Source organism: Bartonella sp. MU37NMGALS, from assembly GCF_042194015.1.
Lineage (GTDB): Bacteria > Pseudomonadota > Alphaproteobacteria > Rhizobiales > Rhizobiaceae > Bartonella > Bartonella grahamii.
Genome location: NZ_JBHIML010000005.1, coordinates 1 through 115,343 on the forward strand (window position 1 = coordinate 1; position 115,343 = coordinate 115,343).

The following is a 115,343-nucleotide window of genomic DNA, read 5'->3' on the forward strand; positions in this document are numbered from 1 at the left end:
TTTAGAATTAGAGACCCTTTGGACCTCTGGTTTTGCTAAAAAACCACCCCGAAAAGAACTCTTGATTCGTAATAATTAGAGAGACGTGTTGTAAAATCCTATTCCCTAACTTTTATTTACGCGTCCCTCACAGTAAAAAACATATGGAAAATCAATAAATTATTTTGGATAAAAAAGAGCATGGTGCCCCCAGAGAGACTCGAACTCCCGACCCCCTGATTACAAATCAGGTGCTCTACCAACTGAGCTATAAGGGCGTAACCACGTAGGAGTTAGCACAAACTCACAAAAAGGAAAACAGAAAATTATCAAATTTTGTACATATTAAAAGAAAACTATATAACAAATAAAAAAATAACCAACTTATTTCCTCTTTTACCACTTTTTACAGCAAGATTGGAATTATCCTTATGTTGATATCTTATAGACTCTTTTATAAGATATCAACATTTTGCTATCGAATTACGAATCTGAAGACTTTGATTGATGAGAAAGGTATTTTTCTAGCCAGTGAATATTATAATTACCATCAGCAACATCTTGATTATTAATAAGATCGCGAAAAAGAGGTAGTGTAGTTTTTATTCCATCCACGACAAATTCATCTAAAGCACGCCGTAAACGCATCATACATTCTAAACGGGTACGCCCATGAACAATCAGTTTTCCAATCATACTATCATAATAAGGAGGGATACGGTAACCTGAATAAGCACCTGAATCAACACGAATCCCTAAACCTCCAGGTGTATGAAAATGTGTAATGGTTCCAGGTGATGGCGTAAAGTTAATAGGATCTTCTGCATTAATACGGCATTCAATGGCATGACCAGAAAAACAGACATCATCTTGTGTCACTGAAAGCTTGCAGCCTGATGCAATATGGATTTGTTCATGGACTAAATCTATACCTGTAATTGCTTCAGTTACAGGATGTTCGACTTGTAAACGCGTATTCATTTCGATAAAATAAAATTCGCCATTTTCATAAAGAAATTCAATAGTACCAGCTCCACGATATCCAAGTTGGGCACAGGCATTTGCAACAATACTACCAATTTTTTTTCGTTCAGTTTCACTAAGTGCAGGTGATGTAGCTTCTTCCCATACTTTTTGATGCCGTCGTTGCAGTGAACAATCGCGTTCTCCTAAATGAATAGCATTTCCCGCACCATCACCTATGACTTGAATTTCGATATGACGGGGTTTTTCTAAATATTTCTCTATGTAAACAGCGTCATCACCAAAAGCAGCTTTCGCTTCTGAACGCGTTGTTTTGAGAGCTATAGAAAATTCTTGTTCAGAATGAACGACTTTCATACCACGTCCGCCACCACCGGCAGAAGCTTTGATAATAACGGGATAACCAATTTCACGAGCGGTGCGTAAAGCATCAGATTCTTCAGTGACTGCTCCATCTGAACCGGGAACTACAGGAATACCAAGTTTTTTGGCGGTTTTCTTTGCTTCGATTTTATCGCCCATGATTCGGATATGAGTAGCTGTTGGACCGATGAATGTAATATCATGGGCTTCTAGAACATCTGCAAATTTTGCATTTTCAGAAAGAAAGCCATAACCTGGATGAACAGCATCAGCTCCTGTAATTTCACAAGCAGCAATAATTTGCTGAATACTCAAATAAGAATCGCGAGCAGGAGGAGGGCCAATACAAACACTTTCGTCAGCAAGACGAACATGCATTGCATCTGCATCAGCGGTAGAGTGAACAGCCACGGTTTTTATGCCAAGTTCTTTACATGCACGTAAAACGCGAAGAGCAATTTCTCCCCGATTAGCAATGAGGATTTTTCGAATCATGGTTGCCCCTCGCTTTATTCAACAATAATAAGTGGTTCACCAAATTCAACAGGTTGGCCATCTTTGACAAGAACAGTGGTTACCGTGCCTGAGCGTGGTGATGAAATTTGATTCATTGTTTTCATGGCTTCAATAATAAGTAATGTCTCTCCTTCAGAAACATTTTGTCCTACTTCTACAAAAGGTTGTGCACCTGGTGAAGGTGCAAGATAAGCTGTTCCAACCATCGGAGAGGTTATTGTGTTTTTTGATTTATCTTCTTGGATAGATTGTATAGGAGATTCAGTTGTTGGGACTGGAGAAGATGTTACAGAAAAAGTAGGAGTAGAAACAGGAGCATAGATTGCTTGCTCAGAAGAAGTTAAGGTATTTTGGCGTGAGACACAAATACGAAGCTCCCCTTGTTCAACTTCAATGTTCGTTAAATTGGTATCATTCAAAATTTCAGCAAGATCACGAATAATTTTCGTATCAATTGCGGTTTTTGCCGAATCCATTTTTTTTGTTGCCATTTTATTTCTAACTCCTTGATCAATGAAGATCGTCATTATCTCATTTTATGACCGAATATCTCTAGATTAGGGATGACATCTTTTGAGGCTTTAAAGATTTTTATTTCCTTTAAATCATTATACTTTGCAATTTAAAACTCGTATCTGCTTTACGCAAAATTGCACTTATAAGCCTGTTATCAAAAAAGAGAAAGCATAAAATTACCTCACTTATAGTATTCTTCCTAAAACTAATTAGGTATTCACCGTGTATTGTCTATCGCTTGTTTTAGAGTATCTTGTCTGGCTGCGCCAATGAATATTTTATTACCAATGATGTAAGAAGGTGTTCCCGTAATATGAAGTTTAGAGGCAATTTGGATATTTTCTTTAAAAGCGTTTTGTAGAGTGGGATCTTTTATTGCATTATGTAGTTTTTTTTCATCTGCTCCTAATGAAACAGCTATTTTAATAGCTTTAGCTTCATTTGCGCGACCCTGATACATTAAAAGCGTTTTGTGAAACTGAGGATATTTCTCTGGAAATTGTTTTCGAAATGCGTAGGCAACAGTATGGGCTGCCATAGAATCAGAGCTTAAAATTGGTAAATCCTTAATAATAACCTTTAAATCTGGATATTCTTTTATCAAGTCTTCTATATGTGAATAGGAACTTTTACAATACCCACAGTTGTAATCAAAAAAATTGACAAGCACTTTTTTACCATTTGGGTTTCCCAAAATGGCGTCATGAGGAGAATGAAAAATTTCTTTTTCTAATAAATGGATGACAGAAGTTTGTATTTTGTTTTCGTATTCATTCTGTTTTTCCAGCTTATCTTGAAGAATAAGCTGCATTTCAATCAGAATTTCTGGATGAGTAAGAAGGTACTCTCTGACAATTTGTTGAATATGATGAGAATCAGTATGTGGTATCATTTTTTCTTTAAGCTTAGATAAAAAGCTAGAATCTTCCAAAAGTTGTGTTTTAAGCTTTTCTAAGCTTAAATGATTTGCTGTTTTTGAGTGTGATGTTGCGTTTGATAAAGAAGGTAAAAAGATTAAAATACTCGACATAACTGGGACTAAAATTTTTGAAAGAGGTGTTATTTTCGAATTTTGAGAGTGATGAGTCATCTGTGTACCTTCACATTTCCTAGTGTGTCATTGAGTGAACTATATGAAAAGCGTTATCTATGTGCAATAAAGCATTTAGCTATAGTGTGTATTTAAGAGTGAGAAAAAACATCAATTTTTCTCTAAAAAGACTTCATATGATGAACCTTGGCTTGGCAAGGATATTTTTTGTAAAAGATAAAAAAATTCTCTTTAATTTGTCAAATGTTGTTTTGATGTATAAGGGTATCAAAAGCTTTTTGTGCGTGTTTATTTTAGGAAAAAGTACGTTGATAATACAATGAAGAACCCTTGTATTATTTTTTCCTATTGCTTTATTGAGTACTGAGAAACAAACTTAAATAATGAAAAGTGAAATTATGAAAACCACAACACATTATGAACTGTTTATCATTGGGGGAGGGATAAACGGGTGTGGATTGGCAAGGGATGCAGCAGGACGCGGATTTAAAGTGGGATTGGCTGAAATGAACGATCTTGCATCTGGGACCTCAAGTGCGTCAACAAAGCTTATTCATGGCGGGCTTCGTTATCTTGAACATTATGAGTTCAAGCTTGTTCGTGAAGCATTGAAAGAACGCGAGATCATTTTACGTATGGCTCCACATATTGTGCGTCCTTTGCGTTTTCTTCTTCCTTATCATAAAGAATTGCGCCCTGCTTGGATGTTGCGTTTTGGACTTTTTATTTATGATTATTTAGGGAATTGGAATCAGAAATTATGGCGCAGTAAAACAATTAATTTTTCAAAAAAATTTCGCTCTACACTGAAGAAAGAATATCAGAGAGGTTTTGAATATTCTGATGCAAGAGTAGATGATGCGCGTTTAGTTATTGGCAATGCTCGTGATGCAGAAAAATGGGGCGCTGATATAAAAGTACGAACAGAAGTTCTCTCTTTAAAAAAAGAAGACAATAAATGGCGTATCGTTCTTCAAGACAAGTTAAGTAGCAAAAAATATAGTGTCACAGCTTCTTATGTCGCGAATATGACAGGACCTTGGATTGATCATGTTTTGGCAAGCATATTAGACTATAACGAACATCCACCAGTACGACTTGTTAGAGGTTCTCATATTTTGGTTCCCAAGCTTTATACTCATGATCGTGCTTATATTTTTCAAAATGGTGATGGGCGTATTATATTTGCTATTCCCTATCAAGAAGAATTTACCTTGCTTGGAACAACAGATTGTAATTATCAAGGAGATCCGGCTGACGTTCATATTACTGATACAGAAATTGATTACATTTGTGCAGCAGCCAGTGAATATTTCATACAACCAGTGTTGCCTGAAACAATAGTCTGGTCTTACTCTGGAGTTCGTCCACTCTATGATGATGGAGCTTCAAAAGCACAAGAAATTACGCGCGATTATGTTTTAAAAGAAATGGGAACAGGAACAACACCAAAGATTCTTAATCTTTATGGTGGAAAGATTACAACTTATCGTAAGTTGGCTGAAGATGCGATGAAATTTGTTGAAAAAGCGCTTGGTAAAAAGGGAGCATCATGGACGGCTAAGACAGTACTTCCAGGGGGCGATTTTCCCTATAATCAATTAGATATAATCGAAAATAAGATTGCTCTTTTGATGCCAGATTTAGATGCTTTTACACATCGCAGACTTGCACGCTCCTATGGTACGGAAGCATTAGTGATATTTGCACATGGTAAGGAAAATAGAGGAAAAAATTTTGGACATGGGCTTTATGAAGTAGAAGTAAAATGGTTGATGGAAAAAGAATGGGCTAAAGTATGTGAAGATGTGTTATGGCGTCGTTCAAAACTTGGTCTCCTATTTAATGAGCAAGAGGTTGATACTCTTTCTTCCTATATGCAAAGCCAACAAGAGACTGAATAACCTTTATGATCATTTCATTTTACAGATTTTATCTGCAATATTGTAAAATATTTTCTTCAAGAAATACTGGTGTTAGTCATACATTTTAAAAAGACAATGATTGTCTATACCCTAATTTTAGTTTTTTTTGCAAGAATCATAAAATGGCAAATTAGATAGAATATTTAGGATAAAATTTATCTATCTTATAAAGTGAAATCCAAGAATGTTACCAAGAATTACTCATTGAGAAAAAATGATTTATAATTATATGCGTGTAAAATAAGGATTTTTGTTCTTTCTTGAGGAGAAGATAAAAGCATCTTCTGTAGCGTTTATTTGCACAATAATTTAAAAAAATCTAAAGAAAATTAAATCTATTATGAAAAATTGTACAATGTTTTAGTTTATCGTTTATTATCTTAAACGCTGTGCTAAATCATGTAAGGATAGAGGCTTGATGAGCGTAAGAAGAACTTGTAAATGAGTTTTTTATATTATAGTGAAAATTTTTTTCATGTTTATATACCTAAACAGTAATCTGTGAGAAATGCCATATTGTGTTTTATCATGATTGATTGTAGTAAACCTTTATAACAATTGAAGATAATGGGCTGTTATTATACTCATGATAGTATAAGAGAATAAAATTTTCCGTAAACTAAAATTAAGTATTTTTCTATGTATAAAGAGAGAGCTATAGGGATATGAGAGTAATACCCTCATGACATTTTACAACCTTCCATCGCCTGTAAAATTTGCAGTAGCACCAATGTTGGACTGGACAGACCGACATTGCAGGTTTTTTTATCGTCTTTTAACGAAAAAAGCACTCCTTTATACGGAAATGGTGGTAGCAGATGCTGTCATTCATGGTGTTCGCGAACAATTGTTGGCTTTTAGCGATAAAGAATGTCCAGTTGCATTACAATTAGGGGGGGCGGATCCGAAAAAGTTAGCAGAAGCTGCAAGAATTGCTGAAGATTTTGGCTACAACGAAATAAATCTCAATGTCGGTTGTCCATCAAATCGTGTTCAAGCAGGTGTCTTTGGGGCTTGTTTGATGCTACATCCAGACATTGTGGCAAATGCCGTGGAAGCGATGAAACGAGAAGTTACTATACCAGTAACTGTCAAATGTCGGATTGGAGTGGACGAACAAGATGAAGAGTTGGCGTTAGATCTTTTGGCTAATCAGGTTTGGAATGCTGGATGTGATGCGCTCTGGATACATGCACGCAAGGCATGGCTGCAAGGATTGAGTCCGAAAGAAAATCGCAATATTCCGCCCCTTAATTATGAAAGGGTTTATAGATTAAAACGTAAATATCCTCATAAATTCATTGGAATAAATGGTGGAATTAAATCGATTGATGAGATCAAAGAACACTTAACTTTCTGTGATGCTGTCATGCTTGGTCGCCAAGTTTATCATGATCCAGATTTGTTAAAACATATTGATTTTGAACTCTATGATGAGGCGCAAAATAATCTGAGTGAGAGTGATCTTATTGAGGTTATGTGTGATTATGCTGCTCGACATATTGCATCGGGGGGGCGGCTTTCTCATGTGACTCGTCACATGATTGGTTTATTTCATGGGCGGGGTGGGGCACGTCGATGGAGGCAAATATTATCAAATGATGCGACAAAACCAAATGCAGGTATATGTATTTTAAAAGAAGCTTTTTGTGCTCTCATTTAATAACAGCCTGACAATTAACATATGTTAAAGTTGAGATCCTTTGTGTTTTGATTTCTTTATGATCATTTTGATCCTTTTGATTTTATAAGTTTTTGAAAGTTTGCAACTTTTGTTATAGAAGGAATGTTAGAATTTATATATTAAACAACATGTTAATTGCTCCTATTTAATAGAGAAATAGATTAAGAGCATACTGTAAAAATAGTAATAACATATTGATAATATTTTAAATCTTTCATGTTTGCTATTTGATTAGAAAATAGAATATAGAAATCATTGCTTTCATAATATTTAATGTTTTTAAAGCACTGTTTAAAAAAACAATAAATTATTCATATCCTGTATATATGACGTGATTTTCATAAACATTGTAGATTTTAAAAGGTATCCTTATGACCGCTAGTCCATTTGATGATTTTCGTGCTTTGCTTACAAATTTACCTGTTGCTGATGAGTTTTCTATAATTTTGGCAAAAAAACGGCAAAAAAACTTAATAAAAGAGCAAGGAACATTGGGAAAACTAGGGGATATTGCTGTTTGGTATGCGGGATGGAGGGGGACAGAAAAACCTATCGTAACGCGACCTTTAGTCGCTATTTTTTCTGGAAACCATGGTATAGTAGAAGAAAATGTTACACCATTTCCACAATCTATGACACAAAAGATGGTGCAAAATTTTGCATCGGGTGGAGCTGCTATCAATCAAATTTGTATTGCTTATGATCTTGGATTAAAAATTTTTGATTTAGCATTGGAATATCCAACAATGAATATTACGAAGGATGCCGCAATGGATGAGCGGAGTGCGGCTGCTACAATGGCATTTGGAATGGAATCCATTGCGGGTGGAACAGATCTTTTATGTATTGGAGAAATGGGCATTGGAAACACCACAATAGCTTCAGCTTTATGCTTAGCATTGTTTGGAGGAGAAGTGGAAGAATGGACAGAAAATGGTATGGAATTAGACGATGATTTTTATCAACGTAAAATTGCAGCGGTTAAAACAGCCATTTCTTTACATAAGGATTATTTTAATGATCCTTTTGAGATAATGCGTCGCTTAGGAGGACGTGAAATTGCTGCCATGGTTGGTGCTATTTTAGCAGCAAGAATAGAAAAAATACCCGTTATTTTAGATGGTTTTGTGGCAACAGCAGCTGCAGCGGTCCTTTATAAAATGCATCCAAAAGCTCTTGATCATACCCTTGTTGGACATGTTTCTTCTGAGAAAGCTCATCGTAAACTTTTAAACAAAATTGGCAAAGAACCACTTCTGGATTTTGGGATGAGTCTTGGTGAAGGGACAGGAGCAGCTATAGCAGCTGGTATTGTCAAAGCTGCTGTTTTAACACATGCACAAATGATGATTTTTTAACAAAAAAGTTTGAATGCCTAAAAGATAATGAGATGATATAAAAAACTCTTAAGGATTTTGTTCATGCGTCTTGTCATGTAATTTAATATAATTAAGTGGAAGTTCCGTTGTATATTTAATCTGTTCCATTGCGAAAGAAGATGAGACATCACGGATGTCAATTTTAGAAATTAATTTTTTATAAAAAAGATCATAAGCTTCAATGTTGGGCACAACAACACGCAATAAATAGTCAATATCTCCACTCATTCTATAAAATTCAATGACTTCACGGAATTCTTGTACAATTTTTGAAAAACGCTTAAACCATTCATGACTATGTGTGTTTGTGCGAATAGACACAAAAACAGTGACATGCGCATTCACTTTTTCTGGAGAAAGAACGGCAACACGACGCTGAATGACGCCATCTTCTTCAAGCTTTTGAATTCTACGCCAACAAGGAGTGGTCGAAAGTCCCACTTTTTTAGCAATATCAGCAACAGAAAGTGTCGCATTTTCTTGCAAAAGATGTAAAATTTTTCGGTCAAGACGATCCATATTTTTTCTCAATATTTTAATTTATAAAAATTTACGCACTAAACGACGCAGATATACAATAAGCTCATCGTTAAACCATGGATTTTTCTGTAACCAAAAAGTATTTCGCCATGATGGATGAGGCAAAGGCATAACATTATAGCCTTGAGGTTGGGGAATGGAAAGAATATTTCTCCAATCACTAACGGTTGCTGAAACAGTTTTATGTTTTAATTCCGTAATATGCCATTTTTGCGCATAACTGCCAATAGCAAGAACAAGCTTTATTTGAGGCATCGCTTGAAATGTCTTTTCATGCCATATTTCTCGACATTCACGTCTCGGTGGTAAATCAGCTTTATTTTTGTCATAACCTGGAAAACAAAATCCCATAGGAACAATAGCAAAAAGAGATCTGTTATAAAATTCTTCTTTCGTTACCCCCAGCCAATCACGCAGCCTTTCGCCAGAGCGATCATTAAAAGGGATAGAAGTTTCATGGACACGCAATCCCGGTGCTTGTCCTGCGATTGCAATCGAAGCCGTATTGGATAAATAAACGATGGGATTTGGTTCGTGAGGAAGAGGAGGAAAATAATGTGGTTGTTGGATACAAACACGACAGGAATAGATTTTTTTTTCAAGTTTAATAATTTTATCACATCGTTTCATTGGTCAATGAAATTAAAAAATATTTTTCTTATTCTGTGCGAGGATTTGCTTTGCGCCATTCTCGCGGTCGTTGAAAACTTGATGCCCATATTCCTTTCTTTTTCCTTCTAGCTTCTTGTTCTTCTTTGGGATATTCATAATAACTTACAGCCCAACCATTATGTACAAGCGTCGCGTTGATATTGCTAACTTGTTTTGTTTTACATGTTGCAAGGATACGACGGTATTGGTCTGTTTTATGCCAGAGACATGTAACAGTTTGATTTTCTATTAGTTTTTCTAAATATTTTTTTGCCTCAAGCCCACAAGGGTAGCGTTTCTCCTTTTTTCCACAAAATTGGTGGAGTTCAGGAGCATCAATTCCAGCAAGTCGAATCCTAATTGAAGAAATCATGATAGAATCACCATCAATGATTAGTGCATTTCCTTTAACAGAGTTTTGAGAAAAAAATTTTTCTTTTTGAGGCAACTGCTGGTTCTGCTTAAAATAAATTGACATAACGATAAGAAAGCTAGCAGCGACAAAAATACTGAAACCGGTAATTTTTTTTAAACTTCTTAGATTAAAATGAGAATTTTTTTTCATGAAACCAAGAAACTGCTAACATTATTATAACGCACTCTATTTTAGTATTGCTTATAATTCGTCCAAAATTCCATTTATATGACGAAACAATGTCTCGTTTTAATGAAAAAATCTCGTTAGATAGCACAATAATCAATACTCATGTAGAATATATGTAAGCAACTTAAATAATAAATCAACTTATCCAAATTCGTACAAAACATACAAATTTTAAAGTAAACTTTTTAAACTTAAGGGAACAAAAAACACCCCTCAAAAAATAACGTTGAAGAGCAATATCCCCACATTCCTTTTGGAGTATAAGATCTATCGATTCAATGATAAGTCTATTTATTTAATTTTTGTTTCTTTAAATTCAACGTGCTTTTTTACAACTGGATCATATTTACGCTTGCTCATTTTATCTGTCATTGTACGGCTGTTTTTCTTTGTTACATAGAAAAAACCGGTATCTGCAGTTGATAAAAGCTTGATCTTAATGGTTGCTGCTTTAGCCATAATGTAAGAACCCTATTTATACTGAAAAAATATTATCTTGCTATCAAAACCTATTTTTGATGTCATCAGATTTTCCAGCAACACTACGGATGTTCTCAAAAAAGTCAAGAGCTGATTAATTTTCTTATAAGTTGGACAAACACCAAAGTGACATATAAACTAAAAAAAACAGCTATAGCTATTGAAAAACCGAAAGGATTAAAGATATCCATGGATTTTCCGATAACGGTCGGCCCGATAAGCATACCAATTCCATAGCAAAAAATAAAAGCAGAATTAGCAGCAGCAAGTTTTTGTCCCTTGAGACGTGCCCCTAGATGTGCAAGACCGATTGTATAAAGGCTCGCTCTGATACACCACCAAGAAGGAACAGATCAAGCATTAGAATCCATGGATATTGAATGATCCATGGTACCATGAAAGTTCCCACAAAACCTAAGATAGCGCAACTTATCAGCGGATAGCGTCGATCTTTGGCATAATCGCTTATAATGCTAATAGGAATTAAGAGGAAAACATTTCCGAGCGCAAGGGCTGCCATAAAGTGTGCTGCTTCATTCTCATTATAACCAATGGATAAACTAAAGGGTGTAATAAGAGTTAATGCGCCCATTTGAATAGCACCGTAAACAAGTACTGCCATCATAGCGCTTGGAACGTGAAAAAGATAACGAAAAAATGGTGTATATTGGCTTTTTTGAAATTCTGGACTTAATTTCCAAGCGGCAAGAATTGGGATAGCAGCTAATATAATAAGACTATAACCAACAGCAAAAGGAATAAATCCTTGTGTTCCCACTTTTGCTAATAGCGTTGGACCTATCGCAAACCCTAATCCTAGGACAATAGCATAAATGGAAAGAACCAAACCACGTCTTTTAGGGGGAGCATAACTGTTGATCCAAAACTCTGACAGGATAAACATAACCGTCATAGTAAAATGTAATATAAACCTTAAAATGAACCAAACCCATATGGATTCGAAAAAATAGAATCCTAAAAAACTTAACGATCCTATGGCCATCATAAATAATATCGTTTTAGAAATGCCTAAGCATAGGGCGATTCGAGAAGTAAAAATAGCTGCAACAATTGTGGCAAATCCACCAACAGTTCCACTATAGCCGATCATACTATTGGAAATACCTTTCTCTGCCATAAGAAGAGAGACAAGTTGTGTTCCTATTCCCAATGCTGTTCCAACGGTGCCAATAGTTACAATAGCTGCAATAATTGCACGCAAAGAATTGTTTTGAGAGTTAAAAGCTTTTTTTTTCATGAGAATGGCTTAAGGTACTTTTGTTTATTTAAACAATAAAAAGATGAGCTGAAATGAAAGGGAGCCAAAACTATTCTTTGCAGTTTTTCTCATTCCTTGAGTATAAAAAACTGCAAGATTTCTATATGGTTATTATAGAGATAGCAATAAAATTTATCCTCTTGTATATTAAAGAAAGAAGATTGTACACATAAAATAATAAAAATATTATATAATATAAGTCATTTCTTAATTTGAAGTTATTCATTCTTTTATTATTCATATTCTATTTAATGGAGGATAAGAAGCTTAATTTTTTCTCCCATAAAAAGTATGCTTTTGTTTTTTAAATTTGTTTTTATGGTAAGATGTCGGTGAAAATTTTATTGGACGAGGTTTTGTTAAGAGTTCAAAGCATAAAGCGCCAGCAAAAGGTTGTACCGTTATAAGTTTTACTTCTACAACATCACTGAGCTGATAGCCTTTATGGCTACGCTGTCCTACAAGAACATGATGGGCTTCATCAAAATGATAATAATCATTTTTAAGTGTAGAAATATGGACAAAACCATCTGTGTTGAGTTTATCAAGTGAGATAAAAAGACCTGCTTTTGTAACTCCGGAAATGCGACCTGTAAAAATACGGCCGATTTTATTCGTTAAATAGTGAGCAACAAGCCGATCAATAGTTTCCCTTTCAGCCATCATTGCACGGCGTTCATATAAAGAAATTTGCGTAGCAATTTCTGCGAGATTTTGTTCTTGTGTATCTGTTAACTGATCATTTCCTAATTTCAGCGTTTTAATGAGTGCTCGATGAATAATAAGATCAGCATAACGACGGATAGGGGATGTAAAATGTGTATAATTATGTAGGTTTAAACCAAAGTGGCCGATATTTTTGGGATTATACTCAGCTTGAGATTGTGAGCGCAGAATAACTTGGTTGATCAATTCTTTTTGTGGTGTATTCGTCATTTTTGCCAGAATGCTATTAAGGCGCGCTGAGGTAAGTTCGCTTCCGCGGGAGAGTGGTATCCCCAAACTTTGAAGAAAGCTCCGAAGTATTTCTTGCTTAGCAAGAGAAGGTTTTTCATGAATACGATAAATGAGGGGCTGGTGATGTTGTTTTAATGTTTCAGAAGCTGCAATATTGGCTTGTATCATAAACTCTTCAATTAAACGATGCGCTTCTAATTGTGTTTCACTCACAACATCTTTTATGCATCCATTTTGATCAAGAATAATCTTTTTTTCTGCAATTTCTAATTCTAGTGGTTGGCGACGATTTCGCGCAGCTTTAAGGCATGTATAGGCTTCCCATAAGGGTTGCAAAATGCTCTCAAAAAGAGCGGCTGTTTTTTCATTTATATTACCTTCAATTGCCAATTGTACTTCTTGATAAGAAAGCTTGGCTCTTACACGAATCATAGTACGATGAAAACTATGTTTTCGTTTATTACCATTTGCATCAAAAATCATACGAACGGCTAAAGCTGGTCTTTCTTTTCCTTCACGCAGAGAACATAAATCATGAGAAAGGCGCTCAGGTAACATTGGCACAACGGTATCGGGAAAATAAACAGAATTTCCGCGTTTCAAAGCTTCTTTATCTAATGCGCTTCCTGTTTTGATATAGTAAGAAACATCTGCAATGGCCACAATAATAATCCAACCATCATTATTTGCTGGGTCCTTATCCTTGGTTGCATAAACTGCATCATCATGGTCTTTTGCATCTGGTGGATCAATTGTAATAAATGGTAACTGTCGCCAATCTTCACGATTATCCATATTGGCAGCTTTGATATGTTTGACTTGCTCAAGAACACTTTCAGGAAAAATATAAGGAATTCCTTTCGAAAGAAGTGCTATCATTGAGAGTGTTTTTTCACTCTTAATATGCCCTAAAACATTTTTTATTTTTGCGCTCTTTAATCCGTAACCAGTATTTTTTTTAATTTCGACTTCAACGAGATCACCGACTACAATCTTCATTTCTGGAGACATTTCAACAATGAGTTCATTGGTTTTGCGGTCTATAGGATCAAGGCGCCATTGATTATTTTCAAATTTTCTTACAACAGCAAATGCGCTTTTGGGAGATATATCAATTTTACGAATAATTCGTCCCGTATAAGGGGGGCTTGAGCTTTCAGAATTTTTATTTCGAAAAACTTTTACAAGAATATGATCTCCAACACCAATGCTACTTCCTTTTATGTGATGAAAAGAGTGTATTTCAATATTGGGCTTTGGAGAATCTTCCCATTCAAGAGGTTGTGCAATAAAACTCCCATCTTTATCACGTCCGCTAATTTTTACTAAAGTAACAGGGGGTAATTTTCCTTTGTTTATTGCTCTTTTGTGTTGTTTAGATATAAGATTTTGATCCTTCAACTCACGTAATATATCTCTAAGCCAAATACGAGAATCGCCTTTTAAGTTAAAAGCTTTGGCGATTTCTCGTTTACTTGAGTGGTTAGGATTCTCATTTATAAAGGAAAGGATTTCTTCCTTATTGGGAAAATTTTTCCCCTTGAATGTAGAGAGATAATTTATGTTTTTTTTACCTTTAGCCAAAATTTATGTCTCTTTTATTTTTGCTTTTGTTTTAGAAGAAGCTCTTTTTGAAGTTGTTTTTTTACTCGATGCTTTAGCCGATATAAGTTCTAATGCCTCTGCCAGTGTTACACTAATGGGATCTTTATCTTTTGGCAATGTTGCATTAATTTTACCCCAATTGACATAAGGACCATAACGCCCGTTGCGCACGGTAATAGTTCCTCCTTCGGGATGCTCTCCTAATGTTGCCAATGCTGCAGATGTTGTTCTGCTTTGCTTGGTTTTGTTTTCTTGTTGTTCTGCCAATACTGTAACAGCGCGATTGATACCAATATCAAAAACTTCATCTGCATGAAGAAGGCGCGCAGATTTTCCGTTATGGCTAAGATAGGGACCATATCGTCCAATCGTAGCCGTGATTATTTTTCCAGTTTCAGGATGAATGCCAATTTCACGGGGAAGGGATAGTAAAGCCAAGGCTTTATCAAGGGTTACATTTTCTGCCTGCCATTCTTTTGGTAGTCCTGCACGCTTAACTTCTTTGCTTTCACCAAGTTGAATATAGGGTCCAAACCGGCCATTGCGAAGAGAGATATCTTTTCCTGTTTCAGGGTCAATACCAAGTATAACAGGTTCATCATTGCGTACAGCTTCATTATCTTCTCCAGTATCTGTACCAAGTTGGCGTGTGTATTTACATTCGGGATAATTGGAACAGCCAACAAAAGCACCATAACGACCGAGTTTTAATGATAATTGACCATTTTTACAAAGAGGACAGGAACGCACATCACTTCCATCTTCGCGTTCAGGAAAGGCGAGAGGTGCTAATGTTACATTTAAAACATCAAGGACATTGGTTATACGGAGTTCTTGGATATTGCTAATAGATGCATTAAATCCATCCCAAAAATCCCTTAAGACGTCTTTCCAAGAAAGTTTGCCGTCAGATATAAGATCCAGCTTTTCTTCAAGATCTGCTGTGAAACCATATTCTACATAGCGATTAAAGAAATTTTCAAGAAAGGCCGTAACAATACGTCCCTTAGCATCGGGAATAAGCTTTCGTTTATCAATGACAATATATCCACGGTCACACAATGTCGCCAATGTGGAGGCATAAGTCGAAGGACGACCAATTCCTAACTCCTCAAGCTTTTTAATTAATGAAGCTTCAGAATAACGAGAAGGGGGCTCTGTGGTATGTTGTACGGATTCAACTTTTTCTTTTGTAAGTGCTTCACCAGTGTTTATTTGTGGTAAACGTGTTGTTTCATTTTCTTCATTATTTTCTTCGTCTCGTTGATCCGTGTAGACGGAAATAAAGCCATCAAAGCGAATAACAGATCCTGTTGCTCGTAGATTTGCACGGTTTTCTCCTTGCTGTGCTTCAATTTCAACGGTTGTACGTTCAATGTCAGCAGAACGCATTTGGCTGGCAATAGCACGCTTCCATATCAGCTCATAGAGCTTTGCTTGATCGCTATCGAGAAAATTACGGACTTGACTAGGATTGCGTTGAAAATCTGTTGGACGGATCGCTTCGTGTGCTTCCTGTGCATTTTTTGCCTTTGTTGAATAAAAACGTGGTTTTTCAGGAATATAGTCTTTACCGAAAGTTTCATGAATAACTTTACGTGCTGAATCAATAGCTTCTGGTGCTATTTGCACACCATCGGTACGCATATAAGTAATAAGCCCTGCCGTTTCACCATTAATTTCAATGCCTTCATAAAGCTTTTGGGCAATTTGCATAGTGCGAGAAGCTGAAAATCCTAATTTTGAAGAAGCTGCTTGTTGTAGTGTGGAGGTTGTAAATGGAGGAAAAGGATTTCTCTTTGTAGGTTTTGCTTCGACACTGAGTGTATGATATTGGGCTTGCTCTAACATAAGGCGAATTTGATCTGCTTGTTCTTGAGATTGAATATCAAGCTTGCCTATTTTTCTTTGATTAAACATTGTCAATCTTGCTTGGAAACTATCATTTCGGATGGTTTTTAACTGTGTTGTAATGGACCAATAATCTTCTTTGATAAAATGTTCTATTTCTGATTCACGATCACAAATAATACGCAAAGCAACCGATTGAACGCGTCCTGCTGAACGGGCACCAGGAAGTTTCCGCCATAAAACAGGTGAAAGTGTAAAACCAACGAGATAATCAAGAGCGCGACGTGCAAGATAAGCATCTACAAGTGATGTATCAATATCACGTGGATTGTTCATAGCATCAAGCACAGACTTTTTGGTGATGGCATTGAAGACAACTCTTTTAATAGGTTTATCTTTTAAAACTTTTTTTTGACGAAGAACATCCAGAATATGCCATGAAATAGCTTCCCCTTCACGATCAGGGTCTGTTGCTAATATAAGGCTATCGGCTTCTTTAACGGCTTTTGCTATTTCATTTAAACGTTTAGCGGCAGCAGAATCTATATCCCATTTCATAGAAAAATCTTGATCCGGTAAAACAGAACCATCTTTTGCAGGCAAATCACGAACATGTCCAAATGATGCGACAACTTTGTATTGAGACCCAAGATATTTATTAATTGTTTTTGCTTTTGCTGGAGATTCAACGATAACGATATTCATAATTTTACCCAAATATTGAAATAAAAATTTTTTTATAAACGCCTTTTACGCGAATAGCTAATGCCAATTGCTTAAGAGCACATAAAAAAATATTAGCCATATAAAAAACATGAATATTGTACAACTTATGATTGTCATTATTAGAATACACCCTATATAGAATTACACGATTTATTTTCCACTGTTATTACAAAAACATACGGCGAAATACTAAGATAACGTCTATTGAGAGGTAGGAGGGGAAATGCTCAAGGATAGAGGATTATGTTTATAAATCATTTAAAAGTTATCCAATATATTACAGACATGTCAAAGCAAATGAATCAGATGGCGCGTCAGGCGCATAGTCCGCTTTTAGCATTGCTTTTGGATATGGTTGCCAAAGAAGGGCAAAGCATTATTAATAGTGCTGAGGCTCTTGGGGAAGATCAAGATTCGACAATGACACACAACCACCAGAGTGTCGAATAAGCTTTCCAGCAAGGTCGAGTTCTACCAACAAGAGGTAGAGAGCTGGGAGTGAAACACCTGAGTGGATACTAAGTGTGTCTAAATCGATTGGCGTTGTTGAAAGAGCGGAGAGAACTGCTGCACGTGCTGCATCATCATCTGCTAAAGAGAGACCGCTGTTTTTTTCATCTGCTAAATTAAAATTCTCCTTTTCAAGTTGTAAAGAGGATGGTTCCTCAAAAAAATTGAGTTGCGAATTTGGAAGCGGTGAAATTAATGGCGTAAGTGTTTCTATAATGTCAGAAGGATGTGTGGTGAGTAGAGCACCGTCTTTGATAAGATTGTTTGTACCAACAGATCTTGGATCAAGTGGAGAACCGGGAATGGCAAAAATTAACCGTCCCATTTCAGCTGCTTGACGTGCGGTAATTAAGGACCCTGAGCGCAGGGCTGCCTCTACAACTAAGAGACCAAGTGATAGAGCTGCAATAATACGGTTTCTTCTTGGAAAATCGATAGCACGCGGCTTCCAAGAAATGGGCATTTCGCTGATGATGGCTCCACCGTTGGCGATAATATCTTCATGCAACTTTTTATTTTCAGGAGGATAGATATGATCAATTCCCCCAGCCATGACTGCAACAGTTCCTGTTTTTAAACTTGCTTGATGCGCAACGCTATCAATTCCACGAGCGAGCCCAGAAATTGTTATAAAGTCTGCTTCTCCGAGAAAACGCGCAAATTGAGCCGTAAGCTTTTTTCCCGCAGCTGAAGCATTTCGAGAACCTATAATTCCAATAGAAGTTTTTTGAAAAATTGAAATATTACCTTTGATAGCAATAAGCGGCGGAGGGGCTTCTGTAACCTTAAGAAAAGCTGGATAATCTGGTTCGCCCATACCGATGAACCGAATATCTAATCTTTCAGCTTCTTGCATTTCTTTTTCTGCATCTTCTAAGCTTGCTATTTTTATAGATACAGAACCACCACCTTTTCTGCTAAGCTCTGGCAGCGCTGCCAGAGCATTTTCTGCTGTTTTATAATGATCAATGAGATTGCGAAAACTAACAGCTCCAATATTTTCACTGCGCAATAACCGTAACCAGCTTAGACGTTGACGATCAGTAAGCAGGATTCCTTTATTTATCTCCGTGTTGCGTACCAATCTTACTTTCTTCCCCAATTAATAATCTACTGATATTTGCAGAATGTTTTATAAACACAAATACGCTCATCACAATCAGCATACAATAGAAATAAGAAGCGGAAAAATAAAAAACAAATATCGGTGTGATCGTAACAGCAATAAGCGCAGATAATGAAGAATAACGCATGAGAAGAAAAATCGTTATCCATACAATAATAAAAATAATTGCTGCGGGCCAATAGATTCCTAAACAGACCCCTAGATAGGTAGCAACACCTTTGCCACCTTTAAATTTAAGCCATACGGGGAAAAGATGTCCTAAGAAAGTAAAAAAACCCGCTAGAGAAACAAGGATACTATTGTCTAGCGGATTACTAAAAAACTTTATAATCAAAACAACGATAGTTCCTTTTAACATATCACAAAGAAGTGTTAGAGCAGCAAGCTTTTTATTTCCTGTTCGTAAAACATTTGTTGCTCCAATATTGCCGGAACCGATTGTTCTTATATCACCAATTTTGAACAATCTCGTAAAAAGAAGACCAAATGGAATCGAGCCAATGAGATAAGATATGAGGAAAATAAACCATGGAGTGGACTGAAAAAATATTTCTGCTTCATTCATTAAGAATCTCATTAAGTTTGTTGATCAAGTTTAAAAACGGATTTCCCTTTCACAAAGGTCTGGAGCACACGTCCTTGAAAACGTGCATTATCAAAAGGGGTATTTTTTGAACGTGAATAAAGCTTCTCTTTCGAAACAACCCATGGTTCTTCAAGATCAACCACAATAAGATCTGCATGAGCACCTTTTTTGAGTGTTCCTGCATTGAGTCCAAAGAGCTTTGCAGGCGCCGTTGACAAAAGTTCCGTTATCCGTAGAAGAGATAGGCTCTCATCATGATAAAGGCGTAAGGCTGCGCTCAATAAGGTCTCCATACCAATAGCGCCAACTGCCGCGTCATTAAATGGTAAATGTTTTTTGTCGATACTCTGAGGATCATGAGAAGAGACAATAACATCTATAGTCCCATCCTTTATTGCTTCAATCATTGCTATACGGTCTTCTTCTGTACGCAATGGGGGCATTAAGCGAAAAGAAGTGCGATATTCACCAATGTCATTTTCATTGAAAGATAAATGATTAATAGATACACCCGCTGAAATTTTCTCACTGCGTTTTTTACCTAAACGAAGTGCATCAGCAGAGAGTGCTGTCGATATTTGAGCGGCATGATAGCGTGTTTGCGTTAATACTGCTAATCGCAGATCTCTTTCAAGTGGGATAACTTCTGCTTCGCGAGGGATGCCAGAAAGACCAAGCCAACTGGCAAGCAGTCCTTCATTCATCACACCTTGCCCTGTAAGATCTTTATCTTGCGTTTCATGCATCAATGGAACATCAAAATCGCGTGCATAAGTCATTGCACGCCGCATAACAGATGAATTTTGAAGTGTTTTTTTCCCCTCACTAAAAGCAACGGCTCCTGCATCTTTGAGCAAACCAAATTCGGTTATTTCTTGTCCGTTGAAACCTTGTGTGATTGAAGCAACGGGATAAATATTGACCAATGAGATTTCCTGTGCTGTATGCGTAATAAATTTAATCAAAGCAATATTATCAATAACTAGATGCGTGTTTGGCATCATAAGAAAGGAAGTAATACCACCTGCTGCGGCTGTTTGACTTGCTGATGCAATTGTTTCACAATGCTCATTCCCTAATTCTCCAACAAAAACGCGCGTATCAACGAGTCCAGGGAGAATTGCTTTGTTTTGTGCGTTAATAACTTCTGCTTCTTCAGGGAATCCCTGATTCAGAGCTTCTTTTCCAGCGGCTATAATTCGTCCATTTTCAACAATAACTGTACCAATTTCATCGATTGTGCGCGAAGGATCAATAATACGAGCATTTTGAAAAACAATTGGTTTTATCATTTTTTTTCTCCACTGATCTTTGCGCGTGAATCTAATAAAGCCTCCATGACAGCCATACGCACTGCAATTCCCATTTCTACTTGTGTATGAATCATACTTTGTGGTCCATCTGCTATGTCAGATGCAATCTCTACACCACGGTTTATTGGTCCAGGATGCAGAATAATAGAATCATTTTTGGCATAGGCTAAATTGTCTTTATGTAAGCCAAAATAATGGAAATATTCACGCGTAGAGGGAATAAAAGAGCCTGTCATTCGTTCATGCTGTAAGCGCAACATCATGATAACGTCAGCATTTTTAAGACCTTCTTTCATCGTGTTAAAAACCTCAACACTCATATGAGCGATTTCTGCGGGTAAGAGTGTTGAGGGAGCAACAGCACGAACACGAGCACCCAAAGCATTGAGACACAAGATATTGGAACGGGCAACACGTGAGTGTAAGATATCTCCGCAAATTGCAACAGTTAATCCTTCAATACGACCTTTTGCCCTTTTAATGGTTAGAGCATCTAATAAAGCTTGGGTTGGATGTTCATGAGCACCATCACCTGCATTAATAACACAACAATCAACTTTTTGCGCTAATAAAGCTGCCGCTCCTGCACTGTTATGGCGAAAAACCAGTATATCTGGCTTCATCGCATTGAGAGTTGTAGCTGTATCAAGTAATGTTTCTCCCTTTTTTACAGATGAGTTGCCGATCGCAAGACTCATCACATGTGCACCTAGCCTTTTACCCGCTAATTCAAAAGAAGATTGTGTTCGCGTAGAGGCTTCAAAAAAGAGATTAATTTGAGTCCGTCCATGCAAAGTAGATTTTATTTTATCAATTTTGTTAGAAAGGATAACATTTGCTTCTGCACGATCAAGCAATGTATTAAGATCTTGTACACTTAGATCTTTAATAGCTAAAAGATGTTGATGAGGGAAAAGTGGAAAAAAATTATCTTGAATCATAGCATTCTTCTTTATCTCTCTCTAAACAGGTTAAACAAGCATTTGTTTGAATATGATAAATGTTTCTTAACTCTAAAAAGACAAATAGTCTATGATATGAATGATTTGAATGTAGGAATATACCTATGAGTGCTGTATCTGCGCAAAATACTCGTCGAAAAAATACATTTCTTAGCGATACGCTTATGTTTCGTATTGCTTCTACTTTGCCTAAGTTTTTGTTAGCAAGTTTTGAAGAAATAGGGGATTTTGCCGCGAGTCGAGAAGCATGGAAACTTTCTTGCTTAGCGAATCATTATAAGCCTTTATTATGCTATAATGATGAATGGGGGCAACCAACGGAAAAATTAGAGATCCATTCTTCCTATCAAGCTCTTCAACAATATTCTAGACAAGCAGGTTTGGTTACCTCACTTTGGGAAAATGCGAGCTCAGAAAATGGAGTACGCTATCAAGCGCGTGCGATTCGTTTAGCTTTATCTGCTGGTTTAGAAACAGGACATTTGAATGAAGTTATCATAACGAGTGCAGCTATTGCTGTTTTAATTAGTGATATTGAGCTCTTCAAAAAATGGCAAAATGTACTTTTATCACGCCAATATGATTCTTCATCAAAGCCTATTCATCATAAAAAGGCTGCTTCTCTAACTTGTGCATTTGACGATATTGAAAAATACGCTTTCAATTTTCCAAGTGTTAAGAAAATTTCTTTCGATGAAAGTATGGAACGTGATCTATATCGTTTAAATGTTGTAAAAACCAATGTTATTAATCCTACCGCTGACGGATATCTTGTTAGTGCAGATTTAAATGGTCATTTAAGTTGTTTTTTTATTCCACGCATACAAGAAAATGGCGCATTAAATGGATCTATATCGATTCGTCATTTAATTCAGCGTTCTGGAGAACTTTTAACACCAGAGGGAGTTGTCGATTTCCAAGGCAGTTATGGCTGGCTTTTGGGAAATGCTGGAGAAGGGCTTAAAGTTATTAAAGATATCGAGACGATGATGCGTTTCGATCAATCTGTCATATCGGCAGGTGTTTTACGAGCGGCTCTTCAATTTGGTATAGATTTTTTCCGGAAAAAAATGCCCAATCAGCCTTTACCTCCACTGACAGAACGTATTTTTGCAGATATTGCATTAGATATAGCTGCCTCACAAGCATTGGTTTTGCGTTTAGCGAGAGCATTTGACAATGCAGCAAATGACCGTTCTGAAGCAGCTTTTGCTCGTATTATGACACCTATTATTGCTTATCATGTAAGTCAATTGGTTGTGCCTATTATTGGTGAAATTATTGCACAACTTGGTATTGAAAGTTTTATAGAGAATAATCCATTATCACAAATGTTGCATAATGGGCCTGCGCGAATTGTGAGAAATAGTTCTGCTAATCAATTGGTAAAGGATGCCATTCTTATTGCTGAAAAAGCACCGGGATTGTTTCAGAAATTGTTGGAAAAAATTGCTCTTGATATTGGACCAGCGGGACCCCGAGCAATTGAAATTATTAAGTCAGCAGGTGATATGGCATCAGCAAATGAAGGTGCAGGAAGGTTTTTTGTTGAACAGGTAGCTTATGCAGCAGCAGCAGCAGCATTACGTTCTACAGACATAGAACATGTTGCAAATGCCTATATGGAAAGCCGCCTTGGGGGACAATGGAGATCTTCTTACGGGATGCTCATTGCACGATATAATGCAGGGCATTTGCTCAATGTCCTCTATCCTTCCATATGATGAAAGTGTTGAATTCTATTGAGAGCACCTTGCAATATAAAAGCGGCGGCTGCCGAATCAATACGGCTTGCTCTTTTAGCGCGCGATACATTCATTTCTAAAAGAGACCGTTCCGCAGCAATTGTTGATAAACGTTCGTCCCAAAAAACAAATGGAATTTTTGTATAAGCTTTCATATTGCTCACAAAAGCTCTGGTTGCTTGAACACGAGAGCCACTGCTTCCATTCATGTTAAGAGGTAAGCCAATGATAATAACGCCTACATTTTCACGGTCAAAAATTTTAATAAGTGTGTAAGCATCTTCTGTAAATTTTTTTCGCTGTAGTACAGGACGTGGATTTGAGACAGTCAGCCCCATATCAGAAATGGCAATTCCGATAGTTTTTGTCCCTAAATCTAAGCCTGCTATTGTTTGTTTAGGCAAAAGATGTGTTATAACTTCATCTATATTAATAACAGTCATAATGGGATAATACGTTTTTTAATGTTTCAGATCTATAGTTATATTCTTTATTCATGTTATCTAATATTCTTGCACTTACAAGTGCAGCCTTGTATAGCCAGAATAAAGATCAATAAATAAACAAAAAAGCAGAAAGGCGTAAAGAGTATGTCTGTTGATCAAGAGACAGTCAAGCGGATAGCACATTTAGCAAGGATTGCCCTCCACGATGATGAGATAGAACCTGTGACAAAAAAATTCAATGCTATTTTAGGTTTTGTAGAACAATTGAATGAAGTTGATGTCAGTGGAATTGAGCCATTAGCATCTGTGATGCCGATGACTCTACGAATGCGTGAAGATAGTGTTACAGATGGTGATAAAGCAGCAGATATTGTAGCCAATGCTCCTGTTACAGAAGAAAATTTTTTTCTTGTCTCAAAAATTGTTGAGTAATTTTTTATATTTTTGAAATTTGAGAACCAATATGACTGATTTAACAACCCTCACAATTGCGCAAGCTCGTGATGATTTAACAAAGAAAAATCTCAAAGCAACAGAATTAACGGAAGCTTATTTACAAGCAATAGAATTAGCTAATCCAATTTTGAATGCTTATGTAACAATAACAGCAGAACAGGCAATGAAAATGGCTGCTGAATCAGACAGTCGCTTAGCGAAAGGGCAGGGAGGGCTTTTAGAAGGAATCCCCTTGGGGATTAAAGATCTTTTTGCAACCTATGGTGTTCATACTCAAGCCTGTTCACATATCCTTGATGGTTTTAAACCGCATTATGAATCAACTGTCACGGCTAATTTATGGCAAGACGGTGCTGTAATGTTAGGAAAACTTAATATGGATGAGTTTGCTATGGGCTCATCCAACGAAACATCATATTATGGTCCCGTTATTAATCCCTGGAGAAAAAAAGGCTCGAATGAAAAACTCGTACCCGGTGGTTCTTCAGGAGGATCTGCTGCTGCTGTTGCTGCACAAATTTGCGCTGGTGCAACTGCAACCGATACAGGTGGCTCAATACGTCAACCAGCAGCTTTTACTGGAACTGTAGGAATAAAGCCAACTTATGGACGTTGTTCACGGTGGGGTGTTGTTGCATTTGCTTCATCTCTTGATCAAGCTGGACCTGTTGCCAGAGATGTTCGTGATTGTGCTATCTTACTAAGATCAATGGCCTCTTTTGATGAAAAAGATTCTACTTCCGTGAAATTACCAGTTCCTGATTATGAAAGTTATCTTGGTCAATCAATTAAAGGAATGAAAATTGGTATTCCAAAAGAATATCATATGGATGGAATGTCTCCAGAAATTATTGAGCTTTGGCAAAAAGGCATAAGTTGGTTAAAGGAAGCAGGAACTGAGATTAAGAACATTTCTTTGCCCCATACAAAATATGCTCTACCTTCTTATTATATTATAGCTCCTGCAGAAGCCTCTTCTAATTTAGCACGTTATGATGGTGTGCGTTTTGGTCTACGCGTGCCTGGAAAAGACATCATTGAGATGTATGAAAACACGCGCTCTGTTGGTTTTGGTGATGAAGTCAAGCGACGTATTTTGGTTGGGACTTATGTTCTTTCATCTGGTTATTATGATGCCTGTTATCTAAGAGCTCAAAAAGTAAGAACACTCGTAAAACGAGATTTTGATCAATGTTTTGCTTCAGGCATTGATGCTATTCTGACACCAGCAACACTAACACCTGCCTTTGGTATAGCTGATGAAAAAATAAAAAATGATGCTGTAGCAATGTATCTTAATGATATTTTTACGGTACCAGTTAATATGGCTGGTTTACCAGGAATCTCTGTTCCTGCAGGTCTGTCATCAAATGGTTTGCCTCTAGGATTGCAATTGATTGGTAAACCTTTTGCTGAAGAAGTCATTTTTCAGATAGCACACATTATTGAAAAAGAAGCAGGGATATTCAGTGCAGAAAAATGGTGGATGTAATAATCAAACTTCACAAAGGAGCATTTCTCATTGAGGATGAGAAATGCTTTTTTAAAAGGTGGAGGGATGAGCTATATTTCCTCAATTCGTAGTCTTTATCCACCAAGATAGGCTTCTTTAACACGTGAATCGGAGAGCATAGTTTTACCTTCACCGTGAAATAAAATATGTCCTACCTCTAAAATATAAGCATAGTCAGCTATAGAAAGCGCAGCAAATGCATTTTGTTCAATAAGAAGAACAGTTTTTCCCATCTCATTAATTTTTCGAATAATTGAAAAAATTTCTCGAACGAGAAGCGGTGCCAACCCCAACGATGGTTCATCTAATATGACCATATCAGGATTGCTCATGAGTGCACGGCCCACAGCAACCATCTGTTGTTCACCACCTGACATTGTTCCTCCTAACTGTTTTGCTCTTTCACGTAGACGCGGGAAAAGATCAAATATCCATTCAATATCACGGGAAATTCCCTGCTTATCGTGACGAATATAAGCGCCTAGATGAAGATTCTCTAAAACAGTGAGATGGGGCATGATACGGCGTCCTTCAGGACTTAGAGCAATACCTAATCGCAAAATCTCTTCTGGTGATTTTTTAATAATAGATTTGCCATTATAGGTAATTTTTCCATAAACAGAGCGATTAAGTCCTGTAATAGAACGTACGATACTGCTTTTTCCTGCACCATTGGCTCCAATTAAAGTGACAATACTTCCCCGCTTTATGGACATAGAAAGATTTTGGACAGCTTTAATGGCGCCATAATGAACGTAAAGATTTTTTATTTTAAGAATATCCATAAACATCTCCGCCAAGATAAGCTTCAATAACTTTAGGGTTATTACGAATTTCATCTGGTGTACCATTGGCAATGCAACAGCCATATTCCATAACCAAAATATGTTGACAAAGCCCCATAACCACTTTCATATCGTGCTCAATAAGAAGAATTGTAAGATCAAAGTCTTTTTGCACTTTTGCTATGAATTTTCTAAGATCTTCACTTTCTTGTGGATTCATGCCAGCAACAGGTTCATCAAGAAGAAGCAATTTGGGCTTTGTGGCTAACGCGCGTGCAATTTCTAGACGTCGTTGCACACCATAAGGTAAAGCTGTTGCCGATTGATCAGCAAGGTGATCAAGTTGTAGCTGCTCAAGGAGTTCTAAGGAATTTTTATAAACTTCCTTCTTTTCTTTTATTGCCTTTGAAAAAAATAGAGCTGAAGAAAACCAAGGATATTTTTGTCGAACATGCGCTCCTACCATAACATTCTGCAAAACCGTTAACCCTGAGAAAAGACGAATATTTTGAAATGTTCTGGCAATATGGCGTCTACAGATAATATAAGGAGGCGCTCCAGAAATTTTTTGCTCATCAAAAAGAATGATGCCGCTTGTAGGAGCATAAAATCCAGAAATCATATTGAAAACTGTTGTTTTTCCAGCACCATTAGGACCAATTAATCCAGTAATACTTCCTCGTTTAATTGCCATATTAATATTATTTACAGCAACTAATCCGCCAAAACGCATTATAATATTATTGAGTGAAAGGATGGTGTCGTTCATAGCTTTCCCTCAGTATTAGAAAGCTTTTTGCGTGTCAAAAAGCTATAAATTCCATTCCATGAGAATTCTCGTTGTCCCATCAACCCTTTTCTCCAAAACAAGATAATTACCAGCAATAAAAGAGAAAAAACAACCATGCGAAGTCCTGGTGTTTCTGGAATATGTATAAAACCTAAGTCAAATGGACTTTCAATAATACGAAGCCATTCAAGCATAACTGTAATAATAATGCTGCCAATAATGCTTCCTGTAATTGAACCGAGACCACCAGCAACTACAATCATCAAAATATTAAAAGTTAGAAGAAAATTAAACATTTTGGGATCAATGGTTGAAATAAGAGCAGCCATTAATGCTCCACCTATACCTGCAAAAAACGCTCCAACAGTAAAAGAAAAACTACGGTAGAAAAAAGCGTTAATTCCCATAGTTTTCGCAGCAATTTCATCATCACGAATGGCACGTAATACGTTACCAGTATTGCTTTGCAGTAAAAGGACAATAAAGAGAACTGTAAATGCTAACCAACCATAGTTCCACCATAATGTTGCATTTTGAGGTATTCCCTTGATACCTAAAGAGCCATTTGTAAGCGATGTTGCGTTCGTAATGACAATGCGAATAATTTCTGCAAAACCCAATGTTGCAATTCCAAGATAATCACCACCAAGACGTAATATTGGTAAAGCAATCAATAAACCTACAACTGCAGCACATATACCACTTATAACAACAGCGACAAAAAAAGGTAATTGCAGATGATACAATGGTTCAGCGATAGGCTCCAGAATCCACATCATTTCTTTTTGTTCAGGGGAAAGAAGTAAAATTGCGCAAACATAAGCACCAATAGCCATAAATCCAGCATGTCCAAGAGAAAACATACCTGTGAAACCGTAAATCAAATTAAGCGAAATTGCCAATATCGCATTAATAGCAATCAGATTTATGACACGAAGCGTATAGTCATTAAAATGGCTATCAGCATAAAATAAAAAACCTATGAGAACTAAAACACTTATACAAGATAAAACAGTTGTCACTGACTTTGCCATTAGATCTTCTCCTGACTTTTTTTACCCATTAATCCTGTGGGCAATATCAATAAAATCAGAATCAATAAAATGAAAGCGAAGGCATCTCGATATCCAGATAGCGCGGGGAAAAATGCGATAATCATAATTTCAATAAATCCTAATAACAATCCTCCCAACATTGCTCCTGGTATCGAACCAATACCTCCGATAACAGCAGCGATAAATGCTTTGAGACCAGGAAGAACGCCCATATAAGGCTGAATTTGAGGATAACGTAAAGACCACATAATACCTGCTATAGCGGCAAGAGCTGAGCCTATTCCAAATGTAAATGCAATAACTTTATTGACAGACACACCCATCAAACGCGTCGTTTCAATATCATGGGAGATTGCACGCATAGCAAGACCCGGTTTTGTTTTATGGATAATCCATAACAGTAAAACAATAAGAATCAATGACACAACGGGAACGATCAGAGACATGGGAGCAATTCTAATGATACCATCTGCTCCTGATCCTAAATGCCATAAAAATGGTGTTACAAGAAAATCTGGTTGTTTTACACCTTTTGGAACACCACTAAAGAGTACAGTAGAAAGATTTTCAATAAAAAAAGAAACACCAATTGCACCGATAAGTGCCGAGATACGCGGAGCATGGCGTAGAGGTTTATAGGCAAGTTGATCAACAACAATACCCACTGCACTTGTAATAAAAATAGAAAAACAAAGAGCTAAAACCCAAATCGGGGTAAAAGCTTGTGGAGAAATTTTAAAATAATAAACAAAACCTAACGCAAGGATTAAAAAAACAGCAATCCAATAAATTGAAGGGCGCTTTTTAAACCCTATAAAGACCGAATAATAAATAAGAGCCGCGAGAAACAAAAGAAGGAGTGCTGCCCAAGCAGGCATAAAGCTAATTGTGGAAAAGAAAACAAAATATGCTCCCAGCATAAAGATATCACCGTGAGCAAAATTAATGAGTCTCAGTATACCGTAGACCATGGTGTAACCAATAGCGATAAGCCCATAAAGAGATCCCAATGCCAGTGCATTAAAAAAATACTGGATGAACATTTCAGTGCTCATCTCTCATCCTTCCACATTTGTTAATTTACATAGGATAACAAGAAATTTCTAAGTTTTTGGTTGAGAAAAAGATCCTCAACCAATTCTTGCATTTTAATAATTAAAACTTTTTAATTAAAAAGCAGGTTTAACTTCTTCTAAATAAACACGTTTTCCATCCTGTATTTTAATGATACCAATAGGAATTTTAGGGTTATGATTTTCATCCATTGACATGTCTCCGAAGGGGGTTTGAAAATCTTTTAATTTGCTAAGAGCGATAGTAATTTTTTCACGATCAGCGCTACCAGCATTTTCAATAGCTTTCATGAACATCATATAACTCGTATATCCCAAAACAGAATTGATATTCGGCTCTTGGTCAGGATACACTTTTTTCCATTCTGCTGTGAATTCTTGCGCAGCTACTGACATATTTGGCATATCCTCACTATAGGGAAGTGTTGTATGTAAGAAACCTTCTGCAGCTTTTCCTGCAATCGCAATGGTTTCTGGATTATCCATAGCATCTCCACCCATAATTTGAAACTTTGCTCCTAATTCTCGTGCTTGTTTCATAATGATAGCACCCTCAGAAAAGTAAGATGGAATGAATAAAATGTCAGGTTTTTGCGCGATAATTTGCGTAAGAACAGCTGAAAAATCCTGATCGCCGGAATTATAGTTTAAATTTGAGACAACTTCACCACCTAATTTTTTGAAAGCACGCATAAAGTAGCTTGCAAGACCAATGGCATAATCGTTTGAAATATCTTTGAGGATAGCTGCTTTTTTTGCGTGTAAAGTTTGACTTATATAAGTCGCGATTCCCACCCCTTGATAGGAATCAATAAAACAAGCGCGGAAATAATATTTTTTACCCTGTGTAACAAGAGGACTCGTTGAGGAAGTGGCAATGGTTGGAGTCTTTGCTTTTTCAGATATTTCACCACCTGCCAACGAAAGTGAGGAACCATAGCTACCAATGATTCCACTTACTTTTTCACTTGCTGTTAAACGCATAACAGCATTAGCCGCTTCTACTTTATCAGACTTATTATCAATAATAACAAGTTCCACTTTACGTCCTAAAATTTCTGGAATTTTTTTATGGGCTAATTCTATACCTCTAATTTCAAGCTGACCTCCAAATGCATTTTGACCACTTAATGGAAGATAAACACCAATTTTGATAGGTTCACTTGCATAAACATTTGCTGTAAATGCTATGAATGCTGTGATTGTCGTAAGGATTTTTTTCAATTGCATTGCGCATTTTCCTTAATTGAATTGTTGTTTTTTCACCTTATATTGAACTTCTTCATCATGCAAGTTACACATTTATGAAAATATCATTATGTAAAAAAACCTTTCATATAACCTCTTTTGTAGGGCACTCCTTGTAAGATATGTAAAGCTTACAATCAAATAGTTTTATAAATATTCATGTTGATATTCTCTGACATTAACATAGAAGATACGACAATATGGGGAAATCTTATCTTGGGGCTTGCGTGTTGATACAAGAGCAATGTTTACTTAAACCTAGAGAATCAATATCGTACAATTTATAAGCTACAGGATCACGTTATTATGACGAGTAAGGATGCATTAAAAGATTGTCCCCTATCTGAAGATAGTATAGGTGCTTGTGGGGAGATTATCGAAATCAGTGGTGTCATTAAGTGGTTTGATGGTAGTAAGGGATATGGATTTATTGTACCTGATTTACCTCATTTCCCCGATATATTATTGCATGTTACGGTAATGCGAAGAGATGGTTTTCAAACAGCTTTAGAGGGAGCTAAAGTTATTTGTGCTGTGGAAAAAACTGAAAGAGGGTTAAAGTGCGTTCAGGTGAAATCCATAGATTGTTCTTCAGCAATTCATCCATCAGAAGTTCCAGCCCGTACCCATGTTGTTGTTACTCCAGAAAGTGGACTAGAACGTGCAATTGTTAAATGGTTTAATCGTGACAAAGGATACGGTTTTCTTAGTCGTGGGCAAGGAACAGAAGATATTTTTATTCATATGGAAACGTTGCGCCGTTTTGGTTTAGCAGAGCTTCGTTCCGGCCAAGTTGTTCTTGTACGTTTTGGTAAAGGAGAAAAAGGTTTAATGACAGCAGAGATTTATCCGGATATAGGCATTCCTTTAGCGACACATTGAATTTCACGAATGAAAACAGTATGTTTTCTATGTTTTTAAAGGTGGTTATTCCGTAAATTGCTATAGGGTAGATTTTTAAAGAGAATATGACTCTAGTGAATCCATAAACCAAATGGAGAAAGTTGCGCATATTACGTTGAAAGAAAATAGAAAACAACAAGGAAGCAATCCTCTTATTTTTTTGACTTTTAAACTCTGGTACTTTTTATTTTAGAAACAAAATTTTAAATTTTTCTGTGGTGGAGACAAGAATGTTAAAGCCTTTTAAAAAGCGGCATATTGTTTTACTGGTAATGCTTTTTATGTTAGAAATGCGTGTTGTTGTAGCAAAAAAGCCCATAGAAATTCCTGTTCATCCGATTCCTTTAGAAATACATACAAAGCAAGGTACGGTTTTTTATAAGGTAGAGGTTGCTTTTACGCCGTCTCAAGCAGCAGCTGGTTTAATGTATCGGACTGATTTTCCACGCGATCGTGCAATGCTCTTTAAGCAGCTAAAAAGTTCTCAATCGGGAGATGAACAGAAAATTTTTATGTGGATGGCAAATACGCCTTTACCTTTAGATATGATTTTCTTAAACTCTGAGGGAATTATTGTATCGATTATTGAAAACACTTCTCCATTTTCGACAAATACCATTTCATCAGAAGTTCCTGCAGCTTTTGCACTTGAGATCAACGCTGGTGAAGTTTCTGAAAAAAAGATACAAAAAGGGCAACGTGTTATTCATCCTGTACTTTGTGGGAAGTGCAATAAAAAATGACCGCTGAAGATATTCGTTTTTTTGAATATAATGGTTTGCGATTTGCTTATCGAGAAGAAGGGCAGGGCGCACCTGTTTTGTTGATCCATGGTTTTGGATCTTCTGCACGAGTGAATTGGTATGCAACGGGTTGGTTTCGTATTCTCACTGAAGCAGGATATCGTGTTATTGCTCTTGATAATCGCGGTCACGGAGATTCAGTTAAAAGTTATGATCCTGTCTTTTATACACCTCAAGCTATGGCTGGCGATGCAATAAAGTTACTACAGCATTTAGAGATATCTAAAGCCCATGTTATGGGATATTCTATGGGGGCTCGTATTAGTGCTTTCATGGCTCTTTTGCATCCAACATATGTACACAGTGTTATTTTTGGTGGTTTAGGTATTGGTATGGTAACGGGAGCGGGAAATTGGGAGCCTGTTGCTGAGGCACTTTTAGCAGAAGATATTTCTACCATTACCAATATGCGCGGTTTAATGTTCCGTAAATTTGCAGATCAAACGAAAAGCGATAGGCGCGCTCTTGCTGCTTGTATCATTACATCAAAACAGGAGTTAACGGCATCTGAAGTTTACAAAATTAAGCAACCTACACTTGTTGCCGTTGGTTCATTAGATGAAATTGGCGGTGCTGCAGAGCCATTAGCAGCTTTATTGCCTTGTGGTGAAGCTTTATCAATTCCTGGTCGAGATCATATGCTTGCTGTAGGCGATAAAGTTTATAAAAAAGGTGTTATAGATTTTCTTTCTCGTTATCCTATAAGATAAGCATTCTTCATAGGTTTTAGCATTTACAAAAATACTCAGTATTTTTATCTCGTATAAATTGAAAAAAGCTTATTTAAAAATTTTTCTGTTGTGACATAAGTTTTATAAAAAACGAGAAGAAAAATAAACTCTTATTAGCTTATTTTGTATATTTTTTAGAGATGTAATTTTTCTAAGGTTAGATAATTATACTTTAAAAGTTATTAAAAAGAATTATTTTTGAATGATGTAATAATATTTTTTGCTAAAAAATGTAGTTTTAAATAAAAAAAATATTGTTATTTTTATTTTTTATAAAAGGAAAAAATTAGAAATTATTGATCAATTTTTCTTACGAATATGCATTCTAAACGCAGATGCTAAAATTGGAAATAAAGTAAAATTATTAAAAATATACAGTTTTTTGCCATTTTTTAATCTATACGGGTATATTTAATAATGATAGACCTTTTGTAAAATTTCTTTATGAATGTATAAAGAACGTTGTAGATATATGTAATATTAAGTAAATGCTTAGATTAAGATTTTTTACTGACTTTACAGAATCATGGGAGTGTCTTATTTGCGCGACACGCAATTATTTTAGTCGTTTCAAAAAAACAGGAGAGCATAGTGAATGCTGATGAAATAAAAAAACTTGATAATTATTTAAAAAATATATTCCAAAACTCAGCATTGCAAGTCAGAGCACGGCCTAAAAAGAGTGATTCTTGTGAGGTTTATATGGGAGATGAGTTTTTAGGCATTATCTATCGAGATGAAGATGAAGATGAGCTCTCTTATAATTTCTCAATGGCTATATTAGATATTGATTTAGAAAATTGATTCGTTATTCATAGTTGAATGAATCTTTTTATCCCATAAGATTTATATAAGTTTTAACGCTTTAAAGCTCGTATGGTTATTTCGTGCAATAATAAGGTGGTCATGGATGATAATGCCTAATGCATTTGCTGCATCTTTTAATCTATATGTCATTGTTATATCTGCATCAGAGGGGGTAGAATCGCCAGAAGGGTGATTGTGGACTAAGATAAGTCCTGATGCGGATAACTCTAAAGCTCGAGAAATAACTTCACGAGGATAAACAGGGGTATGATCAATGGTTCCAGTTTGTTGCACCTCATCAGCAAGTAAGCCGTTTTTCTTATCAAGAAACAAAATACGAAATTGTTCACGTGTTTCGTGAGCCATAACAGCTTTACAATAAGCTAACACTTTATCCCATGATGAAAAGATATCGCGTTTAAACAATTGCGCACGAGCAAGACGTCCAGCAACATCTGAAATAATTTTTAAATCAATTGCAGTGGCAGGACCACATCCTGGAATTTCTTGAAGTCGGTGAATATCTGCTCCCAACACATCAGCTAATGAACCAAAACGTGCTATCAAATTTTTAGCTATGGGCTTTGTGTTTGCACGGGGTATTGTGCGAAAAAGCAATAATTCAAGATATTCATAATCTTCGATTGCATTTCCTTTTGACTTTAAATAACGCTTCCGAAGACGCTCACGATGTCCTTGATAATGTTTATGAAGCTGTGCGTTTTTCTGAGGCTCTTCACTTTTTCTTTCTGATACTGGGGTGAGTGGAGAACTCGATGTTAATGCAAAGTGATTACTTTGAGTATCTTCCTTTTGATTTAATTTTTTAGCCATAACATCTCTACATTGCGTTAGGTATGAAAATTTGGAATATAAAAAATATTTTTAGGAGATTGTGTAAATATTTCATACCCTTCATTTGTAACACCAATTGTATGTTCGTATTGTGCTGTCAGAGAACGGTCACGGGTAACAGCAGTCCAACCGTCAGATAAAATCTTAACTTGTGGTTTACCAAGGTTAATCATAGGCTCAATTGTAAACATCATACCTTGTTTTAATTCGACTCCTTCTCCAGGATTTCCATAATGGAGGATATTGGGAGCATCATGAAAAAGCTGGCCGATACCATGTCCGCAAAAATCTCTCACAATTGAGCATCGTTCAGATTCTGCATACTGTTGAATGGCTGCCCCAATATCACCTGTCGTTGCTCCAGGCTTAACGACAGTGATTCCTTTCATAAGACTTTCATAGGTTATTTTTAGCAAGCGTTCTGCTGCACGTCTAATTTTTCCAACAGGATACATTCGGCTTGAATCTCCATGCCAACCATCAAGGATAAAGGTTACATCAACATTTACAATATCGCCTTCTTGCAAAGGTCTTTTATTGGGGATACCATGACAGACAACGTGATTGATAGATGTGCAGCATGAATGGCTGTATCCATGGTAATTTAGATCAGCAGGAAGTGCTCCTCTACTAGCACCAAAAATAAATACAAAATCATCAATTTCTTGCGTAGTAACGCCTGGCTTAATAATATCCGTAAGCGCATCAAGGCATTCTGCAGCAATGCGACCAACTTCACGCATTTTAGCAAAAGCATAATCATCGAAAATGCGGATTTTTCCATTAAATTTTAAAGGGCTTTTATTATATTCGATATACTCAGTCATTGTTTCTTCTATTTTCTATTTTTACTCTCTGAATCGGAAAAATGCCTTCTACACTTACGTGACACTTTACAGCATAACATTCTACTCCTGATTTTAATGCTAAATCAAACTTACGTCCATAGAGTGGATCAAGATCATGACAGATTGTAAAAGCTGCGCAATCTTCTCGTTGAATAATATAAAGCATAGCAGCTCTTTTTCCTTGTTGTACAACTCCTATGAGCTCATCAAGGTGACGTGCTCCACGTTTTGTTTTACTATCAGGAAATTCTGCTAATCCTTTTTGACGAATAAAATGAACATTTTTGACTTCTAGGTAACAGTCAGGAAGAATGTCATCACGTAAAAGAAAGTCAATTCGTGATTGTGTTCCATAGCGTTGTTCTTTTAAAATTGTTTTATATCCACTTAATTCTGGTAGTAATCCGTTTTGAATTGCTTCTAATGCAAGTTTATTGGGTAAAGCAGTATTAATGCCAACCAAAGTATTATCGGCTTCAATAATTTCTAATTGATAGGCATATTTTCGTTTGATGTTATTATGATATGAAAGCCAGATATTGGAGTTGAAAGCTGTTAATCCAAGCATTGATCCTGTATTAGGTACAGACACGGTGAGGACATGCTGATCATCTTGTTGAACATCCGCAAGGAAACGTTTATAACGACGGATAAGCTTTGCAGGAAAAAGTTTGGGAATAAAGTGCATATCCCTTTTTTAGGATTTATGATTTCATAATTCAACTGAGATTATGATTTGTAGGAGCTATTCCTTATAAAAAAGATAAAATTGATGTAAAAAACGCTACGATATCCTATATAAATTGTTATAAATTCCATCGTTCACTTTAATGGCTTTTAAAATTTATTATCTTTGAGTGAAAAGATAACATTGTCTATAATTTATTATTAAACAGCATTAGAGTACTGTGAAGAAGGTTTCGTAAAAAATAGTGGAGAGGGAGATAGTTTAAGTGAAACTAGGTAAGATTGATGGCTGGAACGAATAAGAATCGTGAAAATTTAACAAATGGTCCCATTATTATTTTAGTTGAACCGCAGCTTCCTGAAAACATTGGTATGGTCGCAAGGGCAATGGCAAATTTTGGGCTTTCTAAGCTTCGGTTAGTCAAACCTCGAGAAATGTTTCCAAATGAAAAAGCTATAGCTGCTGCAAGTAAAGCTGATCATGTCATTAACAACACTGTGATTTTTAATACATTGCGTGATTCAATTGCAGATTTACACTATGTTTTTGCCACAACAGCACGTGAAAGATGCGGATTTAAAACTGTAAAAAGTGCTGTCGAAGCAGCAAACGTATTACGTCAGCGTGAAAGTATCGGACATAAGACAGGTATTGTCTTTGGAAGAGAGAGATGGGGATTAGAAAATGATGAAATCAGCCTTGTTGATGAAATTATTACTTTTCCAGTTAATCCTGCTTTTGCGTCACTTAATATTGCGCAAGCGGTTCTTTTGATGTCTTACGAATGGATGAAAACAGGTCTAGAGAATGTCAGTGATACGGCATTTCGTGCCGCAGAGATGGAACCTGCAAATAAAACAATATTTCATGGTTTTTTATCTCAGTTAGAAGAGGCTTTGAATATCCGTGGGTATTTTAGACCCCTTGAGCGCAAAGAAGTAATGCTTGCAAATTTGCGCTCTGTTTTTACGCGCGCTAACTTTAGTGAACCTGAGGTTCGTTTATTACGAGGCATTATATCTTCTTTGGATCATTTTTCGCCACAATATCCACGGGGGAGTAGAGCACCTGAAGAGCGTGATCGTAAAAAAAATAAAAATAAGTGTGAAAATTAATGGATGAACGACCTGTTCTTTTTTTTGATAGCGGTATTGGTGGTTTAACAGTGTTCAGGGAAGCACGTATTCTTATCTCTGAAATGCAGTTTATCTATGTTGCTGATGATGCAGGATTTCCTTATGGAAATTGGAAAGAAAATATTTTGAAAGAGCGTATTTTAAAGATTTTTACAAATCTCTTAACACGCTACAATCCAGCCTTATGTGTGATTGCTTGCAACACCGTTTCTACACTGATGATGGCAGATTTACGACAGAATTTTCCTCATGTCCCTTTTGTAGGAACGGTTCCTGCAATTAAATCAGCTGCTGAACAAACAAAATCTGGTTTTATTTCCGTATTAGCTACTCCTGGAACAGTTAAACGTGCCTATACAAATGAATTAATTAACTCTTTTGCTGGACAGTGTCATGTTCAGCTTGTGGGAAGTAAAAAACTGGCTGGATTTGCTGAAGATTATTTACGGGGAAAATCTATCGATTCAGAAGAGTTAAGAAAAGAAATCCTGCCATGTTTTGTGGAAAAAAATGGACAATATACTGATGTTATTGTTTTAGCCTGCACACATTATCCTTTTTTGATTAACTTCTTTCGTGAACATGCTTTATGGTCCGTTGAGTGGATTGATCCGGCGAAAGCGATTGCCAAACATATCAGATCATTATTACCACTGTCGGAAAAAGTACACGATCAATATATAAAGAAATATCAAGATTTTGCGTTGTTAACATCGAAAAATATCACTTCTTTAACGGAGAATTTGTTTAAAGGATTTGGCTTAAAACTCATGAAAGGAGTTGACTTTGGGTTACGAGACCAATAATGATGATCTAGCTATTTTTTCAAGAAAATAGCATTAATTGACGTGTCCCGTGGATAACTTTGCATATTAATATGTTAAGGTATTCTGTCAGTCTTTAGTATTTAAAGGCAGAGGAGGGCGCGTTTCCTTGGGATCTTAAGATCTCGTGTTTTATTTTATAAGGAAATGCGATGAGTAAACGCGAAACAACAAAGTATAAAATTGACCGTCGTATGGGAGAAAATATTTGGGGTCGTCCAAAATCTCCTGTCAATCGTCGTGATTATGGTCCAGGTCAGCATGGACAGCGTCGTAAAGGAAAACTTTCTGACTATGGGGTGCAGTTGCGTGCTAAACAGAAATTGAAAGGGTTTTATGGAGATATTTCAGAAAAACAATTTCATAAAACCTATGAAGAGGCTGCTCGTCGACGGGGCGATACTGGTGAAAATCTTATCGGTCTGTTAGAATCGCGTTTGGATGCTGTTGTTTATCGTGCAAAATTCGTGCCTACGATTTTCGCTTCTCGCCAATTTATCAATCACGGTCATGTTAATGTAAATGGTCGGCGCACAAATATTCAATCTTATCGTTGTAAACCTGGTGATGTTATTGAGGTTCGGGAAAAATCAAAACAACTTGTTTTAGTTTTAGAATCAGTGCAATTGGCAGAACGTGATGTCCCTGATTATATTGAAGCAGATCATAAACAGATGAAAGCAACCTTTACGCGTATTCCTGCTTTTGCAGATGTTCCTTATGCTGTGCAAATGGAACCTAATTTGGTTGTTGAATTTTATTCTCGATAATTTTTCTGCAAGAGAAGTTGTTTTTCTCTTCTATTATTATAACTTCAAAATATTGTGTTGTTTTTACAATCTTTGAAGTTAATAAGTGTTTTTTTGTGAATGGTTCTATATTAAGTTTATTGCTATGTTTTATAGCCATAAACTTATATAGTTCCATTTCTTTTTTGTGTATCTAATTTATGAATTCAAAAAACATAAATGTAAGCTTGCTTTAATATTTGTTTTTATCTTTGCAAAACGAGCTGTTATTGTGCAGGATATGGTATTATGAATGATGTTTCAGTTGAATATCAGGCAATAGAAGAAAACGAAGGGAGAGATGATCCTTTAATAAGCGAAGCAGATAGTTGTCATCCAATGTTTCGTGTTGCTCCTTCAAGCGTAGAATTTAATAAATTGCGCAAACGACTTTTGCGTCATATGCGACAAGCTTTGGATGATTTTTCTATGCTCTCTACAGGAAAAAAATGGCTTGTTGCTTTATCGGGTGGAAAAGACTCTTATGGTTTATTAGCGCTTCTTTTAGACTTAAAATGGCGAGGGATTTTATCCGTTGAAATTCTTGCCTGTAATCTTGATCAAGGGCAACCAGGATTCCCTAAGCATATTCTTCCAGACTTTTTAAGTTCTTATAAAATTCCATATCGTATTGAATATCAGGATACTTATTCCATTGTTACAGATAAATTGGCAGAGTCGCAGACATATTGTTCACTTTGTTCTCGATTACGACGTGGTAATCTCTATCGTATTGCACGTGAAGAGGGATGTTCTGCATTAGTTTTAGGTCATCATCGTGATGATGTTTTAGAAACATTTTTTATGAATTTGTTTCACGGTGGCCGATTAGCTGCCATGCCTGGAAAACTTAAAAATGATGAAGGAGATCTTTTTGTGTTACGTCCTCTTGTTTATGCAGCTGAGGAGGATATGGAAAAATTTTCTCAAGCAATGCAATTTCCGATTATTCCTTGTAATCTTTGCGGTAGTCAAGATGGTTTACAACGTAATGCAATGAAAGAAATGCTGAAAAATATCGAAAGGCAAATGCCAGGACGTAAAGATACGATGATTCGCGCTTTAACAAATGTACGCCCAAGTCATTTGCTTGATAAGAAATTCTTTAATTTTAAGACCTGTTAATAAAGATTAGATATTAAAAAATAAGTTCAAAGAGTTTAAGATAAGATACTTATTTATAATGATAATTTATGTTTTTTAATTTAAATACCGTAAGATTATTTTGTTTCAAATTCTCTTATATTGCATCCATAAAAAACATCCGCCTGCATATCACAAAGGAAATTTTTGTGTGCATAAAACACTATTGAAAAAAGTTTCCTTTCACTTATTAATAACTGTCGCAATATGAAAAATGGGAAAATAGTACGATTGTCGATTTGCTCTTTTGTTAAGTAAAAATGGTGAACCTTGTGGATTTTATTCTTTTGCGCCGCCGTCATCGTCGTTTAAGGCTCATTTAAGGCATTAAATTAAGAGAATACATAACTGCTTTGTATTAGTGTATAGAAACATTCAGGGTAACGATTGCTCGTGAATTCTTATGAAGTGAGTTACATAAGTGATCAAGTTCGATTGTGAGTAGCTGATCTTTTTATAAACCAATGCCGATAGAAATCTTCATCATTGAGGACAGGGAAGAAGTTAAATTTTCAAACTGCTACACCATAAAGATCATAGGCATCCGACTGTTCAATTTTAACGCTGACAAATTCACCAACACGCAACGGGCGTCGTGATGATATATGGACAACACCATCTATTTCTGGAGCATCATATTGACTACGACCTTTGGCAACTTTTCCTTGACTTTCATCGATAAGCACTTGGAGTCTTTTTCCAATTTTTTTCTTTAAAAGATGTGTGGAAATTTGTTGTTGTTTTGCCATAAAACGATGCCAGCGATTTTCTTTCACCTCTTCAGGAATATTTTCTAATCCCAAATCATTTGCGGCTGCTCCTTTTACTTCTTCATATTTAAAGCACCCAGCGCGTTCAATTTTTGCTTCTTCTAACCATTCTAACAGGATATTAAAATCTTCATTCGTTTCACCAGGAAAACCAACAATAAATGTTGATCGCAAAGCAAGATCTGGACATATTTTTCGCCATTTTTCAATTCTACGGTTTGTTTTTTCTATGAGTGCAGGACGCTTCATATGACGCAAAACAGCTGGTGATGCATGCTGAAAAGGAATATCCAGATAAGGAAGAATTTTTTTTGCAGCCATAAGTTCGATAACTTCATCAACATGGGGATAAGGATAAACGTAATGCATACGTATCCAAATACCCATATCGCCTAGTTCGCGACAAAGATCAAAGAATTTTGTTTTGATTGTACGATCTTTCCAAGAATTTTCGAGATATTTAAGATCAATACCATAAGCACTTGTATCTTGTGAAATAACTAAAAGTTCTTTTACACCCGCTTGCACGAGTTTTTCAGCTTCACGAAGAACATCGCTGATGGGACGTGAAGTGAGATCACCACGCAGAGTAGGGATGATACAAAAACTACACTGGTTAGAGCATCCTTCAGAAATCTTTAAGTAGGCGTAATGGCGAGGTGTTAAACGAATACCTTGGGGAGGAACTAAATCAAGAAAAGGATCATGAACAGGAGGAATTGCTGTATGAACAGCTTCTATAACACTTTCATAAGCTTGCGGTTTTGTAATAGCCAATACATTAGGATACGTTTGGCGAATAACGTCAGGATCAGCACCAAGACACCCTGTTACAATAACTTTTCCATTTTTTTTGAGAGCTTCATCAATATTGGCTAATGATTCTCTCCTTGCCGAGTCAAGAAAGCCACAGGTATTCACAATAACGACATCAGCTCCTTGATGTTGACGTGAAATTTCATACCCTTCAGAGCGAAGGCGTGTAATAATTCGCTCAGAATCTACGAGTGCTTTTGGGCATCCGAGGGAGACAAAACTAATACGAGGTGCTACCATGATGATCCTACAATTACTATGAATGATTGAGTTAGGCTTTTTATAACTTAAAAATAATGTTCTTTATTTTTATACCTATGCAATACAATCTGTTACAAAGTTATTTGATTTTTTTCTACAAAATTTTATGTATTTTTATGCATGCATACAATTTTATCTTATTATATCGTAAAATTCTTTTATTGAGGACGATGATATAAGGCTGCTTCCTTCAAAGCATTCAAGTTCTTTTATAAAGTACGTGGTGAATATTTTAAAGCTTACTTGTCACGCCTTGCGTAAGTGAAGGACATGGAGGGAAGGGAAAATGAAACCCGCTCGATAAGGATCTGAATTGTTTATAGACCGAATTGGGGCATCCTTTGGCCGTGGAGAGGAAATCAACTGCGTGTGGCGCAATAAAAAATACTCAACAGCTTCTTATTGCGATATCTATCGCGTACTATAAGGTTTATTTTTAATATTTGCGAATAAGTCCGGTAAGTTTACCTTGTATTTCTACACGCTCGGATTCGTATGTACGTGCTTCATAATGAGGATTTGCGGCTTCTAATGCAATAGAAGCGCCTTTGCGTCGATAACGTTTTAATGTGGCTTCTTTTTTATCAATAAACGCAACAATAATTTCACCTGTTATTGCTGTATTTTGACGTTTCACAATGATCGTATCTTTATCAAGGATACCAGCCTCCATCATAGAATTATCTTTAACTTCTAATGCGTAGTGCTCACCTGTATTAACCATATTGCGTGGGAGAGAAAGAGTGTTTATTTGTTGTAGTATAGCAGAGGCGGGCACGCTCGCAGAAATACGTCCCATGATAGGAATGGTGATATTTTTTTTTTCTTCTTCATCAAAGTTGTCAAGGTTACTCAAGCTTTTTGATATTTCCCTTTTATTTCTTTCTATCATATTGGGAGAAATTTTACGTGCTAAAGAAAGATTAAATGTTATTTTCTCAGGGAGTCGAATCACTTCCACTGCACGAGCGCGATTGGGTAAACGACGTATAAACCCTCGTTGTTCTAAGGCTATAATGAGCTTATGAATACCAGACTTTGAAGAAAGTTCTAATGCATTTTTCATTTCTTCAAAAGAAGGAGGAACACCTGTTTCTTTTATATGGTTATGAATAAACAAGAGTAGCTCATATTGTTTACATGTTAGCATTCAATATTCCAATCAAAATAATAAAAAAGGAGTAAAGTAAAAATACATGTATATATAACACTTTTACAAATTTTTCTCGCAAAATCAAAATTATTTTATTTATTTTTGATCTTATAATTTAAGTTAATGAAGCAATACATTTATTTATAGACATATTTAAATTATTATTTATATATTATATATCTACATTAATATTAAACAATGTATAAAAGTACTCTATAGCTGTGACTGAATTATCCAACACTAAATTTTTGCTTCATGTCTGCTTTATTCTATAGAATAAATTGGCTTTCGTTATATATTCATTATGCATGAATAAAAATCACACCCTCAAAATGCAATTGTTTCTCATTATCCCATTTTCAGGTCTAACGTGCCAACCGCTATATACTATTTTACTGAACCCTAATGTTGCGATAATTTTTAGTTATTGAAAGGAAGGTATTTTCATTTCTTTTTTATAGTTTTATTCTCTCACTTGTATCGGTCAAAAAAATGCTTTTTATTGTTTCAAGATAAACAGATTTGAAATGAGAGAATCTCACAGTATTTGAGATCTCTCACTCAAGTGAGAAAATGATATTACAGTAAAAAGTATTTTTCTTCTCTATCCATTATGCTCAACAAGCCATGTGAGGGAAGGGGTAATTTCTTATAATTTTAGCGCTTCGAATCTATGCAATATTTCGCAGTGAAATTATTCCTTGATTGAAACTTCAAAAAGAAGATTAAAGAGTACCTATACAATGATGAAAAAAGGGAGGGAAACCGGAAAATTATTGATAACTGAAGAAAATAATAATATTTTTCTTCAAAAGGTGTTGACCAAATGAAAAGTCAACCGTATGTTCCCTTCACTTTCTGCAAATTAGATAGTCTCCAAACTAGATAGCTTGTGTGAGAGCGCGTAGCTCAGCTGGTAGAGCAACTGACTTTTAATCAGTAGGTCCAGGGTTCGAATCCCTGCGCGCTCACCAACTTTAAATAATATCAATAGACTATACAAAAATTTAAGAATCTTTCTTGTTTTGATTCTTTTTGGGGTTTCTTATTGATTCTATAGCCAGTCATTTTCTATCAGGTATTTTGGAATAGAGCGATGCTATGCTGTCTCCTGTCCAACAACAAAGAGCTTTAAGCTTACGATACGGTTGTACCTATATTGGCAGCACATATGGTTGCTCCTTTTCTCAATCTATAGATTGATTTTTTTATACCTACTGCATTACATGATTCGCAAAACAAGTTGCTAAAATCACCACTTATTCACAGTTTATATTATGAAATGACTTTTCTATAAGATGTTGATTTGTTTATTTTTTATTCTTTTTAACATCTACTATAGTACATTTATTTCTTACGAAAATCATAAAAAGGTTAACAATGTGTTAATTTCTTGATAAAAGGGACAAATTCAAGAGTGGTATATGCGCGAGGGAAATCATTTAAAAACGTAAATTCTTCCGTCGCGTACAGAAAGCGTGACAGCGTGACGTGGTTTTTACAGTAGTACTTAACAGAAATAAGTGGACTGAATAGATGCCTTCAAATAGAAAAAAGAAATTTACTTTTATTATTAAACCAACACTTCAATTGTTTTCTATGATCGTCATTTCTCAGTCACTGGTATCTTGTTGCGCAAGCCAAACTATGAATTTTTCAATAAAAGATTCCTATCATAATAAACCAATTGACGTGAACACTTCTGTCCTACCTCAACAAGTATCCAATAAGAAGAAACAATCGGAAGAAAAAAAGCGTGGACGAGCTGTTGTTGGTAAACCTTATCAAATAAAAGGAAAGTGGTATTATCCTCAAAATGATCCGACTTATAAACGTGTTGGCGAAGCATCATGGTATGGTTCAGATTTTCATGGACGTTTAACTGCCAACGGTGAAATTTATGACATGAATCTTTTGACTGCTGCTCATCCTACAATGCCTTTACCTAGCTATGCTCGTGTTACTAATTTGAAAAATGGATCTTCAATCATTGTTAGAGTGAATGATCGCGGACCTTTTATGAAAGACAGAATCATTGATTTATCAAGGCAAGCTGCGGCAATACTGGGGTATGTAGATAGGGGGGTCACAGATGTTAAAGTAGAATATATTGCTGAAGCACCCGTTGGCTATTATGATGGTGCATATTTAATGGCCTCTTATACTCCTGGAAATGCTGCCTCATATTCATTAGCGTCAGAAAATGCTTTGAAAAAAAGAGAAACTGTTTTGTTAAAAGAGAAGCGTAATACAGGAAACAAAGAAGAATTAGCTAAAGCAGCTGCTGTTGAACAGGAACAACGTAATAAAACTGTTGCAGTTAAATTGCCAGAAATTGGTCCTATCATGGTTGATAAGCCGATGCCATTCGATCAAGTTGCTTCTATAAATAAGCTAAACAAAAAAACAAAGGTCAATTGGCTACAGCTGTTTTAAGAAAAAATGCCTTGATTTTTTATCTATATAATTCTCTAGTAAAAAAGATAAGAACTTACGGATTTATTAGTGGAAGGTTTTCATCTTAAAGCGCGTTGTCCTTTTAAAAAAGCGTGGTTGGGTGCTATTATAAATTCAGTACGTCCTTTCCACTCCATTGCTGATCTATTGGTCGTTTTATGATATTGCTTGCTTAATAAAGCGCCTACTTTTCTTGCTGTAATAGCTTTTGCTAGACGAGGGTAGATTATTGTATCGGGTCTGTTTGTGTAATTTCCAAAGCAACTATACAATCAATTTGAGAGGAATAAAAAGCTTAAAAAGTAAAAAAATATTTTCTTTTGATTCGTTTTTGCAGCTTTCCAAAGCATCCACGGTAATATCTTATGAAGAGATTATGCATTACCTCATGCTTTTGTTTATCGTATTCTTTAATGGAGTAAGTCCCCTCACGAAAAACAGAGCGTCTCAAACAAAATACACTTACATTGCCAATTCACGTACTCCCAGCTAATATTTAATCAAATCAATAGGTTATAATAAAAGTTCGGGAGTTTTGATTCCGTTGATTCTTTTAACTTATTTTCTACCTATCCCTAACTTTTTTATAGCTTATACCCAATCATTTTATCTAGATAACTGGATTTGCTAGCAGGGCGCTTGACTCTTATTTTTATTGATCGTATAGTGACGATATACGATAAGGGGCGGTAATCGCAATTGTGAGTTTCAAACATAAGAGCTTAAAATTATTTTATACAACGGGTTCCACAAAAGCTATTCGACCAAATCGCGTAAAAAAATTACGCGTTATCTTGACAGCTTTAACAAGTGCTACGACGCCTGAAATGTTGAAAGCGCCTGCCTTTAAAATGCATCCTCTTAAAGGTGAACTTACGGGATATTATTCCATATGGGTGAATGGAAATTGGCGTGTTACTTTTCGCTTTATAGGAACAGATGTGGAGCTTGTTGATTATCAAGATTACCATTGATGAAAGGAACGAAAACAAATGATGCATAACCCCGCACATCCGGGCGAAGTTCTAAAAGTAGCTTTCTTAGAAGAAATGGGGATAACAATACAAAAGTTAGCTGATCATCTCCATATGACAAGAGCTTCTCTATCAAGAGTGATTAACGGACATGCCTCTATGAGTACCGAACTTGCAGTGAAATTAGAACTAGCTGGTTTTAGTAAAGCAAAATTTTGGCTGGATATGCAAACGAATTATAATTTATGGCAAACAATGCAACAGACACAACCACCTATCTCTCCTCTGGTTTCTGATGCACCTCAAACGCCGCATTAATTTCATTCATAATTTTGACGGGGCTTTGGTTTGTTTTTTAGCAGCCACTCATTGTCCTAACTTTTTTGAAGTTTTTTGATTGCTTCTATTGCAAGTCGTTTTCTATCGGCTGTTTTGGTATAAAGGGATGCCATTTTATCTTCTGTCCAGCCAAAAAGCGCTTTCATTTGCGAAACTGTCGCACCAGCATTGGCTGCACGTGTTGCTGCTAATTTTCGTAATCCGTGCGCTGATTTTTTAATACCCGCCGCATTACATGCTTCACGAAAGAGGTTGCCAAAACTTTCTTTGACAAGCTTATTTCCACCTTTACCACAAATAAATGTTTCATTACCTATGGGACCAATTTTAAAGGTTTCCTCTAGTTCTGGTAAAATAGGAAGAAAAACATCTGTTTTAAATTGGCTCTTTTCTGTTTTGAGATAAATGATATTATCTTTGACATCTTTCCAGCCGATACGAACGGCATCACCACGGCGCAAGCCTGTATAAAGAAGAACATCAATCCAGACGCGTTCATGTGTACCATGTGACCAACGGTGATAATATTTGTCTATGTCCTCTTCTAGCCATGGCAGTAATCCCTCACTGTTTAAAGATTTTGGTGCTTTTATATTAAAGGCAGGATTTCTATTTAAAAGGGCATTATCAACCGCCCAATTAAAGAGACCGTTTAAAGAGGTCAAAAAATGTTTTGCAGCCGCGGGGGTCTCTCGCCTTCTATCTACGGCTTCAAGAATGTGTTGTTTGTTTATGCTTTTATATGCACGATCACCGATATGTTTAGAAACATTATTCAGAATTCGATATTTAACTTTTTTAGTGGATTCTGATTGATTATGCCATTGCATGCTTTGTAAATACTGATGCAATAACCAATCGAAAGACCCTTCTGTGAGTCTGGTACGCCTCTTTGTTTTGGAGGAGCCATTTTGTGCTTGCTTAATAGCCAGCGTATAATTATCAACAAACTCTTGCGTTCCATAGGTTCCTTCAATCCGAAACCGTGGTCCATGACCAATACGTACATACCATATAACTTTACCATGGCGTGTACGTTCACGAACAAGATGCGGTGGACGGCGTTTTTTTGGCATGGCTAAAACTTTATACCGTCGACAGAGGGGCAGCTTTTGCTGGTCTCGTAGTCTTCTTGTTCATTTTCAAGCGGTGGAAAATCGTCAATGCTATAAGTATTATCTGTCGTTGTTGGTGTTATGGTTTTATTGATATGAATTAATAATTCCCCTGTAGGTTTGATTTCTATGAGTTCACATCCTTGTTTTTTAGCTTCTCTTAAAGCACGAGCAATAGCTGGTTGCGTGATAGTAGGTGGGCGGTGTGGCATGTTTATTCCCCTTCATTTTAGATGTAATTCTCCCGTGGCGTGAATCACGCTGGTGTTAAAAGTTTGTTTGTGTTGCTAGAAAGGAACGTCGTCCCCTGTTAAGTTTTCTGTCTTTTCCTTGTAAACAATTTTGTAATCGGCATAAATTTGTGCGTCGCCATAAATTCTTGGATTACCATCAATAATTGCATATTTGTAAATTTGTGCGTCCCCAAAAATATCCCCCCCATATACTTTTGCGTTATCATAAACTTGTGCATTGCCATAAACGCGTGCAAAATAAGCAACTTTCGCGTTACCAAACACTTTAGCGCTGTCGTAAACTTCGGCACCACAATAAACCATAGCTTCATTATTAACCCAACAGTCGGCTTCATGACTTAGGTTGTCCTCATCCTCTATAAAGCCCCCAAGGTTACCTTTCTTGACGCCACCAAAATCTCTTAATGCTCTAATTCGGTGAAGCGTAAATCCATCAACCTCTGTTGTTTCATCAGTCAATTCATATTTTCTCATCTGGTTTGTTTTCTAGTTGAGATTCTTCTATCGTCATCAATCCAGTCGTTCCAACATACACATGCTTCACCGTAAATTTTTGCATGACCGTAAATATGCGCATCACCATAAACTTGTGCATTTTCGTAAACCTTAGCATCATCATAAACCTTGGCATAACCCCCAATCCAGCAATTACCATGATGCGATAGGTTGTCTTCTTTCTCGATATAGCCGCCAAGGTCACCTTGCTTGATGTCCCCCAAATCTCTCAATGCACGAATGCGGCAGAGCGTTTTGCGCCCAACTTCGATTGTTTCATCAGTAAGTTCATATTTCTTTTCCATGGTTTATTTCCTTGATTTGCGCACAATCCACCCGTAGCGTAAATCATGCATTACTTAAAAGTTGTTAGGAAAGGGCGGGGGTGCTGGGAGGAGAGAGCACCCCCATAGGTTTAATCAGCTTTTGTCAAAATCTTGTGCATCTCTTGTTCTATTTCCCCTAAAAAGATTTCGACCGCTTTATTGATCTCTTCAATGTGTTTCTCATCACGGTTGATGCGTTTGATTTTCATTCTCAAACCAGTAGATTTGCCTACAAAGTTTGGATTATAGCTTACGAAATCACACCACTTTTGTCCTGTACAAGCCATTTGGAATTGCATCTGTGCGTGATATTCTGGCTTGATTTCGTCACCTATAAAAAAACGAAGATGAGTCGTTGATTGTGGACATTTGACTTCGATTAAACCGTCCTCTCCAATGAACCCATCAGGACTTGCACCAGCCATTTCCATTTTTTGGTGTGGAATACGCGCGTTGAAGAAGAGCTAAACGATTTTGCTGATAAAAAAGAGCACATATCGCAAGTTCGTAGTGAGGCTGGTAAAAAAGGTGCACAAGCAAAAAATAATACAAAATAACATGTTAATAATTTTTCTGAAGCAAACGATAAGCAAAATCAAGCTATAAAGAACCAGAATAAGAATATATATAAAAAAACTAAAACTATCGTTTTAGCAAAAAAAGAAATTGGTTCTGAAAGTTTAGAAAAAAACGAACAGGTTGACGAGCCAACAGAGGTTGTTGCTGTTGAGACCACATCAGAGCAAATCGAAACCTCATCAGACAACCAACCTCCCATTCACGAGCAAGAGAACGTTCCCAAAAAAGCAAAACGAGCGAAAGCTAATCGCGGTGTCGATTGCCTGCGGATTTTGAACCCGATTACGATTTTGCAATCGAAGAGGGCTTGCCTCCAGAGCGCGTCAAAGTCGAAATTGCAAAGTTTCGAGATTACTGGCGTTCAAAAGCCGGAGCAAATGCAATCAAAATCGATTGGCAAGCAACATGGCGTAACTGGGTACGCAGGGCTATCGAGGGTTTAGAAAAAACGAAAAACACGAACAACAATGGTGGAAACAATGGAAACTTTTCAAAAGATCAAAGAACTCGCGGTGGTACCGGAGAGACAATCCGTAATCTTATCGGTGCAACACAGCTTAGTGACGCCTCTACAAGATACCGTGCAACAGATAGAGCGATGTGTAACTCTGGAATTCCCATGGACCTTGATCAATGGCAGTCAATTGACAAAAACCCTAGAGAAACAAGCTGTAGAAGCTTATCAGACTGTTCAAAACTTACTTACCTTGAAAGCATCTGTTGAAGACATAGCAGAAGCTCTTGATGTGCTTGAAGGTGGTTTGACAATGCAAAAAGTTTCGAATGCAGAAGCGCGTGCAAAGGCTTATATCGCTGCTCTTAACGGCATTTCACTCTGGTCTTTATTGCAAGCCGTTAAAAATCTTATACGTGGTGAGGCAAAAGGCATGTCCACAACATTTGTGCCCTCATGCGCTGATCTGGCGCAGTATTGTCGCGATTTAGAAAGCAGGCTTTATGGTGTTGCTGAGAAGGTTTTTATAGCAGTTGAAAATACGCGTAACCTAGCTTTAGGAGGCAAGCGCATTTCATTCATGAGAATAGGCAAGCCTAGTGAAGAGCAACATAACAGTAGCAATTCTAAAGCGGCTTAAAACAGTAAAATAGTGAAAAGTGCTGATCATTTTACGATTAGATATGCATTTAAATCGACAAAAAGGTACCACAGGAAATAAATATGTTTACAGATAAGCAGCTAAGAGCCTTGTTTGGCATTATAACTTTTATATTTATATGTTTTTTAGGAATTAAAAAAAATCTTTACTTTATTCAGAGTATTTTGACATTCGCATCTGTTTCTTTGGTAATAGTCACAACGGTTTTTGCAATTTTATGCAATTCCAATACTCCTTCTGAATTGCAAAACAACCCAAAATACAAATGCGGAAATACAACAGGTTGGGTGAAACTAACACGTGATTTACAACAGTATATGCATAGACTTTTAAAGCTAATAAGTTTAGCGCTTTTCGTTTTAATTTTCCCAAATAGTTATAAGGAAACGGTCTCTTTACCTATTATTTCTAAGTACGTGGAGTACAAGCTTTCTTTTTCATTAGATACTATACTTTGGTACTCAGATATTGCTCTTTGGTATTCCTTTTTAGTTTGTGTATTGTTTCTTATGTTACATACACGCAGTTTAATAAATATATCTATTTACACACTACAGTGCTCAGTTAAAAAGCCATAGTAAAATTTCCGAACGTTTATAGATAAAATCAACAAGAGCATAAAAAACTATCGTGGGCTGCTTGATTTTAAAGATGCCCTACTTGCTCTAAAGGTGAAATATGTGGGATTGGGCTGTTATGCCGAGCTTGCCACAAATCATGCTTTTGTTGCAATTTAAGCCAGAATTCCGCATCATTTAAACCCGCTTTTTCTAACCGTAAAGCTAAGTTAATGCTAATCGCTGCATGACAGTTTAAGACGCGGGATAAAGTTAAACGTGCAACGCCAAGACGATTTGCAGCTTCTGTTACTGTTAACCCTAATTCATCAAGCAATTCTTCTTTCAAAATGCCGCCAGGGTGTGGAGGATTGTACATCATAATAACACCTCAAAACTCAATGGTAATCTTGATAATCAACCAGTTCAACGTCTGTCCCAATGAAACGAAAGGTAACACGCCAATTTCCATTGACACGCATTGACCAGTAACCTTTTAAATCGCCCGTAAGCGCATGTAGACGATACGATTTAAGAGTAACTTGTTCAGGCGCGGATATTGTATCTAAAATTACTAAAATGTTTGCTAATTTTTTAGCATGCGCGGGTTGTATGCCTTTGCAGACTCCTCTTTCAAAGAATAATTTCAACCCTTTATGCTTAAAACTAACGATTGCCATATATACCCTCTTGATACTTGATACTATACACCATGCATTTATGTCAATTGATTATTTATCAAAGAGCGCTTTAAGACATAATTTTATATGTTAAAAAACAATAATATCCTTTTGAAATAATTGAAAAAATATGCAAATCATGCTAGGATTTTGCATGTATTAAAATACAAATTTAAGGTAAGAAAAAACATGCTAAATAAAGTGATGTTAATCGGGCGTTTAGGTGCTGATCCCGAAAGCAAAACAATGAATTCTGGAGCAGAAATAGTCAATTTTAGTATAGCGACTTCTGAGAGCTATACGGATAAAAATACTCATCAAAAAGTAGAGAAAACTGAATGGCATTCAGTTGTGATTTTTAATCCACATTTGGCAAAAATTGCACTTCAATATCTAAACAAAGGTTCAAAAGTTTACGTAGAAGGAAAATTACAGACACGCAAATGGCAAGATAAAAATGGGCATGACCGTTACACAACAGAGATTGTTTTACCGCAATTCAAAGGCGAGTTAAAGCTCTTAGACGGAAAAAATAATGATAATCAAGAGCCATTATCTTCTTATGACAGAAGTTTCCAGCAACCTCTTGATACGCCTCATACTGTTATAAATGATGAGGTTCCTTTTTGATGTTAATGAGTCAATCCAATTCTTTGCAAATAATTATACAGAATAATATGCTTATGCAACAAGCGTTGTTAGAGAATAAAGGTAATGATGTACCTGCTACTGGTTTTGAAATAGCAATAATCATTGTATTTATGTTGACATTGGTTGTATTCGTTTGGGGGCTGGCTAATGATAAAATAAAGATAAGTGTACTAACTATAATTATAGGTCTCTCTTTATCCACGTGGTTATTTATTTTGGATAAAGAAACATGTTTAGCATCAGATAAAATTGGGCAAGATATTAGACAGACATTTGGGGGTATAAGTGAAAAAAAATAAAAAGAAAGATGCTTACATTTCACAAGTGAAAGTACGTCAAGATTCTGTTAATCAATTGGCAATTGAAATGCGTGCTAAACGCTTTGGTTTGACTATTGAAGAGGCTAAAAATCCGCTTGCTGGTACTTATGTTGGGCGGCTTTGTTTGCAAGGTGTGCTTACTCAAGACCAGTATGATGCTGCGCAAAAATATCTTGAAGTGAAAAATGACTATTTGTGTGCAAAAGGTTTACCAAGCGCTGTTTATGACGAAATACCATCATCTTCTGATGACAAAGCAAGAGAAAAATGGGTTGAATTTGCAACAGAGCAGTTTTCTAATATGCAAGAGGCGATAAAAGAAACACAACATCTCTATAGACAGTATAATCTTTATGCAGCAATGCAATATCTTGTTGTAGAAGACCAAACATTACCACATCTTGTGAATTCATTGCGGGTCGCTCTTAACGCGCTTCATAAATATTTTGATTGTTAGACAATTTTCCAAATAAATTTGATCAACGCTATAAACGCTATAAGACAAATTAATATCAATGCTATAATCGCTACGATTCCTACAATTTCATCTAAATTTTCTATTATAGTAATAAAAATACCAATAAAAATTAACACTCCTAAAAATGCTATTCCTATTACAGGATAAAACACAAAAACTGCCGACCCAGCCGCCCAAGCCGCTGTTTGGAATTGGAGGGATAAGAGCTCATAAAATGCGCTGTCAATATTTTCATCTTTTAAACTTAGCTTTTCTTCTCTTGCACATGCACTTAGTATCAAAAGATACGATACAAATGCTACAAATATTGGTACAATTAATTTATCTTGTTGTTGATTGTCTAATCCGAAGGGATTAAAAGCAAGTATCATAAGACTAATTATAGCAAAGAACGGTAAAAACAAAATTAGTGTAAATGTCTTTTTAATTCTGCATAAAGCAGCTTTTTTGAAAAATAACATTAATTCCCCCCACTTTTTGCTAATCAATAATTTAGTGCTTCCGTATAATTGATTCGTTGAGATAATACAATTGTGAGTGGTTGGTTGTTAAAGACACTAGATTTAGGTGAAAAAAATAAAAAATACACAATATAGTGATTTTTTTGTTGACAGGATATGAAAAATAGTGTTTTATGGCGTTGCTGTACTAGTCGAGTTGCGTCTAGAATTACGGTAAAGGTATAACCTTTCTTATAAGTTTATCTGATTGTTCAGAGCCCTGCTTTTGCGGGGTTTTTTTATTGTCTTGTTTACAAAAAGAAACACACATGAAAACCACTGAAAAACTTGCAAAAAGAACGCCACCAAAGGCAGGTCAAGGGCGGGTAAAAGGCGTGCCAAATAAAACGACACGTATTTTGAAAGAAGCAGTGCTTAAGGCAGCAGAGCGCGCTGGTAAGAAATATGGTGATGATGGTTTGATCTCTTATCTCGAAAAACAGGCAATCAAATGTCCCGCTGCTTATCTGTCATTGTTGGGGAAGATTTTGCCTCTTCAAGTGACAGGTGAAGATGGCGGGGCGATTAAGATGATAACGCGTGTGGAAATCGCGCCTTTAGTTCATGACAACACGACAGATTAATATTGTTCCAAAGCTTATACCGATTTTTACAGGTAAGGCTTTGGTGCGTGCGGCTTGGGGAGGGAGAGGGTCTGGAAAGACAAGATCATTTGCCTTGATGGCTGCTTTAAAAGGCTATCAATTTGGTAGGAGAGGGATATCAGGCACTATACTTTGTGCACGTCAGTTTCAAAACTCGCTAGCAGAAAGTTCATTGGAGGAAATTAAACGCGCCATTGAAGCGCATGACTTTTTAAAGGACTATTACAAGGTTGGGGAGTCGTCGATTAAATCGATAGATGGTCGTATAGCCTTTCAGTTTTCTGGTCTGGACCGGAATATTGCAAGTATCAAGTCTATGGGGCGTATTTTGCTTTGTTGGGTTGATGAGGCGGAGCCGGTTACAGAGACGGCTTGGCAGACGCTTATACCGACTTTGCGAGAAGAAGGAAAAGATTGGAATGCAGAATTATGGGTGACATGGAACCCGTTGCGAGAGAATGCCCCCGTTGAGAAGCGGTTTCGCTTTTCAGACAATGAGGCAATCAAACGTGTTGAGATCAACTGGTCAGACAATCCGAAGTTTCCCAAGATCTTGAATGAAGCACGACTTGATGATCTGAGAAACCGTCCAGAGACCTATAAGCATATCTGGGAAGGGGATTATCTTACAGCGGTTCAAGGTGCTTATTATCAAAAGGAAATGTTGGCAGCTGAGCAAGAGGGGCGGATAGGGCGCGTTGCGCGCGACCCCTTGATGCAAATACGTGCTTTTTGGGACATTGGGGGCACGGGTGCTAAGGCAGATGCAACAGCGATATGGATAGCGCAATTTGTTGGACGAGAGATCAGAGTGCTTAATTATTACGAAGCACAGGGACAGCCGTTATCAGAGCATATAGGCTGGTTGCGTCAAAATGGTTATGAGAAGGCATTGATGGTTTTGCCCCATGATGGTGCGACCAGAGACCGTGTGCACAATGTGAGTTTTGAGAGTGCTTTAAATGATGCGGGTTTTGAAACGCAAGTGATCCCTAATCAGGGGGCAGGGGCGGTTAAGATGCGTATAGAGGCGGTGCGGCGTATTTTGCCTTCTGTTTGGTTCAATGAAGAGATGACGGTAGCAGGGCGCAAAGCACTGAATTGGTATCACGAGAAATGGGATGAGAAGCGCGGCATTGGTTTGGGTGCAGAGCATGATTGGTCGAGCCATGGGGCGGATGCCTTTGGTTTAATGTGCATTGTCTATGAAGCACCAAATGTCAAACCCAAGCAAGAGCGTTATTGCACTATGGAAAGAGAAGCGGCATCATGGATGGCATTCTAGATCAAGACTTTCAAAAAACGACAATCCTCGATGAATATGAAATCTATAAGCGTTTAAAGTCTTGGTACGCAGAAGATATTGAACATGTTAATGAATGGCGTGAACAGGCGCGTGAAGATTTTGATTTTTATAATGGTCGTCAATGGGCGGAAGAAGATCTTGCGGTTTTGAAAACACAACGCCGTCCTGTCATGACTTTTAACCGCATTGCACCCCTTGTGAATGCTATTGTTGGGGCGGAGCGTAATAATAAGCGCGAAGTACAGTTTCAACCACGGCAAATGGGAGCAGCAATACCCAATGAATTGCTTACTGGAGCAGCAGAATGGTTTCGTGATGAGGCAGAGGCGGAATATGCCGATTCCGATGCTTTTCAGGATATGGTTATTTGCGGTATGGGCTGGACAGATACGCGGCTTGATTATGATACAGATCCCGAAGGGATACCTGCTGTTCAACGTTTAGATCCCTTAAAAATGGTTTGGGATGCCAATGCTGTAAGACCAAATCTCATTGACGCACAGCGTATGTGGTATGTTGATCGCAAATCCGTTGAGGATGCTAAAAGTCTTTTTCCTGATGTTGCTGTTGAAGATCTTAACGCCGATTGGGCTATCGATAGTACAACCGCTTCTGAGGATTCTCATGTGTCGCTTGATGCGTATCAAGATGACTCCAATGCGGACTCTCTCGCAGAGCCGTGTTCTGGAAAACGCTATGTTACGCTGGTTGAATGCCGTTGGTTTGAATATGAGACCACTTACAAGGCGCCCGATATTCAAACGGGTCAGATGCGCAACTATAGCAAACAGGAGTTTGAACAGCTTCAAAGGATCATGCCACAGTTACAAGGCGCACGCTTTAATAAAAAAGTGGTGAGACGCGCTTTTCTGGGACGACGTCTTTTAAGCCAGCCCGATAAGCCATTAGCACCTGATGGGCAACTTGGGTGGGAGTGTATCACGGGCACGCTGGATAAGCTTAAAAACCAGTTTTACGGGATTGTTCGCCCCGCAAAAGATCCACAAAAATGGTCGAATAAATATTTTAGCCAAGTGATGTATATCCTTAATAGCCAGTCTAAGGGCGGCTTGATGGCAGAACGAGGCGCTTTCGATGATGATCGCCAAGCCATGGAAAGCTGGGCGCGAACGGATACGATTACTTGGGTTAAAAATGGCGCGCTTACAGGAGGGAAAATTCAACCAAAGCCAAGTGCACAATTTCCCAATGGATTTTTCCAGCTGTTTAATGAATCGCGTGAAGCGATAACACATGTAACAGGGTTATCGGCAGAATTTATTGGAACACGGGAGGTTAATCAAGCGAATGTTCTGGAAAATACACGCCGGCAATCAACGCTTAATTTGCTTGCAGGTTTATTTGATAATCTCAAGCTTTATCGGTGCAGACAAGGAAAAATTATCCTTTATCTTATCCAGAATTATCTCTCTGATGGGCGTCTGGTACGTATTTCTGGACAAGAGAATGCCCAATATGTTCCATTAACACGTGAAGCTGTCACAACGCTTGAATACGATATTATTGTTGATGATTCACCGACAAGCCCCAATGAAAAAGAGAAAACTTTTGCGGCAATTACGCAGATGTTGCCGTTACTTGGTGGTTTCTTAACACCGGAGATGATTCCAGATCTTTTAAAGCTTTCCCCACTACCGGCAACATTGGTAGCAAATTTAACGGCAAAAGCACAGCAGGCACAACAAGAACAACAGCAACAACAGATGATGCAACAAAGCCAAGGGGCGCAATTAACTCCAGAGCAACAAGCAAAGATTGCTGTTTTACAGCAGGAAGCGCAAGCAAAGAGTACACTCTATCAACTTGATGCGCAGCAGAAACAAGCGGCATTGCAGCAGAAAAATATCGAACTTTTTTTAAAACAAGAACAAGCACGCATGCAGCTTGAGTTGCAACAGGCAAAAAATGAGATAGCGCAGCGTGATTTAGAACGCAAAGCTTTACAAGCACAGTTGGAACACTATCGAGTTTTGACAAAAAATATAATAGCACATTGAAGGAACAGAATATGGAAGAAGAGTTTACTCTTGAAGAACAAGCAATCTATGATGAACATTTTGCCAGCGATAATGCTGTTGAGTTGGTCGAGCCTGAACAAGTTGAGGAAGTTTTTGATGCAGAGGAAAGTTCTGAACAGCCAGCTGTAGAAGCACTTCAAGAGCAGCCAAATTCTGATGTAATAGAATCTGATAAACTAGAGCAGGAGCGGCAAGCACGCCAAAAGGCAGAACAAAGCGCCATTGAAGCGCGTGAATTGGCTATTGAACTTGCGCAAAAATATGCCGCAATGCAGGAAGAAATCGCGCGCCGCCGTGAGGAAAATGTTCCCTCCCTAGAAGACGACCCAAAAGCACATTTTGCATGGCTTAGTCATAAGGTACAAGAACAACAGAAATTGCTTGATGAGTTTTCTCATATGAGAGAGAGCCAAGAGCGCATGAGTCAAGAGGAATATGAACGCCAAAAGTTGGGGGATTATTTCGAGGAAGCCAAAGCGCAAGTACAAGATAAATATCCAGATTTAGACAGTATCACGGACTATCTCTATGAAAGAGCAGACAGTGTCTTACAAGCGCAAGCAAGCCTTTATCCGCAATGGAAAGACCCAGAGGCACGGCAACAGCAAATTGGTGCTGAATTGCGCCAAATATGCCAGCAGTGTCAGAAAGCCGGTATAAATCCAATTGAGGTGCTGGTGCAAAAAGCAAAAGCTTTTGGCTATAGTGGAGCGCCAGTTAAGGACGAAGTGGGAGCCCTTCAAGAGCGCTCTCAAGCAGCGCGGACGCTTACAGCGCGCGGCGGACAAGTTCCAACCGGCGGTATGGATGTGAGAACGCTCTTTTCCATGCCAGAAGCCGAATTTGCTGTATGGGTTGAGAAAAATCCCGAAAAATTTGAACAAATTATGAGCAGAGCGTGAGATGTGCGTGGTGACGCGACAGAGAGAACCAAGTGATTGTTATCGTTTGGGGGTGCCGCAAGGCGAGTTTTAAAAACCAAGAAAGGCATTGATTGAAATGGCAGTAACACAGGTAAATCTTAATGACCCATTAGCCGTTGGCGTTTGGGCTAAGATGCTAAACACAGAAACTTCAAAAGCGTTGCCCATTGCACCGCTGATGGGAAAAGGCAAAAACAGCATTATTCAAGTATTGGATATGCTAGGAAAATCCGCTGGTGACTCTGTGACGAGCGGATTACGCGTCCAACTTATGGGGGATGGCGTTAGCGAGGGACAAACGCTGGAAGGCAATGAAGAAGCACTCCAATTTATGAATGAAACGGTGCGCATTAACGAGCTTTCTCATGCTGTACGCGTAAAATATGAAGGCACCATTGATCAACAACGTGTTTTATTTAATTTACGAACAGAAGCAAAAGATGGGCTTGTTGATTGGTATGCAGATCGCTTAAGTTTGATGTTCTTCATTCAGGCAGCAGGTTATACAGCACCATGGATTCACTTCGAAGGACGCACCATAACCCTTAAACCCGTACATTATGGTTTTAATGCTCCATTAGAGCCAAGCAAACTGCGTGTTATTCGTGCCAATAAGAAAAAGACTGATGAAGAACTTACAAAAGACGATGTTTTTACATTAGATCTTATAGATCGGGCTGTTGAACGCGCTAAACTCGCTAATCCACGTTTGCGCCCTGTTCGTGTTGATGGAAAATCGGCATATGTGATGTATCTCCACCCAACACAGGTGACCTAATTGCGTACCAATACAAAGAGTGGTCAATGGTTAGACATTACCAAGGCAGCTTATGATGGCTCTGGAGCTAAGAACCCAATTTTTAATGGTTCTTTAGGGATGTATAATGGTGTCATTTTGCGTGAAGCTGAACATGTCCCCAATGGTATCAATTCAAAGACTCAAGAGCCTGTAACATCTGTTCGCCGTGCTGTGTTGCTTGGTGCGCAAAGTGTTATCATGGCTTATGGGCGCGTTGGCAATGGAGCAACAGGAGGTGATGGGAAAGGGGGAACACGCTATAAACTTGTTGAAGAACTGTTTGATTATCAACGTGAATTTGGGGTTGCAGCTAAAACCATTATCGGCATGAAAAAATCACGCTACACCTTGCCTCATTCTGATCAAGGGGGACAAGACTTTGGCGATTGTTATCCCTTCTTTTGCTGAAGCAAGCTAATTATTAAAGGATGACAATTATGGCAGAAAAATCGCTAATTACACAGGAACCTGTTGAACCTGTTGAACCCGTTGAGACTGTTGAGACCGTTGGCATGATAGATGAGGGATTGCCACCTGTTTTGCAAGGACGCAACAACTCTACGCAGCAGGTTAGTTTTTTACGGGCGCGTATTAAATGTACATACCAAGGGTTGATAACGAAAATTGGTGTTCTACCCCGAGGGGCTTTTATCAAAAGTATTACAGCTTATACCATGGAGGATTTTGAAGATGTAACAGCTACATTTGGAAAAGAGCCTCATGGTAATAATTATGGAGATGTAGGGCTTACGCAATCTACCAATGGCAATGTGTACATACCCATGGAGGAACGAGATGTTCCATTAGAAGCTGAAAATACGATTTACATGACACGAGACAAGCAAAGCACCAAAGGTGATGCTGAGGTGATTGTTGAGTTTTACACCAATCGTTAAAGGCAAGGGGGCGTTTATTGCTTGCGTCCCCCTACCATACAAGATGCCCCAAGACATTTGGAAGAGGGTGATATGACAATAATAGTACAGACAGGTGGTCCGATTGGAGACAAACAGACCATTGCTCCTTGGGATAAAAATTTTATCCAGATGTTAAACGATATTCAGGATGAAATAGATGATCAAACAGATGAGTATGTTGATCAAGTGCAAAGGGCGATATTTTCGGCTATTCGCTTTTGTGAACGATTGCCTTTTTATTTCAATGAAAGCCGTGAAATTGTTTTCACCACTCTAAAGGGCAAAAGCCGTTATGGCGCAGAGGCACATTCCTCTATAACAGGGGCTGTTCGAATTGTTGATGCTTATATTTATGAGGATAATCATAGCAAATCAAAGCTTTTGCATGGGGACGCGCTCTTCATTGAGAGCCTTGAGGATGACTCTCACCATGGCATGCCTACGCGCTATGCCTATTTTGAACAAAAGTTTGTCTTGTATCCAACACCAGACCGAGTTTATTCCATAAGGCTTATTCTTGATCCTGTGAGAATAAAAGACATTGAGAGCGCACAAGAAGCGTCCATATGGTTTTGTGAAGCCTATGAATTGATCAAAACCCGCGCAAAATATGAAATTTATACCAATATTATTAAAGAACCACAGATGGCAGCGGCAGCTTTTGCCATGTTTCAAGAGCAACTCGATGCGCTTCAAATTGAAACATCACGGCGCAAGAATTTGTTAAAAATTCAACACACGGATTTCTGATGACCTTTATTCCTATTGCTGAGTATAGACCAGATGTTGCATTTATTAATAGTGGTTATTCTAGTGAGATCGTGAACGTTTTACCTGCACCAAATTCGTATATTCCGTTTCCCATTGTAGCGCCGGTCTCAGATCCTTTTCCGGATGTGATTTTGGGGGTCTATGCGGTGCGCTCATTGGGTGGTGTGCGCATCATTGTGGGTGCCCCAACAAAGCTTTATGAATATGACAACAGCACGCGCGGCTGGAAAGACATTAGCAAACCTCACACACAATATCACGCCAATGAGACTGCACTTTGGTCTTTTGCCGCCTTTGGTGATCATATCATTGCTGTTAATAGCAATGACCCACCACAAATGCTTTCGTTAAAAACGGATGAAAGGTTTTGTGATTTGAGTGGTAATCCCCCGCGTGCTGGACTTGTGCGTGTGTGGGGTGATTTTGTTTGCCTGATGCAATTAACAGATAAGCCAAACCGTGTTCAGTGGTCAGGTTTGAATGATGCGACACATTGGACGGTTGGGGAGAAAAGTTGCGATTATCAAGATTTTCCCGATGGAGAATATGTTCAAGGGTCTACGGAATCAACAAATCCACTTATTTTTATGCGCTCCGCCATTTATCACGCAACCTTTGTACCAGGCTCTAAAATTATATTCAGTTTTGCAAAAATAAAAGACAAAATAGGTGCGAAAAGCAGCACAGCAATTGCAAGCCGTGGAGACTGTACTTTCTTTGCATCTGATGATGGTTTTTATCAAATCAACAGTGCTGGTGAAATGCTTCCTATTGGCTTTGGAAAAGTCGATAAAACTATCTTCACACTTTACAATAACTTTGCCATTGATGAGATGAGGGCATGTATTGATCCGGTCTATTCTCGTGTTTATTTTTCTATCAATGATAACACCGAAGGGATGCATATTTATGTTTATGATTGGCTCTTACAAATATGGAGTGTCATTAAGGGGCAAAACCTTCTCTTATTTCCCCTTTTTGCAGCCGGTTATACATTAGAAGGCTTAGACGAAGTACAAGAGAGCTGGTACCGGTGGAAGTTCGTTTCTTGGCGGCGGCGGCGGCGGTGGTGGTCAATGCAAGGGTTCTATCATGGGGCAAGGTGGTGAGAGTTACAAAGGTGGTAACGGTGGTAGAGGTGGTAAAGAATGCGGCGGCGGCGGCGGTGGATATTTTGATGGGAAACACGGAAGCGACAAAATTGGCGGCGACGGTGGTGACGGAGCAGTACTCATAAAGGTATATTTATAAGGTGAATTGAACAATGGCACGGAAAATAAGTAAAGACTGTTTATACTGTTTAAAAAAGTGGGAAGGTTTGCGCTTGCAGGCTTATCAAGATACTTCTGGCATATGGACGATTGGTTATGGTCATACGAAAAAAGCCGGTCAACCAACAGTTGTTGAGGGTATGGTGATTACGGAAAAAAAAGCCGAAACCATGCTTTTAGCAGATTTGCAGCAATATGAGAGAGCGGTAGAAAAAGCAGTTTGTGTGAATTTAAGCGATGAACAGTTCGGCGCTCTTGTTTCCTTTTGTTATAATGTGGGTATTGCAGCTTTCCAAAACTCTACATTGCTTAAAAGGCTTAATCGGGGGGATTATGAAGCTGTACCAACCGAATTGCAGAAATGGACCAAAGCGGGAGGCAAGCGTTTACAAGGTCTTGTACACCGGCGTGTAGCAGAGGCAGGGTTGTGGGCGAAAGGGGCTTATGTTTCCTCCAATTATCAAACAGTAGAAACGCAAGCACCAACGGGGGTTTTCAAAGCAGAAGCATTGGCACCGATTATTGGTTCTTTCTCAGGTCTTGGTGGATTTTTAGCGGGCAATGGACCCATTCAATGGGCTTTGGCAACCATTATGGTTTTAGCCGCATGTACTGGCATTTTCTTTGTTGCTAAACGCTTTCAGGAGCACCGCCTATGATCTTATGGATGAAAAGAAATCTGATGATAACAGGCGCGGCTTTAGCCGCTTTTTTTATAATTTTAGCAAGAGCTTTTACTCTTGGGAAAAAAGCAGAGCAACAAAAGCAAACAGAAAAAGCTTTAAAAGCAGCCACAACACGGCTTGAGGTGGAAAGTGAAGTTAATCAAAAAAGTGATGCTGATGTGCGTGCTGCTCTCTCTCACTGGTTGCGCGACAAATAAATATGTTTTTTCTTGTGTTGGTTGGTTACCTATTTATTTAAGCCGACAAGATCTGAACACCATTAGCTCAAACTTAGCAAGAGAGATCTTAAAGCATAACAAGCAGGGTCAACGCTTGTGTGGGTGGAAACATGGCTAGAAAAAAAACACAAGACGATATAGAGCTTACAGAAGCAGAAAAAGAAATGCTTCAAGAAATGATCATCACCTATCAAAGCGTGAAAATGATGTCTCGCTTGATGAAGTGGATAGCATTTTTTCTTTTTTTGCTTATCCTTGATTTTGCACGTCTCATGGACGCGCTAGATAATGTCATTGCACATTTAAAGCATTGGTTTTCAAAGAACTGAACAACTGTCATAAAAGAAAAAAATGCGTAAAATTCTTTTTACTATGAATTGAAGATCCAATTATAAACGCAGTTCAGAATGGGAACCAAGTCGTAAAAGCTCTAGTGTTTTGGCATCTGGCTTTCGATAGATCAAAACTAAATCGGGCTTTATGTGACAATCACGACAATTGCGCCACTGACCTGTTAGTGCATGATCTCTCCAATGCGCCTTTAGCGGTTCATTCTCTGCTAACGCTTGGACCACAAGCAGCAAATCCTCCTCTAGTGCATTAGCATATTTACCTTTGCTTTCACGTTTAAGGTCACGGCGGAATGAACGCGTATAGACAATTTCCCGCATAGCAAACTTAGGTTTGCTTTTCAGATTTACGCGCTTGGGTTCTATCTGCGCGTATCATGGTCCTTAAGCCGTCTAATGATGTACGTTCGACGCGTCCCATTTCGGCATCCTCGATAGCTTGTAATGTTTCCATATTTGGTTGGAATAGATCAAGTGGTAATGCTCTATCTCTAGCAATGCGGGTCATAAACATGCGTACTGCATCTGATATAGTTAAACCCGTAGACTTAATAACTGCACTTGCAATTTCTTGAACTTCATCAGGTATGCGGGCTTGAATTTTTCCCATTGCTAAATCTCCTACTTAATTGTACTACAATGTACTACATTTCAAGCTTATGTCAAGAGATTTATCCGTCATGCCATACAACCTTGTGTATTAAGGAGGGTAGGAAGTCAATTTTTAAAAGGAGCTAACCAAAACCTAAGAATTTCTGCTAGAATCATGAGAGAGCTTCTTTTTTAATAGGATTTTTTAGATGCCAACACCATTTGGTAAAACCTTACGCAAACTTCGCATTGATCATTCAGAACGCCTTTTAGATATGGCTAAAAAATTAGATATATCTGTAGCATTTTTATCATCTATAGAGATTGGAAAAAAGTCTGTTCCTGTAGGACTGGAGGAAAAGGTAATTGAACTCTATGCTTTAGATCAAGAGGTAGCAGAAATTTTGAGAAGAGAATCAGATGCTTGTCGTAAAAGCTTCACTATAAAGCCTTCTGATACATTCAGATGTGAAGCTGTTGGTATGTTTTCTAGACTGATAAACATTATTTCACAAGAAGATTTAGAACTATTAAAAAAATTATTAGAGAAAGCTGGCAAAAAGAATGCGCTTTGTAAAGGAAAGTGTGAAAATCCTATTCCCGAACCTAATTATATGGTCCCTAACCTTAAAAAATATAAATAAAATCAATATATTATTGCAATTAAATTTAAGATTCGAATTCAGGTACTTATTCAAAAGGGACATATTTTAACACGCTACAAGCCTATTTTACGATAGAGCCTGTGAATGGTATGATTGGTAACGCCTTTAGACATCACTATCTTTACACTTATGAAGATATAAACCGCCACCATCGTACATTTTGCAAGCCTCCAATTTTTTGTGCGATAATTTTTAATACTTGTCATGTTTATAAGAAGTATTTTTACTCTCTTTTTAATAAATTTTATTCATATACGAACCTTACTTATGACGCGTAAGCAAGCTATTTTATTAAATTCAATATAAGAGGAAATATAACGAAGGAATCTTACAGTATTTTTAATAATATAAAATTTAAAATATTGTAATTTATTATAATAAACAATGTACTATAAATATAAAACAACAAATAAAAAATATTTTTTCTTTCATGCTTTAAAATATTAAAATCAACTTAGATGTAAGATAAAAAGTGCATCATATTACTTTTGCTAACGCTGAATAAAAATAAAATCTTTTCTTTGGTTGTCAATAATTCCTCAATTTGCAGAAATAAAAAAGTTTTTTCCTATATAAGATTCTTTATGTTGATCTTTGGGATGGGAGGAGAGCTATGTATACAACATTAAGGATCTTATTGACTTTATGGGGAATATTGGCATTTGACACGTGGGGGAGAGCAGAAGTTTTTCAAATTTCTGCATCACAATTGTTGTTACTCGATGATGATACAGGGACAATACTTTATGAAAAACAAAGTGATATTCCTTTTTTTCCTGCTTCATTAGCAAAATTGATGACAGTAGAAGTTGTATTTCATCACTTAAAGAAGGGATTGTTAAAGAGTACGCAGAAATTCAAGGTAAGTGAAAATGCTTGGCGTAAAGGTGGAGCACCTTCCGGTACAACCACTATGTTTGCAAAGATAAAGACAGAAATCAGTGTTTCTGATCTTTTACGTGGTTTAATTATTATGAATGGAAATGATGCTGCTATTATTCTTGCTGAAGGAATATCTGGACATGAGTCCCATTTTGCAAAACTGATGAATCAGCGCGCGAAAGTAGTCGGATTATCTCAAAGTCATTTTGTTAACGCAACAGGGCTACCCGAAGAGGGACAATTTGTAACCGTGCGTGATATGATTATATTAGCACGTCATATTGTTCAGGAATATCCGGATTATTATGCACTTTATCGTGAGCCTCATTTTACGTGGAATAATATTTTTCAACGTAATAAAAACCCTCTTATTTCTAAGGAAATTGGTGTAGAAGGATTTGGTTTTGGCTACAGCGAAAAAGAAGGATTTTCAATGGTTGCCACCATTTCTAAAAATCATCGACGTCTTTTTTTAGCACTCAATGGTTTGCAAGATGGTAAAAAATATACAAAAGAAATAGAACACATTCTTCAATGGGGAATGACAGCATTTGATCTCAAAACGATTTTCACAAAAGAAGAAACGATTGGTCGTGCTTCTGTTTATGGTGGTAAGCAAAATTTTGTTCCACTCATTGTTAAAAAACCAATAAGTTTTATGCTTTCGAATGAAAAAAAAGTAAATGTTAAAGCAAAAATTAAATATCATGGTCCGTTGAAAGCTCCCATCGTTTTTGGGCAATCAGTTGGCGTTATTCAAATTTTAGAAGATAAAAAGGTTCTTCTGGAAAAACCTGTTTTTGCCGGAATGAATGTTCAGGAAGGAAGTTTCTTTGCAAAAGTAAAAAATGCATTCTATGAAATAACAATTGGATGGTTACGGAAATATTTGTAGTTACGTGCTAATAAGGTTAAGGTCATACGTGTCGGGTTATTTTATTACATTTGAAGGAGGGGACGGGGTAGGAAAAACGGTGCAGATTTCTTTACTTGCTGAGTTTCTCTCTCACCAAGGTTATGATGTTGTTACAACACGAGAACCAGGAGGAACGCTAGGAGCAGAAGCAATCCGGTATATTTTGTTGTCGGGGCAAGCGCAACAGTATGGACCGTTGATTGAAGCTGTTTTGTTTACAGCTGCACGTGTCGACCATGTTACCGAGTTTATCGCGCCTTCTTTGCAAAAAGGTAAAATCGTTTTATGTGACCGCTTTATTGATTCTACACGCGTTTATCAAGGACTCAATAATACAGTCAGTTCTTCTCTTCTTGCTGTTTTAGAGTGTATTGCACTCAATGGTATCTTGCCTCATTTAACATTTTTATTAGATATGCCAGCAATGTGTGGTATGAAACGTGCAAATTTACGAAGAAAAGAAACAGAAGAAATTGATTATTTTGAAAAAGATCAGTTGGAAATTCAAGAACAAAGGCGTCAAGCTTTTCTTCAGTTGGCCAAACAGGAACCCCATAGATTTCGAGTCATTGATGCCACTGGCTCAGTGGAAGTCGTTGCACATCAAATAAAAAATATTTGTCATCAGGTATTGTTGGATCAGCTTTCATGAGTAATGTAAATATCTCACGCCAATATGATGATATTGATACAATTTTATCACCATCCCAGAATGATGTTGTTTTTGGTCATGAGGATGTTCGTCATTTTTTGACACAAATGCTTAAAGAAGAGCGTTTGCATCATGCATTATTATTTGAAGGAGAATATGGGATTGGAAAGGCTACATTAGCCTTTCATCTTGCTTGGAACATTTTAAGTTCTCAACAGGGGGCTTTCTTGAAACCCGATCCTTATTCTACTCCATGGCGCCAAATTACACAAGGAAGTCACCCTGGTCTTTTGTATATTTCACGTCGATTTGATGTAAAAACGCAAAAGTTTAAAACAGGAATACTCGTTGATGATATCCGTGATATTATGCATTTTTTAAGCCGAACATCGCAAGATAATGGATGGCGTATTGTTATTATTGATTCTGCAGATGATATGAATAGAAATGCAGCAAATGCAATTCTCAAAATACTTGAAGAACCACCTACAAAAACGTTATTTGTTATTATCGCGCATTCTTCCGGAAAATTGCTTCCAACAATCCATTCACGGTGTCAAAAAATTTCTTTCCGTCCGTTGAATAACGATGAAATGAAAAAAGTTATTACACATATTTTCGCCAATCAGGATTTACCTGATGAGAAAACAATTGAAACGATTATTAAAAAATCCGAAGGAAGTCCTCGAAAAGCCGCTTTACTTATTTGCCATGGCGGACTTGAAATTATTAAAACAATTGATGCTCTCCTAGAGAAACCTGTTTGTAACGCAACGATTGTACATACTCTTGCACAAACATTTTCATCTGTTTCTTCTACATTCCAATTTCAACAATTTTGTGATGAAATTCTTAATAAAATTCAAAAAAAAGCTATCATACTTGTTGAAAAGGGAGACTTATTTCTCTCAAAAAAATATGCGGAAAAATGGCAAGAGATTCATCAAGAAATAGAGGAAATACAACTGTTTAATCTCGATAAAAAGCAGTTTGTTATTAACTTACTTTTTAAAGTTCATAAGATTATTCATGAGGATTAGTTTTTCCGTGACAATACGATGAACAGACGTTATGTCATTATATCTTTTATTTATAGGGTTTTACAACGAGTATGACATGCGTGACACATATTACATAACAACTCCCATTTTTTATCCTAATGGTGCTCCACATATTGGGCATGCCTATAGTGCAATTGCAAGCGATGTCTTAGCCCGCTTTCAACGATTAAACGGAAAAAATGTATTTTTTCTTTCTGGTACAGATGAGCATGGTCTAAAGATGCAACAAACCGCAGCAGCATTAGGCATGACACCTCAGCAACTTGCAGATCGTAATAGTGCTGTATTTCAAAAAATGCTTGCAGTATTAAATTGTTCTAACGATGATTTTATCCGTACGACAGAAGAACGCCATTATCAAGCTTGTCAAGAAATTTGGAAAAAGATGGAAGCAAATGGCGATATTTATCTCGGTCGTTATACGGGGTGGTATTCGGTTCGCCAAGAAGCCTATTATGAAGAAAAAGATACGGAAATTGGACCAGACAACATCCGTCGTGAGAAGGAATTAGGCTCTCCAGTTGAATGGAATGAAGAAGAAAGTTATTTTTTTAGACTTTCTCATTATGAAAAGCCTCTTCTTGAATATTATGAAGAACATCCTGATTTTATTGCTCCATTTGAGCGGCGTAATGAAATTATAAGTTTTATCAAATCAGGTTTAAAAGATATCTCTATTTCACGCGCAAGTTTTAATTGGGGAATTACTGTTCCAGAGAATCCAAAGCACGTGATGTATGTCTGGGTTGATGCGCTTACAAATTATCTATCAGCAATTGGTTTTTTCAATGAAAATTCAAAAAATCGTGATTTTTGGCCTGCAAATACGCATATTATTGGTAAGGATATTATTCGTTTTCATGCAGTCTATTGGCCGGCATTTTTAATGTCTGCGGGAATTGAATTGCCTAAAAATATTTTTGCACATGGTTTTTTACTTAATCGTGGTGCAAAAATGTCAAAATCTATTGGAAATGTCGTTGATCCTTTTGAAATGGTTGATCATTATGGTCTTGATCAGGTTCGTTATTTTCTTCTCCGTGAAGTACCATTCGGACAAGATGGTAGTTATAGCCATGAAAGCCTTGTGAACCGTATTAATGCTGATCTTGCTAATGATCTTGGTAATTTAGCGCAGCGCTGTTTGTCTATGATTGCCAAAAATTGTAATGCACAAGTCCCGAGACCAACTTCATTTTTAGCTCAAGATCAACAGCTTTTAGAACAATCTCTTCAAGTACTTGAAACTGTACATCAAGCTATGTCTTCCTATAGTATGCATTTAGCACTTTCAGCTATTTTTTCAATTGTAGCGGATGCCAATCGCTATTTTGCCAACGAACAACCTTGGAGTTTACGTAAAAATGACCAAGAGCGATTTTCTACAGTTCTTTATATCACTGTAGAAATCTTGCGGAGAATAGGAATTATGCTTTTGCCTTTCATACCCCAATCAGCAGCCAAACTTCTTGATAGCCTTGCGGTTGCTGAAGATGATCGGTTATTGTATCATATAAGTCATTCAAAAATTCAAGAAGGGCTTGATCTTCCACCACCAGAACCGATTTTTCCTCGTTATATCTTGAAGAAAGAAGATACTTATCATGTTGATTGATACACATTGTCATCTTGATTTTGAAGATTTTTCACAAGATTTGGATAATGTTATCCAACGGGCTTTAGATGCTGACGTTAAACGTATGATAACAATTTCAACCCATGTTCATAAGTTAGATAAGCTTTTAGCCATTTCGCAAAGCTATGACCAAGTCTTTTGTTCCGTTGGAACACACCCCAATCATGCGCATGAAGAACAAAATATTACAGCGGAAGAGCTTATACAGCTCTCGAATCACCCTAAAATTGTTGCGTTTGGGGAAGGGGGGCTTGATTACCATTATGATTATTCTACACCAGAAGAGCAAAAGAAAGTTTTTCAAGAACATATCATTGCTTCTCGAGAAACACAGATTCCTCTTGTTATACATTCACGCAATGCCGATATCGATATGGAGAAAATATTACGTGAACAGATAAAAGAAGGAGCTTTTCCTTTTATCCTTCATTGTTATTCGTCTGGAATGCAACTTGCTCGTGCTGGAATCGAACTTGGTGGTTATATTTCTTTTTCAGGTATTCTTACTTTTAAAAGTGCACTTGAAATCCGTGAAATAGCAAAAATTGTGCCTCATGAGCATTTGTTAGTGGAAACAGATGCTCCATTCTTAGCACCTAATCCCCATCGAGGCAAAACAAATGAACCATCTTTTGTATGCTATACAGCAGCTATTTTGGCTGAAACAATTGGCTTAAGCATTGAAGAAACAGCTCAAATAACAACGCGTAATGCTTTTCGTTTATTTAGTAAAATGAAATAAGGCAAAAGATATGTGTGATCAATACCGATTTACAATATTAGGTTGTGGTCCTTCTCCAGGAGTGCCACGACCCAATGGTGATTGGGGAACATGTGATCCGAATAACCCTAAAAATAAACGCTACAGAAGTTCTTTATTAGTTGAACGTATTAAACCTTCAGGAGACAAAACAACAATCGTTATTGATACAGGTCCAGATTTTCGCTCACAAATGATTGATGCGCGTGTAAGCCATCTTGATGCTGCTCTTTACACACATTCTCATGCAGACCATATCCATGGTATTGATGATTTACGCAGCTATGCACTTGCACAAAAATGTTTAATAGATATCTATGCTGACAGATTTACACTAGAGCATCTCAAAAGTGCTTTCGGATATTGTTTTCAAACACCAAAAGATTCATCTTATTCTCCCATTTTAAAAGAGCATCTTATAAATGAAGATAGCCAATTTATTATTCAGGGGCAGGGCGGAGCAATAAGCGTCAATACACATTTACAACACCACGGAAACATTTATTCCTTAGGTTTTCGGATTGGGAATGTTGCCTATTGTACGGATGTTAGTGAACTTCCTGAAAAAACTTTGTCCAAATTAATGGATTTGGATGTTCTCATCATTGAAGCTCTTCAATTTAAATCCCATCCGAGTCATTTTTCTGTTGATCAAGCATTACAATGGATAGAATATTTAAAGCCAAAACAAGCAATACTTACACATATGGACAGATCTCTGGATTACAACAAGGTTATAAATTATGTCCCATCCTATGTAAAACCTGCATATCAAGGTCTTACTTTTGAAACAGATGCGTAAGCTTATTATGCGCAATATTTTAAGTTAAATAAAACACTTTTAAATTTATTCTTTATTTTATTTCATTTTTGACATATTTAGTACTTTTTTATGTCAAAAATGAGGATTTTATGTATAAGAATTTTAAGCGGGGTGTATGTATTGTGGTTTTAGCGGTTTCCTTGACAGCATGTGGAGGGCGTTTAGAAAAAAATATTTCAACAACAACAATACATGACGGATCAATGAGTTGTGCCGATATTCAACGGGAGTTTTTTGCTAATAAACGTCAGATTAATGATACAATTGCAGAGCGTTCTAAAGCAAGAAATAAAAACGTGGCTTTAGCAGCAACAAGTGTTGTATTTTTTCCTGCTTTGTTTTTTATAGATCCTAAATCCAGTGAAAGTAATGAAATTTCAGCGTTAAATAATCGCAATGCTGTGTTGAGTGATCTTGCACGTATAAAACGTTGTAAAATAGTACAGTAATTTTTATTATTTATACGACGTAATTTCATTACAACTATTTTGGTCTTTAAGAAATTTTTCTTAAAGACCAAATATTTTAATATGCTGTTCAATACCATAATTTAGTTTTAAAAGTGAATTGTACGATTATAAATATGATTTATGTTTTTAAATAGGGTTTCTTTTGTTTTGCTGTATCATATTATCGCATAATATATATTATGGAACTTTATGGAAAGAGTACATCTGGAATTAGCGCTTTGAGGAACGTATGTTTGAAAATCGAGCCTGTTATTCTGGCTCGAAAATTTCAATCACGATGTTTTTTTATTTTTTACTCTTTTTAAAAAAAACATCACAATTTGCAGTATTATGAAAGCTAAAAACAATATTCCATGAAATAATGGCAGAAATGGCTGATAAATAAAATCAGAATAATATATTGTTATTGCTTCAATCAATGCTGCAATCCACCACACGATGATACCCCATAATGAATACATCCAAAGTCCAACTAAGGCAATAGGATAGAGAATAGCCAATATAGCTGATGCAAATTGCCACTGCCAAGGCATAAGATCAAAACGCCATAGAATACCTGGAAAAACACCAACAAGGCGTATCCAATAACAAATACCTAGGACTAAGCAAATGAGTGCCAAAAACCGTAAATAACAGTTATAGATTAAATTGATTTTTGAAATCCGTTTGTGTGAATTATTTTTCACAATAATAACTCTTGCTCAACAGGTTGGAAGTAAGAATCCACCATTTCATCTGTCACATTTGAAAGTTTATCTGGCTGCCATTGAGGTCTTTTGTCCTTATCGATTAACATAGCACGTATACCTTCATGAAAATCATGTGAATTAATCATATGATGTGCAATGCGGTTTTCAATTTTCATACAATCTTCCAACGTTTGAGATGAATTTTGTTTCATTTGTTTCCAGATAACTTTTAAACTTATCGGAGAACGTAACTGCAAAATATCATAACATTCTTTAGCAAACAAAATACCTTCATTACTTTTTTTATGTAGCAACTCAAGACATTTTTCTAAGGTATGGGCACTAAAACAAGTGTTAATAATACAACGTATTTCATGACTCGTTTCATAGTCTTTTGTAATTGCTCGCTCGTTTAAAGCTAAAGTAGGATCTCCTTGCTCAATAATAGCTTTTCTAATCATATCGAATTCAATTTCAGCAACGGCGTGTGTTGCTAATCCTAAATTTAAGCAATCTCCCCACTTTATGCGTGCACCCGTTAATGCAAGATATATGCCAAAATGATTGGGAAGAGATGGTAAGAAAAAACTTGCACCTACATCTGGAAAAAATCCAATCGCACCTTCTGGCATAGCAAAAACAGTATTTTCTGTAACAATTCGATGCGAACCATAGAGAGAAATCCCTACCCCTCCTCCCATCCAAATACCATTTAGGAAAGAAATGTAGGGCTTTGAAAAACGTTTGATATAAGCATTTAAACTATATTCATCCCTAAAATACTGACAAGCAGTGGCACTTTTCCCCATATGATAGATTTCTACAACATCTCCACCAGCACAAAAAGCGCGCCCTTCCCCTTCAATTAAGACACAAGAGATATTATCATCTGTTTCCCATGTCCTGAGAGCTTTTTTTAAAGCTGAAACCATTCGTTGATTAAGAGCGTTTAATGCTGAAGGGCGTGTGAGCTTTATAATACCAGCACGCCCATCTTTCGTAAAAGAAATATCATCATCTGCTCCAAAATCAATTTTCATCTTATACCCTTCTTAAAACAACTATTTTATTGTCTTTTTTATATTTTTTGCCCCAAGTTTAGGAAATATTTGCATGATTGCGCCGATACAATATATGTAAATTCCTGTTACCGAAATTCCTATTTTAACCCAATAGGGAGCCTCTAGTTGATAAAAGAATGCAGAAACACCAAAAAAACACCATAAGAGAAAAATTGGAAAATTAATCCTACGTAAACGAAGAACTCTTACTGGATGAATAAAATAAATTGGCAAAAAAGATATAATCGCCGATAAAACAATAATGATAAAAGTAATCCACTCTTCGGGTCTGACGACAAAAAGCGTAAAAATCATCATATTCCAAACAACAGGAAATCCTTTAAAAAAGTTTTCTTTGGTTTTCATACTAGTATCTGCATAATAAATAGCAGATGAAATAACAATAATTGCACTCAATGAAAATGATAACCCTACCCCCATGAAACCACTTTGATAGAGTGCAAAGGCAGGAATTAAAACATAAGTCACGTAATCAATAATATTATCTAACAGCTCTCCAGACCATGTTGGAAGAACGTATTTAACATCAAGTTTGCGTGCAATTGGTCCATCTATACCATCAACGAGAAGTGCAAGCCCAAGCCAACAGAACATAGCTGTCCATTCTTTTTGAGAGGCTGATATAAGAGAAAGAAACGCTAAAAATGATCCCGAAGCTGTTAGTAAATGAACGGAAAAGGCCTTTGCTTGTGGCATTGTTACTTTTTTATGGCGTAATAATTTAGCATTTGTTTTGATTTTCTTTGTTAGTTTACGTTTCAAGGTTTTCTTATCCTCGTTTTTAAAGTCTTCAACCATCTATCAATACGCCATTTTTTTACCGATGATATAACTCAGCATTTAAAAAAATCATAAAAAGGTTACTTTTTTATATCGTGTTATTTATTACATACTATAATAGGAGAGGTTCATATAATAAAAAGAGAGTGATTATTTGGAAATGTTAAAATATTTTTTCAATGGAGAAAGGTTCAAACCGTTGTGATCTTTGAAAAGAAAGAGCATAAAGATATTGCTGTTATTGGTGCAGGTCCTGTCGGAATGTTAGCCGCACTGAATCTTGCACATGAGGGGTTTTCTGTTTTTCTTGTTGGCCCCCCTGCTCATACAGATGAGTTGCGGACAACTGCTCTTATGATGCCTGCAATACGCATGCTTCAAAAACTCAATATTTGGAATAATCTTCGACAACATGCTGCTGCTTTATCATCCATGAGAATTATAGATATAACTTCTAGAATTGTGCATGCTCCTACGGTGCATTTTTCTTCTGCTGAAATTGGTGAAAAAGCTTTTGGCTACAATATACCTAATGTAAAATTGAACAGTGCTTTAGTCGATGCTGTTACACATACCCCTAATATTGCAAGATTTTTTTCTGCAGCCAAATCGTTTCATCACACAAAAAATCATGTATGTATTACTCTTGCTGATCGTAGTGTCATTCAAGCACCACTTGTTGTTGCAGCTGATGGGCGTCACTCTCTTACACGTGCAGCAGCAGGGATAAGTGTCAAACAGTGGAATTATCCACAAAAAGCACTTGTTCTCAACTTTTCTCATGAGTTTTCTCATCAAAATACATCAACCGAATTTCATACAGAACATGGTCCATTTACACAGGTTCCTCTACCAGGGCGAAGATCTAGTCTTGTATGGGTCGTTCGTCCTTCTCGTGCTGAGGAATTATTGAATATAGAACCAAAAGCAATTGCAAAAATGATCGAAAACAAAATGCAATCAATGCTTGGAAAGCTAAGCTTAGAAACATCAATTCAAGCATGGCCGCTTTCAGGACTTCTTTCTCATCATTTTGCTGCTAATCGAACAATTTTAATGGGTGAAGCCGCTCATGTTTTCCCCCCTATTGGGGCACAGGGATTGAATTTAGGGTTCCGTGATGTCCAAACTTTGATTGATATTTTACCTAACAAAATATCCAATTCTAACTCTGAAATGATTGTTGCGCATTATAACAAATGCCGCAAACCAGATATATTAATCCGAAGTGGAGCTGTTCATACACTTAACTCTGCTCTACTTTCTCACATGTTGCCTGTTCATATCATACGAAGCGTTGGGCTTGGTTTGTTACATAGTTTCTCACCATTACGTAATTTATTTATGCGCGAAGGAATGTATCCCGGTTACGGATTCAAGGAAATTATGCAAATATTTCCAACAAAATCATCTAAACAGCTCTACTGAGCAATAATAAGCGATATAATCGCTCTATGGTTTAATATTGCATTTTGAATAATATCTATTACTGATGTAAAAAATATTATATATATTTAGCATACTGATATGAAATAGAGAAAATTAATTATAGACTACGGCTAAAATTGTAAAGATATCTTGCTAAATCATATCTGTTAAATTTTGCAATATAAAGCAAATAAAAAATAACACCGTTTTGAGATAGTTATTTTATAACATTAATTTTAACAAGAAAATAAATAATAAAAAACATTTTTATTTAATCAATAGATTTTCAAAAATTTTTATCGTTAAGTATAATATTAAAAATAAAATCATCTTGGGAACTTGTTAGTAACACAGAGGTTAATAAAGTGTTGTTTCAACAAATGGTGACCAGATGAAAATAAATAATTTTTTGAAATTAAGTATTTTTTTTATAATGATTTTATGTTTCTCGTTGACAGTCACTACTTCAATCAGTGAAGTTTTTCATCTTCCTTATTGTCAAACCTTTACCTATACCTCTACTCAAAATGTCACTAAAATAGGTCAGAACTCATTTACTGCTTCACAAGTTAAAAATTGTCTTATGCAAAACGGTTTTGAGAATATTAAACGATTACGTCTAGATGACAAAGGCATCTGGCGTGCTTTAGTAAAATTTAAAAAGTCCCATTTTTTCGTATCCGTTGACTATTCAGGAACAGTTAGCATTCAAAATGAAAGAAAAAAATATGATTGATTTTAAAACTTACAGCAACGTTTCTTTTCATAGCTGTAAGAAAAGAAAATTAAAAAAGTACTGCCATTCTATGAAAGAATTTGCTTTCATTGGCGGTTTAAATGGTAGCGTATCTGGAGCTATCGCAGCAACTCTTGCAGCTTATGGTTATATTGCTCTTCCAGGATTTGGTCCAGTTATCGCAATGGGTATAGGAGTAGCACTTTCTGCTGGAATGATAATAGGAGCACTGATAGGATCAGGAATGGGAGGGAGTGTTGGTATATGCTGTATTTTATGGGAAATTTATATGAATCATAATAATTCTTTCTCTTATAAATTTCATAATGAATAGAAATTTTTATCATTTTTTCTATGAAAAACAATTAAATCATCAACAAATTATATGTTCTGTTTTTTGATAAAATAGTTATCTATTATAAATGAAATAATATCTAACTTATTAAAATTGCTTTATTACACCCCAAAAAGTAGATTTTTTAAAGCATCTCTTGAAGAAATGTCAGCGAGATATAATTATCAATCTATGAAAGCTACATTTTTTATAGATCAAAAAATGAGAGTTATGTTCAGAGCACATATATATAATTTAATTTATTTGCTCTTTCTAAGAACTAATATTTCTATGTAAATTATTTTACTTAAATTTCAATTTAAGAAACTTATAAATATTTTTATAGATAAAATTTATTTAAAGATAAGTATAAAGGTATTTTATGAAAAAAATATTATTATCATTATTGGTTTTTATGGCATTTTTAATTCATAAAAATTCTGCATTAGCATTATCAACACAAGTAAATATTTATAAACTAGAAGATAATAATTCAAAAAAGGCTATTGGTAGCATTAAAATTGAAGAAACCACATACGGTTTGATTTTCATCCCTAATTTATCTACTTTATCAGAAGGGATGCATGGTTTTCATGTGCATGTAAATCCTTCATGTGATACAAAAGATGGCATCATTGGTGGAAGCGCAGGTGGACATTATGATCCAGAACATACCGGAAAACATTTAGGACCTTATAATGTCAATGGTCATCTTGGTGATTTACCAGCACTTTATGTTGATAAGCAAGGATATGCCACGATGAGCGTTCTTGCTCCACGATTAAAAAAAATCTCTGAAATTAAAGGGCGCTCTTTAGTCATTCATTTAGGGGCAGATAATCAATCAGATAAACCATTACCGCTTGGCGGAGGTGGTGCGCGTTTGGCGTGCGGTATTATTGATAAATAAAGAGAGTATTATGGCAAACTGTGACAGTACACACTCCCTTTACCATAAGATGTGAGAGAAATTTATTTTTTTAAATCTATTGCAAGAAATTGAGTAAACTGTGTGGGTGTTTTATAAAATCAATGTTTTTTTGAATGTCCACTTCGGATAACAAAAAACTTAATAATAATCAAAGCGAACAGCAATGAAAATTAAAAAAATAGTATTATAAATTCTCCATAAAGAAGACTTCAATATGAGGAAGTAATATTTTCAATGCTTGATGTAAAAAAAGAAAAAAAGTTGAATTTCACTCTCTACAATAGAAAATTTGTAATAAATTATAATCATTAAAACTAGTATCTAATGGAATCACGCCCCACGCACAAAATAGAACGGGTCTAAAACAGAATTTTTACTCTTCCCCTACTCAACCCTACTCATGAGATGCACGCAAACAATTTTGATTGATACAATATCAATATAAGATCGTTTGAAAGGATTGAATGCTAGGATATTCCCTCCCTCATTTAAGTTAAAAAAAGACTAATTATCATTACAAATCAATATGTTATATCAATATAATAAGTCAAATAAAATAGTTAGAGTAATTTTTTATCACTCTGAAAAAAGGGCTTTTAAACAATAGAGTCTTTTTAAAACATCCCCTCATGGATACATATGATCCCAATCTAGTGGACGCATCTCACCAGTTTGATAAAATTGACGAATGAGTTTAATATAATCAAGAAAATCTTTGTTTTCCTCCGCTAATCTATTAGCAGTATCCCAGTCAATATCACTACGTTCTTTGGCTGGAATTAAGATCTCACTCTCGGAAGAGTTTTCCTTATTGAGTCTTATAAATCCAATTCCATGCAAACTTGAAAGCATTCGAAGCTCTTTTAATGTATCAACCCCTTCAATTTCACTAGCAACTAAATAACTCAAATTAGCCCATGAAGAATTACTAACTGTTTGAAAAAATGCTTTTCGTAAATTTGAACGATTGATGAGAATTTTTACTTCAAAAGACCAAAGCTTCGTTTTTTTATCAAAATATTGCAAAACACAATCTTTGATTTCACGATTCCATTCACTGCTTAAATCTTGCATTCCTACGAGATCTGGATAAAGCCATTTATTTCCGCCTGCACCATGTTTATTACGAGAACATTTCTCATTAATGCGCTTGCTGTAAACTGCAAGCTCTGACCATAAAAATTTAGATAATAACGGATAAAGATCATGCTCTTTAATAGAATCTTCTGTTCTACTCTTTGCATTGTCCTCTACTGCATCAATTTCAGCACTATCTGTTTGTTTAGTAAAATAATATTGCCGTGGTCGTCCTTCAGTGGTTTTAATTTCTGAATAACGCTTTTGTAACTGAGGGCGTCTTGCTCCTATTTCAGCAACAATTTGCTGAATAAGGGCTGCATCACTCTTAAGAGGAGTAATTATTGCCGTTGAATGCTTTTGTTTTTGACGGCATTGTTCTGGGTAATTTTCAAATACCCATTGAGCAATTTCTCGAGCTGTAAATTTTGTTGTCGGGTTTTTCTTTAAAAAATTAAAAACAGTGTTTATTAAATTCAAAGTCATATGAAAAATTCTCCCCTCTCACCCTCTGGATATTTCATTATATTCAGGCTTTTTAAATGAAAGAACAATAAACTATTTAAGTTTTTTAAAGAAAGCATATTTATAAAATTACCCAATAAAATTAAAATATTTTTTGAATTTGTGACTATAAATTCAAAGATCTTTTCACATAAGGAAAGTAAGATTGTACTTTTATCAAAAATTGTAAATGTGCTAAAAATTCCCATAAAAAATCATAATCTTGTGTAACTTTTCTATACATTTTTCCTTTTATTTTAATGTTGTTAGAAAAAAATATTAATTTTTTGATTTAAAAAATCCCTAATATTTTTAAGTTAATGATGCGATAGTGCAAAAAATTAAAAATAATTATCCAAACATTTGATTGCACCTCACATCCGTCAATTAAAAAACTTATGTGTTTTATTTTTGAAAAAAATAAATTATGAGCTCTCAAGTATAGATTCTGAAATGGTAAACTCTGCACATAAACCTTCAAAACTATTATTTGCTTTAATAGCATCATGGGGAATAAGAACATAATACCATTTTTTACCGCCATAAGTAGCTGCGTAGCGCGTTGCATGACAACACCATTGAACTGCAGCTTCTCTTTTTTTTAAAATAATAGGATTTTGCATTTCAGAGGCTTTTTTAGGCTCACAAAGATACTTGGCATCCTCCGTTTCTACAACAAAGTCCGGTTCATAAGTTGATCCTTTATCATATTCTATTCTGAAAAACCCCCGAGCAGGTTTCATCCATTTCAATACTTGTGCATCATCCTCTAATATCTGAGCAAATCGTAACTCCCCTTCTACTGAATCAAACTTTTGTAAAGGATAACAGCATTTTCTAAAGCCGCTGAATACAAGTTTCTTAATATCGCTTTTAATGGCAGGAATATTACGAAAATCAAGAGGAGACGTCCCTTGCGGTAATACATAATGGATAGGCGATAAAGTTGTAAAACCCCGTGTCACTTTAACCTCATAATCTTTTTGCGTTTCCCACTGATGTTCTCTTAATTGCGCAACAATAAAACTAATAAGCTTATGCTGATAGTGAATTAATACGTTCTCAACGGCTGCATCATTGGGTAAATAAGATCGGAAATGTTCTACTATCTGACTAGCTAATTTTCGTAATAAGAGCGTATGGTTATCATAATCGACAAAGTCATTATCAATCAAACCACGAATGATGTAATTTTCGAGATAAGGCTCTTTGACATATTCATTCTTAGAAGTGAGAAAAATGCTTTTATGGGTACGCAATTCTCGAATTAAAAGTTCTTTACTAACAGGTTGCAAATTTAAGTTTTCTAAATTTTCCAAATCAAAATCAGAAAAACCATAAGTAACCTCACGCGAAGGAATGAGTACAATATTGGGAATATCTATCATCAATTCTGCTAATTTTTTTGTCAAAATTGTAACCACTTTTGATACAAGAGACTTTTGTGATGAAGGCTTAATATTCATAACTTTATTAGCAATTTTTTCTTGTATCGGTGCAGAATAAAGCATTTGAGAACTTGGCAATTTATCATTCTCTTTGATAAGATCCCACGCGATCGCTGCAATATCTCGCTCTTCAGGCGTTAATGTAGGGGAATCTGGATTACGTAATATGATACCTTGTAAATCAGATGCTCCATTTATATCGGAATTACGTGTTACCATCGTTTGCATCAATAAAACTTCTACTTGACATGGAACCGTCACAATATCTGACTTTTCAGAGGGTACATCCCCCTCTCTTCCAATCTCAATATGCTTTTTTATAATTGAGTTTGGATCGTTTGCACGATCAATAATATCTTGAAAACGATCATGCGCAATAATTGTTAAACGATCAATAGCTTCCACGCCTGTTCTATACCCATAAGGCAAACGCAATCCACGCCCAATTGTTTGCTCTGTTAAAATTTCTGAAGCCGATGCACGCAACGGTACAATAGTATAGAGATTCGTAACATCCCACCCCTCCTTTAATTTATTAACGTGAATAACAATTTCTGTTGGGTCATGAGAATCTTCAATTGCAATAAGCTTTTGAATATTTTGATCTTCTTCTATATTCGACTGTTTTGTATGAATCTCTATAACTTTTCCCTTATAAGCCCCTGCGAAAAATTCATCTGATTCCAATAAATTCCGTAGTTTTTGTGCATGATTTGTATCTTGAGCAACAACTAAAATAAAAGGCTTAACGAACTTTTTGTTATAATCTTTTGCATAGACAATTAAATCTGCTTTCACATTTTCATGGGCATGAATTGCATCTTGTAATTTGATATGTTCTAATTGCTCAGATGTATAATTTTGAAGTTGAAAATCTTTACGTGTAGCAACAGCAGGTTCTTTTACAAAACCATCCCTCATAGCCTCTGCAAGTGAATAACTATAGACAACATTTTTAAAATCTACGGGTTTTGCACCTATTGTTTTTGGTGTCGCTGTAAGCTCTATTCCTAAAACAGGTTTTAACTCATTAATTGCCGCTGCACCAGCAGAAGCACGATAACGATGAGCTTCATCCATTAACAAAACTAAATCAGGAAGATTTGCGAGATAATCAAAATAACTTTCGCCAATTGTCTCTTGTAAGCGTTTAATCCTCGGCATACTAGATTTTAGTGCGCCTTTTTTATTATCTGTTGTATTAATTTTAGAAATATTAAAAATATTGATAAAGGCCGTGTCTCTATTCTCAAACAAACGCTTTTGTCCTTGAAAATAGTGTTCATCAGTGCGAATACCTTTACCACTTTCATAATCTTCACCTGTAATAATAACAGGTCTATTTGCAATGAATTCACTTATTCCACTAAAGACATACTTTGGGCTTTGGGGACTAAAATCCTGTTTTAACTTTTCATAAATAGTCAAATTTGGCGCTAAAACAAAAAAATGGCGACTGCGACCTGTTAAATAAAGATAGCTAATAAAAGCCCCCATAAGTCGCGTTTTCCCAACACCTGTTGCTAAGGCAAAACAAAAAGAGGGAAAGTTTCGTTCAAAATCTTGCACAGAAGGATAAAGATTTTTTATCACTTCTAACTCTGCAACCAAATCAGCATTTTTAGAAAGCTCTATATTTTCTAAGATTTTTACCAAAATATTTAAAGATTCACGTTGAGGATCACGTAACGATAAGCGAGCAGAAATCCTTTTTTCAACAGTGTTCATGAAAAACTCCGCTTTTTATATATTATTCAAATAGATCTAATTCTGCTTGCGCAATATCTTTATTTTTGTTGTTTTCTTTTACTACAATCACTGGTTCAAGATTGGCTACATTTAAACTGTAATCGTCCCTTCCCCATTCGCATTTTTCTAATATTGCACGGGGGATTTTAGTGAGTGTCAGATTTTCAAAGGATGCTGATTTTGTATCAAAGGCTGTGCCACAAATCAGCAACGTGCGATGAGAGCCTACCTCTTCACTCATTATACGGAGTTGTTCATGGGTCATAGCGCTTGTTGTGACATAAATATAATCTGTTTCGGTTGAATACCCTTGCATCCAATAATGATTTTCATCAGGTGCGTAGGTAAATCCCATATGTTTGCACATTGCTTCTGAAAGCATCGCAGCATTATATTCGCGACTAATAATCCATTGTCCCCATGGATCTTTTTGTAACAGAGAAGGTGCAAGGCGATAATAGCGAAATCCACCGCCACCTTGCCAATTAACACTTTTGGAAATTCCCCCTTGATCAGTTCCATCAATGACTTGTTTTAAACGAGGGATAATGTGGGTATGACAATGTTCACCAAGCTCAACCATAATCCACTTTCTTCCCATTTTATGGGCAACAGCACCGGTTGTGCCAGAACCAGCAAAAGAATCCAGTACAAGATCACCGGGATTAGTGGCAAGTTGAATAATGCGTTCCATTAAACGCTCAGGTTTGGGAGTTGTAAAGACACTATCAGAATTAAAAACTTTGACTTCTCTTTTGGCATCTTGGTTGTGTCCCACTTCTGTGTAGGGCCAAATCGTCATACTGGTTATGCCCTGCTTAACCTCAGAAACAAAACGTTTAATCCTTGGCACTCCACCGTTATCTGTTCCAAACCAAATGCGATTATCTTTTAATAATTCAGAGAATTTGTGTTTGCTAACCCGCCAACTCGTTCCAGCAGGAGGCATCACCTTGCGTCCAGAAGGTGTGATGATTTCGTAAATATCCTTAGGTGTTACTCTTTTTACGGATAAGTCTCCAGATTGCCAAGGACCGCGAGGATCATTATCAGGGTTTTTATAGCGCGCATCCATATCGCTTGAACGAGGAAGCAATTGAGGGCGCCAAACAGTTTTATCTTTAGCATAAACCATTACAAAATCATGGTTGTCTGAAAGCCACTTTGCATCATTTTGTGGAGCATATTTTTTTTGCCAAATGATATTGTTTATAAAATTTTTTCGACCAAAAATTTCATCCATTAACACTTTAAGATAAGCTTGCTCGTCATCATCAATTGATATCCAGATACTTCCATCATCTGCCAGTAAATGATGTAACAATTCTAGCCTGTCTCTCATAAGGCTTAGCCATATAGAATGCTCTAAACCATCTTCATAATGTTCAAAGGCATTGCCTGTATTATAAGGCGGATCGATATAGATACATTTTACCTTCCCCATATATTCTTGTTCAAGTGCTTTGAGTGCGAGCAAATTGTCACCAAAAATAAGTTTATTATCAAAAATGTCCTGAGATGATATTTGATGCGAAGCGTGATAAGATTTTTCAAGATCTTCTAATAAGATACGAGGCTCTAGTTTTGGGCGTTTTTCTTTTCCAATCCAGTTAAGTTCTAATTTTTGTTTATTATAACTCATGCGATCGTCTTTAAATTCAAATGCTTGTGAAAAGTAAACAGCTTATTCATGAATGGCTAAATTAGAGTCTCTTAACAATACTTTTAGTACCATCCGACAGCAATTTGAGCTTCTTCTGACATACAATCAGGTGTCCATGGTGGATCAAAAGTCATAGTGACTTCAACATACGAAACCCCTTCAACTGCACTGACTGCATTTTCTACCCACCCCGGCATTTCACCAGCAACAGGGCATCCCGGTGCTGTAAGAGTCATTTCAATTTTTACTGAACGATCATCTTCAATATCAATACGATAAATCAGTCCAAGCTCATAAATATCAGCAGGAATCTCTGGGTCATAAACTGTTTTGAGAGCAGCAATAATATCATTCGTCATACGATCAATTTCATCTGCTGGAATTGCTGATATATAAGATTTTTTATTTTCGCTTACAGTTTCAACAGATTCTGTAGAATGACGCTCTTCAATTGATTCAGCCATTAAAAAATGTCCTTGTTTCTTTCAATGCTTCTACTAATTGATCTACATCTTCTTGAGTGTTATACATGGCTAATGATGCCCGACAAATAGATGTTAGACCAAAGCGCTGTAATAAAGGCTGTGCACAATGGGTTCCCGCGCGTATTGCAACTCCTTTTCTATCAATAAACATAGCGATATCATGGGCGTGAATCCCTTCAATTGTAAATGATATAATAGCTCCTTTATTGGGAGAATGACCATAAATACGCAATGACTCAACCATTTTAAGTTTTTCCTGCGCATAAGCTAAAAGGGATCTCTCATGGGCATGAATCGTGCTACGACCTTTCTCTTGTATATAATCAATAGCCGCAGTTAATCCAATAGCTTCAACGATAGGAGGAGTGCCTGCTTCAAAACGGTAAGGAGGAGCATTATAGAAAACCTTATCGGTTGTTACCTCCTCGATCATTTCCCCTCCCCCTTGAAAAGGACGCATTTCTTCTAATCTATCTTTCTTACCATACAGAACACCAATACCGGTGGGACCATAAAGCTTATGACCTGTAAAGACATACCAATCACAATCGAGATCTTGCACATCAACGGTTAAATGTACTGCTCCTTGAGAACCATCAACAAGAACCGGAATAGAATCTTGATGAGCTAGTTTAATAATCTCTTTAACAGGAGGCACAGTTCCTAATATATTGGACATATGCGTTATAGCAACAAGCCGCGTTTTTTCGCTTAAAGCCTTTTGGAAATCTTCAATGTGCAGAACACCATTTTCATCGACAGGAACAAAAATAAGTTTAACACCTTTTTGTTCACGGAGAAAATGCCAAGGAATAATATTTGAATGATGTTCCATGATCGTTAGAACAATCTCATCACCTTCTTTGAGTTTGGGCATCGCCCAACCATAAGCAACAGTATTAATAGCTTCTGTTGCATTTTTCGTAAAAACAATTTCTTCAGCTTTTTGAGCATTTAGAAAAACACGAACGGTTTCACGAGAATTTTCATAGGATTGTGTTGCTATATTGGCTAAAAAATACATTCCCCTATGCACATTAGCATAACTATAGTGATAATAATTATTCATTGCATTGAGTACTGACATTGGTTTTTGGGCAGAAGCACTACTATCAAGATATGCTAATCGCTTTCCATAAACTTGATGGTGCAAAATAGGAAAATCACGCCGAATTTCTTCGACATTATAAGTAAATGTTTGTACGTTATTTTCCATTTTTTCTACCTTAAACATTTTTTTCAAGCCATTTACTAATGATATTCTCCAAAACGATTTGAATCTTATCCTGCTTGATGTCATCAATGAGCTCAGAGATAAATCCTTTAATCAAAAGTGCACGAGCCGTTTTAAATGGGATACCACGCGCCATAAGATAAAAAAGATAATCATGATTAATATTAGCAACTGTTGCACCATGACCGCATGCAACATCATCCGCAAAAATCTCAAGTTCAGGCTTTGCATTAAATTCTGCATCATCTGAAAGAATAAGGCTATTACAAGCCATGCGTGCATCTGTTTTTTGCGCTTTTTGAGAAACACGTATTATTCCTTGGAAAACACCAACAGCCTTATCTGTAACTACATTGCGTATAATTTCGGTTGATGTTGACTTTTCTTCCACATGACGAACAGTCATTGTAAGATCACTATGTGTTTGTCCTGATAATAAATTTATGACACGTAATTGAAAATTAGATTCTTCTCCCTGTAATTCAATATCGATTTCTTGGCGATTTAATTGGCTCCCTATATTAATGACATAAAGTGATAACTTCGCTCTTTGAGCAAGAACAGCACAAAATCGACCAAATTGTGTAGAATTAAAATCACGATTGCGAATGAGAATCCACGTAACATCACTATCAGCAGCAATATTTAATGAAAATATTGAACTGACAAAGGTATCTTTATCATTGCCAACCTGATGTTCAATAAATATAACTTGACTATTTTTATCAACTTTTATATCCGAAAAAATATGAGATTGTCCCCCCATTTGTATATTTTGTAATTCAATGGGAATATTTAACTTTGTATTTTCAGGGATGTGAAAAAGCCAACCATCTGTAACAAAAGCTGTATTCAACTGTCCAATAAAATCCTCATCAGAAATGTTTTGATTTACCTGTACAGAATTATCTTTTAATGCGTCTGAAAGGCGTTTTACTGTAATGTTATCTACCTTTGACTCTATTGATGTTTTTCCATTGTTTATAGAAAAAACAGCACTTTCTGAAAGCAAAGCATCAATCAATTGATTGTTTTGAACTTTTGAAAAATTGCTAATAGACTTCAGTAAGGTACGCAGATTGGTATAATGCCAGCTTTCGATTTTACGGGAAGGAAGCTGTGTCGTTTGAAACTGCTCAATAGCTTTCTTGCGAATTTCCCGTATAGCTTTATCACCAGGTAAGTCGTTTACATACTGATTGAAATTACTGAGTATATTTTCTTCAATTGCTAACAAGTTTTGCTGTGTATTCATATTCAATAACCTCAAACTGCTTCCCTGATAAGATCAGCATACCCATTTTGCTCTAAATAAATCGCTAAGGATTTATCTCCGCTTTTGATAATTTGTCCTTTATAAAGAACATGTACAGTATCAGGAATGATATAATTAAGCAGCCGTTGATAATGGGTAATCACCAAAAATGAACGTTTTGAATCCCGAAGTTTATTAACACCATCTGCAACAATTTTTAGTGCATCAATGTCTAAACCAGAATCCGTTTCATCTAAAATGCAAAGTTTAGGTTCAAGAAGTGCCATTTGTAAAATTTCAGCGCGTTTTTTTTCTCCACCTGAAAAACCCACATTTAATGGACGCTTTAGCATATCCATATCTATTTCAAGTTTGGCTGAAACTTCCTTAACACATTTTATAAATTCAGGAATTTTAAGCTCTCTGTCACCGCGTGCTTTGCGTTGAGAATTCATCGCAACTTTTAAAAATTCCATCGTTGCTACCCCTGGTATTTCCATTGGATATTGAAATGCAAGAAAAACACCATATGCAGCACGTTCTGCTGGATCCATTTCTAAAAGTGATTGTCCATTATAGAGAATATCTCCTTCTGTTATTTCATAATCATCACGACCAGCAAGCAAATAAGACAAAGTTGATTTTCCGGCTCCATTTTGTCCCATGATAGCGGCAACTTCTCCATCTTGAACTGTCAAGTTTAAACCACGAATAACTTCTGTATCGGTTCCAGCAATACGGGCGTGCAAATTTTTCATCTCTAACATAATTTAATCCTGTTTTGGCTGTTTTTCAGATACCAATGCATATTATTTTGCCTTAGCATCCATCTACTTTTGTAATTACCATAGAGGTCATTTTTAGCATGATTTGCTACTGTTACAGCCTTTTTACATCAAGTCTTCTATTTATCTAATTCAATAAATTATCCAACACTACCTTCAAGGCTGATACCAATAAGCTTTTGTGCTTCGACAGCAAATTCCATGGGAAGTTTTTGAATGACCTCTTTTACAAAACCATTTACAATTAATGCGATAGCTTCTTCTTCGGGAATTCCTCTCTGCATAACATAAAAAAGTTGGTCATCAGAAATTTTTGATGTTGTGGCTTCATGTTCAAACTGAGCTGTTGCATTTTTTGCTTCAATATAAGGAACTGTATGCGCACCACAATCATTCCCGATTAACAAACTATCACATTGCGTAAAATTACGCGCATTTTGTGCTTTTCGATGTGCTGTAACTTGTCCTCGATAAGTGTTATTTGAAAAACCTGCGGAAATGCCTTTGGAAATAATACGACTGGATGTATTTTTTCCCAAATGAATCATTTTTGTACCGGAATCAATTTGTTGATGACCATTTGCAACAGCAATAGAATAAAATTCTCCACGCGCATTATCACCACGGAGTAAGCAGGATGGATATTTCCAAGTAATCGCAGAACCAGTCTCAACTTGTGTCCATGAAATTTTAGAGTTATCACCTCGACAATCTCCACGCTTCGTCACAAAATTATAAATACCGCCCTTTCCATCTTTATCGCCAGGATACCAGTTTTGTACTGTAGAATATTTAATCTCTGCATTTTTAAGGGCAATAAGCTCAACAACAGCAGCATGAAGTTGGTTTTCATCACGTTGGGGTGCTGTACATCCTTCAAGATAAGAAACATAGGAATCTTCAGCGGCGATAATCAATGTTCGTTCAAATTGGCCAGTGTTGCGTTCATTAATCCTAAAATAAGTTGAAAGCTCCATAGGACAACGAACCCCTTTGGGAATATAAACAAATGAACCATCTGTAAAGACAGCTGCATTTAAGGCTGCATAATAATTATCACTTATAGGTACAACTGTTCCTAAATATTCCTTAATAAGCTCAGAATGTTCAATAATCGCCTCTGAAATAGAACAAAAAATCACACCAGCACGTGCCAGCTCTTTTTTGAATGTTGTTACAACAGAAACAGAATCAAAGACTGCATCAACAGCCACCTGCCCCGATACAGACATACTGTCATCAAAAGTAGAGGGATCAGACTGTTTTCTTACTCCTGCCAAAATCTCTTGTTCTTTAAGGGGAATGCCAAGTTTTTCGTACATTGCTAATAACTCAGGATCCACTTCATCCAAAGATTTTGGTCCTGTATGATTTTTTGGAGCAGCATAATAATAAAGCTCCTGAAAATCAATTTTAGGATATTCAAGACGCGCCCAATGAGGCTCTTGCATTGTCAGCCAACGGCGGTAAGCTTTTAAGCGCCATGTTAGCATCCATTCAGGCTCATGTTTTTTAGCAGAAATGAATTTGATAATATCTTCATTTAAGCCTTTTGGAGCTTTATCTGTTTCAATATTGGTTTCAAAACCATATTTATATTGGTCAACATCTATTTCACGTACTTGGCGTATTGTTTCTTGTACTGCCGGCATAAATTTTCTCCATTTTTTGGCGTCAAAAACCGGTAACTAAAAGTCTTGTTTTTTCCAAGATTAAAGTAAGCAAGTTATTTCCTAGGCTATAGGTAAAGTGCAAAAATTTCAATCAAACTTATCTTATTTTTAAAATAATTCTAATTTTTATAACTTTCTGATGATAAATTTTACCCTTTTTTCTTGCTTGTAATTTGAGAAAAAAACGATAGAAAATCATCAATATCCTCAGAAGTTGTGTCCCGCCCTAGCGAAATGCGAATGGCACCATTTGGAACATGATACCCCATTGCCTCCAACACTTTGCTCTGTTTTACTTTTCCCGAAGAACACGCAGAGCCAGATGATATAGAAAACCCTTCTAAATCAAAAGCTATTTGCATCGTTTCAGCTTTTATATTTTTCACGGTAAAGTAAGTTGTATTTGGCAAACGTTGAACTCTTTTGCCAAAAATTTCAACATTTTTACTTATTTTTTGTAATCCATCTTCTAATTTATTGCGTAAATATATTAACTGTTTTATTTCCTCCTGTGTGAAACAATCAGCCATTGCTGCCCCAAAAGCAGCAATAAGAGGCAATGCTTCTGTTCCTCCACGGAGACCTTTTTCTTGTCCTCCTCCAATAATAAGAGGGTGTGGCATAAGAAGATTGCCACATGAAACAAAAGCACCGATTCCTTTAGGACCGCCAATTTTATGTGCAGACAGTATAAAAAAATCTCCTCCTAACTGATTAATATCCACGAAATTCTTATCGACATATTGTGTCAAATCAACAATAAGAGTGCCTCCTAAATCCCGAACAATGGCGGCGATTTCTGTTAACGGTTGAATAACACCCGTTTCACTATTTGCAGCTTGAATAGCAACAAGAGGTAAACCTTTTGTTTTATCGTGAACCGTTAAGAGTGCTATTAATTTATCTTGTTGTATGAGCCCATCTTGATTAACAGCAATGACGCTTATCAATTCTTTAGAAAAACGCCCTCCCTCTGCCACAGAGGGATGTTCAGTTGCTCCAAGGTAAAGACGAGAAAATTGAACTTTTGCATTCCCCATATTGTAAAAGGGCGTTAGCAAAGTCATTGCTGCTTCACTCGCACCAGAGGTAAATACCACGTGATCTGGATCTGTTTTAAGATTTTCAGCGATTTGCCGACGAGCCTTTTGCAACAAGGTTTTAGCCGCACGCCCTTCCTTATGAACCGATGATGGATTACCAAATATCTCTAAAGATTCCAGTAACGCCATCCGTGCCACTTTTTTGAGCGGTGTTGTTGCGTTATGATCAAAATATCGGCGTTTTATAACCATTTTACATCGCAATCATTAATCTTATGAATTGATTAAAAAAATAGCGCAATTTTCTTGAAAAGTGCACTAAAAAAAGAATATCTAATGATTATTTAAGAGATTCTATGGTAAAAGTCGACCAAGGTCAATGAGAGCCTTTTATTGCATTTAAGGAGCATTTTATGCCAGAAATTATTTTTAACGGTCCTGCGGGTCGGCTCGAAGGGCGTTATCAACCTTCACAACAAAAAAATGCACCCATTGCGATCATTTTGCATCCTCATCCCCAATTTGGTGGAACTATGAATCATAAAATTGTCTATGACCTCTTTTATATGTTCCAACAACGTGGCTTTACAACTTTACGTTTTAACTTTCGTGGTATTGGTCGTAGTCAGGGTGAATTTGATTATGGAATAGGAGAACTTTCAGATGCTGCTGCTGCTCTCGATTGGGTGCAAACACAACATCCAGATTCTAAAAATTGTTGGGTAGCAGGATATTCATTTGGAGCATGGATTGGTATGCAGCTTTTAATGCGCCGACCGGAAATTGAGGGATTTATCTCTGTTGCCCCTCAGCCTAATGTTTATGACTTTTCATTTCTTGCACCTTGTCCCTCCTCTGGACTTATCATTCATGGCGGTATCGATAAAGTTGCCCCCCCAAAAGATGTTCAAATACTTGTCGATAAATTGAAAACACAAAAAGGAATCATCATCACACAAGAAATATTGGAAGAGGCTAATCACTTTTTCAGTGGATGTCATGAAGAACTTATTGAACGATGTGCCCACTATTTGGATAACCATATCACCAATGAATTTCTCGCTCCTCCTCCTGAAATACTTTCACTAACTTAGGAAAACACGATAGATTTATAAAAATCAGCAAAAGTCGTCTCCGATCATAACAAAGTAATTTTTTTAGTCCGTACTTAAAACTTTTCTAAATTTTATTTCAGGATAGAAATGAGAATAACAAAATGCCTTTTTTCTCTCACTGAGAGGTCTCTCTTTTTAGCGTAAAAAGGAAATAATACCTGTATTGTTATCTTTATATTATCAATATGTCTCTTTTTCTTGTGATGTGTGCATCAGTTATGATAGATAACGCTCCGTTATATAATCACTTATTATATGAAATGAATGCACTCTTAAATTAGGAAATTGAATCTGTGTTTGCCTTTAAATCTGATTTTTTACACATTATGAGCGAACGTGGTTTTATCCACCAAATTTCAGATGAAAAAGGCTTAGATGATCTTTTTTCAAAAGAAACCGTAAGCGCTTATACTGGATTTGATCCAACAGCATCGAGTTTACATGCTGGAAGTCTTCTTCAGATTATGATGCTTTATTGGTTACAAAAAACTGGTCATCGCCCCATTGCTTTAATGGGCGGAGGAACCGGATTGATCGGTGATCCTTCCTTCAAAGATGAAGCGCGACGTCTTCTGACACAAGATGATATTGCTGCAAATATTGATGGTATTAAAAAGGTATTTGCTAACTATTTGACATTCGGTGACCGAGAAACTGATGCTTGTATTGTGAATAATGCTGAATGGTTATGCAATTTAAACTACTTAGAATTTTTGCGTGATGTAGGAAAACATTTTTCTGTCAACCGTATGTTATCATTTGATTCTGTCAGACTGAGACTTGAGCGTGAGCACTCTTTGTCATTCTTAGAGTTTAATTATATGATTCTGCAAGCTTATGACTTTGTTGAACTTTATAAACGTTATGGGTTGCGTATGCAAATGGGGGGCTCTGATCAATGGGGTAACATTATTAACGGAATCGAATTAGGGCATCGTTTAGGAACACCACAATTATATGCGTTAACATCACCATTACTGACAACCTCTTCCGGTGCCAAAATGGGTAAATCATTGAATGGAGCTGTATGGCTGAATGCGGATATGCTTTCACCTTATCAATTTTGGCAATATTGGCGCAATACAGAAGATGCTGATGTAATACGATTTCTAAAGCTCTATACCCCATTGCCAATGGATGAGATTCTTAAACTTTCTGTATTACAAGGGACAGAAATTAACGAAGCAAAAAAAATTCTTGCAACAGAAGTTACAGCAATGTTGCATGGACGTGCTCTCGCCAATGCTGCAGCAGAAACTGCTCGCAAAACGTTTGAAGAAAAAACTTTGGGAGAAAATCTTCCAACTGTTGAAATTAATGCCTCAGAATTAAAAAAAGGTGTTGGATTGCTCACCCTTTTAGTACAAGCAGGACTCGCTAAATCTAATAGTGAGGCACGCAGACACGTTCAAGGTGGAGGTGTACGTGTAAATGATCAAATTATTGAGGATGAAACACATCTTATTATTGAAGGGGATGTCAGTGTAGAAGGAATCATTAAGCTTTCTTTCGGTAAGAAAAAACATGTTGTGATAAAACCAGTATAATCTTTTGTTGTTTTGTTTATGTTGTTCACGCCGATCTTGTTCTTTCAATCCAATCGTTGTGATAGAGCGAGTTTTGTTAAGAAAATAAAGGTCTCTTCAAAATAATAATATTCTAGAGAGTTGAATAGTTCTTTTCTTCTGTGTACTCTGATATCTTATACTTATTACACAAGAAAGATGAAAACAATGACAAGATCAATGAAAGGTGCTCTTGCTCCTGATTTTAATTTGCCTCGCGATGGAGGAGAGACAGTATGTCTTTCTGACTTTAAAGGAAAACCTGTTGTTTTATATTTTTATCCAAAAGATGACACCAGCGGTTGCACAAACGAAGCACTTGATTTCACAAAATTAAAGATGAAATTTGATGAAATCGGTGTTGCTGTTATTGGAATCTCTCCAGATAATGTAAAAAAACATGATAAATTTAAAGTAAAATATGAACTTGATGTCATCTTGGTTTCTGATGAAGAAAAAACAACCCTCGAAGCTTATGGTGTTTGGGTTGAGAAAAGCATGTATGGACGCAAATATATGGGCGTTGAACGGAGCACTTTTTTAATTGATGCAAATGGAATAATAGCAGAAGAATGGCGCAAAGTAAGCGTATCTGGGCATGCTGAAAATGTTTTAGCTACTGCAACACTTTTACATCATAACGGTAACTTATAAATTGAGTGTTTGATTTACCTTAAAAAGCAAAAGTCATCCCCCGAATTGATTTTAGTTTTTCAACGGATTCAATTTTTACAATATATTGATTTATAAGGATAATGAATTGTTTTATATTTATATTAGTCCTCCGAATATCGCAAATTTTTCTTATTTCAGCTTTCTGTCACTTGCAATATCATAAGCAGGATTGGTGTGTGAGAAAAAATTGAAGAAAGGAACAAGAAAATCCCTCTTTGAACCTTTAAAGTATCAAGAATATCGTAATATCACAACATCAATAAAACAAACAACTTAAGAAAAAAATCTACATAGCTTGAAGGAAGGATATATAATTAACGAATATCCTCAATTTCTTTGTCTTGTCCATAAATGCGCCGTGCGAGTGCTGCCTCTATAAATGCATCTAAATTACCATTCAGTACGGATTGTGGATCCGTATTTTCAATCCCTGTACGCAAATCTTTGACAAGCTGATAGGGTTGAAGAACATAAGATCTAATTTGATGTCCCCATCCGATTTCTGTTTTAGAAGATTCAGCAGCATTGGTTTCTTCTTCTCTTTTTTTAAGCTCTTCTTCATAAAGCCGTGCACGCAACATCGACCAAGCCGTAGCGCGATTTTTATGTTGAGAACGCTCTGTTTGACATTGAACAACAATACCCGTTTTTATATGTGTGATGCGAACAGCGGAATCTGTCGTGTTAACATGTTGTCCTCCTGCTCCTGATGCACGATATGTATCAATACGCACATCTGCCTCTGAAACATCAACTTCAATATTGTCATCAATAACTGGATAAACCCAAATACTTGCAAAAGAGGTATGGCGCTTTGCATTCGAATCAAATGGAGAAATCCGAACCAAGCGATGAACGCCTGATTCTGTTTTTAACATTCCATAAGCATTATGCCCTTTTACAAGAATAGTTGCTGACTTTATTCCTGCTTCTTCTCCATCATGAATTTCTAAAATTTCAACCTTCATGTCATGCTGCTCAGCCCAGCGCATATACATACGTAAGAGCATAGAAGCCCAATCTTGGCTTTCTGTTCCCCCCGCTCCAGCATGAACTTCTAAATAGGTATCATTCGGATCCGCCTCTCCTGAAAGAAGTACATCAATTTGCCTTTTATCTATCTCATTTTTAAGATTACGTATTGAATTTTCTGCATCAGCGATAATTTCAACATCACTTTCTTCTTCGCCCATCGCGATAAGCTCAATGCATTCTTCAAGTGTTTTTGTAAATGATAAAAGACCATTGATTGAATCATCAAGACGTTGACGCTCACGCATCATATCCTGTGCTTGTTGTGCATTATCCCATAATGACGGATCTTCCGCTTTTTGATTAAGATATTCGAGACGCTTTAGTGATTGATCCCAGTCAAAGATGCCCCCTTAGCAATTGAATTGCTTTCTGGATTTCATCAACTAATGTTTCTATTTCTGCTCGCATAATTTAACACCGTATTTTTTAACACTCTTTCTGGTTATGTCTCTAGAATTTTATACAAATCTGATAGCTGCTGTGAGGAAATAGCACGGACTTATCATTCTATTTACAGGACCGACACTGCAAAAAAATAAAAACTATAGACTCATGGCGAAAGGAGATTTTGTTGATTAATACAGCCCACCTGTCCCACTTTCAAGGGCTTTATTGACTTGTGGAGAAGTAGTTATTGCAGGAACACCTTCTTGAAAAGAATTTGTACTCCCAATAACTTGATATATATCAGCAGGACCAGTCCCTGGTTTAAATGCTTCTATAATAACATCTTGATCTCCTCTTTCGGCAAGCATTCCTGTTTTCCGATTAATTGGCATTAAAATCATGCCCTTTGGCATCTTAAAGGGAACATCTGGCTTTCCTTTAAGAGCATCTGCCATAAAATCACCAAAAATAGGTGCAGCTAATGAACTTCCTGTTCCATTATATCCTAACGGAGCTGGTTGATCATAACCGACAAAAATACCAACGACAATGTCAGGAGTAAATCCCATAAACCAGACATCCTTAGAGTCATTGGTTGTTCCTGTTTTAGCCGCAATATGTCGATTAAGATAACGTAAACGTGCTGCAGTACCACGCTGAACAACCCCTTCCATCATCGAGGTAATTTGATAAGCCGTCATAGGGTCAAGAACTTGATCTCTTTCATCAATCAATGTGGGTTCACGTTGATTATTCCATGAAGGCGTATTACAATTTTCACAAATACGATCATCATGACGATAAATTGTCTTTCCATAACGATCTTGAATTCTGTCTATCAGAGAAGGCTTAATAGAGCGTCCCCCATTGGCAATAACTGAATAAGCTGTAACCATTCGTAATACTGTTGTTTCACCAGCCCCTAAAGCCATAGGAAGATAAGGCTGCAATTTGTCCACTATACCAAAGCGTTCTGCATATTCAGCGACAAGAGGCATTCCCATATCATTGGCAAGCCGTATTGTCATAAGATTACGAGAACGCTCAATACCATAACGCAACGTTGAAGGTCCTGCAAAGGTACCACCATAATTTTTGGGTTGCCAAACTTCACCATTATATTGACGAACTTCAATGGGGCCATCTAAAACAACAGATGCTGGTGTATACCCGTTATCAAGGGCTGCTGCATAAACAAAAGGCTTAAAAGCAGACCCCGGTTGGCGATAAGCTTGGGTTGCACGATTGAATTCAGATGCAGCAAAAGAAAATCCTCCCACCATAGCAAGAACGCGCCCTGTATGAGGTTCCATAGCAACAATCGCACCTTCAACCTTTGGAATTTGTTGTAAACGATAAGTGTTGTTTGCATTGGATAGTTTTTCAACAAAAATCACATCTCCAACTTGCAGAACATGAGATAAGTTCTGAACAGTTTTTCGATAACCGTTTTCTTTTACAACATGGAGGGCCCATTTTGAATCAGATTCAGATAAAACAGCAATTTCCCGTTTTTTTGATAATATACCCGAAGCTTCACGCTGTGGCTGTAAACCAATCTCTACTTTATTGGGATTAGTAGAAAGAACAACAGCTAAACGCCATTCAGGAACATCACTAAGCCCCGTGATATTTGCAAGTTCTATCCCCCAATCACCTTTTTCATCGATATGCGCATAAGCTCCACGCCATCCTTGCAAATGATCAAATTTAATTAATCCAGCGTGCAAAGCACGTCGCGCAATAAGTTGCAAATGCGGATCAAGCGTTGTACGAATGGAAAGCCCACCTTCATAAAGTGTCTTAGCCCCATAGCGATGTATTAAACGACGTCGCACTTCTTCAGTAAAATAATCAGCCGCAAAAACATAGCTATCACTCCCACGTATTGTCGCTCCTAAAGGTTTAGCTTTCGCTTTTTCACCTTGTTCACGCGTTACATATCCATTTGCAATCATCCGATCTATAACCCAATTGCGCCGATCAATAGCACGTTGTGTATTCTTAAATGGATCATAATTTGCTGGTCCTTTTGGAAGAGCAGCTAAATAAGCACATTGTTCTAGCGTCAGATCATTGACGGATTTATTGAAATAGGTCAGAGAAGCAGCTGCTATACCATAAGTACCACGACCCAGATAAATTTCATTGAGATAAAGTTCGAGAATATGATCCTTTGAATAAGTTTTCTCAATACGCATTGCTAAAATAGCTTCCTTAAATTTACGCTCTAACGTTGTTTCTGAACTTAAAAGAAAGTTTTTAGCGACTTGTTGGGTTATAGTTGATGCACCCTCTGGACGTCTTCCAGAACCAATATTACGAATATTATTGATCAAAGCTCGAGAAAGTCCTTCGGGATCTAAACCAAAATGATGATAAAAGTTTTTGTCTTCAGCCGAAATAAAAGCATTTATAACAAGCTTTGGTATTGATTGAATTGGTAAATAGAGGCGATGTTTTGTTGCAAACTCTGCCATAAGACGGCCATCAGAAGCATGGACGCGGGTCATTACCGGCGGCTCATAAAGTGAAAGAACTTCATAATCAGGCAGTGCATTTGCTTGACTACTCGTCATAACACCCCACGTTATTGCTCCACAAAGTCCAATAGCAACAAAAAAACGAAGAAAATATCTTAAAAAAATCATCATAAAAATGGCTATCGCTTTCTTAAGAATTAATCAAAGAAAAAATACGTTATTTAAACCACATCACATGGATATCACCACAAGATTGAGATCAAGAGAAATTGTTTTCTATCTTTTATTTATACTAGAATACACTACAAACTCGTACTGATACTCTATTTTTTTACAAATTTAAAGAGGCTGTACCATTTTCTGCCTATAATCAGCAAATTGACGAATAGAATGAGCGATAGAGGCTGCCATTTGTTTTCTCCAATGAGGATCATTTAATAACTTTTCGTCCTCTTTATTGGATAAATAACCTATCTCTATCAGGACGGAGGGTATATCTGAAGCTCTTAAAACTTGAAAATTAGCATACCGATGTGGGTTATTAATCAAGTTAATATGATTCTTTGATAAACTTGAAATAACACTATTTGCAAAATTAACCGAAAATGTATGTGTTTCACGTCGTGTAAGATCCATCAAAATATCTGTAACTTCGAGCATTTCATCTGCAGGCAAACCATCAAGCAAATCAACTTTATTTTCATTTTCAGCTAAAGATTTTGCAATGGCATCAGAGGCTTTGTCTGATATGGTATAAACTGTGGCACCGCGAAGAGAATGTAGATCAATCGTATCCGCGTGAATAGATATAAAAAGATCAGCATCGAACTCTTGCGCTTTTTTAACTCTTTCACTTAATCTTAAAAAAATATTGGAATCTCGCGTTAAAGCAACAGTAATATGAGAATCCTTTTGTAATTCGTCTCGCAATGCACGCGCAAAGTCTAAAGTCACATCTTTTTCTAAAATTCCAGTAACACCCCGTGCACCACCATCAATACCACCATGACCAGGATCAAGAACAACACGGAAATTATATGCTGGCATTAACTGTGTTTTTGTATCAAAATTGGCTTTTTGCTGTTTTTTTAATATTTCATCAAATTTTTCTGGTGTACTTTTGCGAATATCAATCAGCAACTGCCATAAACCATTATTTAATTTTTTTACGACACTTCTTTCAACCATAAAAGCCGTTTTACTTGTCAAAATAATGCGTGAAGTCTGTATGTCAGAAAAAGCATAACGCACATCTGAAAGCATAACAGATAATGTATTCTGTTTCTTTAAAGGCGTATTTTGCATCGAAAAGTCAATTGTAGGTAAATTGATAACCAAACGTGCAGGCCTGTCCAAAATCTGTAAACGAACATTTGGTTTTGAATTGAGAACCGCAATAATACGCGTATGAACACTATCGCCAATGGTTCGAAAATTAATAAGTTTCAGAGGATCTGCGGCTTGAACACTAGTTTGGAATAGCAAAAAACATAATAAAAAATATGTGACGGGCACAATAAGATCCCCATAGGCTATTTTCAGCTTTTTGGTAAAGAAAACTCTTATCATAAGCAAAATACTCTACATTACATTTGTAATAATTTATCTTGGTTATATAAAAACGATACACCAGTTTATTCTCTATTTTTCAATAAAAGCTAAATAAACACCCAAAAACGAAATTAAGGTCATTAAAGACATTATCATTATACATGATTTACATTGTTACTTGCCAAACGCATGATATCAACATAAAAGAATATTTATGCTTCCTAGCTGATAATAGTCATCTAAATTATCTGTAACTCATATTAAGTTGTCTTTAGAGGTTTTTTGCCTATTATGCATTGAGACTTTGTTTATGGATGAAAAAATTCTATGTTATAACATTAGGATTGCATTACTTAAGATTCGTTGGTTCGGATATCCGAACTGTTTTAAAGATTATTTTACCGGAGACTTTTAAGAAATATGAGTCATAAAAAACAGATGGAGATAATGATGAGAAATGGTGTAAATGCAGTCATGCCTTTGCACGTGGTGTTCCGTCTTGTTTTTCTGGTATCTCCCTTTTATGGCAGACAGCCTTTTATATTTACGAATAGTTATAGCGTTCGTTTGAATAAAATTGTGCATGTCGCCTTCAGGATATTAGCTTATGTCAAACAAAATGCTTATAGATGCCTCCCATCCGGAGGAAACACGTGTTGTTGTTGTTCACGGCAACAAAATTGAAGAACTTGATTTTGAATCAGAACATAGAAAACAGCTCAAGGGGAATATTTATCTCGCACGTATTACGCGTGTAGAACCGTCTCTCCAAGCAGCTTTTGTTGAATATGGTGGAAACCGACATGGTTTTTTAACATTTTCTGAAATTCATCCTGATTATTATCAAATTCCTATTGCTGATCGCCTTGCTCTTCTTGAAGAAGAGGAAAAAGCAGCTGTAGGAGAAAATTCTGTAGATTCCTTTACGGAAGAAGCAACTAAAAATAAAAAACGCTCCAGAAGAACAAAAAAAAATGGAAAAAACAATGTCATAGCAGCCGATATTGAAAATGATATCACATCTGAATCAACAATAATTGATAATACAGAAGAAGCATTAAATACCGATATCTCTTATGATGAGATCGAAATGGTTGGTGCTGAGGACATCCGTGAAGAGCTCCCAATTTATCAAAGAAAACAAGGGCGCCAGTACAAAATTCAAGAAGTCATTAAACGACGTCAAATTTTGTTGGTACAAGTCATCAAAGAAGAGCGTGGTAATAAAGGTGCTGCCCTTACAACATATTTGTCTTTAGCAGGTCGTTATTCTGTTCTAATGCCCAACACAGCACGTGGTGGTGGTATTTCACGAAAAATTACGAACGTACAAGACCGTAAGCGTCTTAAAGAAATCGTAAAAGAATTAGCCGTTCCAAAAGGTATGGGCGTTATCTTACGAACGGCTGGTGCCAATAGAACAAAAGCTGAAATTAAACGTGATTATGAATATCTTATGCGGTTATGGGATACTATTCGCACTTTGACACTCGAGTCAACGGCGCCATGCCTTGTCCATGAAGAAAGTAATCTCATCAAGCGTTCTATACGAGATCTTTACAATAAGAATATTAGTGAAATTCTTGTCTCTGGAGAGCAAGGATATCGTGAAGCGAAAGACTTTATGCGTATGCTCATGCCAAGTCATGCAAAAGTTGTGCAACCTTACCGTGATCCTACACCCATTTTTGCAAGAAATAATATTGAAATTCAACTTGATAAAATGTTGCAACCACAGGTTTCTTTAAAATCTGGTGGTTATCTTGTTATTAATCAAACAGAAGCACTCGTTGCTATTGACGTGAATTCTGGCCGCTCTACGAAAGAATTCTCTGTCGAAAAGACAGCTTTACAAACTAACCTTGAAGCTGCTGAAGAAGTAGCGCGTCAATTACGCTTGCGTGACCTTGCTGGTTTAATTGTGATTGATTTTATTGATATGCTTGAAGAACGCAATGTAAAGCTGATCGAAAAAAAATTAAAAGATTGTTTAAAAAATGATCGTGCTCGTATTCAAGTAGGTCATATTTCACACTTCGGCCTTTTAGAAATGAGTCGTCAACGTATTCGCATATCGGTTTTAGAAAGTACAACACAGCCCTGCCCGCATTGCGCAGGAACAGGAAATATACGTTCTGAATCATCAATTGCATTACATGTCATGCGCTCAATTGAAGAATATCTTCTTCATAATTCGCAATATAATATTATCGTGCGCACACCCGTAGCAACAGCGCTTTATGTATTAAATCATAAACGCAACATTCTTGTTAATTTAGAAACTCGCTTTAAGCTTAATATTAGTATTGAAGCAGATGATAGTATTGGAACGCAACATCTTGTTATTTCTAAGGGCTCAATAGCAGAGAGCATTTCTCGATCTTCATTGGAAGATGTTAATAAGCAAGAAATTGAAGATTCTGTTTTCATAAAAAGTGAATCTATTGAAAATCCTTCTCCCATTGAAACAAACCAAAAACGTCGGCGCAAAAATCGTCACAGTGAAATTACTGATCATTCTCTCTCCGATGTTCATAAAAAAGAAGATACCTTGAATGATGATTCTTATCGTCGAGGACGTCGTCGAGGACGTCGTGGTGGTCGACGCAATCAAGATAATAGTTTTCATCAGATTCGCGTTCCTTACGCAGAACCAGTGGGAGATTTTGCTCAGCAGGCTCTAGTAGAAATTAAAGCAGCACATCGCAAACATCGTGTTTTATCTGCTAAATCTTTTGAACTTGAAGAAACAAAAGGTAATACACAAGCTCTAGATATACAACAACAGGGTGAGTCTAAAAAAATTGATACAAGTATTAAACCTAAAAAACGTAAAGCACGTTCTTCAAAAGTAGTAGAAAATCAACTTTCTTTAGAGAATGATCAAAATGACGCAGAACAAAAATCTCTTGAAGAAAAACCTAAAACTAGTTCAGTACGTAAAACTAAAACAAAAAAAGCAGACCAATCTGTTCATGCGATAGAAGATAAAACTCTTGAAAAGAGTAAAAAATCAACACGTGGAACACGTAAAAAAACATCTTCTAAAGAGACAGAACAAATACAAAAAATATTAGAGAAAGAAACTATAATCGAGATGGAGGAAGTTGTCGAAACCTCTCCTTCCCAAATTGAAGAAACAATTAATCAACCCGTTGTTATTTCATCAACGCCTAATGATTCTTCCAAAACTGAACGTATTGGTTGGTGGAAACGCAGAATTCTTTCGAAAAATTAAAGATTAAAAAAACCGCCGCAGTTTTCTGTGGCGGTTTAAATAAATAATTATAGAAGACGTTTCAACCAATTCTATGGCGTGGGTTTATCACTTTTGTTTTGCTTTTTCTTGCTCAGCCCGCATACGATCTTCAATTTCTTTTTGCTTTGATTGAATAGCTTGCTGCATCTTTATTTGTTCTTGTTGGAAATCTTTTTCCTCCATACCAGGACCGGTATAGGCCGCTGTAAACCCATTAAGAGAAAATTCAATAGGATTAGCTGAACCACGGAAATTAACTGTGGTTACAACCATTTTTGTACCACTTTTCATAGCAGCTATAAGCTTATCATCCAAGACATCATTGGCAATACAACTTGGTCCATTACAAATAATATAAGGAATTTTTTTAGAGAAGTCGTCACCAATTTTAATGTGAACACCCTCTGGCAAAAAACGACCTGTAGGCACTTGAATACCTATACGTTTTTCATTTTGCTTCCCTTTTATTTCAACAAGATTAAAAGCCGTTAAAGGTTGTCCCGTATTTGATAATACAGTATTCATTGTATTACAAATATCAACATCATGCTGCTTACTGCAAACTTTGTACCAACCTTGTGATAAAGTTTGCGCATTTGCAGAAATACCAGCTATAAGAAAAAGGGCAGCGGCTCCAACTAATACTGAAACAGCAGAATAAACATTTTTATGCGACATGATTAAGTTAATCCTTTCAACGCGCTCTTAAGTAACTTCAAAAAATATTAAATATAATTCCAACTTAAATTTATTAAATTATAATGAAATAATAATTAATTTTACTTCAATATATATAAAAAAGTCAAATTCAAAGAAAAAATACGGCGATCTATTCTAATTTTATACACCCATATAATTCCCCTCTTCATCACATTGGTGTTTGATGCAATCTATCCATAAAACACCTCTGTGTATTTGAACCAAGATTACACAAACGAATCAATATTGCAATATTAATTAAAATAAACTCCCATGCTACTCTAAAAGTCTTACTAATTAAACTTTTTACATTGATTACTCTTTATATTAAGCCGTGAAGCCTTAGCAATAGGTGTTGCAATGCATGGAGCTCCGAAATATCAGATAAATTTTACTGTTTTCGTTATGTGCTTCGTGTGATACACAAAAGCGAAATCATTTATGGTATTATTGAAACATTTGATGAATTAAAACCACTGATTGTCTAAAATTTCTGCATAATTGTAGAGAACTTTTTGGTAATGGACAATTTTCTGCCCTTGTTTACAAAACAATGGTGATACGCTTTTGTAATAAAAACTTTATATTCCATAGCTTTTAACTAAAAAGTTTAGTTTAAAAATAAGCTACTAAAGAAGTGCTTTTTTCTTAATTAAACAACACATTTTCTTAGAGAAAAAATCTATAACTGCTGAAAATATTTTATTTATAATAAACTTCCTTAAAATATAATAACATATTAATTTATAATAATAATTTATCTTTTTTCTATATTGTATGAAAGATCCTAATAGCGCAAACTTCTCTTATATTGAAACAATAAAATTTATCCACTTGCATATCACAAGAGGAGTTAGTTTTATAGATAAAACTACTGAATAAAGGAATAAAAATACCCTCTATGAATCATCTTACGTGCCCAAAGCCATAATAAATTTATGCTCATATATTAAACATTTATATATTACAGCTCTGTACAAATATTATCTCTCAGCTTTATAACGTGAATAAAAAATATAGCTTTTATCAATTTATTTTAAGTTATTTCTCAAATAAAAGAATTTGCTAAAATGATAAATTCCTATAATTTTTTTCATCTTTCACAACATCAAAGACACAAATCGTCAATGATTTAAATTTTAAGCAAAAATGAATTCAAAATATCATTTTGTTTTCCTATATAAAACAGTGAAATATCTTTCTTATTGTATTAACGAAATATGATTTATGATATGAGATGTATCGTTATTAAAATAATTAATCAGATAAAAATATACAAACACAAAAAACAAGCATAAAAAGAAATCATAAAAAAGATATATAAGATTATTACTTAATATGTATCTTATATAATAATAATAGTAATATCTTATATGTATAAAATTATTTTATTATAAATAATAATTCAAAAAATTAAAAATATATTATCACTAACCTATTTTAACTATTGTTCAGTATACCATCTTAATTTATCTGAATTAATTTTTAATTTGCTACCCTTATAGCATAATTTTTCATGAAGTGTCTAAACTACACTTTTAAGAAAATTAAGTATTTTTCTATTTTTAACACATTTCTACATAAATCAAACAATACTTTTTAATTGAATAATTCTTCAACATGAGAACGCATACGATCTATGATATTCTTTTTCTTGTTTGGAAGCATTATATTATGCACTTCCTTAATGGTTCTGCAAAACACAGGTGCATTTTTCACAAACCAATTATCTCCTGTAAGACTGTTTTTTATATCGTCAAATATTTGTTTTTCATAACTATAAGAGCCATCTGTTAGTAATTCTTTAATATCCCTGACTAAACTAGGACTTATTGAATGGTTTGCGTCTTTTGCCCAACTAAAATCTTTATCTTTCCAATCAAAATCTTTGCGCAAAATAGCGCCTATATCACTCTGCAATATATCCGCTAACGTGTTGCAAGCAATAATAAACATGAGATAATTTTTCATTATCTCATCATCACCTCCACTTTTCTCATTCATTTCCCATTCATTAAACATTTGAGTTTTTTTAAATAGTCTTTTGTTTTAATCAACTTTTCCTCATACTCCCCTACTTCGTACTCTCTCGCTATATGTATTCTAGAGATAATTTTTTGTTTGTTTTCAAATAGATCTTGTAATTTCGAACCAAGATTATAATATTCATCCTTCATAGTTTTCAGTTTTTTGTATAACTTATTCTGTTCCTGCAAACGCTTATAGTATTCTGCTTTAGAAATATTTTTTTCCCAAATATCTAAATGAGATATACTTTCTTCAATAAATTGTATGCTCTCTTTAATATTCTTTCTTTTGTCTTTTAAATGTTGGTATTGTTCCTCAGAAAACAACTCAGCGTGAGCGTTTTTTACGCCGTGCATCAAAGTGAGTAATAAAAAAACTATTGTTAGCAACTTTTGTAATGAAGAAAGCATGCTATCTTTACCCAAATTTTTGTTTTTTACAAAATTTACAGAAGCTTATTGTATGCAAGTGCTATTCATTGCAGTTACGCCATCTAATCTATTTTCTTCACTATATCAATACGTATTGTACAAAAACTCAAAATCAATATATAAGGAGTTCCTTTATTATAAATTCATTTTTATAAAAATGAGTAAAAATTCTAAAACAACAAAGAAATTTTTTAACCAGAATATTGTTCTGCCATTTCGACAAGCTGTGTCATAATATTCGCTGCTCCAACAAGCCTTTCATCCGCTGTGGACCAATCTCGAATAAGAGCGATACTTTGATCTGGTCGAATTTTTGCCATCGAACCTTGTTTTCCAACCCACTGAACAAGAGCAATACTATTTGCAAAATAATTATTGCGAAACTGTATAACAATCCCCTTTGGTCCAGTATCCAATTTTTCTACATGCGCTTTTCGACATAATGTTTTGATATAGAAGACTTTAAGAAGGTGTTGAACTTCAAGCGGTAAAGGACCAAAGCGATCAATTAACTCCGCTGCAAATTCATCAATTTGTTCTAAATCATCAAGTTCTGTTAAACGACGATAAAGCCCCATACGTAATGGCAAGTCAGGCACGAAACTTTCTGGTATCATCACTGTTGTACCAAGTGAAATTTGAGGAGACCATTGCTTATCTTCATTTAGCTCTCCATCTTTTAATTCAGCAACAGCTTCTTCAAGCATTTTTTGATAGAGTTCAAATCCAACTTCTTTAATATGCCCCGATTGCTCTTCACCTAAAAAATTGCCTGAACCACGGATATCCATGTCATGGCTTGCCAATTGAAAACCAGCCCCCAAGGTGTCAAGAGATTGTAAAACTTTAAGACGACGATCAGCAGCAGCTGTTAAAACTTTACCAGCAGGAAATGTAAAGAGTGCATAAGCACGTTGTTTTGAGCGCCCTACCCTCCCTCGTAACTGATAGAGTGCAGAAAGACCAAACATCTCAGCGCGATGCACAATTAGGGTATTGGCTGTTGGAATATCAAGACCAGATTCGATAATGGTTGTTGAGACCAGCACATCATATTGCCCATCATAAAATGCATTCATGATATCATCAAGTTGTCCAGCCGGCATTTGTCCATGAGCCACAACGAATTTCAGTTCTGGCACATGTGTTTTGAGATATTCTTCTACAAAAGTCAGATCAGAAATACGAGGACAAATATAGAAACTTTGTCCGCCACGATAATATTCTCGAAGCAGGGTCTCTCGTATAACAAGTGCATCAAAGGGTGAAATAAAAGTACGAACGGCCATTCTATCAATGGGGGGCGTTGTTATCAATGAAAGTTCACGTACACCCGATAATGCTAACCCTAAAGTGCGTGGTATGGGAGTTGCTGAAAGTGTGAGAACATGAATATCACTTTTAAGCTCTTTTAAACGCTCTTTGTGTTTGACACCAAAATGCTGCTCCTCATCAATGATGAGAAGGCCTAACCGTAAAAAATTAACTGCACCACTTAATAATGCATGGGTTCCAATGACAATATCGATTGTACCATCTGAAACACCTTTTTTTACTTGTGCAAGTTCTTTTGCTTTTACAAGCCTTGAAGCATGTCCAATTTTAACCGGTAATCCTTGAAACCGCGAAATAAATGTCTTGTAATGTTGACGTGAAAGCAAAGTTGTCGGTACAACAACAGCAACCTGATATCCATTTAATGCTGCGACAAAAGCACTTCGAATGGCTACTTCGGTTTTTCCAAAACCAACATCACCGCATATCAAGCGATCCATAGGCTTTCCTGAGGCTAAATCGTCTAAAACAGCATCAATTGCATTCATTTGATCTTCCGTTTCTTCATAGGGAAAGCAAGCAACAAACTCATCAAATGGTCCAACTGGTGGAAGTAAAGCAGGCGCAGCACGAGTTATACGTTCTGCAGCTATACGAATTAATTGCCCTGCCATTTCCAATAAATGTTTTTTAAGCCGAGCTTTACGTGCTTGCCAAGCAACACCCCCTAATTTATCTAAAGTTACCTCTGTTCCTTCTGAGCCATAACGTGAGAGAAGCTCAATATTTTCAACAGGTAAAAAGAGTAAATCACCTCCAGCATATCTAATTTCAAGGCAATCTCGTAAAATTCCAGTGGTTTTGATGGTTTTAAGACCAACAAATTGGCCAATACCGTGGTCGATATGCACAATAATATCACCAGAATTTAAAGCAGAAATTTCAGAAATAAAATTTGTATTATTCTTACGCCGCTTTGGTGATCTTATAAAACGATCGCCAAGGATATCTTGCTCTGCTATAATAGCTAAATCTTCAGCCTCAAAACCATGTTCTATCATGATAACAGCTGCTAATATGCGATCTCGTGGGGTTGCTTTGACAGTTTGCAAGGATTTTACAACATCTATTTTTTTCAATCCATGCTCGTCAAGAACTTGTAGCAAACGATTGAGAGATCCTTCACTCCAACACGCTAAAAGCACTTTTTTACCAGCAGTGCGTAAAGATGCGATATGATCAATAACACTTGAAAAAACATTTTTTTCCTGCGCATTACGCTCTTTTACAAAATCATATCCCTGTTTAACATTGGTGTGAATAACAGTTTGTTCTAGACTTTGTGGAATATTAAAAGGCGAAAAATCAATACGCTGTGAAGATTGTTGTACATCTTTCAAAACACGCTCTGGCGTTAAATAAAAAAGACTAGGATCTATTGGATGATAAGAAGTAGAATTTTTTTCATCATTTTCGCGCTCTTTGCGCGCGTTATAATAGTCTTTAATAAGACGATAGCGCTCAACGAAGACTTCCTCTATAAGATGCTCAAAAACGATCGGTAAGTTGCCACAATGGTCAAAAAAACTATCAAGGTTTTCATAAAAAAATGGAAGCCAATGTTCCATACCGGCAAAACGCCGGCCTTGAGCAATTGCTTCATAAAGCATGTTATTTTTTTGTGATACGCCAAATGTACGGGTATAATTGCTCTTAAAACGGCTTATGCGTTCTGGTGTGAGAACAACCTCACTCATTGCCTGTAATAAAAGTTCAGTTTTTTGGCCTGTTGTCCTTTGATTTTCTGGATCAAATATGCGGATACTTTCTAGGGTATCTCCAAAAAAATCAAGACGTAAAGGTTCAACATCCATGGGAGAAAAGATATCAAGTATTCCTCCTCTTACAGCAAACTCACCAACATCACGGACAACCGTAACGCGTTCAAAACCATTGGTTTCTAAAAACTGAATAAGATTTCCCATGTTATTGCGCTGGCCAACACGTGCGTGAATAAGCTGAGCTTCTATCATTTCACGAGGAGGTAACTTTTGCATAATCGCATTTGCTGTTGTTAATATAATTGCAGGATGCGGATCTTTACGTAAATTTGCTATGTGTGCCAATGCTGATAATCGACGTGCCATAACAGAAATTCCTGGTGACACACGATCATAAGGCAAACAATCCCATGCAGGAAATTGAAGTATGGGTAAATTGGGCTCAATAAAATTTAAAACTTGTTGTAAATGAACAATTTTTGTTCCGTCGCGGACAACATAGATGAGCGGTTTACCTTGTGCAATTTCTGAACTTAATTTCGCAAGCGCAAAGGCTTCAAATCCATCAATAACTCCATCTAAAATCATACGAACAGAATTATTTTTGGGAATAACAATTTTTTTAAATATAGGCATCGGGATTAATAACTTAAGCAAGTACGATAATTGGCAATATCACGAAAAAGTGGACTATCAACTTCAGAGGGTGGCGAAATTTCTCCAGTAATCCATGTGAGTAAATCACGATCATCAAAAGACATAATATACTCAAGTTCAGAGAGTGTTTTATCATTCATTCCAGTAATATGGGCATCGACATAATGTCCAAAAATGAAATCCATTTCACGAATACCGCGATGCCATGCACGAAAAATCAATCGACGACGACGTACATCTAATTGATTTTTGTCAACGACAAAAACTGTCATGAAAAATCTCCTTGAATAAAGTAATATAAACTATTCAATTAATCGTATAAAATTTTTACCTTTCTTTTAAGGAAGTTCTATAATCTTTTGTTCTTTAAGTGTAATTCGACGATGCATTTGCTTAGCCAAAGCGTAATTATGTGTTGCAATAAGAGCAGAAAGACCAGATTGACGAACAAGAATAGATAAAGCTTGAAAGACATAAGCTGCAGTTACGGGATCAAGATTTCCTGTAGGTTCATCAGCTAAAAGAACCGAAGGGCCATTTGCTACGGCACGTGCAATAGCAATACGTTGTTGTTCTCCTCCCGATAACTCTGAGGGACGATGATCAGCACGATGCGAAACACGCAGATACGTCAATAATTTGCGCGCACGATCTTCCGCTATGGACTTTTTTAATCCTGCTATCATTTGCGGTATCATGACATTTTCTAACGCCGTAAACTCTGGAAGCAAATGATGAAATTGATAAACAAAACCAATATCATTTCTTCTTATAGCTGTTCGCTCACTATCAGAGCGTTTTGCACAGGAAATACCCCGTAACATCACATCACCAGCTGTTGGTTTTTCTAATAATCCAGCAATATGAAGAAGTGTTGATTTTCCAGCACCAGATGGTGCAACAAGTGCGACAAGCTCTCCACGATTAAGAATAAAATTCGCTTTATCTAAAACAATGAGCGGCTTATGACTTTCGAAAAAGTGTCTTTCAATCTCTACAAGCTCTAAAATAGCTGTCATTATTCATACCTCAAAGCTTGTACGGGATCTAGCTTAGCAGCACGCCATGCCGGAATGAGAGCAGCAAGAAACGACAAGAATAAAGCCATCATAGCAACCAAGATAGTCTGTTTCCACTCAATTTGTGCAGGCAATTTTGTTAAAAAATAAAGTTGAGGATTAAAAACGTCGACATTAAATAACCAAGATATAAAGTCTTGGATATGATTAATATTAGCGGTCGCGATAACACCTAAAACTAAACCCAATATAGTTCCAATAAAACCAATCATCATTCCTGTAATGATAAATATACGCAAAATCGCACTCTGTTGAGCCCCCATCGTGCGTAAAATCGCAATATCATGACTTTTATCTTTTACAAGCATAATCAGCCCTGAAATAATATTTAAAGCAGCAACAAGAACGATCAGAGAAAGAATGAAAAACATAACATTTCGTTCAATCTGTAAGGCTGAAAAAAAAGCCTGATTGCGTGTACGCCAATCAATTAAATAGACCTGTTGATCAACTGTTTTTTCTACAATAGGTTTTATTTGATCAACAGCATCAGGATCATTTAGAAATAATTCTAAAGACTGAACCTTATCTCCCAAATTAAAAAATATTTGTGCTTCATGGAGAGGCATAAAGATAAATATTGAATCATATTCAGACATACCAACTTCAAAAATAGCAACGACTTTATAAGCTTTCACACGTGGGGTAACGCCAAAAGGAGTCTCATCACCATCTGGAGTAATAATACGAATATCTCTTCCAACTGTCAGTCCCAATTTTTCTGCTAAGCCACTTCCAATTGCAACACCTTCTTCTTCATCAAACCGAGAAATCGATCCTAATTTAATGTTTTGAGAGACTGTTTTAAGCTTTTCTAGATCTTGTTTGCGCATACCACGAACTAATGCGCCAGAGCCACCTTGAACTTCACCTTGAACAAGCGCTTGACCTTCAATAACAGGCAAAGCAAACTTCACACCATTTGTAGATTCTAAAGAAGAAATAAGAGTCTTATAATCAGAAAAACCAGAATCAACAGTTTGAACAATAAGATGCCCATTCATACCAAGAATACGATTGAGAAGTTCTGTACGAAAGCCATTCATCACCGCCATAACAACAACCAGAGCAAATACGCCCAACATAATCCCAATAAGAGAAATAATTGAAATAACAGATGCAACGACATGTTTTTTATTGGGAATCATATAACGAAAAGCGATCATCCACTCATAAGATGAAAACCATTTGTCTTTCAGCCTCTTCATAACATTTCCTATTAATTTATAGAAAGTTGGCTGAGTACATCTTCAACCTTTAGAGATTTTTTTACACCTGTTTTTCGATCTTTAATTTCAACTTCATTTTGTGCAATGCTGTTAGGACCAACAATGATTTGCGTTGGCAAACCAATCAAATCCATTGTTGCAAATTTTGATCCAGGACGTTCATTTCTATCATCTAATAATGAATCAAAACCAGCCTCCTTTAATCCCTGATAGAGAAACTCACATGTCTTTGTGCATTTTTCATCATCGGATTTCATATTGATAATTCCAAAATCAAACGGTGCCATCGACTTTGGCCAAATAATACCATTTTCATCATGAGAAGCCTCTATAGCGGCAGCAACAAGACGCGAAGGTCCAATACCATAAGATCCCATAGAGACTACATGCTCTTTTCCATCTTGTCCCATAACTTTTGCTCCCATTGGAGCAGAATATTTCGTGCCAAAGTGGAAAATATGCCCGACTTCAATACCACGCGCTGAAAGACGATTATGATCAGAAATTTTAGCCCACTCCTCTTCATTATGCATTTCTTCCGTCGCTGCATAAAAAGATGTCCATTGTTTAACAATATCATCCAAAACAGCTTTATCACTAAAATCGATTGAACTATCAGGAACAGTAAGTTCAAGAAATTGTTTATCACAGAAGATAGCGCTCTCTCCCGTTTCAGCCAAAATGATAAATTCATGACTGAGTTCCCCCCCTATTGGACCCGTATCTGCACGCATAGGAATTGCTTTTAAACCAAGACGAGAAAAAGTGCGTAAATAAGCAACAAACATACGATTATAAGATGTTTTAGAACCTTCATAATCAAGATCAAAAGAATAAGCATCTTTCATTAAAAATTCTCGTGCCCGCATCACACCAAAACGTGGGCGAATTTCATCACGAAATTTCCATTGAATATGATATAAATTAAGTGGAAGATCTTTATAAGAACGAACATATGAGCGAAAAATATCTGTTACCATCTCTTCATTGGTTGGACCATAAAGTAAATCACGCTTTTGGCGATCTTTAATGCGAAGCATTTCCAAACCATAATCATCATAACGACCGCTTTCACGCCAAAGATCAGCAGATTGAATTGTAGGCATCAATATTTCTATTGCACCCGCACGTTCTTGCTCCTCACAAATAATTTTACAAACTTTATCAAGTACTTTTTTTCCTAAGGGAAGCCAAGAATAAATTCCTGATGTTTGTTGGCGAATCATACCGGCACGCAACATGAGCCGATGAGAAACAATCTCTGCTTCCTTAGGATTCTCTTTTAAAAGTGGAAGGAAATATTGAGTAAGACGCATTAAATAACTAACTCCTAATCACACCTATCATATCGAAACAATTTATCACACCCTCTATTCATCTATAGCCGCATTCTGAATACTTGCAAATATAACGATCTTACTATTTAAAAATTTACCAGGCTTTATTCTTTATTTTTCTTATTTAGCAATAAAATAAAAGTGCTCTTCTCTTTTTAAATAACGTAATATGAAAGCTCTTTTATTTTGACCGATGTAAAAAAACTGTACAGATAGGTTTTTTTTGCCAAATTTCATGAACAGCCGCCCTCACAGCACGTCGTGTTGCCTCTCGAATAAGTTCATTATTTTTCTGTTTCATGCGTGGGATATTATAAACTGTATTTTCTATAATATCTAAAAGAATATCTTTTAAACTTTTTCCCTTTCCATTACTTTCAGGTAACCCGAATGTTGTTAGACCTATATCCCCTAATAATTCATTCTTACTATTTATATGGAGAGAAATAGTAACATGACCAGCATAACTTAGTTTGCGACGTTCACGAATCCCTAGTTCATTTTCATCTCCAATTAGGCAACCATCCTTATAGATGCGGCCAACAGGAACTTGATCAACAACTTCTACAGGCTCTGGTGCAAAACGTAACATATGTCCATTTCTGATATCTGTAACAATTTTAATACCCGCTTGACGCGCTAAAGTTGCCTGAGCCTTAAGATGCATTGCTTCCCCATGTACAGGAACAAGTATCTGTGGCTTTACCCAATCATACATCTGTAAAAGTTCTGAACGACGGGGATGACCGGAAACATGAACAAGTGCATCTTCATTCGTGATAATTTCAATACCCAAATCAATGAAACGATTTTGTACCTCAATAATCGCTTTTTCGTTTCCTGGAATACTTCGTGATGAATAAATAACGGTATCACCAGCAGAAAGTGTAATATTTCTCATTCCATCACGTGACAGTTTAGCCAAAGCAGCACATGGCTCACCTTGGCTCCCTGTGACAATTAAAACAAGATCTTTTCGCGAAATGTAACCATAATCATCTTCCGTTACAAATGGTGCTAAACCATTCATATAACCAAGCTCTTGTGCAACCATAATACTTCGCTTAAGGGAACGCCCAATGACAAGCACCTTACGTCCAGCAGCTTCAGCTGCAAGAGCAATAGAACGTATCCGACCAATATTAGAAGAAAAAGTTGCTATTGCAACGCGCCCTTCAGCTTTGGAAATAATCTCAGAAAGACTGGCTTGAACCTGCTGCTCTGATGGAGATATACCATCCCGACACGCATTTGTAGAATCACAAAGTAATGCTAAAACACCTTTTTTTCCTAACGCACGAAATCTTTTTTCATCCGTCACAGCCCCAAGTGAAGGAGTATGATCAATTTTCCAATCACCAGTATGAATCACAGTCCCCAAAGAGGTTGTAATTGCTAAAGATACAGATTCTGGTATTGAATGGTTAACAGCTATAGCCTCTACAGTAAAGGAACC

107 protein-coding genes, 2 tRNA genes and 4 pseudogenes (1 of these 113 running past the window's edge) are annotated in these 115,343 nt (G+C 36.4%); 53 read left to right on the plus strand and 60 right to left on the minus strand.

What is annotated here, in order from left to right; genetic code table 11:
• Positions 1 to 181: 181 nt before the first annotated feature.
• The 4 genes from ACFIJP_RS04100 to ACFIJP_RS04115 all read right to left on the minus strand — a co-directional run bounded on the left by ACFIJP_RS04100 (position 182) and on the right by ACFIJP_RS04115 (position 3,448).
• A tRNA-Thr gene (locus tag ACFIJP_RS04100) sits at positions 182 to 257 on the minus strand.
• 205 nt (positions 258 to 462) lie between these two features.
• Entirely contained in the window at positions 463 to 1,821 is a 1,359-nt protein-coding gene (accC, locus tag ACFIJP_RS04105; protein WP_375625732.1) for an acetyl-CoA carboxylase biotin carboxylase subunit, read from the minus strand.
• Positions 1,822 to 1,835: 14 nt separating this feature from the next.
• Complete coding sequence (gene accB / locus ACFIJP_RS04110; protein ID WP_273787930.1) at positions 1,836 to 2,333, minus strand: acetyl-CoA carboxylase biotin carboxyl carrier protein; 498 nt, start codon at positions 2,331 to 2,333, stop codon at positions 1,836 to 1,838.
• 242 nt (positions 2,334 to 2,575) lie between these two features.
• On the minus strand, positions 2,576 to 3,448 hold the full coding sequence (locus tag ACFIJP_RS04115) for a DsbA family protein (protein ID WP_375625734.1): 873 nt from the start codon (positions 3,446 to 3,448) through the stop codon (positions 2,576 to 2,578).
• Between the two features lie 344 nt (positions 3,449 to 3,792).
• Here ACFIJP_RS04115 and glpD point away from each other — a divergent pair, with 344 nt between their 5' ends.
• The 3 genes from glpD (at position 3,793) to cobT (ending at position 8,376) form a co-directional block, all read left to right on the plus strand.
• A complete protein-coding gene (gene glpD, locus ACFIJP_RS04120) occupies positions 3,793 to 5,313 on the plus strand; it encodes a glycerol-3-phosphate dehydrogenase (RefSeq protein ID WP_375625736.1) in 1,521 nt (506 codons plus the stop codon).
• Between the two features lie 703 nt (positions 5,314 to 6,016).
• Entirely contained in the window at positions 6,017 to 6,997 is a 981-nt protein-coding gene (dusA, locus tag ACFIJP_RS04125) for a tRNA dihydrouridine(20/20a) synthase DusA (protein ID WP_375625738.1), read from the plus strand.
• A gap of 392 nt (positions 6,998 to 7,389) precedes the next feature.
• Positions 7,390 to 8,376 (plus strand): nicotinate-nucleotide--dimethylbenzimidazole phosphoribosyltransferase, encoded by a 987-nt coding sequence (cobT, locus tag ACFIJP_RS04130; protein WP_375625740.1) that lies wholly within the window; start codon positions 7,390 to 7,392, stop codon positions 8,374 to 8,376.
• A gap of 48 nt (positions 8,377 to 8,424) precedes the next feature.
• Here cobT and ACFIJP_RS04135 read toward each other — a convergent pair whose 3' ends face one another.
• The 7 genes from ACFIJP_RS04135 to topA form a co-directional block, all read right to left on the minus strand.
• The gene (locus tag ACFIJP_RS04135) at positions 8,425 to 8,916 is read right to left on the minus strand and encodes an Lrp/AsnC family transcriptional regulator (RefSeq protein ID WP_273722692.1); all 492 of its coding nucleotides are present in this window, start codon (positions 8,914 to 8,916) and stop codon (positions 8,425 to 8,427) included.
• A gap of 21 nt (positions 8,917 to 8,937) precedes the next feature.
• Positions 8,938 to 9,567 carry a uracil-DNA glycosylase family protein gene (locus ACFIJP_RS04140; protein WP_375625742.1) on the minus strand — a complete coding sequence of 210 codons (630 nt, stop codon included), beginning with the start codon at positions 9,565 to 9,567 and terminating at the stop codon, positions 8,938 to 8,940.
• A 28-nt stretch (positions 9,568 to 9,595) separates the two neighbouring features.
• On the minus strand, positions 9,596 to 10,153 hold the full coding sequence (locus ACFIJP_RS04145) for a thermonuclease family protein (protein ID WP_375625744.1): 558 nt from the start codon (positions 10,151 to 10,153) through the stop codon (positions 9,596 to 9,598).
• A gap of 330 nt (positions 10,154 to 10,483) precedes the next feature.
• The gene (gene rpmG, locus ACFIJP_RS04150) at positions 10,484 to 10,651 is read right to left on the minus strand and encodes a 50S ribosomal protein L33 (RefSeq protein WP_004864083.1); all 168 of its coding nucleotides are present in this window, start codon (positions 10,649 to 10,651) and stop codon (positions 10,484 to 10,486) included.
• Positions 10,652 to 10,964: 313 nt separating this feature from the next.
• Complete coding sequence (locus tag ACFIJP_RS04155; protein ID WP_375625745.1) at positions 10,965 to 11,930, minus strand: MFS transporter; 966 nt, start codon at positions 11,928 to 11,930, stop codon at positions 10,965 to 10,967.
• A gap of 288 nt (positions 11,931 to 12,218) precedes the next feature.
• Positions 12,219 to 14,492 (minus strand): ribonuclease R, encoded by a 2,274-nt coding sequence (gene rnr / locus ACFIJP_RS04160; protein ID WP_375625747.1) that lies wholly within the window; start codon positions 14,490 to 14,492, stop codon positions 12,219 to 12,221.
• A gap of 3 nt (positions 14,493 to 14,495) precedes the next feature.
• A complete protein-coding gene (topA, locus tag ACFIJP_RS04165) occupies positions 14,496 to 17,069 on the minus strand; it encodes a type I DNA topoisomerase (RefSeq protein ID WP_375625748.1) in 2,574 nt (857 codons plus the stop codon).
• Positions 17,070 to 17,333: 264 nt separating this feature from the next.
• Here topA and ACFIJP_RS04170 point away from each other — a divergent pair, with 264 nt between their 5' ends.
• Positions 17,334 to 17,540, plus strand: a complete 207-nt coding sequence (locus ACFIJP_RS04170) for a hypothetical protein (protein ID WP_005773510.1) — start codon at positions 17,334 to 17,336, stop codon at positions 17,538 to 17,540.
• Here ACFIJP_RS04170 and dprA read toward each other — a convergent pair.
• From dprA to ACFIJP_RS04190, 4 genes are read right to left on the minus strand one after another with little or no spacing between them, the layout of a single operon-like run.
• A complete protein-coding gene (dprA, locus tag ACFIJP_RS04175) occupies positions 17,470 to 18,702 on the minus strand; it encodes a DNA-processing protein DprA (RefSeq protein WP_375625750.1) in 1,233 nt (410 codons plus the stop codon). The genes ACFIJP_RS04170 and dprA overlap by 71 nt on opposite strands.
• Positions 18,659 to 19,291: a glycerol-3-phosphate 1-O-acyltransferase PlsY gene (plsY, locus tag ACFIJP_RS04180; RefSeq protein ID WP_375625752.1), complete on the minus strand. Its 633-nt coding sequence runs from the start codon at positions 19,289 to 19,291 to the stop codon at positions 18,659 to 18,661. Before plsY ends, dprA begins: the two co-directional genes overlap by 44 nt.
• An 11-nt stretch (positions 19,292 to 19,302) precedes the next feature.
• The gene (locus ACFIJP_RS04185; RefSeq protein ID WP_375625754.1) at positions 19,303 to 20,604 is read right to left on the minus strand and encodes a dihydroorotase; all 1,302 of its coding nucleotides are present in this window, start codon (positions 20,602 to 20,604) and stop codon (positions 19,303 to 19,305) included.
• Complete coding sequence (locus tag ACFIJP_RS04190; RefSeq protein WP_375625756.1) at positions 20,601 to 21,566, minus strand: aspartate carbamoyltransferase catalytic subunit; 966 nt, start codon at positions 21,564 to 21,566, stop codon at positions 20,601 to 20,603. Before ACFIJP_RS04190 ends, ACFIJP_RS04185 begins: the two co-directional genes overlap by 4 nt.
• Before the next feature lie 125 nt (positions 21,567 to 21,691).
• On the opposite strand from ACFIJP_RS04190, the gene ACFIJP_RS04195 reads away from it, so the two are divergent.
• A complete protein-coding gene (locus tag ACFIJP_RS04195) occupies positions 21,692 to 23,311 on the plus strand; it encodes an acyl-CoA dehydrogenase family protein (RefSeq protein WP_273791022.1) in 1,620 nt (539 codons plus the stop codon).
• Here the strand turns inward: ACFIJP_RS04195 and ruvX are convergent.
• Positions 23,296 to 23,775, minus strand: a complete 480-nt coding sequence (gene ruvX / locus ACFIJP_RS04200; RefSeq protein WP_375625758.1) for a Holliday junction resolvase RuvX — start codon at positions 23,773 to 23,775, stop codon at positions 23,296 to 23,298. The two genes, ACFIJP_RS04195 and ruvX, sit on opposite strands and share 16 nt — an antisense overlap.
• A 147-nt stretch (positions 23,776 to 23,922) precedes the next feature.
• Between ruvX and gatC the strand changes: the two genes are divergently transcribed.
• The gene (gene gatC, locus ACFIJP_RS04205; protein ID WP_375625760.1) at positions 23,923 to 24,210 is read left to right on the plus strand and encodes an Asp-tRNA(Asn)/Glu-tRNA(Gln) amidotransferase subunit GatC; all 288 of its coding nucleotides are present in this window, start codon (positions 23,923 to 23,925) and stop codon (positions 24,208 to 24,210) included.
• A 31-nt stretch (positions 24,211 to 24,241) separates the two neighbouring features.
• Complete coding sequence (gene gatA / locus ACFIJP_RS04210; protein ID WP_375625761.1) at positions 24,242 to 25,726, plus strand: Asp-tRNA(Asn)/Glu-tRNA(Gln) amidotransferase subunit GatA; 1,485 nt, start codon at positions 24,242 to 24,244, stop codon at positions 25,724 to 25,726.
• A 95-nt stretch (positions 25,727 to 25,821) separates the two neighbouring features.
• Here the strand turns inward: gatA and ACFIJP_RS04215 are convergent, their stop codons facing one another.
• The 5 genes from ACFIJP_RS04215 to ACFIJP_RS04235 form a co-directional block, all read right to left on the minus strand.
• Complete coding sequence (locus ACFIJP_RS04215; RefSeq protein WP_375625763.1) at positions 25,822 to 26,532, minus strand: ABC transporter ATP-binding protein; 711 nt, start codon at positions 26,530 to 26,532, stop codon at positions 25,822 to 25,824.
• Positions 26,519 to 27,301: an ABC transporter ATP-binding protein gene (locus ACFIJP_RS04220; protein WP_375625765.1), complete on the minus strand. Its 783-nt coding sequence runs from the start codon at positions 27,299 to 27,301 to the stop codon at positions 26,519 to 26,521. Before ACFIJP_RS04220 ends, ACFIJP_RS04215 begins: the two co-directional genes overlap by 14 nt.
• Positions 27,298 to 28,356 (minus strand): branched-chain amino acid ABC transporter permease, encoded by a 1,059-nt coding sequence (locus ACFIJP_RS04225; RefSeq protein WP_375625767.1) that lies wholly within the window; start codon positions 28,354 to 28,356, stop codon positions 27,298 to 27,300. Before ACFIJP_RS04225 ends, ACFIJP_RS04220 begins: the two co-directional genes overlap by 4 nt.
• Complete coding sequence (locus tag ACFIJP_RS04230) at positions 28,356 to 29,432, minus strand: branched-chain amino acid ABC transporter permease (RefSeq protein WP_375625769.1); 1,077 nt, start codon at positions 29,430 to 29,432, stop codon at positions 28,356 to 28,358. The genes ACFIJP_RS04225 and ACFIJP_RS04230 overlap by 1 nt, the downstream gene beginning before the upstream one ends.
• Before the next feature lie 114 nt (positions 29,433 to 29,546).
• Positions 29,547 to 30,680, minus strand: coding sequence for an ABC transporter substrate-binding protein (locus ACFIJP_RS04235; protein ID WP_375625772.1), 1,134 nt, complete (start codon positions 30,678 to 30,680; stop codon positions 29,547 to 29,549).
• Positions 30,681 to 31,004: 324 nt separating this feature from the next.
• Between ACFIJP_RS04235 and ACFIJP_RS04240 the strand changes: the two genes are divergently transcribed.
• From ACFIJP_RS04240 to ACFIJP_RS04255, 4 genes are all read left to right on the plus strand, one after another.
• Positions 31,005 to 31,580: a cold-shock protein gene (locus tag ACFIJP_RS04240; protein WP_015856414.1), complete on the plus strand. Its 576-nt coding sequence runs from the start codon at positions 31,005 to 31,007 to the stop codon at positions 31,578 to 31,580.
• Positions 31,581 to 31,831: 251 nt separating this feature from the next.
• Complete coding sequence (locus ACFIJP_RS04245) at positions 31,832 to 32,344, plus strand: DUF192 domain-containing protein (RefSeq protein WP_375625774.1); 513 nt, start codon at positions 31,832 to 31,834, stop codon at positions 32,342 to 32,344.
• The gene (locus ACFIJP_RS04250) at positions 32,341 to 33,114 is read left to right on the plus strand and encodes an alpha/beta fold hydrolase (RefSeq protein ID WP_375625776.1); all 774 of its coding nucleotides are present in this window, start codon (positions 32,341 to 32,343) and stop codon (positions 33,112 to 33,114) included. Before ACFIJP_RS04245 ends, ACFIJP_RS04250 begins: the two co-directional genes overlap by 4 nt.
• A gap of 612 nt (positions 33,115 to 33,726) precedes the next feature.
• Positions 33,727 to 33,939, plus strand: coding sequence for a DUF3126 family protein (locus ACFIJP_RS04255; RefSeq protein WP_015856411.1), 213 nt, complete (start codon positions 33,727 to 33,729; stop codon positions 33,937 to 33,939).
• 42 nt (positions 33,940 to 33,981) lie between these two features.
• Here ACFIJP_RS04255 and radC read toward each other — a convergent pair whose 3' ends face one another.
• From radC to sfsA, 3 genes are read right to left on the minus strand one after another with little or no spacing between them, the layout of a single operon-like run.
• Entirely contained in the window at positions 33,982 to 34,776 is a 795-nt protein-coding gene (gene radC / locus ACFIJP_RS04260) for a DNA repair protein RadC (RefSeq protein WP_375625778.1), read from the minus strand.
• Positions 34,777 to 34,793: 17 nt separating this feature from the next.
• Positions 34,794 to 35,624: a type I methionyl aminopeptidase gene (gene map / locus ACFIJP_RS04265; protein ID WP_375625779.1), complete on the minus strand. Its 831-nt coding sequence runs from the start codon at positions 35,622 to 35,624 to the stop codon at positions 34,794 to 34,796.
• Positions 35,617 to 36,333 carry a DNA/RNA nuclease SfsA gene (gene sfsA / locus ACFIJP_RS04270; RefSeq protein WP_375625781.1) on the minus strand — a complete coding sequence of 239 codons (717 nt, stop codon included), beginning with the start codon at positions 36,331 to 36,333 and terminating at the stop codon, positions 35,617 to 35,619. The genes map and sfsA overlap by 8 nt, the downstream gene beginning before the upstream one ends.
• Before the next feature lie 284 nt (positions 36,334 to 36,617).
• Between sfsA and ACFIJP_RS04275 the strand changes: the two genes are divergently transcribed.
• From ACFIJP_RS04275 to ttcA, 4 genes are all read left to right on the plus strand, one after another.
• Positions 36,618 to 37,448, plus strand: a complete 831-nt coding sequence (locus ACFIJP_RS04275) for an RNA methyltransferase (RefSeq protein WP_375625783.1) — start codon at positions 36,618 to 36,620, stop codon at positions 37,446 to 37,448.
• A complete protein-coding gene (murI, locus tag ACFIJP_RS04280; protein ID WP_375625785.1) occupies positions 37,448 to 38,275 on the plus strand; it encodes a glutamate racemase in 828 nt (275 codons plus the stop codon). Before ACFIJP_RS04275 ends, murI begins: the two co-directional genes overlap by 1 nt.
• Before the next feature lie 170 nt (positions 38,276 to 38,445).
• Entirely contained in the window at positions 38,446 to 39,063 is a 618-nt protein-coding gene (rpsD, locus tag ACFIJP_RS04285) for a 30S ribosomal protein S4 (RefSeq protein WP_273722651.1), read from the plus strand.
• A gap of 267 nt (positions 39,064 to 39,330) precedes the next feature.
• Positions 39,331 to 40,206 carry a tRNA 2-thiocytidine(32) synthetase TtcA gene (gene ttcA / locus ACFIJP_RS04290; protein WP_375625787.1) on the plus strand — a complete coding sequence of 292 codons (876 nt, stop codon included), beginning with the start codon at positions 39,331 to 39,333 and terminating at the stop codon, positions 40,204 to 40,206.
• A gap of 530 nt (positions 40,207 to 40,736) precedes the next feature.
• On the opposite strand, the gene rimO is transcribed toward ttcA, so the two are convergent.
• Together rimO and lexA are read right to left on the minus strand one after the other, a co-directional pair.
• The gene (gene rimO / locus ACFIJP_RS04295; RefSeq protein WP_375625789.1) at positions 40,737 to 42,050 is read right to left on the minus strand and encodes a 30S ribosomal protein S12 methylthiotransferase RimO; all 1,314 of its coding nucleotides are present in this window, start codon (positions 42,048 to 42,050) and stop codon (positions 40,737 to 40,739) included.
• A gap of 457 nt (positions 42,051 to 42,507) precedes the next feature.
• Positions 42,508 to 43,221 carry a transcriptional repressor LexA gene (gene lexA / locus ACFIJP_RS04300; RefSeq protein ID WP_375625791.1) on the minus strand — a complete coding sequence of 238 codons (714 nt, stop codon included), beginning with the start codon at positions 43,219 to 43,221 and terminating at the stop codon, positions 42,508 to 42,510.
• A 901-nt stretch (positions 43,222 to 44,122) separates the two neighbouring features.
• On the opposite strand from lexA, the gene ACFIJP_RS04305 reads away from it, so the two are divergent.
• The 4 genes from ACFIJP_RS04305 to ACFIJP_RS04320 all read left to right on the plus strand — a co-directional run bounded on the left by ACFIJP_RS04305 (position 44,123) and on the right by ACFIJP_RS04320 (position 46,973).
• A tRNA-Lys gene (locus tag ACFIJP_RS04305) sits at positions 44,123 to 44,198 on the plus strand.
• A gap of 562 nt (positions 44,199 to 44,760) precedes the next feature.
• Positions 44,761 to 45,660 (plus strand): septal ring lytic transglycosylase RlpA family protein, encoded by a 900-nt coding sequence (locus ACFIJP_RS04310; protein ID WP_375625793.1) that lies wholly within the window; start codon positions 44,761 to 44,763, stop codon positions 45,658 to 45,660.
• 713 nt (positions 45,661 to 46,373) lie between these two features.
• Complete coding sequence (locus ACFIJP_RS04315; RefSeq protein WP_375625915.1) at positions 46,374 to 46,655, plus strand: type II toxin-antitoxin system RelE/ParE family toxin; 282 nt, start codon at positions 46,374 to 46,376, stop codon at positions 46,653 to 46,655.
• An 18-nt stretch (positions 46,656 to 46,673) separates the two neighbouring features.
• Positions 46,674 to 46,973, plus strand: coding sequence for a HigA family addiction module antitoxin (locus ACFIJP_RS04320; protein ID WP_330168901.1), 300 nt, complete (start codon positions 46,674 to 46,676; stop codon positions 46,971 to 46,973).
• 56 nt (positions 46,974 to 47,029) lie between these two features.
• Here ACFIJP_RS04320 and ACFIJP_RS04325 read toward each other — a convergent pair whose 3' ends face one another.
• The 5 genes and pseudogenes from ACFIJP_RS04325 to ACFIJP_RS04345 all read right to left on the minus strand — a co-directional run.
• The gene (locus tag ACFIJP_RS04325; RefSeq protein WP_375625795.1) at positions 47,030 to 48,070 is read right to left on the minus strand and encodes a tyrosine-type recombinase/integrase; all 1,041 of its coding nucleotides are present in this window, start codon (positions 48,068 to 48,070) and stop codon (positions 47,030 to 47,032) included.
• Between the two features lie 2 nt (positions 48,071 to 48,072).
• Positions 48,073 to 48,321 (minus strand): hypothetical protein, encoded by a 249-nt coding sequence (locus ACFIJP_RS04330; protein WP_015857131.1) that lies wholly within the window; start codon positions 48,319 to 48,321, stop codon positions 48,073 to 48,075.
• 75 nt (positions 48,322 to 48,396) lie between these two features.
• A complete protein-coding gene (locus tag ACFIJP_RS04335; RefSeq protein WP_375625797.1) occupies positions 48,397 to 48,837 on the minus strand; it encodes a hypothetical protein in 441 nt (146 codons plus the stop codon).
• Positions 48,834 to 49,163 (minus strand): hypothetical protein, encoded by a 330-nt coding sequence (locus tag ACFIJP_RS04340; RefSeq protein ID WP_375625799.1) that lies wholly within the window; start codon positions 49,161 to 49,163, stop codon positions 48,834 to 48,836. Before ACFIJP_RS04340 ends, ACFIJP_RS04335 begins: the two co-directional genes overlap by 4 nt.
• Positions 49,164 to 49,273: 110 nt before the next feature.
• A pseudogene (locus tag ACFIJP_RS04345) lies at positions 49,274 to 49,630 on the minus strand (YqaJ viral recombinase family protein); the annotation flags it as partial.
• On the opposite strand from ACFIJP_RS04345, the pseudogene ACFIJP_RS04350 reads away from it, so the two are divergent.
• The 3 genes and pseudogenes from ACFIJP_RS04350 to ACFIJP_RS04360 all read left to right on the plus strand — a co-directional run.
• A pseudogene (locus ACFIJP_RS04350) lies at positions 49,622 to 50,487 on the plus strand (hypothetical protein); the annotation flags it as partial. The pseudogenes ACFIJP_RS04345 and ACFIJP_RS04350 sit on opposite strands and share 9 nt — an antisense overlap.
• Positions 50,390 to 50,857 carry a hypothetical protein gene (locus tag ACFIJP_RS04355; protein ID WP_375625801.1) on the plus strand — a complete coding sequence of 156 codons (468 nt, stop codon included), beginning with the start codon at positions 50,390 to 50,392 and terminating at the stop codon, positions 50,855 to 50,857. The pseudogene ACFIJP_RS04350 and the gene ACFIJP_RS04355, both read left to right, overlap by 98 nt.
• An 83-nt stretch (positions 50,858 to 50,940) precedes the next feature.
• Positions 50,941 to 51,456, plus strand: a complete 516-nt coding sequence (locus tag ACFIJP_RS04360; RefSeq protein WP_375625804.1) for a hypothetical protein — start codon at positions 50,941 to 50,943, stop codon at positions 51,454 to 51,456.
• Positions 51,457 to 51,523: 67 nt separating this feature from the next.
• On the opposite strand, the gene ACFIJP_RS04365 is transcribed toward ACFIJP_RS04360, so the two are convergent.
• Together ACFIJP_RS04365 and ACFIJP_RS04370 are read right to left on the minus strand one after the other, a co-directional pair.
• A complete protein-coding gene (locus ACFIJP_RS04365) occupies positions 51,524 to 51,817 on the minus strand; it encodes a HigA family addiction module antitoxin (protein ID WP_004856691.1) in 294 nt (97 codons plus the stop codon).
• Between the two features lie 16 nt (positions 51,818 to 51,833).
• Positions 51,834 to 52,115 carry a type II toxin-antitoxin system RelE/ParE family toxin gene (locus ACFIJP_RS04370; protein WP_252619286.1) on the minus strand — a complete coding sequence of 94 codons (282 nt, stop codon included), beginning with the start codon at positions 52,113 to 52,115 and terminating at the stop codon, positions 51,834 to 51,836.
• Between the two features lie 189 nt (positions 52,116 to 52,304).
• Between ACFIJP_RS04370 and ssb the strand changes: the two genes are divergently transcribed.
• Genes ssb through ACFIJP_RS04385 form a run of 3 tightly spaced genes read left to right on the plus strand, consistent with a single transcriptional unit; the run spans position 52,305 to position 53,543 of the window.
• Positions 52,305 to 52,745: a single-stranded DNA-binding protein gene (gene ssb / locus ACFIJP_RS04375; protein ID WP_375625806.1), complete on the plus strand. Its 441-nt coding sequence runs from the start codon at positions 52,305 to 52,307 to the stop codon at positions 52,743 to 52,745.
• Positions 52,745 to 53,065 (plus strand): hypothetical protein, encoded by a 321-nt coding sequence (locus ACFIJP_RS04380; RefSeq protein WP_208437591.1) that lies wholly within the window; start codon positions 52,745 to 52,747, stop codon positions 53,063 to 53,065. Before ssb ends, ACFIJP_RS04380 begins: the two co-directional genes overlap by 1 nt.
• Positions 53,052 to 53,543 carry a hypothetical protein gene (locus ACFIJP_RS04385; RefSeq protein ID WP_375625808.1) on the plus strand — a complete coding sequence of 164 codons (492 nt, stop codon included), beginning with the start codon at positions 53,052 to 53,054 and terminating at the stop codon, positions 53,541 to 53,543. The genes ACFIJP_RS04380 and ACFIJP_RS04385 overlap by 14 nt, the downstream gene beginning before the upstream one ends.
• Here ACFIJP_RS04385 and ACFIJP_RS04390 read toward each other — a convergent pair.
• Positions 53,540 to 54,052, minus strand: a complete 513-nt coding sequence (locus ACFIJP_RS04390; RefSeq protein ID WP_375625810.1) for a hypothetical protein — start codon at positions 54,050 to 54,052, stop codon at positions 53,540 to 53,542. The genes ACFIJP_RS04385 and ACFIJP_RS04390 overlap by 4 nt on opposite strands.
• Before the next feature lie 281 nt (positions 54,053 to 54,333).
• On the opposite strand from ACFIJP_RS04390, the gene ACFIJP_RS04395 reads away from it, so the two are divergent.
• The 12 genes and pseudogenes from ACFIJP_RS04395 (at position 54,334) to ACFIJP_RS04450 (ending at position 63,928) form a co-directional block, all read left to right on the plus strand.
• Positions 54,334 to 54,648 (plus strand): hypothetical protein, encoded by a 315-nt coding sequence (locus ACFIJP_RS04395; protein WP_375625812.1) that lies wholly within the window; start codon positions 54,334 to 54,336, stop codon positions 54,646 to 54,648.
• A complete protein-coding gene (locus ACFIJP_RS04400) occupies positions 54,629 to 55,954 on the plus strand; it encodes a PBSX family phage terminase large subunit (protein WP_375625814.1) in 1,326 nt (441 codons plus the stop codon). The genes ACFIJP_RS04395 and ACFIJP_RS04400 overlap by 20 nt, the downstream gene beginning before the upstream one ends.
• Positions 55,939 to 57,993: a portal protein gene (locus tag ACFIJP_RS04405; protein ID WP_375625816.1), complete on the plus strand. Its 2,055-nt coding sequence runs from the start codon at positions 55,939 to 55,941 to the stop codon at positions 57,991 to 57,993. The genes ACFIJP_RS04400 and ACFIJP_RS04405 overlap by 16 nt, the downstream gene beginning before the upstream one ends.
• Before the next feature lie 11 nt (positions 57,994 to 58,004).
• Positions 58,005 to 58,916 carry a hypothetical protein gene (locus ACFIJP_RS04410; RefSeq protein ID WP_375625818.1) on the plus strand — a complete coding sequence of 304 codons (912 nt, stop codon included), beginning with the start codon at positions 58,005 to 58,007 and terminating at the stop codon, positions 58,914 to 58,916.
• Positions 58,917 to 59,013: 97 nt separating this feature from the next.
• A pseudogene (locus ACFIJP_RS04415) lies at positions 59,014 to 60,154 on the plus strand (N4-gp56 family major capsid protein).
• A 19-nt stretch (positions 60,155 to 60,173) separates the two neighbouring features.
• Positions 60,174 to 60,632, plus strand: a complete 459-nt coding sequence (locus ACFIJP_RS04420; RefSeq protein ID WP_375625820.1) for a hypothetical protein — start codon at positions 60,174 to 60,176, stop codon at positions 60,630 to 60,632.
• A 72-nt stretch (positions 60,633 to 60,704) separates the two neighbouring features.
• A complete protein-coding gene (locus tag ACFIJP_RS04425) occupies positions 60,705 to 61,403 on the plus strand; it encodes a hypothetical protein (RefSeq protein ID WP_375625822.1) in 699 nt (232 codons plus the stop codon).
• A pseudogene (locus tag ACFIJP_RS04430) lies at positions 61,403 to 62,446 on the plus strand (hypothetical protein); the annotation flags it as partial. The gene ACFIJP_RS04425 and the pseudogene ACFIJP_RS04430, both read left to right, overlap by 1 nt.
• Before the next feature lie 70 nt (positions 62,447 to 62,516).
• Positions 62,517 to 62,675 carry a hypothetical protein gene (locus ACFIJP_RS04435; protein ID WP_375625823.1) on the plus strand — a complete coding sequence of 53 codons (159 nt, stop codon included), beginning with the start codon at positions 62,517 to 62,519 and terminating at the stop codon, positions 62,673 to 62,675.
• Between the two features lie 13 nt (positions 62,676 to 62,688).
• A complete protein-coding gene (locus ACFIJP_RS04440) occupies positions 62,689 to 63,354 on the plus strand; it encodes a lysozyme (protein WP_375625825.1) in 666 nt (221 codons plus the stop codon).
• Positions 63,351 to 63,578 (plus strand): hypothetical protein, encoded by a 228-nt coding sequence (locus ACFIJP_RS04445; RefSeq protein ID WP_375625827.1) that lies wholly within the window; start codon positions 63,351 to 63,353, stop codon positions 63,576 to 63,578. Before ACFIJP_RS04440 ends, ACFIJP_RS04445 begins: the two co-directional genes overlap by 4 nt.
• Before the next feature lie 131 nt (positions 63,579 to 63,709).
• The gene (locus ACFIJP_RS04450; protein WP_375625829.1) at positions 63,710 to 63,928 is read left to right on the plus strand and encodes a hypothetical protein; all 219 of its coding nucleotides are present in this window, start codon (positions 63,710 to 63,712) and stop codon (positions 63,926 to 63,928) included.
• A gap of 60 nt (positions 63,929 to 63,988) precedes the next feature.
• Here the strand turns inward: ACFIJP_RS04450 and ACFIJP_RS04455 are convergent, their stop codons facing one another.
• Both ACFIJP_RS04455 and ACFIJP_RS04460 read right to left on the minus strand, forming a co-directional pair.
• Entirely contained in the window at positions 63,989 to 64,270 is a 282-nt protein-coding gene (locus ACFIJP_RS04455; RefSeq protein WP_015856348.1) for a type II toxin-antitoxin system YafQ family toxin, read from the minus strand.
• 7 nt (positions 64,271 to 64,277) lie between these two features.
• The gene (locus ACFIJP_RS04460) at positions 64,278 to 64,559 is read right to left on the minus strand and encodes a type II toxin-antitoxin system RelB/DinJ family antitoxin (RefSeq protein ID WP_375625831.1); all 282 of its coding nucleotides are present in this window, start codon (positions 64,557 to 64,559) and stop codon (positions 64,278 to 64,280) included.
• A gap of 190 nt (positions 64,560 to 64,749) precedes the next feature.
• Here ACFIJP_RS04460 and ACFIJP_RS04465 point away from each other — a divergent pair, with 190 nt between their 5' ends.
• The 8 genes from ACFIJP_RS04465 (at position 64,750) to ACFIJP_RS04500 (ending at position 72,384) form a co-directional block, all read left to right on the plus strand.
• Positions 64,750 to 65,184 carry a helix-turn-helix domain-containing protein gene (locus tag ACFIJP_RS04465; RefSeq protein WP_375625833.1) on the plus strand — a complete coding sequence of 145 codons (435 nt, stop codon included), beginning with the start codon at positions 64,750 to 64,752 and terminating at the stop codon, positions 65,182 to 65,184.
• A gap of 634 nt (positions 65,185 to 65,818) precedes the next feature.
• Positions 65,819 to 66,982: a D-alanyl-D-alanine carboxypeptidase family protein gene (locus ACFIJP_RS04470; protein WP_375625835.1), complete on the plus strand. Its 1,164-nt coding sequence runs from the start codon at positions 65,819 to 65,821 to the stop codon at positions 66,980 to 66,982.
• Positions 66,983 to 67,010: 28 nt separating this feature from the next.
• A complete protein-coding gene (tmk, locus tag ACFIJP_RS04475; RefSeq protein WP_375625837.1) occupies positions 67,011 to 67,655 on the plus strand; it encodes a dTMP kinase in 645 nt (214 codons plus the stop codon).
• Positions 67,652 to 68,695 (plus strand): DNA polymerase III subunit delta', encoded by a 1,044-nt coding sequence (locus ACFIJP_RS04480; RefSeq protein WP_375625839.1) that lies wholly within the window; start codon positions 67,652 to 67,654, stop codon positions 68,693 to 68,695. The genes tmk and ACFIJP_RS04480 overlap by 4 nt, the downstream gene beginning before the upstream one ends.
• A gap of 76 nt (positions 68,696 to 68,771) precedes the next feature.
• Positions 68,772 to 70,331, plus strand: coding sequence for a methionine--tRNA ligase (gene metG / locus ACFIJP_RS04485; RefSeq protein ID WP_375625841.1), 1,560 nt, complete (start codon positions 68,772 to 68,774; stop codon positions 70,329 to 70,331).
• Positions 70,321 to 71,094: a TatD family hydrolase gene (locus ACFIJP_RS04490; RefSeq protein ID WP_375625843.1), complete on the plus strand. Its 774-nt coding sequence runs from the start codon at positions 70,321 to 70,323 to the stop codon at positions 71,092 to 71,094. Before metG ends, ACFIJP_RS04490 begins: the two co-directional genes overlap by 11 nt.
• Before the next feature lie 10 nt (positions 71,095 to 71,104).
• Positions 71,105 to 71,914 (plus strand): MBL fold metallo-hydrolase, encoded by an 810-nt coding sequence (locus ACFIJP_RS04495; RefSeq protein ID WP_375625845.1) that lies wholly within the window; start codon positions 71,105 to 71,107, stop codon positions 71,912 to 71,914.
• 110 nt (positions 71,915 to 72,024) lie between these two features.
• Positions 72,025 to 72,384, plus strand: coding sequence for a hypothetical protein (locus ACFIJP_RS04500; protein WP_375625846.1), 360 nt, complete (start codon positions 72,025 to 72,027; stop codon positions 72,382 to 72,384).
• A 293-nt stretch (positions 72,385 to 72,677) separates the two neighbouring features.
• Here the strand turns inward: ACFIJP_RS04500 and ACFIJP_RS04505 are convergent, their stop codons facing one another.
• The 3 genes from ACFIJP_RS04505 to pcsA are packed head-to-tail and all read right to left on the minus strand — an operon-like array spanning position 72,678 to position 74,974.
• Positions 72,678 to 73,091: a DUF6163 family protein gene (locus ACFIJP_RS04505; RefSeq protein ID WP_375625848.1), complete on the minus strand. Its 414-nt coding sequence runs from the start codon at positions 73,089 to 73,091 to the stop codon at positions 72,678 to 72,680.
• Positions 73,088 to 74,134 (minus strand): enoyl-CoA hydratase/isomerase family protein, encoded by a 1,047-nt coding sequence (locus ACFIJP_RS04510; RefSeq protein ID WP_375625850.1) that lies wholly within the window; start codon positions 74,132 to 74,134, stop codon positions 73,088 to 73,090. Before ACFIJP_RS04510 ends, ACFIJP_RS04505 begins: the two co-directional genes overlap by 4 nt.
• A 21-nt stretch (positions 74,135 to 74,155) precedes the next feature.
• The gene (pcsA, locus tag ACFIJP_RS04515) at positions 74,156 to 74,974 is read right to left on the minus strand and encodes a phosphatidylcholine synthase (RefSeq protein WP_375625852.1); all 819 of its coding nucleotides are present in this window, start codon (positions 74,972 to 74,974) and stop codon (positions 74,156 to 74,158) included.
• Between the two features lie 183 nt (positions 74,975 to 75,157).
• Here pcsA and ACFIJP_RS04520 point away from each other — a divergent pair, with 183 nt between their 5' ends.
• The 4 genes from ACFIJP_RS04520 to sodC all read left to right on the plus strand — a co-directional run bounded on the left by ACFIJP_RS04520 (position 75,158) and on the right by sodC (position 78,364).
• Entirely contained in the window at positions 75,158 to 76,384 is a 1,227-nt protein-coding gene (locus ACFIJP_RS04520; RefSeq protein ID WP_375625854.1) for a UbiH/UbiF family hydroxylase, read from the plus strand.
• 391 nt (positions 76,385 to 76,775) lie between these two features.
• On the plus strand, positions 76,776 to 77,120 hold the full coding sequence (locus tag ACFIJP_RS04525; RefSeq protein WP_375625856.1) for a hypothetical protein: 345 nt from the start codon (positions 76,776 to 76,778) through the stop codon (positions 77,118 to 77,120).
• Complete coding sequence (locus ACFIJP_RS04530) at positions 77,098 to 77,454, plus strand: hypothetical protein (protein WP_375625858.1); 357 nt, start codon at positions 77,098 to 77,100, stop codon at positions 77,452 to 77,454. The genes ACFIJP_RS04525 and ACFIJP_RS04530 overlap by 23 nt, the downstream gene beginning before the upstream one ends.
• A 382-nt stretch (positions 77,455 to 77,836) precedes the next feature.
• A complete protein-coding gene (gene sodC / locus ACFIJP_RS04535; RefSeq protein WP_375625860.1) occupies positions 77,837 to 78,364 on the plus strand; it encodes a superoxide dismutase [Cu-Zn] SodC in 528 nt (175 codons plus the stop codon).
• Positions 78,365 to 79,012: 648 nt separating this feature from the next.
• On the opposite strand, the gene ACFIJP_RS04540 is transcribed toward sodC, so the two are convergent.
• The 9 genes from ACFIJP_RS04540 to ACFIJP_RS04580 all read right to left on the minus strand — a co-directional run bounded on the left by ACFIJP_RS04540 (position 79,013) and on the right by ACFIJP_RS04580 (position 91,553).
• Positions 79,013 to 79,948 (minus strand): COG2958 family protein, encoded by a 936-nt coding sequence (locus ACFIJP_RS04540; protein ID WP_375625862.1) that lies wholly within the window; start codon positions 79,946 to 79,948, stop codon positions 79,013 to 79,015.
• A gap of 443 nt (positions 79,949 to 80,391) precedes the next feature.
• The gene (locus ACFIJP_RS04545) at positions 80,392 to 83,142 is read right to left on the minus strand and encodes a DEAD/DEAH box helicase (protein WP_375625864.1); all 2,751 of its coding nucleotides are present in this window, start codon (positions 83,140 to 83,142) and stop codon (positions 80,392 to 80,394) included.
• A 22-nt stretch (positions 83,143 to 83,164) separates the two neighbouring features.
• The gene (locus ACFIJP_RS04550; RefSeq protein WP_375625866.1) at positions 83,165 to 84,805 is read right to left on the minus strand and encodes a site-specific DNA-methyltransferase; all 1,641 of its coding nucleotides are present in this window, start codon (positions 84,803 to 84,805) and stop codon (positions 83,165 to 83,167) included.
• A gap of 83 nt (positions 84,806 to 84,888) precedes the next feature.
• Entirely contained in the window at positions 84,889 to 85,290 is a 402-nt protein-coding gene (locus ACFIJP_RS04555) for an SUF system Fe-S cluster assembly protein (protein ID WP_273787976.1), read from the minus strand.
• Complete coding sequence (locus ACFIJP_RS04560) at positions 85,283 to 86,527, minus strand: cysteine desulfurase (RefSeq protein ID WP_375625868.1); 1,245 nt, start codon at positions 86,525 to 86,527, stop codon at positions 85,283 to 85,285. Before ACFIJP_RS04560 ends, ACFIJP_RS04555 begins: the two co-directional genes overlap by 8 nt.
• A 10-nt stretch (positions 86,528 to 86,537) precedes the next feature.
• Positions 86,538 to 87,800, minus strand: coding sequence for a Fe-S cluster assembly protein SufD (gene sufD / locus ACFIJP_RS04565; RefSeq protein WP_375625870.1), 1,263 nt, complete (start codon positions 87,798 to 87,800; stop codon positions 86,538 to 86,540).
• A gap of 11 nt (positions 87,801 to 87,811) precedes the next feature.
• Positions 87,812 to 88,567, minus strand: coding sequence for a Fe-S cluster assembly ATPase SufC (sufC, locus tag ACFIJP_RS04570; RefSeq protein WP_375625871.1), 756 nt, complete (start codon positions 88,565 to 88,567; stop codon positions 87,812 to 87,814).
• A gap of 158 nt (positions 88,568 to 88,725) precedes the next feature.
• The gene (gene sufB / locus ACFIJP_RS04575) at positions 88,726 to 90,237 is read right to left on the minus strand and encodes a Fe-S cluster assembly protein SufB (protein ID WP_375625872.1); all 1,512 of its coding nucleotides are present in this window, start codon (positions 90,235 to 90,237) and stop codon (positions 88,726 to 88,728) included.
• 170 nt (positions 90,238 to 90,407) lie between these two features.
• Positions 90,408 to 91,553, minus strand: a complete 1,146-nt coding sequence (locus ACFIJP_RS04580) for a cysteine desulfurase family protein (RefSeq protein WP_375625874.1) — start codon at positions 91,551 to 91,553, stop codon at positions 90,408 to 90,410.
• A 161-nt stretch (positions 91,554 to 91,714) separates the two neighbouring features.
• Here ACFIJP_RS04580 and ACFIJP_RS04585 point away from each other — a divergent pair, with 161 nt between their 5' ends.
• The 3 genes from ACFIJP_RS04585 to ACFIJP_RS04595 all read left to right on the plus strand — a co-directional run bounded on the left by ACFIJP_RS04585 (position 91,715) and on the right by ACFIJP_RS04595 (position 94,635).
• Positions 91,715 to 92,395 carry an alpha/beta hydrolase gene (locus ACFIJP_RS04585; protein ID WP_375625875.1) on the plus strand — a complete coding sequence of 227 codons (681 nt, stop codon included), beginning with the start codon at positions 91,715 to 91,717 and terminating at the stop codon, positions 92,393 to 92,395.
• Positions 92,396 to 92,709: 314 nt separating this feature from the next.
• Entirely contained in the window at positions 92,710 to 93,963 is a 1,254-nt protein-coding gene (gene tyrS, locus ACFIJP_RS04590) for a tyrosine--tRNA ligase (RefSeq protein WP_375625877.1), read from the plus strand.
• Positions 93,964 to 94,149: 186 nt separating this feature from the next.
• On the plus strand, positions 94,150 to 94,635 hold the full coding sequence (locus ACFIJP_RS04595) for a peroxiredoxin (RefSeq protein ID WP_375625879.1): 486 nt from the start codon (positions 94,150 to 94,152) through the stop codon (positions 94,633 to 94,635).
• A gap of 335 nt (positions 94,636 to 94,970) precedes the next feature.
• On the opposite strand, the gene prfB is transcribed toward ACFIJP_RS04595, so the two are convergent.
• From prfB to ACFIJP_RS04610, 3 genes are all read right to left on the minus strand, one after another.
• A protein-coding gene (gene prfB / locus ACFIJP_RS04600; RefSeq protein ID WP_375625881.1) for a peptide chain release factor 2 occupies positions 94,971 to 96,099 on the minus strand; the annotation gives its coding sequence in 2 pieces (ribosomal slippage) (positions 94,971 to 96,029 and positions 96,031 to 96,099; 1,128 coding nt in all).
• 167 nt (positions 96,100 to 96,266) lie between these two features.
• Positions 96,267 to 98,732, minus strand: a complete 2,466-nt coding sequence (locus ACFIJP_RS04605; protein ID WP_375625883.1) for a penicillin-binding protein 1A — start codon at positions 98,730 to 98,732, stop codon at positions 96,267 to 96,269.
• A gap of 168 nt (positions 98,733 to 98,900) precedes the next feature.
• Positions 98,901 to 100,130: an N-acetylmuramoyl-L-alanine amidase gene (locus tag ACFIJP_RS04610; protein ID WP_375625885.1), complete on the minus strand. Its 1,230-nt coding sequence runs from the start codon at positions 100,128 to 100,130 to the stop codon at positions 98,901 to 98,903.
• Between the two features lie 589 nt (positions 100,131 to 100,719).
• Between ACFIJP_RS04610 and ACFIJP_RS04615 the strand changes: the two genes are divergently transcribed.
• Complete coding sequence (locus tag ACFIJP_RS04615; protein ID WP_375625887.1) at positions 100,720 to 103,350, plus strand: Rne/Rng family ribonuclease; 2,631 nt, start codon at positions 100,720 to 100,722, stop codon at positions 103,348 to 103,350.
• An 87-nt stretch (positions 103,351 to 103,437) separates the two neighbouring features.
• Here the strand turns inward: ACFIJP_RS04615 and ACFIJP_RS04620 are convergent, their stop codons facing one another.
• The 9 genes from ACFIJP_RS04620 to ACFIJP_RS04660 form a co-directional block, all read right to left on the minus strand.
• Positions 103,438 to 104,049, minus strand: a complete 612-nt coding sequence (locus tag ACFIJP_RS04620; RefSeq protein WP_015856370.1) for an invasion associated locus B family protein — start codon at positions 104,047 to 104,049, stop codon at positions 103,438 to 103,440.
• Between the two features lie 1,620 nt (positions 104,050 to 105,669).
• Complete coding sequence (locus ACFIJP_RS04625; protein ID WP_375625889.1) at positions 105,670 to 106,074, minus strand: hypothetical protein; 405 nt, start codon at positions 106,072 to 106,074, stop codon at positions 105,670 to 105,672.
• Positions 106,071 to 106,523 (minus strand): hypothetical protein, encoded by a 453-nt coding sequence (locus tag ACFIJP_RS04630; RefSeq protein ID WP_375625891.1) that lies wholly within the window; start codon positions 106,521 to 106,523, stop codon positions 106,071 to 106,073. The genes ACFIJP_RS04625 and ACFIJP_RS04630 overlap by 4 nt, the downstream gene beginning before the upstream one ends.
• A 197-nt stretch (positions 106,524 to 106,720) precedes the next feature.
• Positions 106,721 to 110,221 carry a transcription-repair coupling factor gene (mfd, locus tag ACFIJP_RS04635; RefSeq protein WP_375625892.1) on the minus strand — a complete coding sequence of 1,167 codons (3,501 nt, stop codon included), beginning with the start codon at positions 110,219 to 110,221 and terminating at the stop codon, positions 106,721 to 106,723.
• Between the two features lie 5 nt (positions 110,222 to 110,226).
• Complete coding sequence (locus ACFIJP_RS04640; RefSeq protein WP_375625894.1) at positions 110,227 to 110,514, minus strand: succinate dehydrogenase assembly factor 2; 288 nt, start codon at positions 110,512 to 110,514, stop codon at positions 110,227 to 110,229.
• Positions 110,515 to 110,580: 66 nt separating this feature from the next.
• Positions 110,581 to 111,261, minus strand: a complete 681-nt coding sequence (locus ACFIJP_RS04645; RefSeq protein ID WP_375625895.1) for an ABC transporter ATP-binding protein — start codon at positions 111,259 to 111,261, stop codon at positions 110,581 to 110,583.
• Positions 111,261 to 112,529, minus strand: coding sequence for a lipoprotein-releasing ABC transporter permease subunit (locus ACFIJP_RS04650; RefSeq protein ID WP_375625897.1), 1,269 nt, complete (start codon positions 112,527 to 112,529; stop codon positions 111,261 to 111,263). The genes ACFIJP_RS04645 and ACFIJP_RS04650 overlap by 1 nt, the downstream gene beginning before the upstream one ends.
• Before the next feature lie 11 nt (positions 112,530 to 112,540).
• Positions 112,541 to 113,866 (minus strand): proline--tRNA ligase, encoded by a 1,326-nt coding sequence (gene proS, locus ACFIJP_RS04655; RefSeq protein WP_375625899.1) that lies wholly within the window; start codon positions 113,864 to 113,866, stop codon positions 112,541 to 112,543.
• 202 nt (positions 113,867 to 114,068) lie between these two features.
• Positions 114,069 to 115,343, minus strand: partial view of a ribonuclease J gene (locus ACFIJP_RS04660; protein WP_375625901.1) — the 3' portion only. The gene runs 402 nt beyond the window's last position; the window shows 1,275 of its 1,677 coding nt (coding positions 403-1,677); the start codon falls outside the window, past its right edge — the gene reads right to left on this strand; the stop codon is at positions 114,069 to 114,071.

Coding starts and splice junctions, on each gene's coding strand:
- ACFIJP_RS04455 (WP_015856348.1), bottom strand. CDS start 64,270: ATGCGGGAAATTGTCTATACGCGTTCATTCCGCCGTGACCTTAAACGT.
- ACFIJP_RS04470 (WP_375625835.1), top strand. CDS start 65,819: ATGTATACAACATTAAGGATCTTATTGACTTTATGGGGAATATTGGCA.
- ACFIJP_RS04145 (WP_375625744.1), bottom strand. CDS start 10,153: ATGAAAAAAAATTCTCATTTTAATCTAAGAAGTTTAAAAAAAATTACC.
- plsY (WP_375625752.1), bottom strand. CDS start 19,291: ATGAATGAAGCAGAAATATTTTTTCAGTCCACTCCATGGTTTATTTTC.
- topA (WP_375625748.1), bottom strand. CDS start 17,069: ATGAATATCGTTATCGTTGAATCTCCAGCAAAAGCAAAAACAATTAAT.
- sufC (WP_375625871.1), bottom strand. CDS start 88,567: ATGTTAGAGATGAAAAATTTGCACGCCCGTATTGCTGGAACCGATACA.
- ACFIJP_RS04250 (WP_375625776.1), top strand. CDS start 32,341: ATGACCGCTGAAGATATTCGTTTTTTTGAATATAATGGTTTGCGATTT.
- cobT (WP_375625740.1), top strand. CDS start 7,390: ATGACCGCTAGTCCATTTGATGATTTTCGTGCTTTGCTTACAAATTTA.
- ACFIJP_RS04500 (WP_375625846.1), top strand. CDS start 72,025: ATGTATAAGAATTTTAAGCGGGGTGTATGTATTGTGGTTTTAGCGGTT.
- ACFIJP_RS04220 (WP_375625765.1), bottom strand. CDS start 27,301: ATGAACGACACCATCCTTTCACTCAATAATATTATAATGCGTTTTGGC.
- accB (WP_273787930.1), bottom strand. CDS start 2,333: ATGGCAACAAAAAAAATGGATTCGGCAAAAACCGCAATTGATACGAAA.
- ACFIJP_RS04320 (WP_330168901.1), top strand. CDS start 46,674: ATGATGCATAACCCCGCACATCCGGGCGAAGTTCTAAAAGTAGCTTTC.
- ACFIJP_RS04650 (WP_375625897.1), bottom strand. CDS start 112,529: ATGAAGAGGCTGAAAGACAAATGGTTTTCATCTTATGAGTGGATGATC.
- ACFIJP_RS04460 (WP_375625831.1), bottom strand. CDS start 64,559: ATGGGAAAAATTCAAGCCCGCATACCTGATGAAGTTCAAGAAATTGCA.
- ACFIJP_RS04140 (WP_375625742.1), bottom strand. CDS start 9,567: ATGAAACGATGTGATAAAATTATTAAACTTGAAAAAAAAATCTATTCC.
- lexA (WP_375625791.1), bottom strand. CDS start 43,221: ATGCTAACATGTAAACAATATGAGCTACTCTTGTTTATTCATAACCAT.
- ACFIJP_RS04530 (WP_375625858.1), top strand. CDS start 77,098: ATGAAAGAAAAAAATATGATTGATTTTAAAACTTACAGCAACGTTTCT.
- glpD (WP_375625736.1), top strand. CDS start 3,793: ATGAAAAGTGAAATTATGAAAACCACAACACATTATGAACTGTTTATC.
- ACFIJP_RS04465 (WP_375625833.1), top strand. CDS start 64,750: ATGCCAACACCATTTGGTAAAACCTTACGCAAACTTCGCATTGATCAT.
- dusA (WP_375625738.1), top strand. CDS start 6,017: ATGACATTTTACAACCTTCCATCGCCTGTAAAATTTGCAGTAGCACCA.
- ACFIJP_RS04400 (WP_375625814.1), top strand. CDS start 54,629: ATGACAACACGACAGATTAATATTGTTCCAAAGCTTATACCGATTTTT.
- ssb (WP_375625806.1), top strand. CDS start 52,305: ATGCTAAATAAAGTGATGTTAATCGGGCGTTTAGGTGCTGATCCCGAA.
- ACFIJP_RS04605 (WP_375625883.1), bottom strand. CDS start 98,732: ATGATGATTTTTTTAAGATATTTTCTTCGTTTTTTTGTTGCTATTGGA.
- mfd (WP_375625892.1), bottom strand. CDS start 110,221: ATGCCTATATTTAAAAAAATTGTTATTCCCAAAAATAATTCTGTTCGT.
- ACFIJP_RS04640 (WP_375625894.1), bottom strand. CDS start 110,514: ATGACAGTTTTTGTCGTTGACAAAAATCAATTAGATGTACGTCGTCGT.
- ACFIJP_RS04645 (WP_375625895.1), bottom strand. CDS start 111,261: ATGACAGCTATTTTAGAGCTTGTAGAGATTGAAAGACACTTTTTCGAA.
- map (WP_375625779.1), bottom strand. CDS start 35,624: ATGACTGAGTATATCGAATATAATAAAAGCCCTTTAAAATTTAATGGA.
- ACFIJP_RS04240 (WP_015856414.1), top strand. CDS start 31,005: ATGACGAGTAAGGATGCATTAAAAGATTGTCCCCTATCTGAAGATAGT.
- rpmG (WP_004864083.1), bottom strand. CDS start 10,651: ATGGCTAAAGCAGCAACCATTAAGATCAAGCTTTTATCAACTGCAGAT.
- ACFIJP_RS04155 (WP_375625745.1), bottom strand. CDS start 11,930: ATGAAAAAAAAAGCTTTTAACTCTCAAAACAATTCTTTGCGTGCAATT.
- rimO (WP_375625789.1), bottom strand. CDS start 42,050: ATGGTAGCACCTCGTATTAGTTTTGTCTCCCTCGGATGCCCAAAAGCA.
- accC (WP_375625732.1), bottom strand. CDS start 1,821: ATGATTCGAAAAATCCTCATTGCTAATCGGGGAGAAATTGCTCTTCGC.
- murI (WP_375625785.1), top strand. CDS start 37,448: ATGGATGAACGACCTGTTCTTTTTTTTGATAGCGGTATTGGTGGTTTA.
- radC (WP_375625778.1), bottom strand. CDS start 34,776: ATGGCTAAAAAATTAAATCAAAAGGAAGATACTCAAAGTAATCACTTT.
- ACFIJP_RS04450 (WP_375625829.1), top strand. CDS start 63,710: ATGGCTAGAAAAAAAACACAAGACGATATAGAGCTTACAGAAGCAGAA.
- ACFIJP_RS04190 (WP_375625756.1), bottom strand. CDS start 21,566: ATGATTCAAGATAATTTTTTTCCACTTTTCCCTCATCAACATCTTTTA.
- ACFIJP_RS04585 (WP_375625875.1), top strand. CDS start 91,715: ATGCCAGAAATTATTTTTAACGGTCCTGCGGGTCGGCTCGAAGGGCGT.
- ACFIJP_RS04435 (WP_375625823.1), top strand. CDS start 62,517: ATGGGGCAAGGTGGTGAGAGTTACAAAGGTGGTAACGGTGGTAGAGGT.
- ACFIJP_RS04610 (WP_375625885.1), bottom strand. CDS start 100,130: ATGATAAGAGTTTTCTTTACCAAAAAGCTGAAAATAGCCTATGGGGAT.
- ACFIJP_RS04225 (WP_375625767.1), bottom strand. CDS start 28,356: ATGGCAAAGTCAGTGACAACTGTTTTATCTTGTATAAGTGTTTTAGTT.
- ACFIJP_RS04185 (WP_375625754.1), bottom strand. CDS start 20,604: ATGATAAAACCAATTGTTTTTCAAAATGCTCGTATTATTGATCCTTCG.
- gatC (WP_375625760.1), top strand. CDS start 23,923: ATGTCTGTTGATCAAGAGACAGTCAAGCGGATAGCACATTTAGCAAGG.
- ACFIJP_RS04410 (WP_375625818.1), top strand. CDS start 58,005: ATGGAAGAAGAGTTTACTCTTGAAGAACAAGCAATCTATGATGAACAT.
- ACFIJP_RS04195 (WP_273791022.1), top strand. CDS start 21,692: ATGAGTGCTGTATCTGCGCAAAATACTCGTCGAAAAAATACATTTCTT.
- ACFIJP_RS04370 (WP_252619286.1), bottom strand. CDS start 52,115: ATGGCAATCGTTAGTTTTAAGCATAAAGGGTTGAAATTATTCTTTGAA.
- ACFIJP_RS04235 (WP_375625772.1), bottom strand. CDS start 30,680: ATGCAATTGAAAAAAATCCTTACGACAATCACAGCATTCATAGCATTT.
- ACFIJP_RS04310 (WP_375625793.1), top strand. CDS start 44,761: ATGCCTTCAAATAGAAAAAAGAAATTTACTTTTATTATTAAACCAACA.
- pcsA (WP_375625852.1), bottom strand. CDS start 74,974: ATGGTTGAAGACTTTAAAAACGAGGATAAGAAAACCTTGAAACGTAAA.
- ACFIJP_RS04620 (WP_015856370.1), bottom strand. CDS start 104,049: ATGTCGCATAAAAATGTTTATTCTGCTGTTTCAGTATTAGTTGGAGCC.
- ACFIJP_RS04525 (WP_375625856.1), top strand. CDS start 76,776: ATGAAAATAAATAATTTTTTGAAATTAAGTATTTTTTTTATAATGATT.
- ACFIJP_RS04480 (WP_375625839.1), top strand. CDS start 67,652: ATGAGTAATGTAAATATCTCACGCCAATATGATGATATTGATACAATT.
- ACFIJP_RS04615 (WP_375625887.1), top strand. CDS start 100,720: ATGTCAAACAAAATGCTTATAGATGCCTCCCATCCGGAGGAAACACGT.
- ACFIJP_RS04230 (WP_375625769.1), bottom strand. CDS start 29,432: ATGAGCACTGAAATGTTCATCCAGTATTTTTTTAATGCACTGGCATTG.
- ACFIJP_RS04625 (WP_375625889.1), bottom strand. CDS start 106,074: ATGAATGAGAAAAGTGGAGGTGATGATGAGATAATGAAAAATTATCTC.
- ACFIJP_RS04405 (WP_375625816.1), top strand. CDS start 55,939: ATGGATGGCATTCTAGATCAAGACTTTCAAAAAACGACAATCCTCGAT.
- sufD (WP_375625870.1), bottom strand. CDS start 87,800: ATGAATACACAGCAAAACTTGTTAGCAATTGAAGAAAATATACTCAGT.
- ACFIJP_RS04275 (WP_375625783.1), top strand. CDS start 36,618: ATGGCTGGAACGAATAAGAATCGTGAAAATTTAACAAATGGTCCCATT.
- ACFIJP_RS04595 (WP_375625879.1), top strand. CDS start 94,150: ATGACAAGATCAATGAAAGGTGCTCTTGCTCCTGATTTTAATTTGCCT.
- gatA (WP_375625761.1), top strand. CDS start 24,242: ATGACTGATTTAACAACCCTCACAATTGCGCAAGCTCGTGATGATTTA.
- ACFIJP_RS04380 (WP_208437591.1), top strand. CDS start 52,745: ATGTTAATGAGTCAATCCAATTCTTTGCAAATAATTATACAGAATAAT.
- rpsD (WP_273722651.1), top strand. CDS start 38,446: ATGAGTAAACGCGAAACAACAAAGTATAAAATTGACCGTCGTATGGGA.
- ACFIJP_RS04560 (WP_375625868.1), bottom strand. CDS start 86,527: ATGGAAAATAACGTACAAACATTTACTTATAATGTCGAAGAAATTCGG.
- ACFIJP_RS04325 (WP_375625795.1), bottom strand. CDS start 48,070: ATGCCAAAAAAACGCCGTCCACCGCATCTTGTTCGTGAACGTACACGC.
- ACFIJP_RS04510 (WP_375625850.1), bottom strand. CDS start 74,134: ATGAAAATTGATTTTGGAGCAGATGATGATATTTCTTTTACGAAAGAT.
- ACFIJP_RS04490 (WP_375625843.1), top strand. CDS start 70,321: ATGTTGATTGATACACATTGTCATCTTGATTTTGAAGATTTTTCACAA.
- ACFIJP_RS04245 (WP_375625774.1), top strand. CDS start 31,832: ATGTTAAAGCCTTTTAAAAAGCGGCATATTGTTTTACTGGTAATGCTT.
- sodC (WP_375625860.1), top strand. CDS start 77,837: ATGAAAAAAATATTATTATCATTATTGGTTTTTATGGCATTTTTAATT.
- ACFIJP_RS04335 (WP_375625797.1), bottom strand. CDS start 48,837: ATGAGAAAATATGAATTGACTGATGAAACAACAGAGGTTGATGGATTT.
- ACFIJP_RS04540 (WP_375625862.1), bottom strand. CDS start 79,948: ATGACTTTGAATTTAATAAACACTGTTTTTAATTTTTTAAAGAAAAAC.
- ACFIJP_RS04440 (WP_375625825.1), top strand. CDS start 62,689: ATGGCACGGAAAATAAGTAAAGACTGTTTATACTGTTTAAAAAAGTGG.
- ACFIJP_RS04360 (WP_375625804.1), top strand. CDS start 50,941: ATGTTTACAGATAAGCAGCTAAGAGCCTTGTTTGGCATTATAACTTTT.
- ACFIJP_RS04420 (WP_375625820.1), top strand. CDS start 60,174: ATGGCAGAAAAATCGCTAATTACACAGGAACCTGTTGAACCTGTTGAA.
- ACFIJP_RS04395 (WP_375625812.1), top strand. CDS start 54,334: ATGAAAACCACTGAAAAACTTGCAAAAAGAACGCCACCAAAGGCAGGT.
- ACFIJP_RS04365 (WP_004856691.1), bottom strand. CDS start 51,817: ATGATGTACAATCCTCCACACCCTGGCGGCATTTTGAAAGAAGAATTG.
- metG (WP_375625841.1), top strand. CDS start 68,772: ATGCGTGACACATATTACATAACAACTCCCATTTTTTATCCTAATGGT.
- ACFIJP_RS04330 (WP_015857131.1), bottom strand. CDS start 48,321: ATGCCACACCGCCCACCTACTATCACGCAACCAGCTATTGCTCGTGCT.
- ACFIJP_RS04445 (WP_375625827.1), top strand. CDS start 63,351: ATGATCTTATGGATGAAAAGAAATCTGATGATAACAGGCGCGGCTTTA.
- ACFIJP_RS04495 (WP_375625845.1), top strand. CDS start 71,105: ATGTGTGATCAATACCGATTTACAATATTAGGTTGTGGTCCTTCTCCA.
- ACFIJP_RS04580 (WP_375625874.1), bottom strand. CDS start 91,553: ATGGTTATAAAACGCCGATATTTTGATCATAACGCAACAACACCGCTC.
- ACFIJP_RS04215 (WP_375625763.1), bottom strand. CDS start 26,532: ATGGATATTCTTAAAATAAAAAATCTTTACGTTCATTATGGCGCCATT.
- sfsA (WP_375625781.1), bottom strand. CDS start 36,333: ATGCACTTTATTCCCAAACTTTTTCCTGCAAAGCTTATCCGTCGTTAT.
- ACFIJP_RS04170 (WP_005773510.1), top strand. CDS start 17,334: ATGTTTATAAATCATTTAAAAGTTATCCAATATATTACAGACATGTCA.
- ACFIJP_RS04555 (WP_273787976.1), bottom strand. CDS start 85,290: ATGGCTGAATCAATTGAAGAGCGTCATTCTACAGAATCTGTTGAAACT.
- ACFIJP_RS04340 (WP_375625799.1), bottom strand. CDS start 49,163: ATGGAAAAGAAATATGAACTTACTGATGAAACAATCGAAGTTGGGCGC.
- ACFIJP_RS04425 (WP_375625822.1), top strand. CDS start 60,705: ATGACAATAATAGTACAGACAGGTGGTCCGATTGGAGACAAACAGACC.
- sufB (WP_375625872.1), bottom strand. CDS start 90,237: ATGCCGGCAGTACAAGAAACAATACGCCAAGTACGTGAAATAGATGTT.
- ACFIJP_RS04550 (WP_375625866.1), bottom strand. CDS start 84,805: ATGAGTTATAATAAACAAAAATTAGAACTTAACTGGATTGGAAAAGAA.
- ACFIJP_RS04545 (WP_375625864.1), bottom strand. CDS start 83,142: ATGAACACTGTTGAAAAAAGGATTTCTGCTCGCTTATCGTTACGTGAT.
- ruvX (WP_375625758.1), bottom strand. CDS start 23,775: ATGACTGTTATTAATATAGATGAAGTTATAACACATCTTTTGCCTAAA.
- ttcA (WP_375625787.1), top strand. CDS start 39,331: ATGAATGATGTTTCAGTTGAATATCAGGCAATAGAAGAAAACGAAGGG.
- proS (WP_375625899.1), bottom strand. CDS start 113,866: ATGCGTCTTACTCAATATTTCCTTCCACTTTTAAAAGAGAATCCTAAG.
- ACFIJP_RS04135 (WP_273722692.1), bottom strand. CDS start 8,916: ATGGATCGTCTTGACCGAAAAATTTTACATCTTTTGCAAGAAAATGCG.
- ACFIJP_RS04115 (WP_375625734.1), bottom strand. CDS start 3,448: ATGACTCATCACTCTCAAAATTCGAAAATAACACCTCTTTCAAAAATT.